The following is a 115,343-nucleotide window of genomic DNA, read 5'->3' on the forward strand; positions in this document are numbered from 1 at the left end:
GTCGAGGAGATGTACCGCAAGTTCCGCGACGACCCCTCGTCGGTGGACCCCAGCTGGCACGAGTTCCTGGTCGACTACAACCCCGAGTCGACGCACGACGCCGCTGCCGAGACCAAGCCGGCCCCGGCGGCCAAGCCCGCCGCGACCAAACCCCCGGTCCCCGCGGAAGCCAAGCCGGTACCCCCGGCCAAGCCTGCCGTGGAACCGGCCAAGAGCACCGCGGCCGCGGGCAACGGCGCGCCGACCAAGACGGAAACCACGGCGGCCGAGCCGGCCAAGTCGAAGGCGACCGGCCCCCAGCCCGGGGAGGGTGAGGACGTCCAGGTGCTGCGCGGCGCCGCCGCGGCGGTCGTCAAGAACATGTCGGCGTCGCTGGACGTACCGACGGCGACCAGCGTCCGGGCCATCCCCGCCAAGCTGCTGATCGACAACCGGATCGTCATCAACAACCAGCTCAAGCGGACCCGCGGCGGCAAGATCTCGTTCACCCACCTGCTGGGCTATGCGCTGGTTCAGGCGATCAAGCAGTTCCCGAACATGAACCGGCACTACGCCGAAATCGACGGCAAGCCCAATGCCGTCACCCCGGCGCACACCAATCTGGGGCTGGCGATCGACCTGCAGGGCAAGGACGGCAAGCGCGCCCTGGTGGTGGCCGGCATCAAGCGCTGCGAAGAACTGCGGTTCGCCGAGTTCGTGTCCGCCTACGAGGACATCGTGCGGCGTGCCCGCGACGGCAAACTGACCGCCGAAGACTTTGGCGGCGTGACGATTTCGCTGACCAATCCGGGGACCATCGGAACGGTGCACTCGGTGCCGCGGTTGATGGCCGGCCAGGGCGCGATCATCGGTGTGGGCGCGATGGAATACCCCGCGGAGTTCCAGGGCGCCAGCGCCGAGCGGATCGCCGAACTGGGTATCGGCAAGCTGATCACGCTGACCTCCACCTACGACCACCGCATCATCCAGGGCGCCGAGTCCGGCGACTTCCTGCGTGCGATTCACGAGATGCTGCTCTCGGATGCCTTCTGGGACGAGATCTTCCGCGAGTTGGGCATCCCGTATCTGCCGATTCGGTGGAGCACCGACAACCCGGACTCGATCGTCGACAAGAACGCACGGGTGATGGAATTGATTGCGGCATACCGTAATCGCGGTCATCTGATGGCCGACATCGACCCGCTGCGGCTGGACACCACCCGGTTTCGGAGCCACCCTGACCTGGAGATCCTCAATCACGGCCTGACGCTGTGGGACCTCGACCGGGTGTTCAAGGTCAGCGGCTTCGCCGGCGCCGAGTACAAGAAACTGCGCGACGTGCTCGGGTTGCTGCGCGACGCGTACTGCCGCCACATCGGCGTGGAGTACACCCACATCCTGGATCCCGAACAGCAACGCTGGCTGGAACAGCGGGTCGAGACCAAGCACGTCAAACCCACCGTGGCGCAACAGAAATACATCCTGAGCCGGCTCAACGCGGCCGAGGCGTTCGAGACGTTCTTGCAGACCAAATACGTTGGGCAGAAACGATTCTCGCTGGAAGGCGCCGAGAGCGTGATCCCGATGATGGACGCGGCGATCGACCAGTGCGCCGAGCACGGTCTGGACGAAGTGGTGATCGGCATGCCGCACCGCGGCCGGCTCAACGTGCTGGCAAACATCGTCGGCAAGCCGTATTCGCAGATCTTCACCGAGTTCGAGGGCAACCTGAACCCGTCGCAGGCGCACGGCTCCGGCGACGTCAAGTACCACCTCGGTGCCACCGGGGTGTACCTGCAGATGTTCGGCGACAACGACATTCAGGTGTCGCTGACCGCCAACCCGTCGCACCTGGAGGCCGTCGACCCGGTGCTGGAGGGCCTGGTGCGGGCCAAGCAGGACCTGCTGAACCACGGCTCGGAGGACACCGACACCGAGAAGGCGTTCTCGGTGGTGCCGATGATGCTGCACGGCGACGCGGCGTTCGCGGGCCAGGGCGTGGTCGCCGAGACGCTGAACCTGGCGCACCTACCCGGCTACCGGGTGGGCGGCACCATCCACATCATCGTCAACAACCAGATCGGCTTCACCACCGCGCCGGAATACTCGCGATCCAGTGAGTACTGCACCGACGTGGCGAAGATGATCGGTGCCCCGATCTTCCACGTCAACGGCGACGACCCCGAGGCGTGCGTGTGGGTGGCGCAGCTGGCGGTCGATTTCCGGCAGCGGTTCCACAAAGACGTCATCATCGACATGCTCTGCTACCGGCGCCGCGGCCACAACGAGGGCGACGACCCGTCGATGACCAACCCCTACATGTACGACGTCGTGGACAACAAGCGCGGCGTCCGCAAGAGCTACACCGAAGCCCTGATCGGCCGCGGCGACATCTCCCTCAAAGAGGCCGAGGACGCCCTGCGCGACTACCAGGGTCAGCTGGAGCGGGTCTTCAACGAGGTCCGCGAGCTGGAGAAACACGGCGCCCAACCCAGCGAGTCGGTGGAATCCCACCAGATGCTCCCGGCCGGCCTGGACACTTCGGTGGACAAGGCGCTGCTGGCCCGCATCGGCGACGCCTTCCTGGCCGTCCCGGAAGGTTTCACCACGCACCCGCGGGTGCAGCCGGTGCTGGACAAGCGCCGCGAAATGGCCTACGAGGGCAAGGTCGACTGGGCCTTCGGTGAACTGCTGGCGCTGGGTTCGCTGGTTTCGGAGGGCAAGCTGGTGCGGCTGTCCGGGCAGGACACCCGCCGCGGCACCTTCTCGCAGCGTCATTCGGTGATCATCGACCGCAACACCGGTGCGGAGTTCACCCCGCTGCAGCTGCTGGCCGTCAACAAAGACGGCACCCCCACCGGCGGCAAATTCCTGGTCTACGACTCGCCGCTGTCGGAGTACGCGGCGGTGGGCTTCGAGTACGGCTACACCGTCGGCAACCCGGACGCGGTGGTGCTGTGGGAGGCGCAGTTCGGCGACTTCGTCAACGGCGCGCAGTCGATCATCGACGAGTTCATCAGCTCCGGCGAAGCCAAATGGGGCCAGCTGTCGACCGTGGTGCTGCTGCTGCCGCACGGCCACGAAGGGCAGGGCCCCGACCACACGTCCGGCCGCATCGAACGCTTCCTGCAGCTGTGGGCGGAAGGCTCGATGACGATCGCGGTGCCGTCCACACCGGCGAACTACTTCCACCTGTTGCGTCGGCACGCGATGGACGGGGTGATGCGGCCGCTGATCGTGTTCACGCCGAAGTCGATGTTGCGCAACAAGGCCGCGGTCAGCGACCTTCGGGATTTCACCGAGATGACGTTCCGCTCGGTGCTGGAAGAGCCCACCTACGAAGAGGGCATTGGCGACCGCGGCAAGGTCACTCGGATTCTGCTGACCTGCGGCAAGCTCTACTACGAACTGGCCGCCCGCAAGGCCAAGGACAACCGCGACGACATCGCGATCGTCCGCATCGAACAGCTCGCGCCGCTGCCCCGGCGCCGGCTGGCCGAGACGCTGCACCGCTACGAGAACGCCAAGGAATTCTTCTGGGTGCAGGAGGAGCCAGCCAATCAGGGTGCGTGGCCGTCGCTGGGGCTGACGTTGCCCGAGGTGCTGCCCGATCTGCTGGCTGGGATCAAGCGGGTGTCGCGCCGCGCGATGTCGGCGCCGTCGTCGGGTTCGTCGAAGGTGCACGCGGTGGAGCAACAAGAGATCCTCGACTCCGCTTTCGCCTGACGACGATGCGCGCCGCGCAGCGGGGTGCGGAGGAGTCAGGCAGTCGGACCCCGCCTGACGACGATGCGCGCCGCGCAGCGGGGTGCGGAGGAGTCAGGCAATCAGGCCCCGCCTGACGACGATGCGCGCCGCGCAGCGGGGTGCGGCGTCCAAGGTTCACTCTGCGCCGAGGGCGCGAAAGTTCGAGTAGAGCCCACCGCCAGCGCAGAATGAACGCCCCTGCAGATCCCCGGACCGGCGGTACCGCTAGCCTCGAGCCCGGGCCAACACGAGGGGAGCACGCTCATGCAGGGATTCGCCGGAAAAGTAGCCGTGGTGACCGGCGCGGGTTCGGGCATCGGGCAGGCACTCGCCCTGGAGCTGGGCCGTTCGGGCGCCAGCGTGGCGATCTGCGACGTCGACGCCGAGGGGCTGGCCCAGACCGAGGAGCAGCTCAAGGCGATCGGGGTGCAGGTCAAGGCGGATCGCCTCGACGTCACCGAACGCGAACGCTTCCTGCTCTACGCCGACGAGGTCAAGGACCACTTCGGCAAGGTGAACCAGATCTACAACAACGCCGGCATCGGCCACACCGGTGACGTCGAGGTCGAGCAGTTCAAAGACATCGAGCGGGTCATGGACGTCGACTTCTGGGGGGTGGTGAACGGCACCAAAGCCTTTCTCCCCCATCTGATCGCCTCCGGCGACGGACACGTCGTCAACATCTCCAGCGTGTTCGGCTTGTTCTCGGTGCCGGGCTACTCCGCCTACAACTCGGCCAAGTTCGCGGTTCGCGGCTACACCGAGGCACTGCGCCAGGAGATGCGGCTGCACGGTCACCCGGTGGGCGTCACGACGGTGCACCCGGGCGGCATCAAGACTGCGATCGCTCGCAACGCCACCGTCGCCGAGGGGCTGGACCGTGACGAGCTGGCCCAGCTGTTCGACAAGCGGCTGGCCAACACCAGCCCGCAGCGGGCGGCCAAGATCATCCTGGCTGCGGTGCGCAAGAACAAAGCGCGCGTGCTGGTGGGTCCCGACGCAGTCGTGCTGGATCTGATGGTCCGGGTCGCCGGTCCCGGTTACCAGCGGATCGTGGAGTTGGTGACCGGCCGAATTCTGCCTAAGCCCTGACTCGGCGCTGCACCAGCCGTACTAGAAGCGGACTCAATGGGTATACGAACCGTCATGACATCCCCGCAACCAGGAACCGACCCCGTCGAAGAAGAAGTTCTCGCGCCGGCGACGCCCACCGCGCAAGGGCTGCCGCTGGGCGACGAGGACGAAGATCCCGACACCCTGGGCAAGTAACGCATCAGCGCCCCAGCGGATGCTCCCCCAGCCACGCATCCGCCACCACCTGCGGGTCGGCGCCGGTAGCCACCTTGCGGCGCATCTCGGCCAGGGCTTCGGTGTCCAGCACGCCGGCGATCTCGTTGATGGCCAGCAGTTGCCGGGTGCTCAGCACGTTGCGCCGGTAGAGCGGCACGACGTTCTCCGCCTGGATCAGTGCGGGTTTGTTGTCGGCCAGCGAGACCACGTCCGCTGGGATGGCCGGGTCAGCGGTGGTGGCCCAGGCCGCGGTCAGCTCACCTGATCGCAGGGCCGCGAACATCGTTGCGTCATCGGCGAATTCACGCGTGGCGGACAGCCGGCACGAACCCACATTGACCGGGGGCCGACGGCCGGCCACACTGCCGACCCGCAACTCGGCGCACCGGCCCGGCACCAGGCTCAGATCGTTGCCGCCCCACGCCGCGGCGGTGGAGCCGGTGACGATCAGCACGGGTTTGTCCTCGGCCGCGGTGGCGTAGTCGCCCGCCGCAATCCCTTCGGGCAGGGCCGCGTTCAGCGCGCGGTAGACGGGGCCGTCCGCGTTGGGCGAGTCGTCGGACCGATCCGCGGCACCCGGGTGGGCCGCCGGGCCGGGTTGTCCGGCGGCCCCGGGCTGCAGCGTCTGCAACACCCTGCCGGTGTAACCGGGGACGATGGTGAAAGCCCCCGCATCCAGCTTGGCCATCGGGTCCTCGGCGGTTTCGCTGTGCGCGGCAAAGCCATAGGACCTCAGCGCCGAAACATAAAGAGCAGCAAGAATTTTGGCGTCGCCGTCAGGTCGGGAGCCAACCACCAGGTCCCGATTCCCAGTGCTGCGCGAACACCCGGCCAGAGCGAGCACCAGGGCCAGCAGCAGCGCGGCCGGCCGACCGACGCTCACCCCTAGTCGGAGAAGTCGGCGGCCAGCGCCACCGCGGCGGCCACCGCATCCCCGACACGGCGGTCCAGCGGGCTCGGCACGATGCGGTCGAGCGCGAGGTCCTCGCTGGCCACCGCGTGAATCGCCGCGGCGGCGGCCACCATCATCTGCTGGGTGATGCGGCGCGCTCCGACGTCCAGGGCGCCGCGGAAAATGCCCGGGAAGGCCAGCACGTTGTTGATCTGGTTCGGGAAGTCGCTGCGCCCGGTGGCCACCACGGCCGCGTACTTGGCCGCGACATCGGGGTGGATCTCGGGGTCGGGATTGGACAGCGCGAACACGATCGCATCCGGTGCCATGGTGGCGATCAGCTGTTCGGGCACCAGTCCGCCGGACACGCCGAGAAAGACGTCGGCGCCGTCGAGCGCCTCGACGAGTCCGCCGGTGCGGCCGGCCGGGTTGGTGCGCCGGGCCAGCTCGTTTTTGACGCTGTTCATGTCGTCGCGGCCGCTGTGCACGATGCCCCGCGAATCGAGCACCGTGATATCCGAAACCCCCATGGCCAGAAGGAGATTCGTGCATGCGACACCCGCCGCGCCAGCCCCGGAGACCACCACCCGGACCGAGGACATGTCCCGGCCGAGCACCTTGGTGGCACCCATCAGTGCGGCGAGCGCGACGATCGCCGTGCCGTGCTGGTCGTCGTGCATCACCGGGCAGTCCAGCGCCTCGATGACGCGTCGCTCGATTTCGAAGCAGCGCGGCGCCGAGATGTCCTCGAGGTTGACCGCACCGAAGGTGGGCCGCAGCCGGATCAGCGTTTCGACGATCTCGTCGGGATCCTTGGTTTCCAGCACGATGGGGATCGCGTTGAGGCCGCCGAACTCCTTGAACAGCGCGCACTTGCCTTCCATCACCGGCAGCGACGCCGCAGCGCCGATGTCACCGAGCCCCAGCACCGCGCTGCCGTCGCTGACGACGGCGACCAGCCGGTTGGCCCAGGTGTACCGCGCGGCCAGGGTGCGGTCGGTGGCAATCGCGCGGCTGACCTGTGCCACGCCCGGGGTGTAGGCCAGCGACAGCGCGCGCTGGGTGTCGAGCGGCGAGGTCAGGCCCACCGAAAGCTTGCCGCCTTCGTGTGCCGCGAAGATCTCGTCGTCAGTGATGTCGACCCGGGGGCTTTCAAGCGTTTCCGACACGGCCCCAGGGTACTGACTACTGATTAGTAGACCTAATTCGCTTCTAGATCAGCTTCAGCTCTGTGACGGCGCTGCGCTCGTCGACGAGTTCGGCGGTGGTCTTGTCGATGCGGCTGCGGGAGAAGTCGTCGATCTCCAGCCCCTGCACGATGGACCAGTTGCCGTCTTTGGTGGTCACCGGGAACGACGACACGATTCCTTCCGGCACGCCGTAGGAGCCGTCTGAGTACACCGCCATCGACACCCAGTCGCCGTCCGGGCTGCCCAGCAGCCAGGACCGGGCGGCGTCGACGGTGGCCGACGCGGCAGAGGCGGCCGAGGAGGCACCGCGCGCGTCGATGATCGCCGCCCCGCGCTTGGCGACGGTCGGGATGAAGTCGTTCTCGATCCAGTCCTGGTCGTTGACCACCTCGGCAGCGTTCTTGCCGCCCACCTCGGCGTGGAAGATGTCGGGGTACTGAGTGGCCGAGTGGTTGCCCCAGATGGTCATCTTCTTGATGTCGGTGACCTTGGCGCCGGTCTTGCGGGCCAGCTGGCTGATCGCCCGGTTGTGGTCCAGGCGGGTCAGCGCGGAGAACCGCTCCTTGGGGATGTCGGGGGCGTTGCTCAGCGCGATCAGCGCGTTGGTGTTGGCCGGGTTGCCGGTCACGCCGATGCGGACGTCGTCGGCGGCCACCTCGTTGAGGGCCTTGCCCTGCGCGGTGAAGATCGCCCCGTTGGCCTCCAGCAGGTCACTGCGCTCCATGCCCGGGCCGCGGGGACGGGCGCCGACCAGCAGCGCCAGGTTCACGCCGTCGAAGATCTTGTTCGCGTCGGCGCCGATCTCCACCCCGGCCAGCAGCGGGAAGGCGCAGTCGTCGAGTTCCATCACCACGCCCTCGAGCGCCTTCAACGCGGGCTCGATCTCGAGCAGACGCAGCTCGATCGGGCGGTCCGGGCCCAGCAGCGAGCCACTGGCCAGGCGGAACAACAGGCTGTAGCCGATCTGGCCGGCGGCACCGGTGACGGCGACCTTGAGTGGACTTGCGCTCACGTCGGTTCTGCTCCTTTGACGGATTCTTTTAGGTGGATCCACGAGACGGGGTTCGGGGTCGAAACTAGCGCACCGGCGCAGCCGCCAATTCGCCTGGTCCGGCCCGCAGCCGAGAACGTCTCCTGTTGTTGCCGCAAGACGCGTACGATGAACCACCGCTCAGCAGGGCCGCACTGCGATCGGAGGTGGACGTGTTTCCTGGATTCGACGCTTTGCCCGAAGCACTGAGGCCGGTCGCGCGACAGCGCAACCAACACGTGCACCCGGTGCCCAATCCGCCGACCGAGACGCTCGTCGACTGCGCTGTCTACCTGGACGGCAATCGGCTGCCCGGCAAGTGGTCGCCCGCCGACGCCCTGGCCAAGGTGAAGGAGCTGCGCCTAATCGGCCAGAACGCCTTCGCGTGGGTGGGTCTGCACGAGCCGGACGAGCTACAGATGCAGGAGGTCGCCGACCTCTACGGCCTGCACCCGCTGGCCGTCGAGGACGCTGTGCACGCCCACCAGCGACCCAAGCTGGAGCGCTACGACGAGACCCTGTTCCTGGTGCTCAAGACGGTCAAATACGTACCGCACGAGTCGGTGGTGCTGGCCCGCGAGATCGTGGAAACCGGCGAGATCATGATCTTCGTCGGCGCCGATTTCGTGGTCACCGTCCGGCACGGCGAGCACGGCGGGCTGCACGACGTGCGCAAGCGGATGGACGCCAACCCCGAGCACCTGCGGCTGGGCCCATACGCGGTGATGCACGCGATCGCCGACTATGTGGTGGACCACTACCTCGAGGTCACGGAGTTGATGGAGGACGACGTCGACGCGATCGAGGTGGTGGCGTTCGCGCCCGGCCGCAAGATCGACGTCGAGCCGATCTACCTGCTCAAGCGCGAGGTCGTCGAGTTGCGCCGCTGCGTGGCCCCGTTGTCGGGCGCGTTCGGGCGCATGCAGACCGAGAACAAGGACCTGATCTCCAAGGAAGTGCGGCGCTACCTGCGCGACGTCGCCGATCACCAGACCGAGGCCGCCGAGCAGATCGCAGCGTACGACGACATGCTGAACTCACTGGTGCAGGCCGCGCTGGCCCGGGTCGGCATGCAGCAGAACATGGACATGCGCAAGATCTCGGCGTGGGCCGGCATCATCGCGGTGCCCACCATGGTCGCCGGGATCTATGGCATGAACTTCCACTTCATGCCGGAATTGGACGAGAAGTGGGGCTACCCCACGGTGGTCGGCGCCATGGTCCTCATCTGCGTATTCCTGTACTTCCAGTTCCGTAAGCAGGACTGGCTGTAGCGGCGCGAGTCTCCGACCGCCGGCCCGAGCCTGAAATCGGGCGGTCAACTGGGTTGTGCAGCAGGACGATTCGGGTCAAACACGTCGACTCCGTCGTTCTGCCAGGCCTGGCGCATGGCCTCGGCGCCCTTGAGCCGAACCCACGCCGCCTCGGTGGCCGTCAGAGGAGTCGCGGACAGAAACTGCACCGGGGCGCGCGGCGGATCCAGCGCCAGTTCGGCAATATCGCTGCGGCCCAACAACACCGCGGTGAACGGCGCCGCGGCCCACAACGGCGCGCCGAGATCGATCAGCGCGTCGGGCACCAGCACCATGCCTTCCACCGCAGGCGTGGCCGCCACGATCGCCAGGCTGCGCGCCAGCCCGGCGACCGGACCCGTATCCCGCAGCCGGCACACCACTTCGGCGCGCGGTCCGGATTCGTCGGTGACGATCTCGGTCGGGTCGGTCATCGGATGACGCGAGCAACCCAGGGTCACATAATGCGTCAACCCTTCGGAGCGAAAGCGCAGCACCTCGATAGGCTCGGCGCCCAGAAACGTCACGCTCGCCGAATCGGGCTCCGAACCGGCGAAATGGTCACGCAGCCAAGCACGTACCCGATCCAGCGTCATTGTTCGAGAGGTACTGTGAGGTTGACTCCGGAATCGGCGTCGAATACGGCGACCTTGGCGGTGTCGAACGCCAGCTCGACCTGCCCGCCGGCTGCGGCCTTCGACTCGGCGGAAACCCTTGCCACGAATTGGTTTTCGTTCACCTCCGACTCGGCCGCCACCTCGTCCAATAGCGCCGAGTGCACGTCGGGGCCGGCGGTGGTGAAGTAGACGTACTTGTCCGAGCCCAGCGACTCGACGAGGTCGACGTCGACCTGGAAGATCAGCGACCCGATCCGCTGGTAGCCGTCGATCAGCGCAGCATCGTGAATGTGCTCGGGACGCACCCCCACCAGCACACTCTCTGGTTTCGGGTGCTGCGCTATCACCTGCACAACCTCGGGCGCCAACGTCACCTCGCCGAAGGACAGGCTCAGGCCGAACGACGTCAACGTGGCCGGGAAGAAGTTCATCGCCGGAGAACCGATGAAACCGGCCACGAAGAGGTTCGCCGGCCGCTCGTAAAGCTCGGTGGGCGTGCCGATCTGCTGGGCGACTCCGGCATGCATGACCACCACCCGGTCGCCCAGCGTCATCGCCTCGGTCTGGTCGTGGGTGACGTAAACGGTGGTGGTGCCCAGCCGCTTCTGCAGCCGGGCGATCTCACCGCGCATCTGTACGCGCAGCTTCGCGTCCAGGTTGGACAGCGGCTCGTCCATCAAAAAAGCCTTGGGTTGACGCACGATTGCCCGACCCATCGCGACCCGCTGCCGCTGACCGCCGGACAATTGTGCGGGCCGGCGATCCAGCAGGTCGGTCAAGTCCAGGATTTTGGCGGTCTCCTCGACCTTGGCCGCGATGTCCGCCTTCTTCATCTTGGCCAGCGTCAGCGGGAAGGCGATGTTCTGCCGGACCGTCATGTGCGGATACAGCGCATAGGACTGGAAGACCATCGCGATGTCACGGTCCTTGGGATCCTTCTCGTTGACCCGCTCGCCGCCGATACGCAACTCGCCCGACGAGATATCCTCAAGTCCGGCAATCATATTCAGTGTGGTGGTCTTGCCGCAGCCGGATGGTCCGACCAGGATCAGGAATTCACCGTCGGCAATGGTGACGCTCAGGTCCCGCACCGCGGTGTGGCCGTCCGGGTAACTCTTGTGGAGGTGTTCGAGCACAATCTCGGCCATCGGGCTATCCCTTCACGGCGCCGGAGGTCAAGCCGGCGACGATGCGTCGCTGGAAGATCAGGACAAAGACAATGATCGGGACGGTGATCACGATCGCACCCGCCGCGATCGATCCGGTCGGCTCCTCGAACTGCGAGCTGCCGGTGAAGTTGGCGATCGCCACCGGTGCGGTGATGGCCGCCTTGGTGGCGGTCAGGGAAAGGGCCAACAGCAAGTCGTTCCAGGCGAAAATGAACACCAGAATGGCCGCCGTCACCAGCCCCGGCGCGGCGAGGGGGGCGATCACCTTGAGCAGGACCTGAGCCGGGGTGGCGCCATCCATCTTGGCCGCCTTCTCCAAATCCCATGGAATTTCCCGGAAGAACGCCGACAGAGTGTAGATGGCCAGCGGCAGCGCGAAGGTGATGTAGGGCAGAATCAAGCCCGGCCAGGTGTCGAACAGCCCCACCGCGCGCTCTATGTCGAACAGCGGCGTCACCAGCGAGATCGCCGGGAACATGGTGATCAGCAACGTCATCCCGACAAGCAGCCGCTTGCCCGGGAAATCCAGTCGCGCAATCGCATACGCTGCCATCGCACCCAGCACCACGGCGATCACGGTGGTGATCAACCCGATTCCGATCGAGTTGATCAGCGCCGAGCTGAAGAAGTCGCCCCGGAAGATGCCGCGATAGTTTTCCAGCGTCATCGACGACGGGAACAGCTTGCCGTCCTTGGCATTCGACGACGGTTTGAGCGACAGGCTGAAAATCCACAGCACCGGAAGCAGCGCGTACACCAGCACCATCGCGTCGACAACGACCCAGAATGCGGCGCGCCTCGGCGTCAACGTTTCACCGCGCATCGACGTCGCTCCCGGGAGCCGAGGCCCCGAACACCTTGACGAACACCAGCGCGATAAGTCCCACACACATGAAGATCAACACGCTGATCGCCGACCCCAACCCGAGGTTGAAACCCTTGAACAGGTTGTCGTAACCCAGAATCGACACCGACCCGGTGTTGTTGGCGCCGGCGGTCAGCACGTAGATGTTGTCGAAGATGCGAAAGGCGTCCAGCGTCCGGAACAGCAGGGCAACCAGCACGGCCGGCTTCATGATCGGCAGGACGACCTTCGTCAGCCGCCGCCACGCGCCGGCGCCGTCAACCTGCGCCGCCTTCACCAGATCCTCGGGCACCAGCGCCAACCCGGCCAGCAACAGCAAGGCCATGAACGGCGTCGTCTTCCACACCTCGGCGAGCACCACCACGCCCAGCGACGGAATCTGTTGCGTCAGTGGCGCACTGCCGTCCGGTAGCAGGTTAGCCAGATAACCGGTGCCCGGTGTCCACGCGTAATACCAACTGTAGGAGGCGACTACGGTGACGATGCCGTACGGGATCAGCACCGCGGTGCGCACCAGCGCGCTGCCGAGCAGGGTGCGGTGCATCACCAGGGCGAGTGACAATCCGACGACGAACTCGATGGTCACCGACACCACGGTGATCCCCGAGGTCACGGCCAGGGCATTCCACCAGTACCGGTCGGTGAGGATGGTGTGGTAGTTGTCCAGCCCCACGAACGCAGCGTCGTTGGGGGTGGCCAGGCTGTTGCGCTGCAGGCTCAGCCAGATCGCGTAGCCGATCGGGTAGGCCGTCACCGCCAGCATCAACGTCACCGCCGGGGCGACCAAGATTAAGGCCAACCGCCGCTCGGCCTTCACGGCGCCGCTCCTCCTCATCGCTGCGCTCTGCATCGTCGCCGGCGCACCACCATGGCGCCGCTCCTCCTCATCGCTGCGCTCTGCATCGTCGCCGGCGCACCACCATGGCGCCGCTCCTCCTCATCGCTGCGCTCTGCATCGTCGCCGGCGCACCACCATGGCGCCGCTCCTCCTCATCGCTGCGCTCTGCATCGTCGCCGGCGCGTCACGGCAGCAATCCCTTGCCCTCGATCGCCTTGCGCACCTGAACGCTCAGCTCATCCGCCGTGCGCTCCGGGTCGATTGCCGTGATGGGGCTCAGCGCCGCCGCCAACCGCAGCGACACCGCCTGGTAGACCGGTGTCGCCGGCCGCACCGCAGCGTCGGTGAGCTGCTGGCGGATGATGCCGTACATCGGGTACTTCGCCTGGAACTGCGGGTCGGAGTACAACGAGGTCCGCACCGCGGGCAGGCCCCCGTCAATCGACACGAACCTCTGGTTACCGATATCCCGCAGGCACCGGACGGCCTCGAACGCCTCGGCGCGATGGCGGGTGCTCGCAGCCACCGCCAGGTTCAGCCCACCGATCGTCACCTTGGCCGGACGCCCGGCCACGCCGGGGTACCGCGCGAAGTCGAACACCTTCTGGCTGGCCGCATACGCGAGGGCGAACTGCTCGTCGGTCGGCGCGAACGTGCCGAATTTGTCGATGCTGCCGGCCAATTCGGGCATTTTGTTCAGCGGCAGAAACGCTACCGCGCCCTTGACGGCGTTACCGAGCATGGACGGCAGCACGTGCGGCCAGTTGACTTCGAGCGCGGCCTTGCCCTGCTCGACCGCCAGCCGCGCGGTGCCCTCGTCGCTTCGGGTGATCGACGGGTCGGCTCCCGGCGCGGTGGCCACGGCCCGCAGGACCCGCAGCGCGGTCACGGTGGCGGCACGGTGCTCTGGGGTATCGGTCAGGGTGACCCGTTTGCCGTCTTCGGACAGCACCTCTCCGCCCGCACTGACCAGCAATGTGTTGAACCACACCACCAGCCCTTCGGCCTCGTTGGCCTGCACCGCGATCCAGCTGGGCTGCCCGGCCGCTGCCAGTCGTGCCGCTTCGGCCACCATGGCGGACCAGTCCCGCGGCGGTTGTGGAACCAAATCTGCTCGGTACCAAAGCAGTTGAGTGTTCGTAGTGAGCGGTGCGGCATACAACCGGTGGTTCCAGGTAGCCGTTTTCAACGGGCCCGGCAGGGTGTCGACGGCAGCGTCGGACTCGGTCAATCCGGACGGATCCTCCGACAACGGCAGCGCCCACCCCGCCTCGGCGAACTCCGCGGTCCACACCACGTCCAGCGCCATCACGTCCAGCGTGCGATCGTTACCGGTCAGCCGCCGGGCCAGCTGCAGTCGCTGCTGATCGGGCGAGCGGGCCAAGCTGATCTGGGCGACGCGGTAGCGACCATCGGCCGCGGCCGTGCAGCGCGCGGCCACCGCGGCGAACGTCGCGCCGTCGGTCGCGGGCGTATAGAAGGTGATCACCAGCCCGGAGCGGCCCGAGCCGCAGCCGCACATCGCCCCGGCGATCAACAGCGCCGAAATCAGCGCGGTCAGCCTTCGCTGCGTTCGCCGCAAGCGTCCGCCCTTGTCAGATCGCCAGCCGGGCCAGCAGGTCGCGCGCCTTCTCCGCGTTCTGTGGATCGCAGAGGACGTCGTAGCGCCCGGCCACCAGTTGCATGGTGGAGCTGAAGTCCCGGGTTCCGCGGGCCATCGCGTAGGGCACCGCCGAAGTGATCAGCCCGAAGAAAATGCCGGCGACCAGGCCGGTGACCAGCGCACCCCACGGGTTCGGGCTGAAGAAGCCGAGCACCAGCCCGATGAACAAACCCAGCCATGCGCCACTGAGCACGCCGCCCCCGAGCACCTTGCCCCAGGTCAGCCGACCGGTGACGCGTTCCACCTGCATCAGGTCGACACCGACAATGGTGACCTGCTGGACCGGAAACTCCTGGTCGGAGAGGTAGTCGACGGCGCGTTGCGCCTCGGCGTAGGTCGGGTAGGAGCCGACCGGCCAGCCTTTGGGCGGTGTCGGCAAGGCGGGGACATTGCGCCGGCCCGCGGCGGCCCCACCGCCCGCGGTCGGGCCGGGCTGTCCGGGCTGGAACGGGCTAGTCATTAGTGCTTATTCTCCTCTGGCCCTCTTGCTGCACAAGCCATCGTTTCACGTCCCGGACCCCCGCACTATCCTGGGCAACCCGCAAACCACCGGGCTGCGCGCATATCACCAGGCCAGCCGCCCTGGCAAGGGTGCCGGTAGCGCAGTTATGGGTTAGGTTGTCGGCATGACAGATCCTCGCGACGAGGGTTCTTGGCAACCTCCGATCGGTGACCAACCGACCTGGGCCGCGCCGGGGTCGTCCCCGCCACCGCCGCCGCCACCCAGCTACCCACCCCCTTACCAGCCCGGCCCGCAGCCCTATCCGTCCGAATACCCCGCGACTCCGCAGCCCAGCTACCCGCCACCGCCCGGCCAGCAGCCCTTCGGGGCGCCGCAGTATCCGCCGCCTCCACCGGTTCCGGCCTACCCGGGCGCCGGCTACCCGTACACGGGCGCGCCGGGCAGCCCGTACTACGGGTCACAGAACAGCACCAACAGCCTGGCCGTCGCGTCGCTCGTCACCTCGGTCGTCGGCATCCCGCTGTGGTTCCTCTGCTATACCGGCACGTTGCTCTCGATCGCGGGAATCGTGCTGGGCATCGTCGCGCTCAACCAGATCAAGCAGACCCAACAGCCGGGCCGCGGCATGGCCATTGCCGGCATCTCGGTCGGTGGCGGAACGATCGCGCTGGTCGGCATCTTGACGATCGTCTTGGTGGCCGTGTCCAACCATTGACCCGGAGTCCGCCCCCGGCAAGGGTTTCGGCGGACTCGGCAGGCGTGCGGGACGGCGAGGCTCCTACGCTTTCCCGTATGGCATCGGTCAACAGGGTGTACGTCGCGCGACTGCCGCGAATGATGGTGCTGGGCCCCATGGGCGAGTCGTTCGGGCGCGTCCGCGACGTGGTGATCAGCATCAGCATCGTGCGTCAACAACCCCGAGTGCTGGGCCTGGTCATCGACCTGGCTACCCGGCGCAGCATCTTCATCCCGATCCTGCGGGTGGCCGCGATCGAACCCGATGCGGTGACGCTGCGCACCGGAAACGTGTCGTTGCGGCACTTCGAACAACGCCCCGGCGAAGTGCTGGCCATGGGCCAGGTGCTGGACACCCCGGTTCGGGTCAACGATCCCGACCTGCCCGAACTGGCCGGCGTCGACGTCGTCGTCACCGATTTGGGCATCGAACAGACCCGGACCCGGGACTGGGTGGTGAGCCGGGTCGCCGTCCGTACCCACCGCCGGTTGCGCCGCCGCGGCCCGGTGCACGTCGTGGAATGGCAGAACGTGCACGGCCTGACGCCGTCGGCGCTGGCGATGCCGGGCCAGGGGGTGGCGCAGCTGCTGGACCAGTTCGAGGGCCGAAAGGCCGTCGACGTGGCCGACACCATCCGCGGCTTGCCGTCCAAGCGCCGCTACGAGGTGTTCAAGGCCCTCAGCGACGAACGGTTGGCCGACATCCTGCAAGAGCTCCCCGAACTCGACCAGGCCGAGGTGTTGTCCCAACTGGGCACCGAACGGGCCGCCGACGTGCTGGAGGAGATGGATCCCGACGACGCCGCCGACCTGCTGGGCGTGCTGAATCCGACCGAAGCCGAAGTGCTGCTGACCCGGATGGATCCCGACGACTCCGACCCGGTGCGACGGCTGCTGAAGCACTCGCCGGACACCGCGGGCGGGCTGATGACCTCCGATCCGGTGGTGCTCACGCCGGACACCTCGGTCGCCGAGGCCCTGGCCCGGCTGCGCGATCCCGACCTGACGCCGGCGCTGAGCTCGATGGTGTTTGTGGCGCGTCCGCCGACGGCCACCCCGACCGGGCACTATCTGGGCTGTGTGCACCTGCAACGGCTGTTGCGCGACGCGCCGAGCGAGCTGGTCGGCGGAATCGTCGATTCCGACCTGCTCACCCTCACCCCGGAGACCCCGTTGGGTTTGGTGACCCGGTATTTTGCCGCCTACAACCTGGTGTGCGGACCGGTCGTCGACGATCAGAACCATCTTTTGGGCGCGGTAACGGTAGACGATCTGCTCGACCACCTGCTCCCGCATGACTGGCGGGTGGATGTGCCGCAGCTTGACCCTGCCGGCCGGCCGGCACGACCCGGAGGATCATCGCTTTGAGCAAGTCTCCAACGTCTCGGCGCCTGTACACGCCGCGGACGTCGCGCAACATCTCGGTGCGGCTGGATCCGGAGACGGTAGGTCAGTTCACCGAGTCGATCGCAAGGTTTTTCGGCACCGGCCGTTACCTGCTGCTGCAGACGATCGTGGTGCTGGTGTGGATAGCGCTCAATCTGGTGGCGGTGCGCTGGCGTTGGGACCCTTACCCGTTCATCCTGCTCAACCTGGCCTTTTCCACCCAGGCTGCCTACGCCGCGCCGCTGATCCTGTTGGCCCAGAACCGTCAGGAGAACCGCGACCGGGTCGCCCTGGAAGACGACCGGCGCCGTGCCGCCCAGACCAAGGCCGACACCGAGTACCTGGCTCGCGAACTTGCCGCGCTGCGACTGGCCATCGGCGAAGTCACCACGCGCGACTACCTGCGTCACGAATTGGAGGGCCTGCTCGCCGATCTGAGAGCGATGACGCAGGGCGGCGGCCCGGTGCTGGTACCCGACAGCTCCCCAGAACGGCGTACTAAGAAATCGAACTGATTACCCAAATGGGGCATTGCGCAACTCGTGTAACAAGAGTTATGTATGGTGATCTAGTTCACGAAGCTAACAAGACGCTAACAATACGGTCAGTTTCCCGGCGGCTCACATAATTCGAGGACGGTTCGAGGTGCACATTGGGGGACGCTGGGGTGTTGGCCCGGCCGTCGCGAAGGTGCGGCAGGGTGCACTTCGCGTAACGCGAGCGCCGGTTTTCGGCGTCTTCATGATCTCCCCGTTGATCTTCGCCGGCGCGGTCAGCGGCGCGGCACCCACGTTGCACGCGAAGATGCCGAGCCGTACCGCCATTGCCCCGGTCGCCGCGGTGGGCCCGGCCCCGCACGTCGACCTGTCCGGACCCACCGTCATCTCGGTGCGGCGGGTGCCCAGCAGCTTCCACGTCGCAGCCGCCACCAGTTCCGCCCCGCCTCCGCCGACTGTCGTGAATTCGCCTGGGGCCCTTGGTATTCCGATCATGGCGTTGTCGGCCTACCGTAATGCCGAGCAGAAGATGGCCGTCGCGCAGCCGGGCTGCGGAGTCAGCTGGAACCTGCTCGCCGGCATCGGCCGCATCGAATCCGGTCACGCCGGCGGCGGCGCCGTCGACGCCCGCGGCACCGCGGTCAACCCCATCTACGGCCCCGCGCTGGACGGCACGCTGCCCGGCAACGAGGTGATCGTCCAGGGCAGCCAGGGCAATCGGGTGACCTACGCCCGCGCCATGGGGCCGATGCAGTTCCTGCCCGGCACCTGGGCGCGCTACGCGGTCGACGGCGACGGCGACGGCATCCCCGACCCGCAGAACCTGTTCGACTCCACGCTGGCTGCCGCGCGCTACCTGTGCAGCGGCGGGCTCAACCTGCGCGACCCGTCGCAGGTGATGGCCGCCATCCTGCGCTACAACAACTCGATGTCCTACGCCCAGAACGTGCTGGGATGGGCCGCGGCGTATGCAACCGGTGTGGTCCCGGTCGATCTGCCGCCGATCACCGGGCCGCCGCCGCCGATCGGCGACGCGCACCTCGAGCACACCGAGGGTCTCGGGCCGAACCTGCCGCTCAACGTCACCGGTCTAGGCGTCACCGACCCGCTGGGACAGCACATGCCGCTGATCGACTTCGGGCCGCCGCAGCTCATCGCCCAGTACCCCGCCTTCGGGTCACCGGACTTCCCGCAATCACCGGCATGGCCCTGGCTGCCACCGACTCAGCAGCAGACGACGATCCCGTCGAACACCCCGGGCTGCACGCTGATCTGCATCAGCTCGCAGAATCCCGACGCGGTTGCGCCGGGGTCGCTCCAGCCCGGGCTGCCGCAGCCCGCGGCGCCGCCCGTCCCCAACGGGGGCATCGTGATCGCGCCGGCGCCCGCTCCTGTCGCGCCGGCGCCGCTGGACCCGTTCGCTCCCCCGGCGCCGCCCGCGCCGGTGGCTCCTGCTCCGGCGGCCCCGGCTCAGCCGGCCCACCCGGCCGCGCCGACGGGCCCGGCCAACCCGGCCCCGAAGCCGCCGACCGGCGCGACGGCACCCAAGCCGGCGGGACCCGCTCAGCCGATCCCGCCCGCCCCCGGTGAGCCGGCGCTGGCCCCGGTCAGCTGACCGTCCGGTAGCCCGCACGCAATGCCGCCTAGACTCGGCGGTGATGTCTGCAACCCACGATGACGCCGCCGGTCTGACCACAGCGATCCGCACCGCATTGGCCAAGGTGATCGATCCTGAGCTGCGGCGACCCATCACCGAGCTCGGGATGGTCAAGAGCATCGACATCGGCGCCGGGGGCAACGTGCACGTCGGGATCTACCTGACCACTGCGGGCTGCCCGAAGAAGTCCGAGATCACCGAGCAGGTAACGCGGGCGGTCACCGACGTTCCCGGCACCGGGAAAGTCACCGTCAGCCTGGACGTGATGAGCGACGAGCAGCGCACTGAGCTGCGCAAACTGCTCCGCGGCCCCAATTCTGGAGCGGCCGAACCCGTCATCCCGTTCGCCCAACCCAGCTCACTGACCCGGGTGTACGCCGTCGCATCCGGTAAGGGCGGTGTCGGAAAGTCCACGGTCACAGTGAATCTGGCCGCCGCCATGGCCGCCCGCGGACTGTCGGTCGGAGTGCTCGATGCCGACATCCACGGTCACTCCATTCCGCGCATGATGGGCAGCACCGACCGGCCCACGCAGGTGGAGTCGATGATTCTGCCGCCGATCGCCCACGAGGTGAAGGTCATCTCGATCGCCCAGTTCACCCAGGACAACACCCCGGTGGTGTGGCGCGGGCCGATGCTGCACCGGGCGCTGCAGCAGTTCCTGGCCGACGTGTACTGGGGCGACCTGGACGTGTTGCTGCTCGACCTGCCGCCGGGCACCGGCGACGTCGCCATCTCGCTGGCCCAGCTGCTGCCCAACGCCGAGATCCTGGTGGTCACCACACCGCAGCTGGCCGCGGCCGAGGTGGCCGAGCGGGCCGGCAGCATCGCGATCCAGACCCGGCAGCGCATCGTCGGCGTGGTGGAGAACATGTCGGGGTTGACGCTGCCGGACGGCTCCACGCTGCAGGTGTTCGGCGAAGGCGGCGGCCGTCAGGTCGCCGAACGGCTGTCGCGCGCGGTCGGCGCCGACGTGCCGCTGCTTGGTCAGATACCGCTGGATCCGGCCCTGGTGGCCGCGGGCGACGCGGGTGTGCCGGTAGTGCTCAGCGCGCCCGACTCGGCGGTCGGCAAGGAGCTCGGCCGCATCGCCGACACCCTGTCGTCGCGGCGGCGCGGCCTGGCAGGCATGTCACTCGGGCTGGATCCGACCCGGCGATAGCCGCCGGTGCAATCCGGCGGTGCTTCTCGTCGCCAGATTTCGCAGCCTGGTTACGCTCGCGGCAACTGGTTACGTGGCGTCGGTGTCGAACGGGGTGCGCTCGGGCGGCGGGGGCGGATCGGCCGGCGCCGGTGGGGCGGGCGGCTGGGCCGGCGGGTCGAAGTTGCCGGTGAAGATCGAGTCGTCCCCGTCGAGCAGGTGTTTGGTGAGTGCGGCCCGCGGCGTCATGCCCCGCAACTTCTGCAGCTCGCTGAGTTGCCCACGGATGTCGTCGAACTCCGGTCCGATGTCCTCACGCAGCTGGTTGGTCATCCCGCTGAGGTAGTCACGGGCTTGCCGCAGCGCGCTCGTCGTCCAGTGAATGGCTCCCGGGAGTCGCTCCGGACCCAGCACCACCAGCCCGACCACGACGAGTACGAGCATCTCCCCCCAGCCGACGTTGGCGAACATTAGCTGGTATCCGGGTCGGGTTTGACCGTCAAGGTGACGTGGCGGCCGTCGCGGACCACCTCGATCTGAGCGTCCTGGCCGATGGTCAGCTGGCGCACCGCGACGACGGCTTCGTCGGAGTCGGCGACCTTGCGGCCGCCGATCTTGACGATCACGTCGTTCTCCAGGATGCCGCCCTTCTGCGCGGGCCCCCCGGCCTTCACGTTGGCCACCTGCGCACCCGAGGCGATCGCGTTGCTCACCGACCGGGTGCTGATGCCCAGCGTCGGGTGCACGATCTTGCCGTCCCTTATCAGTGCCTCCGCCACCAACTTCATTTCGTTCACCGGAATGGCGAAGCCGAGCCCGCTGGCGCTGTCAGACAGCGATTTGCCCGCGCTGTTGATGCCGATGACCTGGGAGTCCATGTCGATCAGCGGGCCGCCGGAGTTGCCGTGGTTGATCGAGGCGTCGGTCTGGATCGCGTCGAGGACGGTGTCGGTGTCCGAGCCCTCCCCTGACAACGGAACCGGCCGGTGCAGCGCGCTGATGATGCCGTGCGTCACGGTGCTGCGCAGGCCCAGCGGAGCGCCCGCCGCGATCACCTCGTCACCCACCCGCACCTTGTCGGAGTTACCGAGCCGGGCGACGCTGAGGTTCTCGACGTTGTCGACCTTAAGGACGGCGAGGTCGGTTTTGGGGTCGCGCCCGACCAGGCTGGCCGGTACCTCCTTGCCGTCGTTGAACACCACCGTGGTCTTGAACTTGCTGGGGTTGGCGGCAGCCTCGGAGATGACGTGGTTGTTGGTCACGATGTAGCCGCGACCGTCGATGACCACACCGGAGCCCTGCATACCCTCCTGGTCGCTCTTGGACTCGATGGTGACCACCGAATCGGCGACGGCGGCTGCCACCTTGGTGAATCGACCGGCCGGCTCCTCGGCGTTGCCGGAGGTCGACAGCGTCACTTTCGAGGTGGTGAACGCCTCGACGACCTCGGCGGTCTTGCGGCCGATCACCCCGCCGATGGCACCGATCAGCAAAGCGATGATCAGCAGGATCGCCAGCGCAAGGTAGGAGACCTTCCCCCCGAACAGCACATCGCGCACCCCGAGCTTGCCGCTGTGGCGCTGCTCGCCGTGCGCCACCACCGCCGGTAATGCGGGCGTCCCCAGGGCCGCGGCGGCACCGGGATCGCGCCACGGGTCGTCCAGTTCCTCGGCCTCGTCCTCGTTCTTCTCGGCCTCCAGCGCGTCGGCGTCGATGGGGTGGCGTTGCAAAGTCTCGGTGGCGCCGTACGGGCGGCCGAACGCGTCGGCGAGCACCGGGTCGGCCGGCTTATCGTGCGGACGGAACTCCGACTGCTCCTGGAACTTCTGTGGGCGCACCCGGTCGGCCACGAAGGATCCCTGCTGCCCGAAAGGACGCCCGAACGTCTGGCGCGAGGACGGGTCGACCGGTGGGCGGTAGATGGGCCGCGGCGCAAGCCGTTCGGTGTCCTGGCCCCTGGGGTTGCCTTCGTCGGAGGTCACAGTTCCTCTTCTAGATCCATTGCTTAACCGGCGTCCGTGTCCACCCTAGTATCCACAGACACTCCGACGGCCGAAGCGCGAGTTAGCGGCGCTTCCGCTGTTCGGGATCGGGGTCGGCGAGGGCGTCGGGAAGCTGCGTCGCATCCTGGTGCGGGTAGTGCGGGATTTCAGAGAGCAGCCCGAGCAGTGAGCTGGGGATGCTGATCGGGTGCGAGTCGCGCAGGGCGGCTCGGGCGCGACTGTGGTCCTCGACCTCGGCCGCACACTCGGGGCACAGCGAGAGATGGTGCGCGGCGCGCAGGTGGGCGTTCATCCGCAGCTCGCCGTCCACGAACGCCGCGATGGCCTCGATCGAGAGGTGCTCGGTGGACCCGAAGCGCCGCGGCGCCCCCACCGGGGCGTCACTCTGCGAGGCGAATTGGGCGGGAAGCCAGGAGAACGCGCGCCGAAACACATGTCCCCGCTCGGCCATCACTGGATCCTTCCGCGTGCGCTGTCCCACCTTGTCGAGCCATCTGTATCTCGAATGTAGCGCGGTGCGGTGCTCGAGAACCGTGTTCAGCCTTTTTAAACCGGAGTATTTGGGATCAGTTGGCAACCCTGCAGTGGCCGAAACGATGGCTCGACCGTCCGCAGGATGGCTCAGCTGGCCGCCGCAACCGATCGGATCTCGGGCTGCAGCCCATGGCCCGGATGGGCGGCCAGGTAGTCCCGCAGCGCCTGACGGCCGCGGTGAATCCGGCTGCGCACGGTGCCCAGCTTGACTCCCAGGGTGGCGCCGATCTCCTCGTAGGACAGGCCTTCGATGTCGCACAACACCACCGCGGCGCGGAACTCCGGCGGCAGCGAGTCGAGCGCAGCCTGCAGGTCCGGCCCGAGCCGCGAGTCGTGGTAGATCTGCTCGGGGTTCGGCTCGTCGGCCGGAACCCGGTCGTAATCCTCGGGCAGCGCTTCCATCCGGATGCGGGCGCGCCGACGAACCATGTCGAGGAACAGGTTGGTGGTGATGCGGTGCAGCCAGCCCTCGAACGTTCCCGGCTGGTAGTTCTGGACGGACCGGAAGACCCTGATGAACGTCTCCTGGGTGAGGTCCTCGGCGTCGTGCTGGTTGCCGGTCAGCCGGTAGGCGAGGCGGTACACGCGGTCGGCGTGCTGACGCACCAACTCGTCCCAGGACGGCATGGTGGCCTTGTCCCCCGTCGCGTCGAAAACCGCTGTGCCCAACGGGGTATCGGACGGTTCCACCCAATCCTGGTCACGCACTGGTTGTGGGTGCGACATGCTGGTCGGGCTCAATGTGGTGATGGTGAGTTCCTCCGGACTTCCCCTGCCATTCAAGGTCGGCAGTTCGTCATTCGCGGCAACGCGAAGTTGCCATTTGGTATTCCCGTCGTCGTTCCCGTCGTCCCGGCCCCAACGTGCTCCGCGTTCCATGGGACTCACCGTCGCCTACCCGAGTGTGGGCGAGGTATGAGCAATCTGAGCTTTGGCTGAGAAACCATACTGTTACCCACATTTCCCAGCCCTTATGCAATCGCGGTGAGCTTGGTCGCACCGCGGGCCCCCGGGCGTGTCGTCCCCTCCCGCACCGGGCGCGCCTGAACAACCACGCCACCGGTTCGGCATACTCTGCGGACATGTCCACTTCCGACGAGCCACCCGGCGCTGACGGCTCGCCCAGCCAGGAGACGCCCAGCAGGGCCGATGCCTTATTGGCGCACGCCGAGAGGTCGATTTCCGAGGACGCGATCCTGGCCGGCGCCCGCGAACGCGCCATGGACAGCGGAGCCGGGGCTGTCACCCCCGCGGTCGGCGCGCTGCTGAGCCTGCTGGCCAAGCTCAGCGGCGGCAAGGCGGTCGCCGAGGTCGGTACCGGGGTGGGCGTCAGCGGCTTGTGGCTGTTGTCGGGCATGAGCGACGACGGCGTGCTGACCACCATCGACATCGAACCGGAGTATGCCCGGCTGGCCAAGCAGGCGTTCACCGAGGCACAGGTCGGCCCGTCGCGTACCAGGTTGATCAGTGGTCGCGCCCAGGAAGTCCTGACCCGGCTCGCCGACGAGTCCTACGATTTGGTGTTCATCGACGCGGACCCGGTCGACCAGCCGGACTATGTCGTCGAAGGGATCCGGCTGCTGCGCTCGGGTGGGCTGATCGTGGTGCACCGGGCTGCTCTGGGCGGCCGCGCCGGTGATCCTGAGGCGCGCGACGCCGAGGTGGCCGCGGTGCGCGAGGCGGCGCGACTGATCGCCGAAGACGAACGGCTGACCCCGGCGTTGATCCCGCTGGGCGACGGCCTGCTGGCCGCCGTCCGGGATTGAGCGCGCCGGTCAGAGCGCGCCCAGCAGCGTCTCGGCGATCGCGAACGGGAAGTGCACCGTGGCGGTGGCCACCTCGCGCGCGCCGTCGCGGACCGCGTTGACGATGGTCGCCGGGTCGCCGGTGAACAGGGCTGAACCTACGTCGTAGCCCGCGAACTGGGGCGCGGTGATGAAGTTGCGGACGTCGACGAACAGCTGGGTCGGCAGGTTCGCCGGTCCGACGGGTGTCCCGTTGTAGCTCAGCATGGTCCAGCCAGTCGCCGGGCTGCCTTGCACCACCACCCCCCCGGTGTTCGACAGCGAGCCGGTGACCAGCAGCAACGGGTTGGGGTTGTCGACCATCATCATCGTGCCGGTCTCGATGGCAAGAGCGCTGGAATATGCCGCGACCTGGTGACTCGAGCTGCTCAGCGCGGTGTTGTACATGGTCTGCACCGCGTTGTTGAAGCCGCTGGCGAAGGTCAGGCCGGTGGGGTTGACGGCGGAGATGCCCAGCATCGGGAAGGCGGGCAACCCGAGTGTCCACACCACGGGTCCGGCCAAGTAGATCAATCCCGCGGGAATCTGCCCCATGCCTTCCAGGAGCCCGGCGTTGATCTCGTTGAGCCCGGGCAACACGACGGGGGTCAGGCTCGGCTGCAGGGTTGCGAGGTACGAGGCGGTCTCTTGCGTCCTGATCATCTGCGAATCGAAGATGCCGGCGAATGCGGGCTGCTGGGCGTGCAGGACGGCGGCGACATTCTGCGCCTGCGTCACACCCAACGCCGTGAGCGGAGGTCCGGGCACCGCCGTGTCGAGCAGGTTGGCCACGTTGCTGGCGGTCTGCCCGTGCCGGATGAAGTCGATGGTGACGATTTCGCTGCTCGGCGGGATGTACGTGGGGCCGCCCTGGCCGATGAACAAACCGGGGTAGCCACGCGTTCCGACGGCCCCGGTCGGGACGCCGGTGCCGCCCATACCGCCGTATCCGCCGTCCCCGAACAACAGCGCCTGGCCGCCGGCGCCGCCGGACCCGCCTGCCAGCACCGTCAAGGCGGCGCCTCCGAGCCCGCCCCGGCCGCCGTTGCCCATCAGCCAGCCGCCGACGCCTCCGCGGCCGCCGGTGCCGCCGTCGTAACCAGCACCGCCGATGCCGCCGGTGCCGATCAACCCGGCATTGCCGCCGTTGCCGCCGGAGGCCAGCACGCCGCCGGTGGGGCTGTAGCCAGCGCCACCGTCACCGAACAGGATGCCGCCCGCGCCCCCGGTCGGGTTCGCCAACGTGCCGGTGGTTCCGTTACCGATCAGCGCCCGCCCGAGCAGCGCATTGGTGGGCGCATTGATGATCGGATCGATCGCCTGGCCGAGCGGGCTGCCAATCCACGCTTGTCCGGCCGTGTGAACCGGCTTGTAGACGAGCGCCTGAAATGCGCCGGACGCAAATTCGTTCAGTCCCTCCAGCGCAGGGGCGGCGATGCCGCCGCCGAGCAGCGTGGCCTCGAACTGCTGCAGGATGGCCGCCTCGGCGCCGCCGTACGACGCTGCTGCAGCGCCCAGATTGCGCACGAACTCCTGGTGATAGGCGGCCGCTTGAGCCGCCGCGGCCTGGTACTCGCCGGCGTGCGCGCCGAACAGGGTCGCGATGGCGACAGACACTTCGTCGGCGGCCGCGGCGGTCACCTGGGAGGTCGGCAGGAGCGCGGTCAGGTTGCCGGTGCTGATTGCCGAGCCGATCTGGGCCGCATTCGCGGTCGCGGTTTCGATCCCATCCAGTGCTGCGACGACAAATGACATTTCGCTACTCCTCGCTGCGTAATTAGGCCGGAGCCATCATGGCACCTCGCCGGATGAATAGCGGGTAAATCGACGAAAAATTCAAAGCATCGCCGATTCGTGTCCGAGCGGCGAGACCTGCGCGTTCGCCGCAGCGCCGGGCCGCGATGCCGCACGTGTCGGGAGCGTCATGCGACCGATGCGTCCGATACTCGCTCAGGAGACCCTTGACGCGGGATTGAACGCCTGTTTAATGTGTTGAACATGCGTTCAGCCGATTTGACCGCAGCCGCTCGGATCCGGGACGCGGCCATCGCGCAGTTCGGCGAGCACGGATTCGGCGTCGGGCTGCGCACCATCGCCGAGGCGGCCGGAGTCAGCGCCGGCCTGGTCATTCATCACTTCGGCTCCAAAGAAGGGCTGCGTAAGGCCTGCGACGAATACGCGGCCGAGGAGATCCGCGGCGCCAAATCCGAGGCAATGAAGTCCAGCGACCCCGCTACTTGGCTGGGGCAGATGGCCGAGATCGAGTCCTACGCGCCCTTGATGTCCTACCTGGTACGCAGCATGCAGTCCGGTGGTGAACTGGCGAAAATGCTGTGGCAGAACATGATTGACAACACCGAGGAATACTTGGCCGAAGGTGTGCAAACCGGCACCCTGAAGCCGAGTCGCGATCCGCACGCCCGAGCCAAGTATCTGGCCATCACCGGTGGCGGCGGATTCCTGCTCTACCTCCAAATGCACGAGACGCCAACCGATCTGCGCGCAGTCCTGCGCGACTACGCCCGCGACATGGTGCTGCCGGCCCTCGAGCTCTATTCCGAGGGCCTGCTGACCGACTACACCATGTACGAGGCATTTCTGGCCGATGAGAAACGAGGAGAACCCGATGTCAGCTGACAGCCAGACACCCATCGAAGTCCGGGGCCTCACCAAGAGCTTCGGCGCGACCCGCGCGCTCGACGGCCTGGACCTGCGGGTGCGCGAAGGCGAAGTGCACGGCTTTCTGGGACCCAACGGCGCCGGCAAGTCGACGACCATCCGCATCCTGCTGGGCCTGGTCAAAGCCGACGGCGGCACCGCCCGGCTGCTGGGCGGCGACCCGTGGACCGACGCCGTGACATTGCATCGCCAGATTGCCTATGTGCCAGGCGATGTCACGCTGTGGCCCGGTCTGACCGGTGGCGAGACCATCGACCTGCTGGCGCGGATGCGCGGTGGCATCGACCCGGCGCTGCGCGCGCAGCTGATCGAGCGTTTCGAGTTCGACCCGCACAAGAAGGTGCGGGCCTACTCGAAAGGAAATCGACAGAAGGTGTCGTTGATCTCGGCGTTTTCCTCGCGGGCCAGGCTGCTTCTGCTCGACGAGCCCACCAGCGGACTGGACCCGTTGATGGAGAACGTATTTCAGCAGTGCGTTGCCGAAGCAAAAGACCGCGGTGTGACGGTGCTGCTGTCCAGTCACATCCTGGCCGAGACCGAAGCGCTGTGCGAGCGGGTGACCATCATTGCGGCCGGCAGGACGGTGGAAAGCGGGTCGCTGGAATCCATGCGGCACCTCAGCCGCACCTCGATCAAGGCCGAGATGATCGGCGATCCGGGCGATCTGGCCCGGATCAAGGGCGTCGAGGACGTCAGCGTCGAGGGCAACACAGTGCGTGCGCAGGTCGACGGCGAAAGCCTGGGCGAATTGATCCGGGTGCTCGGTACCGCCGGGGTACGCAGCCTCATCAGCCAGCCACCCTCGCTGGAGGACTTGTTCCTGCGCCACTACAGCATCAACGGTGCCGGCACGCAGGACCGCGCGGAGGTGCCGGTGCGATGAGCACCACACTTCTGGATCGTCCGGGAAGCCCTGCCAGGCAACGTATTTCCCAGTTTGTCGGCACCCTGGGGTTGCTGAGGCTGTACCTGCGCCGCGACCGGGTGGTGCTGCCGCTGTGGGTGCTGCTGCTGTCGATCCCGTTGGCCAGCGTCTATATCGGCAGCATCGACAAGGTCTACCCGACCGCGGCCGACCGGGCCGCCTTCGCAGCCTCCGTCATGGCCAGCCCGGCCCAGCGGGCGCTCTACGGCCCGATCTACAACGACGGCCTCGGCGCGGTCGGTATCTGGAAAGCCGGGATGTTCCACCTGCTGATCGCGGTCGCCGTCGTCCTCACCGTGATCCGGCACACCCGCGCCGACGAGGAGACGGGCCGGGCCGAGTTGCTCGACTCGACTGCGGTAGGCCGCTACGCCAGTCTGAGTGCCGTACTGCTGCTGTCCTTCGGTGCGTCCGTGGCCACCGGCGTGATCGGTGCCGCCGGACTGCTCACCACCGAGGTGGCACCGAGTGGATCATTGGCGTTCGGGGCAGCATTGGCCGGCTCCGGGTTGGTGTTCACCGCTCTGGCCGCAGTGGCCGCTCAGCTGTCGGCGAGCGCACGGGTGTGCCGCGGCTACGCGTTCGCCGCTTTGGGCGCCGCTTTCACCCTGCGGGCGGTCGGCGACGCCGGATCCGGTGCACTGTCCTGGTTTTCGCCGCTGGGGTGGTCACTGCAGGTGCGGCCGTACGCAGATGAGCGCTGGTGGGTGCTGCTGCTGCACCTGGCCACCACGGCCGTGCTCACCGCGGTCGCCTACCGGTTACTGGCCGCCCGCGACGTCGGTGCCGGGTTGATCGCCGAACGCCGCCGCGGCGAACATCACCGTGGAAGCGGATCAACAGGTGGTATCCACCGGCCTCTACGGCCTGGTGCGACACCCGATGTACGTCGGCAACCTGATCCTGATGCTGGGTTTGCCGTTGGCGCTCGGCTCCTACTGGGGCCTGGTCCTCTACGTTCCGTTGTTAGCGGTGCTGGTGCTGCGAACACTCGACGAGGAGCGGGCGCTGGCAGCCGATCTGCCCGGCTACCGCGACTACCAGCAACGCGTGCGATACCGTTTGGTCCCCAACATCTGGTAGTCGCGGCGCTTAAAGTATCTGGCGTGAACCGCAACTCGGCACCCGCCCTGGATCGGCCGTGGCGCCGTCCGAACGCCCTGGGCTACGCGCGGGACCGGATCGCCGGTGTCGTCAGGCCTCGCATAGCGATCACCGAAGCGCCGGCGGAGGTCATCGTCGATCGCGACGTGGAGGTACCCACCCGCGACGGAACATTGTTGCGGATCAACGTTTTTCGACGATCCGGCGAGTCTCCGCGGCCGGTCATGCTGTCCATCCACCCCTACGGCAAGGACGAACTCCCGCGTCGAAAACGAAAGCGATGGACCTTCTCACGTCAGTACCGCATGATCCGCCAGCCCAGCAGGGTCCAGTTCTCGTCGTTGACCGGCTGGGAGGCGCCGGACCCGGCGTTCTGGACAGCGCAGGGCTTCGTGGTGGTCAACGCCGACGCCCGGGGCTGCGGCCGCTCCGACGGCACCGGCAACCTGCTGTCGCGGCAGGAAGCCGAGGACACCTACGATCTGGTGCAATGGCTGGCCGGCCAACCCTGGAGCGACGGCAACGTCGTCATGCTCGGCGTGTCCTACCTGGCGATCACCCAGTACGCCGTCGCGGCGCTGCGACCGCCCGCGCTGCGGGCCATCTGCCCGTGGGAAGGCTTCACCGACGCCTACCGCGACCTTACGTTTCCGGGCGGAATTCGGGAGACCGGCTTCACCGCCCTGTGGTCGCGCAACTTGGCCCGCAGCACCCGGCAGGCCTACGTCCTGACCGAAGAACAGGACAGACACCCACTGCGCGATGACTTCTGGCGCTCAATAGCACCCGACCTCGCAGCGATCGACATCCCGATGCTGGTCTGCGGCAGCTTTTCGGACAACAACCTGCACAGCCGCGGATCGATCCGGGCCTTCACCCGAACCGGCTCTGAGCACGCCCGCCTCTACACGCACCGCGGCGGCAAGTGGGCGGTGTTCTACTCCCCGGACGCGCAGGCCGAACAGTTGAAATTCTTCCGCGACGTGCTCGACGGCGCGCGGGCCTCGCGCAGCGTTCGGCTGGAAGTGCGGGAGGACCGCGACACCGTTGTGAGCGTGCGGGAGGAGGGCCACTGGCCGCTGGTGCGGACTCGCTGGCAGCCGATGTATCTTGCCGGAGGCGGTGTGTTGACGGCTGAACCACCGCGGCACGCGGGCAGCATCACCTTCGAAACGAGCTCCCGCGCAGCAGCGTTCAATTGGACGGTGGCGGAGGACATCGAGCTCACCGGATCGATGGCCGCGAAGTTGTGGGTACAACTGGACGGTTGCGATGATGCGAATCTCTTTGTCGGCGTTGAGAAATGGCGCGACGGTCGCTACGTCGGCTTCGAGGGGTCCTATGGCTACGGCCGCGACCGGGTGACCACCGGATGGCAGCGCGTCGCACTGCGCGCCCTGGACCCCGAGCTGTCCCAACCCTGGGAACCGGTCCCGGCCTGTGCCGAGCCGGCCGCGGTGTCGCCCGGCGAGGTGACGGAGGTGCAGGTGGCGCTGGGACCGTCGGCAACGCTGTTCCGGGCCGGCGAGCAACTGCGCTTCGTGGTGGCCGGGCGCTGGCTCTCGCCGCGCAATCCGCTGACCGGTCAATTCCCGGCTGCCTATTCCGATCCGCCCCGAGGCCAGGTGACGCTGCGCTGGGGCCCCCGCTACGACGCGCACCTGCTGATTCCGGTGATTCCCCAGCGGACCAGCTAGACCCAGACGCCCTTACCCACCGCGACCACGCCACCGGCGCTGATCGCAAAGCGTTCCCGGTCTTTCTCCAGATCCACGCCAACCATCTCGCCCGGCCCGACGACGACGTTCTTGTCCAGGATCGCGTGCCGCACCACCGCGCCGCGGCCCACCCGCGCGCCCGGCATGACCACGCTGCCCTCCACGATCGCGCCGTCGTCGACCACCACGTTGGACGACAGCACCGAGTTGCGCACCGAGGCCGCCGAGATGATGCTGCCGGCACCCACCACCGACTCCTGCGCCGAGCCGCCGTTGACGAACTTGGCCGGCGCCAGGTTCTCGGTGGCGCCCAGGATCGGCCAGCGCCGGTTGTACAGGTTGAACACCGGATGCACCGACACCAGGTCCATGTGTGCGTCGTAGAACGCGTCGAGCGTCCCGACGTCACGCCAGTACGCGCGGTCGCGCTCGGTGGCGCCCGGCACCTCGTTGTCGCTGAAGTCGTAGACGGCGGCCATGCCGTCCTCCACCAGGTAAGGGATGATGTCGCCGCCCATGTCGTGGTCGGAGTGGTCGTTGTCGGCGTCAGCGCGGATGGCGTCGATCAGCACCTTGGTGGTGAAGATGTAGTTGCCCATCGACACGAAGGTGCTGTCGGGGTCGTCGGGGGTGCCGGGCGGGTTCATCGGCTTTTCGACGAAGTTGCGGATCCGCCCCGACTCGTCGGCGTCGATGCAGCCGAACGCGGTTGCTTCGCTTCGCGGTACCCGGATGCCGGCGACCGTCGCACCGGCGCCGCTGTCGATGTGAAAGCGCACCATCTGCTCGGGGTCCATCCGGTACACGTGGTCGGCACCGAAAACCACGATGTAGTCCGGATCTTCGTCATAGATCAGGTTCAGCGACTGGTAGATCGCGTCCGCCGAACCCGTGTACCAGCGCGGGCCGAGGCGCTGCTGGGCCGGCACCGGGGTGATGTACTCACCCGCCAGCCCGGACAACCGCCAATTCTGCGAGATATGGCGGTCCAGCGAGTGCGACTTGTACTGGGTGAGAACGCAAATCCTCAGGTAGCGGGCGTTGACGAGGTTGGAGAGCACGAAATCGATCAGCCGGTACCCGCCGCCGAAGGGAACCGCAGGCTTGGCCCGGTCGGCGGTCAAGGGATACAGCCGTTTGCCCTCGCCGCCGGCCAGCACGATGCCCAGCACGTGTGGCGCTTCCCTCATGCGCTCAAACCTATCGGCAGCCGCAAGTGGTTGCCACCGGTAGGCCCATGATTGGCGGCGCGGCGGACGGGCTGCCGGTCAAGGTGTTTGGCTCGACGGGCCCGTTCCACACCAGCCCGACATGCGGGCTGCCTCGTCGGCGAACTACGGTGCGGGTATGCGGGTGGCGATGATGACTCGGGAATACCCTCCGGAGGTTTACGGCGGAGCCGGTGTCCACGTCACCGAATTGGTGTCCCAGCTGCGCAAGCTGTGCGCGGTCGACGTCCACTGCATGGGCGCGCCCCGTCCCGGCGCGATCACCCATCAGCCCGACCCGCGGCTGCGCAGCGCCAACGCCGCGCTCTCGACGCTGTCCGCGGACCTGGTGATGGCAGACGCCGCCAATGCGGCCACCGTCGTGCATTCGCACACTTGGTACAGCGGCATGGCCGGACATCTGGCCAAGCTGCTCTACGACGTCCCGCACGTGCTGACCGCGCATTCGCTCGAGCCGATGCGGCCGTGGAAGGCCGAACAGCTCGGCGGCGGCTACCAGATCTCCTCCTGGGTGGAGCACACCGCGGTGCTGGCCGCCGACGCGGTGATCGCGGTCAGCTCCGGCATGCGCGACGACATCCTGCGGGTCTATCCCACCCTGGACCCGAATCTGGTGCATGTGATCCGCAACGGCATCGACACCGAGTTCTGGCATCCCTCCGGTGCCGTGCACACCGGGTCCGTACTGCAAGAGTTGGGTGTCGACCCAAACCGGCCCATCGTGGCGTTCGTCGGCCGCATCACCCGGCAAAAAGGCGTCTCGCACCTGATCGCGGCCGCGCACCAGTTCAACCCGGACATTCAGTTGGTGCTCTGCGCCGGCGCGCCCGACACCCCCGAGATCGCCGAGGAGGTGCGCTCCGCGGTGGCTAACCTCGAACGCAGCCGCACCGGGGTCTTCTGGGTGCGCGACATGCTCCACAAGACAAAACTGCGCGAAATACTTTCCGCGGCAATAGTTTTCGTGTGTCCGTCGATCTACGAGCCGCTCGGCATCGTCAATCTCGAGGCGATGGCCTGTGCCACGGCGGTAGTGGCGTCCGACGTCGGGGGCATACCCGAGGTGGTCGTCGACGGAGTCACCGGCTCACTGGTGCACTACGACGCCGACTTCCCGGACGCGTTCGAGGCGAGGCTGGCCGAGGCGGTCAACGCGCTGGTCACCGATCCCGCCAAGGCACACCACTACGGTCGGGTGGGGCGTCAGCGCTGTATCGACGAATTCTCCTGGGCACACATCGCCGAGCAGACGCTGGACATCTACCGGAAAGTGTGTGAGTAGCAGCCCCGTGACGGGCAGGTTCAGCTGGTGACGCCCTTGAGTTCATCGCCCAGCGCGGCGGCTTCGTCGGGAGTCAACTCGACCACCAGCCGACCGCCACCTTCAAGTGGTACCCGCATCACGATGCCGCGCCCCTCCTTGGTTGCTTCGAGTGGACCGTCGCCGGTCCGGGGCTTCATCGCCGCCATCGAGTGCTCCCTCCAGATTCGATCTGGCCCGCTGCCGCGGACCTGGTCGGCGCCGAGCATGCCCCGCCAGTGAATTTCCCGCCATACCCGACTTTGAACTGCCAAATCACCCCCCTATTGTTCCCTATCGCGGGGACCAGGTGCACAAAGACCCGCATCTAGTGCCAACTGAGGTTGTCAATTCTCGGTTGGCCGCACCCAGCAGGCGCGGACGTGGTCGTCGACCATGCCGGTCGCCTGCATCAGCGCATAGGCCGTGGTGGGTCCGACGAAGCGGAACCCGCGACGTTTGAGTTCCCGCGCCATCGCCTTCGATTCCGTGCTCGCTGAGGGGATTTCGCTCAGCTCGGCGAACCGGGGCCGCGGTTCGGGAGCGAACGACCACAGCAGGTCGGACAGGTCCTGAGGCGAACCGAGCTCTGCGGCTGCGCGGGCGTTGGCGATCGTCGCCTCGATTTTGGCCCGGTTGCGCACGATAGACGCGTCGGCCATCAGGCGTTGCACGTCGGCATCGGTGAACCGGGCGACCTTCTCCACATCGAACCCGTCGAAGGCGCGCCGGAACTCGGGTCGTTTGCGCAGGATGATCAGCCACGACAGACCGCTCTGGAACGCTTCCAGGCTCATCCGTTCGAACAGTGCCACCCCGTCTCGCACCGGGCGGCCCCACTCGTAGTCGTGGTAGTCGCGGTACAGCTCAGCGTCGGGTCCGGGCCGCGTTTCGGCCCAGCCGCAGCGAACCAGGCCGTTCTCGGTCACGTCGGGCCCGAGCGCTCGGCGTCAACGGGGTCGACGCCAGGTTCGGCCACTGGCGCTTCGGCCGGCGTCTCGGCTCCGGAAGCCTGCAGTGCGGCCACCTGCCCGCGCAGTATCTCGATTTCGCGGGCCAGCCGGTCCAGCACCCAGTCCACTTCGCTGGTCTTGTAACCGCGCATCACCTGCGTGAACTTGACGGCGTCGATGTCGGCGCCGGTAACCCCGAAGGCCGGCAGCACGGTGGCCGTCGTCGCGCGCGGCAACGGCGGCAGCGGCTCGCCGCGGCCGAACAGCAGGCTCGCCGCGCCGAACAACACGATCGCCACCAGAACCAGCACCACCAGGTACAGCAACACCAACGCCACGAGAGTCGATCTTGCCCTACTGCACCGACAAGTCGGGGTCGGCCTTTAACGCGGCCGCAAAGCGTTCATCGGCGGCCGGTCGGCCAACGACACCGGCCAGGTGTGCTGGGTGTATTCCTCCGAATCGGGGCCGACGGGGAAGAACTGGGTCAGCCCCACCCCGGAGTCGGGAATACCGCACCGCGACAGCAGGGTGGCAATGACCTGCCGGCTCATCGCGCCGAGCTCCTCGAGCGGGCGGTTGCGATGTTGGCGGACCCCGAGGTTGACCTGCGTAATCGCATCCAGACCCAGCCGGTCGAAGGTGTCTACCAGCAGGCCGATCTCCACGCCGTAGCCCGGCGCGAACGGCAGCGACGCCAACAGCTCGCGGCTGGCCGCATACTCCCCGCCCAACGGCTGCAGCACACAGCCCAGCTCCGGGCGCAACGCCGCCAACAGCGGCCGCGCCACGAGTTCGGTGACCCGTCCCCCGCCGGTCGCGTTCGCGGACGCGTCACCGGAGTTCAGCGGCCGCCGATAGAAGCCCTTGACCAGGTGAATCCCGTCACCGGTGAGCAGTGGGCCGACGAGATGCGGCACGAACATGGGATGCGGGTTGACCAGGTCGGAGTCGATGAACACCACGATGTCGCCGCTGGTGGCCGCCAGCGAGCGCCACAGCGCCTCGCCCTTGCCGGGCCGGGTGGGCAGCTCGGGCAGCGCCTGCTCGCGACTGACCACGCGGGCGCCGGCGGCGATGGCACGGATCTCGGTGTCGTCCGTGGACCCCGAATCGAGCACGAGCAACTCGTCGACCAACCCGCCTCGGTCCCGGACCAGCGGCGAGACGCTGTCGATGACCGATCCGATCGTTTCTTCCTCGTTGAGCGCCGGCAGCACGACCGAGATCGTCCGCCCGGCTTTGGCGGCGACCAGCTCGTCGATCGTCCAGCGCGGACGGTTCCAGCTGCGGTCGGCCAGCCAGGTGTCGCCGGGGCGCGCCGAGAGCCTGGCCAGATCCAGCTCCGAAGCCGTCATGCCAGTCCTCTCACGGTGCGCGCCGGGGCACGAATGCCCTGGATCGAGGCCACCATCTCCAGCACCCGCCGGGTGGCGGCGACCTGGTGGACCCGGAACATGCGTGCTCCGGCGGCCGCGGCCAGCGCGGTGGCCGCCAGCGTGCCTTCCAGTCGTTCGGTCACGTCCACACCCAGAGTCTCCCCGACGAAGTCCTTATTGCTCAACGCCATGAGCACCGGCCACCCGGTCTCGACAAGCTCGGCCACGTGCCGCAACAGGATCAGGCCGTGGAACGTGTTCTTGCCGAAGTCGTGGGTGGGGTCGATCAGTATCCGGTCGCGGGCCACTCCGACCGCGACGGCCCGCTCGGCGGCGGCGGTGACCTGGCAAATCACGTCGTCGACCACACCGCGGGTAGTCGTACCGTAACTGACTCGGAAGGGTCGTGTCCTGGGCGCGGCGCCGCCGGTGTGCGAGCAGACCAGCCCGGCGCCGAATTCGGCGGCCACCTGCGGCAGGCCGGCGTCGATACCGGCCCAGGTGTCGTTGACGATGTCGGCGCCGGCCGCGCAGGCCAGCCGGGCTACCTCCGAGCGCCAGGTGTCGACGGAGATCAGCTGATCGGGATAGGTAGCGCGCAGCCACTCGATGAAGGGCACCAGCCGGGCGACCTCAGTGTCCGGATCCACGATCTCGCCGGGGCCGGCCTTGACCCCGCCGACGTCGATGACGTCGGCGCCCTCGGCGACGGCGCGGTGCACGGCCTCGCGGGCGGCGTCGTCGCTGAACGTCGCTCCCTTGTCGAAGAACGAGTCCGGGGTGCGGTTGATGATCGCCATGATCAGCGCGCGATCGGCCGCCACCGGGCGACCGCACAGCGTCGGATGGCCGGCTGACGCCGGCGGTGTCGACTGCACGCTCCCATAGTGCCTGGTGTGCCCTTTTACCGCGCGAGCGTGACGGTTCGGCTCACCGGAGTCACCGATCCCGGCGCAACATTTACGGACCCGTGGCGATTCGCTCAGAGCTCCAAATGGCCGGGATCGCGCTAGGCACTTCTTCAGGATTCGCTAATTGAAGAATCCCGACTGGTGATCGCCCGTGTTGAACCCACCCGAGTTGAAAGACCCCGAATTGCCGATTCCGGAGTTGCCGCCAATCAGGCCACCGTTGAAGAAACCCACGTCGCCGCCGGATCCTTGTGGCGCGTTGCCGAACCCGATGGCGCCGTCGCCTTGGTTGGCAATGCCGACGCCATTGGAACCTGAATTCCAGAATCCGGTGTTGTCGTTCCCGGTGTTGAGGACCCCGGCGTTGTGTGCGCCGATGTTTCCGACGCCTTCGTCGAAATCGCCGGTGTTGCGGAATCCCGACGTCCCGCTACCCACATTGTTGAACCCTGACGTCCCCACGCCCACGTTCCCGAATCCGGAGTTGACCGATCCCGTGTCGTAGGCACTGCCGAAACCGGTGTTCGTATTGCCCGCATTCCCAGCACCGGTGTTCGTGTTGCCGGAGTTGCCGAATCCCGTATTCGTGTTACCTGAATTCAGGACCCCGGTGTTGGCGGCACCCGAATTTCCAATGCCTACGTTCGCGAGACCGGAGTTCGCCAAACCCACGCCATTACTGCCGGCGTTGAGCGCACCTATCGTGTAATTGCCGGAGTTGCCGAAGCCGACGGTGTCGTGTCCGGCATTCCAGAACCCGACGTTGGCGCCATACCCGGTGCCGTCGCTGACCGGCGGACCAGAGTTGGCAAATCCAACGTTGGTGCTGGCGGAATTGTTGAAACCGGTGTTGATGTTGCCGGAGTTCCAGAACCCGGTGTTCACATTACCGGTGTTCGCGAATCCGGTGTTGAAGTCACCCGAGTTGCCGAAGCCGACATTGCCGTTACCCGAATTGAAGAATCCGATGTTGTTGTTACCTGAGTTGAAGAGGCCGATGTTCCCACTACCAGAATTCAATCCGGCGAGATTGATACCGAATTGATTGTCGCCGGTGAGCCCGATCCCGAAATTGTTCGTCCCGGTATTGCCAAACCCGAGGTTGTTCGTGCCGGTGTTCCCGAGCCCAATGTTGAAGTTTCCTTTGTTGCCGACGCCGATGTTGCTGTTGCCCAGGTTTCCGTTGCCGAAGTTGTGCATCCCGTTGTTGCCGAAGCCGACATTGGCATCACCGATATTGCCGCTACCCAGGTCTTGGCTGCCCAGGTTCCCACTACCCAGACTTCCGTTCCCATAGTTCCCGCTGCCGACGTTGTCTTTGCCGATGTTGCCGACGCCGAGGTTGAAGCTGCCGGTATTGCCGCCACCGAGATTGATACTACCGAGGTTGCCTAAGCCGACGTTGGAATAGCCATTGTTGCCGATGCCGATGTTCGTGTTACCGCCGCTGTTTCCGGCGCCGAAGTTCAGATTTCCATTGTTGCCGAGTCCTATATTGAGATTGCCCGTATTTCCGGCACCGATGTTGATGTTGCCCTTGCTCCCATTGCCGAGGTTTGCGTTCCCCACATTGCCGCCGCCGACGTTGAACTGGCCGGTGTTGTTGAACCCGATATTCGGGAAGCCATTATTAGCCAAGCCGCTTAGGGCAGCACCCAGACCCGGGAGGCTCGGCAGCGCCTCGGCCCAAGGCACCAGCTGCGCAACCGCGGATGACGCGCCGCCGTGATATCCCAACATTGCCATTACATCCTGAGCCCACATCTGCTCGTATTCGCACTCGGCGGCAGCGATCGCCGGCGCGTTCTGCCCGAACACATTCGACACCACCAACTGCACCAGCTCGTTGCGATTCGCGAGCACGGCAACCGGGTGCACGATCGCTGCCCGTGCGGCGTCGAAAAGGCTCACCAACGTCCGCGCCTGGCCCGCCGCCCCGGCCGCCTGGTCTGCTGCGGCAGCCAGGAATTGCGCGTACGGACCGGCGACAGCGGTCATCGCCGCTGCCGCCGGGCCCTGCCAGGCCTGCATCGTCAGATCCGACGTCACCGACGAGAATGATTTCGCCGCGCTACCGAGCTCCGACGCCAGCGACTCCCAGGCGGCTGCGGCAGCCAGCATGGGCTCCGACCCCGCCCCGGTGTGCATCAACACTGAGTTGAGTTCAGGTGGATTCAGCACAAAGTTCATGGCGAAAGTCCTCCCCCGCACGATGGCGTGATGTTGCACGTGTATTTCTCACGCGTGCAACCAGGACTTATCGAACCCCACGGCACGTGGCTAAGTCAATAAGTAAATGGTCGTTCGGAGCGTCAGCCCTGCGGGCGCTTCCCTGCCGCGACCTCGGCAGGGTATTCGTCGTAGAACGGCACATAACCCTCTTCGCGCCCGGCCAGCACGTAGAGCGGGTCCTCGACGTCAGAGCCGTAGCCCTGCTTACGCAATTCGACCTTGCGGCTCTTGAACGTCGTGGTGTGCTCCAGCGATTCCACCACCCGCACAAACAGCGGCAGCGCATACGACGGCAGCTGGTCGTAGACCGCGCGGGCCAGGGCGGCACCGTCTAACTCCGCCCCCTCCCGCAACTTGATCGCCGCCATCCCGGCGCGTCCGCCGGTGTCGGGCACCTCCACCCCGAACACCGTGCATTCCTCGACCTGCGGATCGGAAGAAACCGCACCCTCCACCTGGGTGGTGGCCACGTTCTCGCCCTTCCACCGGAACGTGTCGCCCAACCGGTCGACGAACGCGGCGTGGAACAGCCCCTGCGGGTTCATCACGTCACCGGTGTTGAACCAGGTGTCGCCCTCCTTGAAGGCGTTGCGCACCAGCTTCTTCTCGCTGGCCGACTTGTCGGTGTAGCCGTCGAACGGCTGCAACCGGTTCACCGGGCTGAGCAGCAGGCCCGGCTGGCCGGCCGGCACCCGTCGCACCCGGCCAGCGTGGTCACGCACCGGTTCGCCGGTATCGGGGTCGTACTCGACGTAAGCCAGCGGCATCGGCGAAATCCCGGTGCTGCGTGGCACATTGAACACGTTGATGAACGCAGTGGTGCCTTCGCTGGCGGCGTAGAACTCGCACACCCGCGGGATGCCGAACCGGTCGGTGAATTCGTCCCAGATCTCCGGACGCAGCCCGTTGCCGGCCACCACGCGCACGTCGTGGGCTCGGTCGGTCGGCTTGGTCGGCTGGTTGAGCAGATACCGGCAGAGTTCGCCGATGTAGATGAACGCGGTGGCCTCGCTGGCGATCACCTCGTCCCAGAACCGCGACGCCGAGAACGACTTGCCCAGCGCCAGCGTCGCCCCGCTGTTGATCACCGAGGACACCGCGACCGTCAGCGCGTTGTTGTGGTAGAGCGGCAGGCAGCTGTACAGCGTGTCGGTGGCCTTCAGCCGCAACCCCAACCCGCCGAACGCACCCAGCGCCTTGAGCCACCGGTAGTGCGTCATCACGCTGGCCTTCGGGTAGCCGGTGGTGCCCGAGGTGAAGATATAGAAGGCGGTGTGCTTCGCCCGCACCGCGGATACCGACGCCGGGTTGGTGGCGGGGGCGGTGGTGGCGAACCGTTCCAGATCCTCGATGGTCAGCACCTCTGCCGCCGATCCGCCGGATTCGCTGATGGCGCTGACCAGGTCGGATTCGGCGACGAGCACCTTGCTGTCGAGCACGCCCAGACTGTGCGCCAGCACGTCGCCGCGCTGGTGATAGTTGATCATCCCGGCGATCGCGCCGCATTTGACCACGGCCAGCATGGTGAGCACGGCGTTGGGCGAGTTGCGCAGCATGACGCCGACGACGTCGCCGGGCCCCACCCCGCGGGCGGCCAACACCGCGGCGTACCGGTTGGCGGTCGCGTTGGCTTCGCGGTAGGTCAGTTGCTGGTCGCCGAACTTCAGAAAGACCCGGTCGGCGTAGCGCGCGGCGCGGTCCTGGAACACCGAGCCGATCGACGTCCTGGAACCCGGGCGGGCCAGCAGACCGGTCTGCACACCACGCACAATCGACGGCACATCGGCAATCAGGCCGGGAACACGTAAGGCGAGGTCGGTGAGTTTGATCCGGCCGCGCGCGCCTTGCTCGGACACGTGATCCCTCGATTCGTTATCTGTCTGGCGTGCAGGCTTGTAGCGCCTCGCTGACCTTATCGACCACCGTGAGCCGGTCGACCGCGGCCCGCGAGATATACCCGCTGTCGAGCAGCCCGTATATCCAGGCCCGCACGGGTTCGTAGTGCCCCCAGGGATCCAGTATCACAATAGGTTTGTCGTGCACGCCGAGATATCCCTCGGTCCATGCGCTCAACAACTCGTCCAGGGTGCCGACGCCGCCCGGTAACGCGATGAAGGCGTCGGCGCGGTGCTCCATGACCTGCTTCCGCTCGCGCAGGGTGTCGGTGACAATCAGCTCGTCGGCTTGGCGGTCGGCGAGTTCGCGGTCCAGCAGCATGGTCGGAATCACCCCGACGGTCCAGCCGCCGGCCGCGCGCGCCGCCTCGGCGACAGCGCCCATCGCCGAGACGTTGCCGCCGCCCCAGACCAGGGTCCAGCCGCGCTCGGCGATCGCCGTTCCCAGTGTTGCGGCGAGTTCGAGCAGTTCGGGATGGGTCGGCGTGGCGGCGCAGTAGACGGCCACCGCCCGCTGGTCGGTGGGGGGCATATCCGAAACCTAAACCACTCGGCTGCACCCTGCGCACCCTGTTCGCCGGTCGCTGGCCATAGAGTCGACTCGTGCCCATGCGCTGGAACGTCCCTCGACACACGGCGGCGCTGGAGCGGTTGGATGTCGCGCTGAATCAGTCGGGCGGGGCGGTGGTGCTCGGGCCCGACGGGGTCGGCAAGTCGACCCTGGCCCGGTTGGCGGCCGAACGTTACGTCGGTGAGCACCCGGGCACGCTGACCCGGTGGGTGGTCGGGACTCCGACCGAGCGGGTGGTGCCATTCGGCGCGTTCGGGCACCTGATCGAGGTCGCCGAGCTCGGCAAGCCGGCCGCGCTGTTGCGGGCGGCGCGGATGTCGTTGACCCGGGCCGCCCAGCAGGGTGACCTGCTGCTCGTCGTCGACGAGGCGCACGACCTGGACATCCTGTCGGCCACGCTGGTCTATCAGATGGCCCGTACCGGGGCGGCCCGGATGCTTGTCACCGCGCGGGCCGACGCGGCCCCCCAGGCGATCGCGGCGTTGTGGGCCGACGGCCTGCTGGATCGGATCGAGATCGAGCCGCCTGCTGGTGCGACGACGGCGGCCGAAGTCGACGCGTTCCTGGCCGAGTTGCCAGCGCCGGCCCGGGCGGTACTGGACTATCTGGCGCTGGTCGAGCCGCTGACGCTGGCCGACCTCACCGCGCTGGCCGGGGACGGCGCGGTCGATCAGGCCGAGGAGTTCGGCGCGGCCGAAACCCGGGTGCGCAACGACGACGAGCCGGTGGTCTACACCGCGCACCCGCTGTTCGCCGAACGCGCGCGGGCGCAGTTAGGTGCGGACGCTCGGCGCAAGCGCACCGAGTTGGTCGAGTTGCTTTCCCGGCATCCCAGCGAGCATCCCAGTGATCGGCTGCGACTGGCGTCGCTGGCGCTGGACAGCGACGCGTTGCAACCGGCCGACGAGGTCGCTGCGGCCGCGCAGCAGGCGCTGCGGCTGGGTGACTTGCCGCTTGCGCAGCGGTTGGCCCGGGCGGCGGTGGACCGTTCGGGCGCTTTGGAGCCGCGTCTGGTGCTGGGTCAAGCGCTCGGCTGGCAGGGACGTGGACGCGAGGCCGGGCAGGTGTTCGCGGCGGTTGATCCCGCTGGTTTGTCGGAGGCGGAACTGATCGCCTGGGCGGTGCCGCGGGCCGCCAACCAGTTCTGGATGCTGGGTGAGCCGGAGAAGGCGGCGGCGTTCTTGCAGACGACTCGCGCCCGGGTGAAAGATCCAGCGGCGCAGACCGTGTTGGACGGGCTGACCGCAACGTTCGCGATGAATTCCGGCAATCTGGCGCGGGCGATCGCGCTGTCCACCGAGGTGTTGTCGGCTCCGGCGGCCGGCGATACCGCGGTGGCATGGGCGGGCAGTGCGGCCGCGTTGTCGTCGGCCCGGATGGGACGGCTCGGCGACGTCGAACGCCTAGCCGAAAAGGCGTCGGCCGCAGAGCATCCCGGCCTGCTGCGGTTCACCGTCGGGCTGGGTCAGATCACGTCGCTGGTGATGGCGGGCCAAGTCGAGCAGGCTCAGACGCTGGCCCAGGAGTTCACCGACTTCGCCGAGTTGCAACAACCCGGCCGCGCCATCGGCGAGGTGCTGCTGGCTTACGTGTTGAATGTGCGGGGCGAATTCGCCACTGCTGCTGCACTATTGGAGCCAGCTGCCGCCGAGCTGGAGCGCACCGGCTACTCGTGGGGTCCGCTGTCGTTGATGTTGTTGACGACAGCCATCGCCCGGCAGGGCGACATTCCCGGATCGGCAAAAGCGTTGCGCCGCGCGGAGAATCGGCACGGGACCAAGTCGGCGTTGTTCGCCCCGGAGCTGGGGATGGCGCGGGCCTGGACCAGGCTGACGGCGCGGGATGCTGCGGGCGCGGTGGCCGCGGCACGGGATGCGGCGCGGATGGCCGAGCGCGCCGGGCAGTCCGCGGTGGCGGTGCTCGCCTGGCACGACGCCGTGCGGCTGGGTGAGGTGCGGGCGGTGGAGCCACTCAGTCGGCTTGCAGCCGAGATTCATTGCCTGGCGGCCGATATCGCTCTGCGTCACGCTCGAGCGCTGGCCGCCCGGGACGCGGCCGGGTTGGCATCGGTGGCCGAGGAGCTGGCCGCGCTCGGGATGGGTGCGGCGGCCGCCGACGCGGCCGATCAGGAGCGGCGCTACCCGGCTTGACGGCACCGATTGGGTGTGATGGCGGCGACTGGCGGCGCGCCGCATTGGAAGTCAAACGTGACCAGCCCGTATTGACCGGGTGACTATTACGCCTCACTGTTTCCAGAATGTTCCGTGCGGCAAGGCTGGTGGCAACCGGCCTGCTGCTGATCGCCGGCATGACAACACCGGCGTTCGTGGTCGTCCCCCCGCCGCCGGCGCATGCTGCGGCCGTCGGGCCGACGATGCCTCTTGGCCACAGCGGGCGGTGGATGACCGACTCCGACGGGCGCGCGGTCATCCTGCACGGTCTCAACCAGGTGTACAAGGTGCCACCGTATACACCGTCGGCTGACGGTTTCGGCGATGACGACGCGGCCTTCTTGGCGGACAACGGATTCAACGCGATGCGGATAGGTGTGATCTGGGCGGCCGTTGAGCCGCAACCACTCAGCTACGACGACAACTATCTCGCTTCGATCGCCCAGACGGTGGCCACGCTGGCATCGCACGGGATCATCAGCCTGCTCGACTTCCACCAGGACATGTACAACGAGCTGTTCGGCGGCGAGGGCGCCCCTGGGTGGGCGGTGCAGAACGTCGGCCTGCCCAATCCGCAACTTGGCTTCCCCGGCAATTATTTCCTCAATCCCGCCGCGGAATATGCGTGGAATGCGTTCTGGCGCAACAATCCCGCACCGGACGGGATCGGCTTGCAGGACCACTACACGCGCGCCTGGGCACATGTCGCCGGCTACTTCCACGGCAACCCAGGGGTGTTCGGCTACGAGGTGCTCAATGAGCCGTGGCCGGGATTCATCTGGGAGGGTTGCTTCAACCCGGTGTTGGGCTGCCCGCTACAGGACCTGAAATTGACCGCCTTCTACCGGAAAGTGGTGCCTGCGATCCGAGCCTCGGATCCGGCGACGCTGGTGTTCTTCGAGCCGAACGTGTTGTTCGCCGAGGGAATTCACACCGACCTCGGTCGGGTGGTCGACCCGAGCACCGGCTTCTCGTTCCACGACTATTGCGCCGTCGAGTCGATACTGCACAAGAGCATCACCTGCCGACTGGAGGACAGCGTCACCTTCACCAACGCCAGCCTCTATGCCGATCTGCACGGCATTCCAGCGCTGTTGACGGAATTCGGCGCCACCGACGACCTACCGAACCTGCGCGAGGTGCTCCACCACGCCGACCGGCACCGGCTGAGCTGGCTGGAGTGGGCCTATACCGGCAACGACAAGACCAGCTCGTCGCCAAACGGCCAGGCGCTGGTGTTCGACCCCAGCCAGCCGCCGACGGGCGGCAACGTGAACACCGCCAAGCTTGCGGTGCTCGCCGCGCCGTACCCCCAGGTGGTTGCGGGCACGCCGGGATCCTGGTCGTTCCGGTCGGGAACCTTCCGGCTGTGCTATTCGACCGAGCGTCCCGACCATGGTGGCCGCTTCGCTCCCGGCGCGCAGACCCTGGTATCGGTGCCGGCTATCGAATATCCCAACGGGTATCGCGTGAACATCAAAGGCGGACAGGTGGTTTCGGCGCCCAATGCACCGGTGTTGACGGTGGTGGCCAACGCTGGCGCGGACAGCGTCGAAGTCGTCGTGACGCCGTAGCGGCGATCGGCCGGGCCCGCCGATGCCGCACGTGCCGCCCGCGCGGTCGTGACGAGTTCGCCGAGCTAGTTGGTCGCGGGTGGTGGTTGGGGTTGGAAGGGTGGGTACCACCACCAGTGGGCGCGTTCGCCGGTGGGTCCGGTGCAGGGTTTCACCTCAGGTGGTGGAGTGGTGGGGGCCCGGGCCAGCGCTACCGGTTCAGATATCCCCGCAGCATCTCCGTCGCAGCCTTGATCTGAGCTACCGAGACCCACTCGTCGCGTGTATGCGCCAGGTTCGGATCGCCCGGGCCGTAATTCAGCGCCGGAATGCCCCGCGCGGCGAAGCGCGACACGTCGGTCCAGCCGTACTTGGCCCGCACCTGTCCGCCGGCCGCCTCGACCAATCCCGCGGCCGCCGGCGCCGAAAGGCCGGGCAACGCGCCGGCTGCGGAGTCGGTCAATGCGATGTCGACATCGAGCCCGTCGAGCACCTCGTGCACGTGCGCCAGCGCGGCATCCGCCGAGCGATCGGGGGCGAAGCGGAAGTTGACCGTCACCGAGGCCGCGTCGGGGATCACGTTTCCGGCGATTCCGCCGTCGATGCGCACCGCGGACAAACCCTCCCGGTACACACACCCGTCGATGTCGACGCTGCGCGCCCGATATCCCGCGAGCCGGTCCAGCACGGCACCGAGTTTGTGAATTGCGTTGTCGCCCAGCCATGATCGTGCCGAGTGGGCACGGGTTCCGTTGGCGCTGACCACAACTCGCAGGGTGCCCTGGCAACCGGCCTCGACGAAGCCGCCGGTGGGCTCGCCCAGAACTGCTACGTCGGCGGTCAACCAGTCCGGCAGTTCCCGCTCCAGACGACCCAAACCGTTTGCCGCCGAATCGATTTCCTCACAGTCGTACATCACCAGGGTGATGTCGTAGGCCGGCTCGGCCACGGTCGCCGCAAGGTGCAGGAAGACCGCGTCCCCGGACTTCATGTCGGAGGTGCCGCAGCCGTGCAATTGATCGCCCAGCAGCCGGCTGGGCAGGTTATCGGCCGCCGGGACGGTGTCCAGGTGCCCGGCCAGCAACACCCGCGAAGGCCGGCCCAACGCGGTGCGGGCCAGCACCGCGTTGCCGTTGCGAACGATCTCGAAGCCGGCGGTCTGCGCGCGCAGGGCCGCCTCGACCTCGTCGGCGATACGCGCCTCATGCCGCGACTCGCTGGGGATATCGACCAGTGCCGCGGTCAGCTCAACAGGGTCGCCACGCAAGTCCAACACGCGGCCCAGCCTAGTTCTCCGTGCTGGCGATCCAGCCGGCGAGCGGTCAAAGTACCCTTGTCGACCGTGACTGGAGCTGTAGGCATCGGCCTGGCGACGCTGGCCTCCGACGGAGCTGTCCTGGACGCTTGGTTCCCGGCGCCGGAACTGGCCGAATCGGGCGAGTCCGCCACGTCGCGACTGGCGCTCTCGGATGTGCCCGCCGAACTGGCCGCCCTGGTCGGCCGCGACGACGACCGCCGCACCGAAACCATCGCCGTGCGCACCGTGATCGGGTCGCTGGACGACCAGGCCGCCGACGCGTACGACGCCTACCTGCGGTTGCATCTGCTGTCGCACCGCCTGGTCGCGCCGCACGGGCTGAACGCCGGCGGCTTGTTCGGAGTATTGACCAATGTGGTCTGGACCAATCGCGGCCCCTGCGCTGTAGAGGGATTCGAGGCGGTGCGGGCCCGGCTGCGCCGGCACGGTCCGGTGACGGTGTTCGGCGTCGACAAGTTTCCGCGGATGGTCGATTACGTGCTGCCCACGGGTGTGCGGATCGCCGACGCCGACCGGGTGCGCCTGGGCGCGCACCTGGCGCCGGGCACAACGGTGATGCACGAGGGCTTCGTCAACTTCAATGCCGGCACCCTGGGAGCGTCCATGGTGGAGGGCCGCATCTCGGCGGGCGTGGTGGTGGGCGACGGATCCGATATCGGCGGCGGCGCCTCGATCATGGGCACCCTGTCCGGCGGCGGTGAGCAGGTGATCTCGATCGGCAAACGCTGCCTGCTGGGCGCCAACGCGGGACTGGGCATCTCACTGGGCGACGACTGCGTGGTGGAGGCCGGGCTGTACGTCACCGCGGGCACCAAGGTCAGCACGCCCGACGGCAACACGCTGAAAGCCGCCGAACTGTCCGGCGGCAGCAACTTGCTGTTCCGTCGCAATTCGCTGAGCGGCGCGGTCGAGGTGGTGCCGCGCGGCGGTCAGGGCATCGCGCTCAACGAGGACCTGCACGCCAACTGATCACCGTTCCGTTGGTTTCGGGCAGCAGGTAGGTGCATGCCAGGCTGGTGGCGACCAGCCCCGCCAGCAACACTCCCACCGACCAGCTGCCGTAGCTGCCGATCAGCGTCCCGGCGATCAGCGGCGGCACCGCGCCGCCGGCGATACCGCCGAGATTCACTGACAGCGCCGACCCGGTGTAGCGGTAGCGGGTGTCGAACAATTCCGGGATGAACGACGCGGTGGGGCCCGAGCCGATCCCGACCAGGCCGTAGATCCCGACGATTGCCACCGCATAGCCCACCGGGCTGCCGGTGCCGATCAGCGGCATCACCAGCAGCGACCAGGGCAGGCAGGCGCCGTAGCCGAGCAGCATCAGGCGGCGGCGACCGTACCGGTCGCACAGCATGGCCGACGTCGCTACCGACGCGATGCTGACCAGCCCGCCGAGCACCCCGACCGACAGGATGAAGACCCGGGAAAACCCCAGGTGGTTGTGCGTATAACCGGGCAGGAAGGTGCTGGCCATGTACACCAGAGCGAACGGGGTCAACACGCTGCCGGCGCCCAGCAACACCTCGCGGCGCTGCAGTCGCAGCACCTCCGCCACCGGCGCGTCGGGCACCAGGTTGCGCGCCTTCTCCACGGCGAACACCGGTGTTTCCTCGATGTTGAGCCGCACGTAGAGGGCGATCACGATCAGCACGGCGCTGATCAGGAACGGCACTCGCCAACCCCAATCCAGGAACGCCCGGCTGTTCTCGCCGATCGTGAAGCTGACGCCGAGGAAGGTGATGCCGGCAATCACGGTGGCGGTGCCCCCGCCGATCAGGGTGAACATGCCGTACCGGCCGCGTTTGTCGGGTGGCGCGGACTCCACGCTGAGCAGAGCTGACCCGGCCCATTCGCCGCCGACGGCGAAACCTTGCAGCAAACGTAAACCGGCCAGCATCAGCGGCGCGACGGCGCCGACCTCGGCGGTGGTGGGCACCAGCCCCACCGACACCGTCGAGACGGCCATGATCAGCAGGGTGGCCATCAGGGTCTTCTTGCGGCCCAACCGGTCGCCGTAGTAGCCGAACACCGCTGCCCCCAGCGGTCGCGACAGGAATGCCGCGGCAAATGTGCCCATGGAGGCGACGGTGGCCACGGTGGGGCTCAGATGCGGAAAGAACACCACCGGGAACACCAGTGCGGCGGCGGTGCCGTAGATGAGGAAGTCGTAGAACTCAATCGCCGAGCCGACGTAGCAGGCCAGCGCCACCCGCGCCATCGAGTTGGTGCGGGGTTGGTCGGCCGCGGTGACCACGGCGGCGCCGAGTTCATCGTTGCGTCGATTCACGCTGACGACGGTAGGGCAAGCTCCGCGGGAACGCCCGTGCCTGGGGCTACCAAATTGCTGCGAGTCCCGTCACGATTTAGGCACGCCGGGGTGAACAAGGTGATCGTTCCCACCGATCAAACCGGGAGTTCGCTGCCAATTTGCTGTGCGTTTCGTCAGTCGCGTGCCGGGAGGGGTCGTCAACGTCGCCCGAATCGTTCCCGCAGCTGGGGATCCTGCTCCCACCACAGCGTTGACGGTGGGGCGCCGTCGGAGTGGCTCGCGGCCTCGTCCGATGCTGTCGCGTCGTTCCCGCTCATCTCCTGCAGCTCGTCCAGCCGGCTGTCGATGTCGAGAGCGTGAGCTTGTTCATCGCGGGACAACGCACGCATCAGCAACAGCAAAAACGGCCAGGCGACCAGATCGCCCATGATCCACAGCACGCCGGCGCCGATCGTCTGATCGAGCCGCTGATCGGGACCCCAGGTGCGGGCCGCGTAATAGCCGGCCGCGATCAGCGATCCCTGCCAGATGACCAGCCCCAGCACGCCGTCGCCCAGCGCCTCGGCGACGGTGATCAGCAGCGAGATCAGCTGGGAGTATCGCCGCGGCACCGGGTCGGCTTGCAGGCGGGCATAGAAATACCCGAATCCAATGGCTACCAGAAGTATTCGCGTCGGGGCGCCGACCCATTCATGCTGCAGCGCCGCCTCGTACCAGGGTGTCAGATAAAGCAGCCACGGCGTGGCGAGCATTCCCAGCGACGTCGTCAGCGGGTGCGCGAACACTCGCGCGGGCGGGCTGGCCAACAGCTGTTCGAACCGGTCGCGCCCAGCCGGGCGCAGCGCCTCACACACCACGGTCACCGGTCGGCCCAGCGCGAGAAACAGCGGCACCACGTAGAGCAGCAGCAAAACCTGCAGCGCACGCATCCAGAACAGGGCATAGGCGTATGCGCCGATTGCGCTCAGCGTCGCCACCGCCCACAGCGCCAAGCCGACGCTGAAGCACACGGCGTGTCCCGACCGGACCGATCTCGTGCCGTGTCGCCCCTGTCGGTAACAGCGGAGCACCCGGCCGCTACCACGATGGTCAAGACGGACGTGACGTCCACCTGCCCGGTCAACACGCCCGAACTCCACGTCAATGGGCCGGGATCGATACGCACAATCTGCAACGGTATTGCGGATCGCGGCCGTTCTACCACCCCGCTCGGGCGCGCCGCTGCACTCAGTTAACGCTTGTACGATCGAGCACTCGATATCGAAGTGGGGAAACCGCCCGGCTCTGCCGCGGTAACCGACATGCTGGAGGTCAGCCGGATGGTCCTACCCGCCATGGACTCGTGATGACCATTCCGGGATTGGGCCTGGTGTCCGTTTCAGGGTTCGAACGGCCATGGCTGTTCCTGCTGTTGTTGATCCCCCTGGGTTTGGCGGCCCTGTACGTATGGGCCTCGATCAGGCGCCGCCGCCGACTGCAGCGCTTCGCCGATCCCGAGCTGCTGGCGACGGTGGCGCCGCGTCGTCCGTCGCCGTGGCGGCACGTGCCCATGGCGGTGATGCTGGTGGCGCTGGCACTGCTCACGGTGGCATTGACCGGGCCGTCCCGCGACATCAAGGTGCCCCGAAACAGGGCGGTGATCATGCTCGCCATCGACGTGTCCCAATCGATGCGTGCGACCGACGAACCGCCCAACCGCCTCGATGCGGCCAAGGCGGCGGCCAAGCGGTTCGCGCAGCAGTTGACCCCCGGGGTCAACCTCGGTCTGATCGGTTTCTCCGGAACGGTCAACGTGCTGGTGTCGCCGACGCCCGATCATGCGGCCACCGTCGCCGCGCTGGACAACCTGCGCCCCGGTGACTCGACGGCGATCGGTGCGGCGCTGACCGCGGCGCTGCAATCGGTGGCGACCGTGGCCGCTGTGCTCCGCAGTGGGGATGCGCCGCCGCCGCCCGCGCGCATCGTGCTGCTTTCCGACGGCAAAGAGAACAAGCCGGAGAACCCGGACAACTCGGGCAGCCCGCCCGGCGCTTACGTCGCCGCGCGATCCGCGAAGGACCAGGGGGTGCCGGTTTCGACCATCGCCTTCGGTACCCGGGCGGGCACGGTGGAGCTGGCGAATCAGCAGGTGCCGGTGCCGGTGGACGACTCGATGCTCAAACGCATCGCCGAACTCTCCGGCGGGCAGGCGTATCGGGCGTCGAACGTCGACGATCTCAACCGCAGCTATAACGCGGTGCAACAGCAGGTCGGCTACCAGACCATCCAGGGCCCGGCCAGCGCGGGCTGGTTGCGGCTGGGTGTGCTGGTGGCCACCATCGGCATGCTGCTGGGCTTGCTCCTCAATCGCCGGTTGCCCGCCTGATGTTCGGCCCGCCGAGGGAAGTCGGTTCTCGATGAATTTGCCAATGCTGGGTCCACTGAGCTTTTCCGGGTTCTCCGACGCCTGGCTGTTCCTCTACTTGGCGGTCGTCGCCGTCCTGATCGCGGCCTACGTGCTGGCGACGTTGGCCCGGCGCAGACGCGTGATGCGGTTCGCCAATATGGCGCTGCTCGAACAAATCGCGCCGGCGCGGCCGCCGGCCCGATGGCGGCATCTGCCGGCGGCACTGCTGGTGGCGGCGCTCGCTCTGCTGACCACCGCGATGGCCGGGCCCACCCACGACATCCGCATCCCACGCAACCGCGCGGTCGTCATGCTCGTCATCGACGTCTCCGAGTCGATGGTCGCCACCGATGTTGCACCGAGTCGCATCGAAGCGGCCAAAGCCGCCGGCAAGGCCTTCACCGATGAGCTCACCCCTGGCATCAACCTCGGGCTCGTTGCATTCGGTGGCACCGCAACGCTGCTCGTGCCACCCACCACCAACCGCGACGCGATGAAGGCGGCGATCGACCGATTGCAACCTGAAGAGCGGACCGCGACCGGCGAAGCGATATTCACTGCGCTGCAAGCCATCACCACCGTCGTCGGGATGATCGGCGGCGGCGACGGCAAACCGCCGCCCGCGCGTATCGTGCTCGAATCCGACGGCAAGGAAACCGTCCCGGTGGATTTGAACGCGCCCCGCGGGGCTTTCACCGCGGCGCGCGCCGCCAAAGAGCAAGGTGTGCAGATCTCGACAATCTCGTTCGGCACCCTCGAGGGAACCGTCAACCTCAACGGGACCGACATTCCGGTCCCCGTTGACGACGAGTCGCTGGCCCAGATCGCCGAATTGTCCGGCGGGCGCGCTTTTCAGGCCCGCAACTTCGAGCAGCTCCAGCAGACGTACGCCGCCTTGCAGCAACAGATCGGGTACGAAACCGTCAAAGGCGACGCCAGCGCGGCCTGGATCGGCCTGGGTGTCGTGTTGCTGGCCGCCTCCCTGGCCGCAGCCGCCTTGCTGAACCGGCGCCTGCCGGACTGACTTTGGCCGAACGCCACTAACCCTCGGCCATCAGCTGCTTTTTCAGCACTTTGCCCAGGGCGTTGCGCGGCAGCTCGTCCACGATGCGTACCTCACGCGGTCGCTTGTGCACCGAAAGTTGTTCAGCGACAAAGGTGATCAGCTCATCCGGAACGGCGGAGCCGACGACGTAGGCGACGATCCGCTGACCCAGGTCTTCATCGGGCAGCCCCACCACGGCGGCTTCGTCCACGCCCGGATGCCCGAGCAGCACGGTCTCGATCTCGCCGGCGCCGATGCGGTACCCACCGGATTTGATCAGGTCGACGGACTCGCGCCCGACGATGCGATGCATTCCCCCGCCGTCGATGACGGCGACGTCGCCGGTGCGGTACCAGCCGTCGGTGGTGAATGCCTCCGCGGTCGCCTCGGGACGGTTCAGGTACCCGTCGAACAGGGTGGCGCCCCGAACCTGCAGCTTGCCGACGGTCTCGCCGTCGTGTGGCACCGGATCGCCGTGGTCGTCCACCAGCCGGGTCTGCACCCCGGTCAACGGGAACCCGACCCAGCCCGGGCGGCGTTCGCCGTCGGCGCGGGTGGACACGGTGATCAGCGATTCCGACGCGCCGTAGCGTTCGATCGGGCGGTGTCCGGTCAATGCCTCGAGTCGCTCGAACACCGGGACCGGCAGCGCCGCACTGCCCGATACCAATAACCTTGCGGTCCTTAATGATTCGGCTGCGCTAGAGTCGGCGACCAGCCGCGACCACACCGTCGGCACCCCGAAGTACAGCGACCCGCGCGCCGCCGCGTACCCGGCGGGCGTCGGTTTTCCGGTGTGCACGAAGCGATTTCCCACCCGCAAGGATCCGAGCAAGCCGAGGACCAGACCGTGGATGTGATACAGCGGCAGCCCGTGCACCAGCACGTCGTCGGCGGTCCACTGCCAGGCCTCGGCCAACGCATCCAGGTCGGCGGCGATCGCTCGGCGGCTCACCTGCACCCCCTTGGGCAGGCCGGTAGTGCCGGAGGTGTAGACCACCATCGCCGGCGCGTCGGGCGACGGCTCGGCGTAGCGATGCCAAGAACGTGCATGCAGCCGCACCGGAATGTGTTGCAGCCCATCGGGATCGTCCGGCTGCGGCCCCAGCCACGCCTGGGCGCCGGAGTCGGTGAGCATGTGCCGGCGTTCGGCCACTCCGACGTCGGCGGGCACCGGGACGAACGGCACACCGGCGATCAGGCAGCCGACGACCGCCAGCACGGTCGACGCCGTGGGCGCGGCCAGCACCGCGATCATCCGGGCGCCGGCCACCCGCTCGGCCACCGACGTCGCGGCGCCCACCAGGTCGCCGCGACTGAGCCGGAACCCGTCGATGCTGACCGCGTCGGGGATGTCGTCGGCGGTCGCCGCCGCGGGATTCAGCGAGGTCAGCAGCACGCCAGTGAGGCTACCGACCCTCGTCCCAGATCTTCATCAGGGTGGCCAGGATCTCCTCGCCGCGGCCCAGCCCGGCCAGATGGCTCTCCTCGGGCAGGTGGAACAGCTCGGCGTCGGGCAGTCGCGCGACCACGTGCTCGCCGTGGGAGAACGGGATGATGTGGTCGTGGTCGCCGTGCCACCACCGCACCGGAACCTTGACTTCGTCGAGCCGGAATCCCCAGTCCCGGGCGAACAGGATGACGTCGTTGAACGGCGCCGCCAGTTGCTTGCGGCTGCCGTTGAGTAGGTCGTCGAGGAACATCGCCTTGAACTCGGGCCGGGTCAGCAGGTGCCGGTCGGCCTCGGGTGAGAGCAGGGCGTACACCTCCAGCGCGCTGGACGCGACGGGCCGGATCGACTGGATCAGCATGCTCGCGCCGATGCGCAGCGGGTTGCCGCCGAACTTCAGCAGCGGCGCGACCCGCAGGCCAAGGGTCATCGCCCCGCCGCTGATCGCGTCGGGCCCCTGGGTGGGCGCCACTCCCCCGAGCACGCCGAGGGCCACCACCCGGTCGCTCAGCCGCGCGCCGCAGGCCAGCGCGTAGGGGCCGCCACCGGACAGGCCGACGACGGCCATCTTCTCGATGCCGAAGGTGTCGGCGATGGTGCGGAGGTCTTCGGCGAACTCCGAGATGGCCTCGTAGCGGTGTGGCGTCGAGGAACCGATGCCGGGACGGTCGATGCCGATCAGCCGGATGTCGTGGTGTTCGGCGTAGACGCGGGCCTCGGTGGGGATCTGCCGCCGGGCGCCCGGCGTGCCGTGCAGCCAGAACACGGCGCGCCCCTGGGGGGCGCCGAATTCGGCGAAACCGATCTGACGGTTCTCGCCGACGGCGATGTTGCCTTCGATCTTGGGGCGATCGATCGCGACAGACATGGCGGGGCGCCTTTCTCTGCGGGTGCGTCTTCGCGGGTGCGTTGACGCGTCCGGAATCTTACTGGTGCGGCTCGACGCGATTCACTAGGCGTTGAGCACTCGTTCACCGATGATCCGCTGCGCGCGCAGTTCGGCCAGTTCGTCGGGGGAAAGCCCCAACGCGCAAAGAATCTCGTCGTTGTGCTGGCCGAGGGTGGGCGGCGGGGTGCGGTGATGCCGGGCGGGTCCGGGGGTGATGCGAAACGGCCAGCCGGGAAAGCGCCGCGGCCCGGTGACGGGGTGCTCGAACTCTTCGTAGAACCGCCGGGCATCGAGCTGGGCGAAATCGCACATCCGGTCCCCGGTGGTGACTTGCTCTGCCGGAATTCCTTGCGCGCGAAGGCTTTCGACGACGGCCGCCGCCGTCTGGGTGCGGGTCCAGGCGGCGACCAGCTCGTCGAACAGGTCGTGGTCGATGCCGCCCGCGTCGGGCAAGGACAGGGCCACCCAGGTCTGGTCTTCGTGGGTCGGATACACGCCCTGCAGCCAGCCGCGCCGACGGTTGCCTTCGCGGGAACGCACTACGCCGTTCATCGAATACTCGATCACCGGTTCGGCGGTCACCGCGGCGGCGACCTCGATCTGGGCGACCTCGATCAGCCGGCCCTCCCCGGTACGGCGGCGGTGTCGCAGGGCGGCCAGCAGCGCGACCCCGGCGTGCACGCCGACGATGGGGTCGGCCGGGCCCTGCAGGTTGCACGGCGGTCCGTCGGCGTACCCGGTGGCGGCGGTCATCCCGGAGGTCTGCTCGATGTTCAGCGCCCAGCCGACGTAGTCACGCCACGGCCCATCCAGTCCGAAACCGGGCATCCGGACCGCGATGACATCGGGCCGCAGTTTCACCAGCGATTCGTAGTCCAGACCGAACTGCTCCACCACCCGCGGGGAGAAATTCTCCACGACCACGTCGGCCTGTGCGGCCAGTCGCTGGGCGATGTCGCGACCGCGATCGGTGGTCAGGTCGAGGGTGATGTCCTTCTTGTTGAGGTTGGTCGCCTGCCACAGAGCGCTGCGCTCGTACCAGTCGTCCCCCTCGAACGGGTAAGCGCCCGAATACCTGTGGCCGTCCGGCCGCTGGATGGATTCGACCTTCACGATGTCGGCGCCGAACGCGCCGAGGTAGCAGGTCAGGTAGGCGCCAGCCCAGAAGGTGCTCAGGTCGAGCACCCGAAGCCCTTCGAATCCCGGCGGCGAGTGCGACGGGGCTGCAACCTGCGGCCCGGGATTTCGCGGTGCGGTTACCTTCGCGGACCGGGAGAACCGGAACGGCGAACCCGGCCGGGTGAAACCACCGGTCGCCACGAAGAATCCGCGTTTGGCGTACTGCGGCGACTCCAACACGGTGGCGCCGTCGTTGACCGGCGCGGCCGGGATCCGCATGGCCTGGCTCAGTTCGACGAGTTCGGCGACGGTCTGCGCGGCGAGCAGCGGCTCCGCCCTGGCGAAGAACTCGGCGCGCTGCGGGCCGCCCATCATGATGGCGAGCTGGTGTTCACCGAACTCCGGCAGGCCCAGCATCGCGCAGACGTCGAGCCAGTGCTGCCCGGTCAGGCAGTTGATGCCCACCCAGCCGTCGGCGGCGCGCACCACCCCCAGCATCGGCGCGGCCCGGATATTCGGCGGCAGCCCAAGGCTTTTCATCCGTTCGGCCATCAGCATCGGGTAGGGCAGCGTGGCGAGCAGCGACTCGAATTCCGAGACGTCGACGCACCGGAAGCCGGACCCGGGAAACCGCAGCGCGGTCAGCGCAGCCAGCGCCCCGTAGGCGCCCGGAACATATTCTGAGATTCGGGCGCCGGCCTGCACCGGCGGGCGGTCCGGGTCGCGGGCGCTGATCCAGCCGGATACCGCCTGCATGGTCAGCGGCGACGCCACGCGGTCACGCCAGGGCCCGGACTGACCGAATGCAGAAATGCTCACCAGCACCAGATTCGGGTTGAGGCGGGCCAATTCGCCGGCGCCCAGCCCCCACCCGGCCAGGGTGCCGGGCGGTAGATTCTCGACCAGCACCTGCGCCGACGCGATCAGGGCACCGGCCTCGTCCAGGCCGGCAAACCGTTTGCCCGTGTTGAGGTATTCGAACAACCCCGACCGCTGCGGGTCCGGCACCCCGTCCCGGAAGGGTCCCCACCGCCGCAGCGGATCCCCTTGCGGCGGCTCGATTTTAACGACCTCCGCACCCAGATCCACGAAAAGCTTTGTGGCGTAAGGGCCGGAGATCTCGGTGGCGATTTCGACGACGTGCAGGCCCGCGAGGGGTCCACTCACGCGGGAACCCCGATCGCCATCGGCTCCATGTATTGGTGTACCCCGGTGATGCCGCCGCCCTCGCGTCCCAGCCCGCTCAGCTTGAAACCGCCGAACGGCGCGGCACCCGCACCGCATCCGTTGACCGCGACCTGTCCCGTCCGGATGCGACGGGCCACACCGACCGCCCGGTCCACGTCGCCGCCCCACACCGCGCCGGACAGCCCGTACTGCGAGTTGTTCGCGATCTCGATTGCGTCCCGGTCGTCGCGGTACCGGATCACGCTGAGCACCGGGCCGAAGACTTCCTCTTGTGCGATAACCGAATTCGGTTGCACGCCGGTGAGAATAGTCGGCTCGAAATAGAAGCCGACGTCCAGCCCGGCCGGCCGCCGGCCCCCGGTGGCGAGCTGGGCCCCCTCGTCGAGCGCCCCGGCGACGTGCGCCTCGACCCGGCCCCGTTGGGCGTCGCTGATCAGTGGTCCCATCTGCACCTCGGGATCGGCGGGGTCGCCCACTTTGACGGCACGGGCCATCGCCACCAGACGTTCGACGACGTCGTCGTGCAGCGAATCGGGCAGCAGCAACCGGCTTTGCAGGATGCAGGCCTGTCCGGAGTGCAGCGAGCAGCAGTCGAACAGCAACTGCTGCAACATCTCGTCGGTGACCTCGGTGTCGTCCAGGATGATGCACGCCGACTTGCCGCCCAACTCCAGCAGGATCCGCTTGAGCGTGTCACCGGCGGCCGACATCACCTGCCGCCCGACCACGCTGCTACCGGTGAAGCTGACCATGTCGATGCGCGGGTCGGTGGTGAGCAGCCGGGCCGCCTCGACGCTCGACGGCGTGACGACGTTGACCACGCCGGGCGGGATGTCGGTGTGCTCGTCGATCAGCCGCGCCAGCGCCAGCCCCGCCACCGGGGTGAGCGGGGACGGCTTGAGCACCACGGTGTCCCCGGCGGCCAGCGCGTGGTTGAGCTTCATCACGTTGAGGCAGTGCGGGAAGTTCCACGGGGTCAGGATGGACACCACGCCCAACGGCGCGTGCCGCAGCACCGTCTTGCCGGCGCCGATCCCGGTCACCTCTTCGTCAACCAGCTGGGTGGCCAGTTGGGCGGCGTGCATGGACATGAACGCCGCACCGTCGATCTGCATCAGCCGCTCGTTCTCGGTGCATCCCCATTCCGCCCGGGACAGCGCGAAGAAGTCGTCGGCGTACTTCAGCAGCGCCTGGCCGAGTTGGTTGAGGCACTCGGCGCGGTCTGCGGCGGTCATAGTCGCCCAGGGACTGTCGTCGAAGGCGCGGCGGGCGGCGCCGATCGCCGCACCGACCTGGTCGACGCTGGCGTCGGGTGCGGTGGCGATGACCTGTTCGGTGACGGGTGAGATGTCTTGGTAGCGGCCGTCTTCGGGTTCGACCCACCGGCCGTCGATGTAGAGCTGGTAGGTGTCAACGAGCGTCGGTAGCATCTGCGTCCTCACCGAAATGTCGGTCATCTGTCCCCTTGGTGTACACCCGCGCACACCCTGCGTCAATCGTCGATCATCTGAAATTCAAGGTATTTCAGTGTGTTGAGGGCGTATTGACAGAGCATGTCGCCGGGTAGTAGACACGATGCGCAGGACACTTTCCCCAAAAGTGTCGGATCGGAGAATCCTGAGCGTGCGCGCCGATGCTGAGCTGCACTCACCGGAATTCCCACTGCACTCCCCCGACTTCTACGCCGGCGACCCGTATCCGGCCTACCGGCAGCTGCGCGCGACGTCGCCGGTGCTGTGGAACGACGTCACCAATTTCTGGGCGCTGCTCAAGTACGAGGACATCCGCTTCGTCTCCAGCAACCCGGCGCTGTTCACCTCCACCAAGGGCATCAGCATCCCCGACCCGCAGCTGCCGAACCCGGTGCAGGAGGGCAACCTCATCTTCACCGACCCGCCCCGGCACCGGCAGATGCGCAAACTGATCAACGCCGGGTTCACCCGCCGCCGTGTTGCGGTGCTCGAGCCCAAGATCCGTGAGATCGTGCGCGGCATCCTCGACCAGGTCCAGCCCGATTCGGTGCACGAGTTCGCCGAAGAGATCGCCGCCCCGCTGCCCACCCGGATGATCGCCGAGTTGATCGGCGCGCCGCCCGATGACTGGGAGCAGTTCCGCGCCTGGTCGGACGCCGCCACCGGGACGGCTGATCCCGAGATCGAGCTCGATCCGTTCGTGGCCATCGGCCAGCTCTTCGAGTACTTTCAGAAACTGATCGCCGCCCGGCGCGCGGATCCGCGCGACGACCTGCTGTCGGTATTGGCCGAAGCAGAGATCGACGAACACCGCCTCAGCGACGAAGACCTGCTGAACTTCACCTTCCTGCTGCTGGTTGCCGGCAACGAAACCACCCGCAACCTGATCGCGCTGGGCACCTTGGCGCTGATCGGCCATCCCGAACAGTGCCGGCTGCTGGTGGCCGACCCCACGCTGATCCCGGCGGCGGTCGAGGAAATGCTGCGCTTCACCAGCCCGGTGGTGAGCATGTCCCGGGTCGCGACCCGCGACGTCGAGTTGCGCGGCCAGCTGATCCGCGAGGGCGAGGTGGTGTCGATGCTGTACGGCTCGGCCAACCGCGACGAGGACGTATTCGGCAGTGACGCCGAGGAATTCAAGGTGACCCGGCATCCCAACCCGCACATCGCGTTCGGCTGTGGCGAACATTCCTGCATCGGAGCACAACTGGCACGGCTGGAAGCCACCGTGCTGTTCGAGGAGTTGCTGCGCCGCTTTCCCCGCCTGGAACTCGTCGGCGAGGTCGACCGGATGAAGGCCACCATGGTGCCCGGGGTCAAGCGGATGCCGGTACGGCTGGGAGCCTGAGGGATGGATCTGGAGTACACGCCCGAACAGCAGCGGCTGCGCGCGCAGATGCGCGCCACCCTGGAACAGGTCATGACGCCCGAGCGCGTCGCCGCGATCGGCAAGAACATCGAGGGCGGCCCCGCGGTGCGGGAGTGCGTCCGCGCCCTCGCCGCGGCCCACCTGTTGGGTGTCGGCTGGCCCAAAGAATATGGCGGACAAGGCTTCTCGGCGATCGAGCAGTATATCTTCGGCGAAGAGGCGCGCCGGGCGGGGGCGCCGATCCCGCTGGTGACACTCAACACCGTCGGGCCGACGCTGATGCAGCGCGGTACCGAGGAGCAGAAGCGCACGTTCCTGCCGGCGATCCTGGACGGCAGTGTGGAGTTCGCCATCGGGTACTCCGAGCCGGGCGCCGGCAGCGACCTGGCTTCGATACGTACCACCGCCGTGCGCGACGGGGATCACTACGTGATCAACGGTCAGAAGATGTTCACCAGTGGCGCCGCCTACGCCGACTACATCTGGCTGGCCGTCCGGACCGACCCGAATGTCAAGAAGCACAAGGGCATTTCGATTCTAATCGTGCCTACCTCGGCACCGGGATTCTCCTGGCAACCGCTGCACACCATGCCGGGAGTCTCCACCTTCTACACGTTCTACGACGACGTGCGGGTGCCGGTCAGCGCGCTGGTGGGCGAGGAGAACCAGGGGTGGCAACTGATCACCACCCAGCTGAACTTCGAACGCGCCGCATTGGGCAATCTGGGCGCGCTCGAGCCGCTGTTCGAGAAGACGCTGCAGTGGGCTTGCAGCACCGAGCTCGACGGCGCCCGGGTGATCGACCAGCCGTGGGTGCAGCTCGCCCTGGCCCGGGTCGAAGCTCAAGTTGCCGCATACAAATTGGTCAACCTGCGGGTGAACGCTGCGATGACCAAAGGTGTGCTCAGCATGGGCGAAGCCTCTGCGGCCAAGGTGTTCGGCACCGAGCTGACCCAGCAGGTCGCCCGGCAGCTGCTGGAAGTGCTCGACGGCAACGGGGTGCGCCGCGGCACCGACGCACCGCTGCGCGGCGCCCTGGAGACCGCGTACCGTCAAGCCGTCATCAACACCTTCGGCGGCGGCGCCAACGAGATCCAGCGGGACATCATCGCCATGGCGGGCCTGGGCATGCCGCGCGCACCGCGTGACCTACGCGCCACCGCCGACAAAGGAGGATCGAGCTAAGTGACCGACTCAGAGCTTCAGGCCAAGGTGCAGGCATTGGTCGGCAAGCCCACCGGTGGCAGCGGAAAACCCTCGGTGGCACCGGATCCGGTGAATCAGCCGATGATCCGGCACTGGGCGTACGCCATGGACGACCTGAACCCGGTGTACATCGACCCCGACTTCGCGGCGACGTCGCGGTTCGGCGGCATCGTGTCGCCACCGGTGATGCTGCAGACCTGGACGATGCCGTCGCCCAAGCTGGAAGGAATCGGCGACCGCGGCGGCGCGCCGATCGAGATCAAGAGCAACCCGACGGCCTTCCTGGACGAGGCCGGTTACACCAGCACCGTGGCCACCAACTCCGAGTTCGAGATCGAACGCTACCCGCGGCTGGGTGATCTGATCAGCGCGACGACGGTGTACGAGTCGGTGTCGGACGAGAAGAAGACGGCGCTGGGCACCGGGTTCTTCCTGACCTGGCTGACCACCTACACCAACCAGCACGGCGAAGTGCTGGGCCGGCAACGCTTCCGCGTACTTCGATTCAGGCCGGCCCGCTGATGGCGACCCGAATGGCGCCGGCCATCAGCCCGGATACCGAGTTCTTCTGGAATGGCTTGCGGGACAACAAGTTGCTGATCCAGCGCTGCGACGGGTGCGGGGTGCTGCGTCACCCACCCCGCCCGATGTGCCCGCATTGCCGGTCGCTGGAGTGGGAGACGGTGCCGGCGTCCGGCCGCGGCACGGTGTACAGCTACGTGATGCCGCATCAGCCACGCGTTCCGTTCTTCGACTACCCCTACATCGTGGTGCTGGTCGAGCTGGAGGAAGGAGTGCGGCTGGTGTCGAACCTGACCGACATCGACCCGGCTGAGGTGAAAGTCGGGATGCCGGTGCAACTCTACTTCCAGAGTTTCGACAACGACCTGACGCTGCACCAGTTCCGGCCGAGCCGGTAGCCATGGACTTCACCTTCACCGAGGAACAGGAGACCATCGCCAAGCTGGCCCGCGACGTCTTCGAGCGCCGCGCCACGCCGGAGCGGCTCAGCGAGCTGGAAGCCGGCGACATCCGCTACGACGCGGCGTTGTGGCAGGAACTGGCCGCCGCGGACCTGCTCGGGACGGCGCTGCCGGAGTCGTTGGGCGGCAACGGCGGCGGCTTCGTCGAACTGGGGGTGCTGCTGGCCGAGGTCGGGTGGAGCGTGGCCCCGGTGCCGGCGTATCCGACGCTGGTGCTCGGCGCCGACCCGATCGCCCGGCACGGCACTCCCGACCAACAGCAGCGCTACCTGCCCGACATCGTTGCCGGGCAACGTATCCTCAGTGCCGGCCTGGCCGAGCCCGGACGCTCCGACCCGGCACACCCGGCCACCACCGCACGCCGGGACGGGGGAAACTGGCGGCTCGACGGAATCAAGGAACTGGTACCGGCCGGACAATTGGCCGACACGATCCTCATCCCCGCGGCTCTGGACGACGGCAGCGCCGGCCTGTTCCTGGTGGCGACGGACGCCCCCGGTGTGCAGGTCCGGCCGGTCCCGACCACCAACCGCGAACCCCACGCCGACGTATTCCTGGACGGCGCAACCGTTTCCGAGGACGACCGGCTCGCCGGCGATGTCGATTCGCTTCACACCCGGGCGTTGGTGGCGCTGTGCGCCGTCCAGCTGGGTGTGGCCGACCGTGCGCTGCACATCGCTGCCGAGTACACCACCGGGCGGGAACAGTTCGGCCGGCCGATCGGCAGCTTCCAGGCCGTGCAGCAGCGGATGGCCGACGGTTTCATCGACGTCGAGGCGATGCGCTGGACCACCTGGCACGCGGCCTGGCTGGTCGCCCACGACCGGCCGGCCGACCGAGCCGCCCGCATCGCGAAGTTCTGGGCCGCCGAGGCCGGTGCACGGGTCACCGCGACCGCGCAGCAGGTACACGGTGGCATCGGGATCGACGTCACCTATCCCCTGCACCGCTACTTCCTGTGGGCCAAGCACAACGAGCTGAGCCTCGGTCCCGCCTCCCAGCAGCTGGCCCGCCTCGGCGCGACCTATCCGGAAGGACTGTAGATGACGACCACCACCAGCCGAACCAGCACGCTCAATTGGGCGGACATCGAAGTCGGCGACCAACTCACCTCACTCGAAATCCCGATCAGCACAACGAAAATCGTCGCCGGCGCGATCGCGTCCAGGGACTTCATGCCGGTGCACCACGACCGTGACTACGCCAACAAGCAGGGCTCGCCGGACTTGTTCATGAACATCCTCACCACCAACGGCTACTGCGTGCGGTTCCTCACCGACTGGGCCGGCCCGGAGGCGATGGTCAAGAACCTCTCGATTCGCCTCGGCGTGCCGTGCTTTCCGAACTCCACGCTGAGCTTCACCGGCACCGTGACCAAGAAGACGGCGGGTGACCCGGCCGGTCCAGCGGGCGAGAACTTCGTCGAGGTGACCTTCCGCGGCTGCAACGACCTCGGCGACCACGTCTCGGGAACCGCGGTGCTCAGCCTGCTCGACGGAACCCGCGCGTGAGCAGCACGCTGCCGGGCAAGTGCGCAATCGTCGGGATCGGGCAGACCGAGTTCTCCAAGGAGTCCGGGCGCAGCGAGCTCCAATTGGCCTGCGAGGCGGTCAGTGCCGCACTCGACGACGCCGGGCTGGCGCCCAGTGACGTCGACGGCATGGTCACCTTCACCATGGACTCCAGCGACGAGATCGAGATCGCCCGCAACGTGGGCATCGGCGACCTGAGCTTCTTTTCCCGCGTCCATCACGGCGGCGGCGCGGCGGCAGGCACCGTCGTGCACGCGGCGATGGCCGTGGCGACCGGCGTCGCCGAGGTGGTGGTGTGCTGGCGGGCGTTCAACGAGCGGTCCGGCTTCCGGTTCGGCGGCAGCGGCCGCACCAGCGCGGAGACTCCGTTGTTCATGGCGCATTACGCACCGTTCGGGCTGATCACCCCGGCGGCGTGGGTGGCTCTGCACGCCCAGCGCTACATGTCCACCTTCGGGGTCACCAACGAAGATTTCGGCCGGATCGCCGTCGTCGACCGCGCGCACGCGGCCCGCAATCCCGACGCGTGGTTCTACGAGCGGCCGATCACGCTGGAGGACCACCAGAATTCCCGCTGGATCGTCGAACCGGTGCTGCGCCTGCTGGACTGCTGCCAGGAGAGCGACGGAGGTGTGGCGCTGGTGGTCACCAGCGCCGAGCGGGCACGGGACCTGCGCCGGGCGCCGGCGATCATCACCGCCGCGGCCCAGGGCGCGGCCGCCAACGGCGAGATGATGACCAGCTACTACCGCGACGACATCACCGGCTTGCCGGAGATGGGAGTGGTCGCCGACCGGCTCTGGCGTGACTCGGGTTTGAAGCCGCAGGACATTCAAACCGCGTTCATCTACGACCATTTCACGCCGTTCGTGTTCACCCAGCTCGAGGAACTCGGATTCTGCGGACGCGGCGAAGCCAAGGACTTCGCGACGGTGCAGCGGCTGTCGCTGGGCGGCGAGTTCCCGATCAACACCAACGGCGGGCTGCTCGGTGAGGCCTACATCCACGGCATGAACGGCATCACCGAGGGCGTCCGGCAGGTGCGGGGCACCTCCTACAACCAGGTCGAGAACGTCGAGCACGTGCTGGTCACCTCGGGTACCGGAGTGCCGACCAGCGGGCTGATCCTGGGGCGCTGAGCGCAATGACCACCGGGGCCGCCGACTTGAGCCAGGCGAACGACACCCGCGAACTCATCATCGAATCCGCTTACGCCTGCTTCGCCAAGCACGGGCTGCAGAAGACGACGATCGTCGACATCGCCAGAGCGGCGAACGTATCCCGCAGCACCGTCTACGAATATTTCAGCGACAAGCGCGCGATCCTGGAGGCCTGCGCCGAGAACGCGTCGGAGGAGTTCTACCGGGAGATGTCCAAAGCCATGAATCACGGTGATTCGTTGGAGGACAAGCTGTGTCGGGCCGCGGTGTTCGTGACGCAGGCAAGCCGCGCGTTCGCTTCGGAGAAGTTCTTCGACGAAGAGGCACTCAGCCTGCTGCTGACCAAGGACGCCGCCGTACTGCTGCGCGAATGCGCCGAGTTCTTCGCGCCGCATCTTTCCGCCGCCAAGCTCACCGGTGAGGTCCGCAAAGACCTCGACGTGGCGGCGGCCGGGGAGTGGTTTGCCCGAATCCTGTTCTCGCTGTTCAGCACGCCGTCGTCGACGCTGGACATGGACGATCCGGCGGTGGTCGCCGATTTCGTGCGTGCGCACGTGGTGCGTGGCTTCGCCGACGACCGCACCCGAACGCCCAGGGGCGCACCGAAGGTGCGGTGAGCCAGAGATCAGGCTCGATGCCGCAGCGCCCGCAGGAAGAAGCCCAGGTTTGCCGGCCGCTCGGCCAGCCGCCGCATGAAATAGCCGTACCACTGAGTGCCGAACGGCACGTACACCCGCACCTGACTGCCCGCGCCCGCCAGCCGCCGCTGCTCGTCGTCGCGGATGCCGTACAGCATCTGGTACTCGAAATCGTCGACACCACGCCCTGATTCGTGTGCCAGACGCGGGACCTCGGCGATGATCGCGGGGTCGTGGGACGCCACCATCGGATAGCCACGACCGTCCATCAGTACCCGCAGGCAGCGCAGGTACGAGTCGGTGATCGCGTCGGCATCCCGGTAGGCGACCGAGGCCGGTTCGTCGTAGGCGCCTTTGCACAGCCGCACCCGGGCATCGGCGAGGTCGCGGCAATCGCCGACCGAGCGAATCAGATAGGCCTGCAAGACCGTTCCCAGCCAGGGAAAGTCCGCGCGCAGATCACCGGAGATCGACAGCGTCGCATCGGTGGTGCGGTGGTCCTCGGCATCCACCGTGACCCAGGCACCCACCGCGCCGGCCCGCTCGCAGATGATGCGGGCGTTGTCCAGCGCGATCTTCCCGCCGTCCCGCTGCAGCGCCTGACCCAGCGCGGACAGCTTGACCGACACCTCCAGCGGCCGCACACCCGCATGCGCGGTGTCCGCCCGCCGGCCCAGCGCTTCGAGCAACTCCAGGTATGCCCGCACGGTGGCCGCGGCATCCTCGGCGTCGGTGACGTTCTCCCCCAGATAGTCGATGCTGATGTACCTTCCGGAATCCCGCAGTGCGGCAACGATTTCCAGGACGCTGTCCAGGCTGTCCCCGGGGACGAACCGGCGCACCACCCGACGCGTCACGGCCGAGTGCTCGACGAAGCGACGCAACCCGTCGGCCCGGCCGGCCGCCAGCAGCGCCGGGCGCGCGGTGTGGGCGAACACCCCGGACATCAGAGGTCCCCGGCCATGTGCGGGTAGGTGTGCTCGGTGGCGGGCACGAACGTCTCCTTGATGGTCCGGGCGGAGGTCCAGCGCAGCAGGTTCAGCGGTGACCCGGCTTTGTCGTTGGTGCCTGATCCGCGCGACCCGCCGAACGGTTGGCGCCCGACCACCGCCCCGGTCGGCTTGTCGTTGACGTAGAAGTTGCCCGCGGCGAACCGCAGCCGCTCCGATGCGGTCAACACGGCCGCACGGTCGTCGGCGATCACCGCGCCGGTCAGCGCGTACCGCGACCCGCTGTCGACGACGCCGAGAATTCGCTCGTACTGATCGTCGGGGTAGACGTGCACCGACAGCAGCGGACCGAAGTACTCGGTGGCGAACGACTCGTCGGTCGGGTCGTCGGACAGCAGCACGGTGGGGCGCACGAAATAGCCTTCGCTGTCGTCGTATTCGCCGCCGACCGCAATGGTGACAGCCGCCGCACCCTTGGCCCGCTCAATCGCGTCGACGTTCTTGGCGAAGGCGCGGCGGTCGATGAGCGCACCGCCGAAGTTGGTCAGGTCGGTGATGTCGCCGTAGGTCAATGTTGCCGCAGTGTGCAGGAACTCGTCGCCCATCCGCTGCCACACCGAGTGCGCGACGTAGGCCCGGGACGCCGCCGAGCACTTCTGGCCCTGGTAGTCGAACGCTCCCCGGATCAGCGCCGTGGCCAGTACTTCGGGGCGGGCCGATGCGTGCGCGACCACGAAGTCCTTGCCGCCGGTCTCCCCGACCAACCGCGGATAGCTCTGGTAGGCGGTGATGTTGGCGCCGACCCGCTGCCACAGCTGCCCGAAGGTGGCCGTCGAACCGGTGAAGTGGATGGCCGCCAGCCGCGGATCGGCCAGCGCCACATCCGATACCGCGTACCCGTCGCCGGTGACCAGGTTGACCACGCCGGGCGGCAGGCCCGCGGCTTCCAGCAGTTGCATGGTCAGATATGCCGACAACGTCTGCGTGACAGCCGGTTTCCACACCACGGTGTTGCCCATCAGCGCAGGCGCGGTCGGCAGGTTGGCCGCGATCGAGGTGAAGTTGAACGGCGTGATCGCGTAGACGAAACCGTCCAACGGGCGGTAGTCGCTGCGGTTCCACTCCCCCGGGCCGCTGATGGGCTGCTGCGCCAGGATCTGCCGGGCGAATGCGACGTTGAACCGCCAGAAGTCGACCTGCTCGCACGGCGCGTCGATCTCGGCCTGGTACACCGATTTCGACTGCCCGAGCATGGTGGCCGCGGCGATCTTCTCCCGCCACGGCCCGGCCAGCAGGTCGGCGGCACGCAGGAACACCGCGGCACGTTCGTCGAAAGGTGTGGCGGCCCAGCCCGCCTTTGCGGCCATGGCCGCCTCGACGGCGGCGGTGGCCTCAGCGTGGGTGGCGTTGGTCAGCGTGCCCAGCCGGGCGGCGTGCCGGTGTGGCTGGACGACGTCGATCCGGTCTCCGTCTCCCATCCGGTGCCGTCCGGCGATCACGTGCGGCAGCTCGATCGGATCACCGGCCAGCGCGGCCAGTTCAGTGAGCAGTCGGCGGCGTTCGGGTGATTTCGGTGCGTAGTCGTGGACCGGCTCGTTGGCCGGCATCGGTACCTGGGTGATGGCGTCCATGCAGGTCAGAATCCCCGGTGCGGGTCGCCATTCGGTTGGCTGATCGGACAACATTTGCACCAGCTGCTAGTAGAATCAGCCAATGAACGGTGCGGGTGTGGGTCTCGGTCGGCTCTTGCTGGCACTGGACGCCACCATGGTGAGCCTGGTGCAGGCGCCCCGCGGCCTGGATCTTCCGGTGACCTCGGCCGCACTGATCGACTCCGACGACCTGCGGCTGGGCCTGGCCGCCGCCGCGGGCTCGGCCGACGTGTTCTTTTTGCTCGGCATCGGCACCGATGAGGCGGCGCGCTGGATCGCCGGCCAGCACAGCACGCCGATCGCGGTGTTCGTCAAAGATCCGTCCGCGGCGTTGGTGACCGCGGCGGTGCGAGCCGGGTCAGCGGTGGTGGCCGTGGAGCCGCAGGCCCGCTGGGAACGGCTGTACCAGCTGGTCAACCGGGTTCTTGAGCATCACGGCGATCCCGCGGGCGACGACCCGGGCACCGACCTGTTCGGCCTGGCGCAATCGCTGGCCGACCGCATTCACGGCATGGTCAGCATCGAAGACGCGCAATCCCACGTGCTGGCGTATTCGGCGTCCAGCGACGAGGCCGATGAACTGCGCCGGCTGTCCATTCTGGGCCGCGCCGGTCCGCCGGAGCACCTGAAGTGGATCGGCCAGTGGGGCATCTTCGACGCGTTGCGCGCCGGCGGTGAAGTGGTGCGCGTCGCTGAACGTCCGGAACTGGGGCTGCGCCCACGGCTGGCGATCGGCGTCCATCAACCGACCGACCCGCGGGGCTTCGTCGGCACCATCTGGGTGCAGCAGGGCTCTCGTCCGCTGGCCGACGACGCCGACGCGATGCTGCGCGGCGCCGCGGTGCTGGCCGCTCGGATCATGTCCCGGCTGGCCGCCCGGCCGTCCCACCAGACGCGGCAGGTTCAGCAGCTGCTCGGCCTGCGCGACGGTGAACCCACCGACGCCGTGGGCATTGCCCGCGAACTCGGCCTGCCCACTGCCGGCGACGCCGCGCTGATCGGGTGGGACGCCCTCGCGCCGGCTGCACCCGCCGCCCGGTTAGCCGACGTACTGGCGTTGAGCGCCAGCGCTTTTCGCCACGACGCTCAGGTCGCGGCCAACGGCTCGCGGATCTACACGCTGCTCCCGGCGATCTCGACGCCCCGCGCGATCGCATCCTGGGTGCGCGGCACCATCGGCGCGCTGCGCGCGGAACTGGGCGTCGAACTGCGTGCGGTCATCGCCGCGCCGGTCGCCGGTTTGGGTGCGGTGGCCGGGGCGCGAGCCGAGGTGGATCGGGTGCTGGACAGCGCCGAACGCCACCCCGGCGCCCTGAGCCGGGTCACCGACCTGGCCGAGGCGCGCACCACCGTGCTGCTCGACGAGATCGTCACCCGCGTCCGGGCCGACCACCGCCTGATCGATCCGCGGGTGCGCGAGCTGCGTGACCGGGACCCGGTGCTGGCCGAGACTCTGCGCGCCTACCTGGACTGCTTCGGCGACATCGCCGCCGCGGCGAGCCGGCTGCAGGTGCATCCCAACACGGTGCGCTACCGGGTGCGCCGGGTGGAGAAGCTGCTGTACACCTCGCTGGCCGATCCCGATGTGCGGCTGCTGTTTTCGCTAAGCCTGCGAATGACCGAGCCGTCAGCCTAGGACGCGGCCGGCGGCTGCAGGGTGGCGTCGTCGACGACCTTCACCACACCCGCGGTGCCGTCGACGTCGACCAGCGTGCCGGTGGGCAGCGTGCTGGTCGCCGCTGGGACGGCGGTGACGGTGGGGAGGTGATATTCGCGCGCCAATATCGCACCGTGACTGAGCATTCCACCGCTCTCGGTGATCAGCCCGGCCAGCATCGGAAACACCGACGTCCAACCCGGGTCGATGGTCTTGGCCACCAGCACCTCCCCTGGCCGCACGTCGCCGAGGTCGGCCAGTTCCTCGACGCAGCGGGTGCGCCCGCGCGCCGACCCCCGGGACACACCGAGCCCGGTGATCGCGCCGGGCGATGCCTGGGCAACCGAATCGCCTTCACAGAGCTCGCCTTCGGTTTCGACATCGTCGAACAGGTAGGTGGCCGGAACCCGGTGGCGGTAGGTCAGATAGTTGCTGCGGCGCCGTTCCAGGGCCGCGTAGTCGATCGGATCGGCGGCGCCGGCCAGTGCCGCCCAGAACTCGTCGCCCGTCAGGAGGAACACGTCGTCGACGGCGCCCAGCAGGCCCCGTTCGACCAACCGCCTGGCCTGTTCACACACCAGCGCGCGGAGTTGCGCGTGCAGGTAATCCAGGTGATAGCGCTGGTTCTCGCGGTAGACGGTGAACACCTGGGTGCGCGCGCAGATGCTGCGAAAGAGCCTGGCCCGCAACCCCCCCAGGGGTTTGCGTCGCAAGCGCGTCACCACCTCGTTGAACGCGGCGACCCGGCGAGCAACGGCTTGCTGCTCGGCGATGCGAGGGTCCACCGACTGGGCGCCCGGCTGTAGTTGAGCGCGAATCAGCCCGAGGACCACGTCGGGCTGCTCATGCCACCGCGGCGAAGCGATCTCCCGGCTGGACGATCGGTGCCCGTGGGCCAGCAGGAAATCGGCGAACCGGCGACAGAACGGCGCTTGGGGGAAATCCCGCTGCAGTTGCGACCACGAACGCTGCTCGCACAGGGCGGCGGCCAGGGAGCCGTCCTCGCGGGCCAGCGCGGCCAATTCCCATAGCTGCGTGTTGATCTTGGCGGTATGGGTTCCCGGTAGACCACTGATCAACGCGGCATAGAGTGCGCCGTCTTCATCGCCGGCTTGCGACGCCAGCAGTCCGGCCAGCAACCGGTGCATGGTGCTGTTGTGCACACCCATTCCCCAGCGGATGATCCGGAAGTGATCCTGGGCGAAGGTCTCCACCTCGTCGACCTGTCTGCGCCACTCGCGCAGGTCCAGTGCCGAATAGTCCTGGCGCAGCTTGGGCACGATCAGCGCGTCGATCTGGGCGCAATGCCTGTCCATGGCCCGCAGGTTGCGGGCGGCCGACCCGCGTGCGCGGTCCCGGTACGGGCCCAGCGCGAACGCCAGAGTGCTGCCGGGGCGCCACGGTTCGGCCATGATGCGGTCCAGCCACAGCGGGGTGAACAGGTCGCCGAACATCTTGTGCCGCAGGCTTTTCGGGAAGGAGCCAGCCAGCCGAACCACGTAGCTGCCGTCCATGTACAGGTAGCCGTTCACCAGCTTGAACGGCTCCCGGACGGCCAGGTCCGGGCGGCCCTGCAGCAGCAGCATCTCGATGAACATCGGGATGTCCATCCACCCCGCGGTGAGGTCCGCGGTCAGCGGCAGCGCGTATTCGGACTTGTACTCGTCGCCCCACTTTCGCGACCACACATTGTCCGGTGTCGAGCTGGGCAGGCCGGTGATGGGGCGGTCCTGCAGGACGTAGACCAGCCCCTCCTCGATGGCCCATTCGAGGTCGCGTCGCGGTCCGATGGCGCGGATTACGACGGTGGCACAGTCGTAGAGCGCGGCCAAATCGTGTTCGTCCAAGGACGATTCAAGCTGCCGTTCGGGTGCCACGCATCGTTCGGTCAAGGACTTGTGATAGACCAACTCGACCCGCTTGGCGGCGATACGCCGCGTTCTGAGCCGGCCGGTGGAGCGCTCGACGACGTAGCTGTCGGGATCGACCCTGCCGGAGACCAGGGCCTCGCCCAGCCCCCACACCGAGTCGATGACGATCTCGTCGGCGAACGGACGGCGGGGGTTGGCGGTCAGCAGTACGCCGGCGGCGGTCGGCTGGATCATCCGCTGCACTACCAGGGCGATACCGCCGCCGGCATCGCAGTCGTGTGCGGCGCGGTAGACGTCGGCCCGCGTGGATTCATTCGCCGCCCAGCACTTTTCAATAGCCCGACGGATCTCCTCGAGCGATGCCAGGCCCAGCGCCGTCTCGTAGATCCCCGCAAACGAAGCGCCATCGAGGTCTTCGGCCACGGCCGAGGACCGCACCGCCCAAACAGCATCCGGATGGTCCGCCCGCACGTGCGCCCACCAGGAGTCCAGGTCGGCCAGAGCGGACTCGCGGGCAGCCGGGTCCAGTGAGATGTCAGCCGGGACCACCCAGGCCTCGGGCACCGTGAGTCCGGCGGCCAGCAACCGCACCAGACCGGCAGCCTTGCCACCCAACCGCTCTACCGCGGCGTCGGTGTGTGCGGTCAGACGCTCCAGCATGCGAGCTTTTCCCTCAGCGCCAGAGCCAGCACCGGCGCCAGATCCGGTAACCGCTGCAACGACTGCCGCCGATCCGCATGCCAGGCGTGTTCCATCACACCCACACCGGCGCGGTGCACGCCGTCGAGCTCGGTCTCGAACCGCGCGTGGGTCTCCTGCAGAAACAACCCCGTCTTGATCAGCGGCACCTGGGCCAGTGCGGTGGCGCGCACGTCGTAGTGAGTGCCGTCGGCGTCGGTGAGAAGGATGCGGGCCGCCCGGGGGACGTCGGGTATGCGCGTCCATTCGTATTCGACGACGGCCTGGGCCAACGGGCGGCATACCCCGTCGCGGTGGACGAAACCGGTTGCCACGCCGTCGGGCCCGATCAACGACAGCGTCGCATTGAACCCGAAGTCGGCTCCGAACAGTCCGGTGATCCACTCCCAGCCCGAAATCGAAGCCCAGTCCCGCGCGCCCCACGACTTGTCGCGCTGGCCCACACAGTCGACCTCGTACTCCTTGCCGCGGACGTGGATGCCACCGGTGACGGTACCGGCCTGCTCGAAGTGCATGGCCGCACCCGCGCCCGACCGGCCAGCGGTCCTCGGGCCGTCGTGGAAGTCGTGCGGTGGTGTCAGTGCGGTCCAATTCAGATCGACGCGGTTGCGGCCATCCAATCGAATATTCCATCGCGTCAAGGGTTCTCGCATGGTGAACGCCAGCTGCCCAGCCCGCAGCCCGCGGGTGGCGGGCTGGCCCAGCGCGGGATCGAAGCGTAGGCCCACGCCCGGGTAGACGTACTCGAGCTTGCCGTCTCGGACGGTCAGTAACAGGCCGTCGACGCGGCCGGCAGCCGGGTTGAAGCCGATGCGGGCCAACCCGAAGTACCGCTCGCCCGGGTCTGCCCAGTTGAAGTAGTAGCTCTCCTGCCAAGCCGGGTCGGGGCCGGGCTCGTGCAGTTGCTCGTCGGTGGGTGCGATCACGCGCCGACCTCCCCACTCGGTTGACAGTTGTCAAGCAACGTCGCGCTGCGCTTTCGGGTCGGCCCGATGCAAACATGTAGTCGAACCTGGGGCCCGGTCGCGCCCCCCTCCTGCTGGTCGGCAACAGTATCCAGCAGCCTGTCCAGCAACTCGTCTTCTTCGATGATGTTGGGGCGTGCCACCGATACAGCCTATGTAGCAACGGTATTGAACCGCCACCGGCGACTCGAGGACCCGCGCAAGAGTTATCTTCACCGTGATGGTAAATGGCTGTGTTGCAGCGGTTTTCCGTGCAGCTAGGCTGCGTGGGTGGCCGATCATCCGTCGTCATACCTGGTGCTGGCATCGCAGCGCAGTGGCAGCACACTGCTGGTCGAATCCCTGCGTGCTACCGGTGTGGCCGGCGAACCGCAGGAGTTCTTCCAATACCTGCCCAGTACCAGCCAGTCCCCGCAGCCGCGGCAGTGGTTCGAAGACGTCGACGACGAGTCGATTCTGAGCCTGCTCGATCCGTTGGACGAAGGCAAGCCCGACCTCGCACCACCGGAGATCTGGCGCGACTACATCCGCACCGTCGGCCGCACCCCCAACGGGGTGTGGGGCGGCAAGCTGATGTGGAACCAGACGCCGCTGCTGCTGGACCGGGTGGCCGGCCTGCAGGAGCGCTCGGGCGACGGACTACTGGCCGCGATCCGCGACGTCGTCGGCGAGGACCCGCTGCTGATCCACATCCACCGGCCCGACGTCATCTCGCAGGCCGTCTCGTTCTGGCGTGCCGTGCAGACCCGGGTGTGGCGGGGACGGCCCGATCCGGTCCGCGACGCGCGCGCCACCTACCACGCCGGCGCAATCGCGCACGTGGTCAAGATGCTGCGGGCTCAGGAGGCGGGCTGGCAGAACTGGTTCGAAGAGGAGAACGTCGAGCCGATCGAAATCTCCTATCCGGTGTTGTGGCGCAACCTGACTCAGGTAGTGGGCGACATCCTGGAGCGCCTGGGTCTGGACCCGCGGCTGGCACCCGAGCCGGTGCTGCAGCGCCAAGCCGACCAACGTTCCGACGAGTGGGTGGACCGCTACCGGGCGGACGCCGAGAGAGAAGGACTGCCGACATGACCACTGCGGCCGATACCCGGACCGACTCCCGGCAGGTCGACGAGCTACGGTTGCTGGAAGCCGAGGCCGTGCACATCATCCGCGAGGTCGTCGCCGAACTGCAGCGGCCGGTGCTGCTGTTCTCGGCCGGCAAAGACTCGATCGTGCTACTCAGGCTGGCGGAGAAGGCATTTCGTCCGTCGCCGTTGCCGTTTCCAGTGATGCACGTCGACACCGGACACAACTTTCCCGAAGTCATCGAATTCCGGGACCGCCGCGTCACCGGGGCAGGGCACAAGCTGATCGTCGCCTCGGTACAGGAATCCATCGACAACGGCCGGGTGCCCGACCCGGGCCCGACCGCCTCACGCAACCGCGCCCAGACCCGCACCCTGCTCGACGCCCTGGAGGCCGGGGGTTTCGACGCCGCGTTCGGCGGCGCCCGCCGCGACGAGGAACGCGCCCGCGCCAAGGAACGGATTCTGAGCTTCCGCGACGAGTTCGGCCAGTGGGACCCGCGCGCCCAACGGCCCGAGCCGTGGACGCTGTACAACGGGCGGATCAAGAAGGGCGAGCAGGTCCGGGTGTTCCCGCTCAGCAACTGGACCGAACTCGACGTCTGGCGTTACATCGAGTTGGAAGACCTGGAGATTCCGTCGATTTACTACGCGCACGAACGCGAGGTGTTCGAGCGCGACGGGATCCTGTTGGCGGTGTCGGAGTACGCCGGCCCGCAGGACGGCGAAACAGCCGCCGTGGAATGGGTGCGCTACCGCACCGTCGGCGACCTGACCATCACCGGGGCGGTGCGCTCCCAAGCCACCGACATCACCGGTGTCATCACCGAGATATCGGCGGCAACGGTGTCCGAGCGTGGCGAGACCCGCGCCGACGACCGCACGTCGGCCGCCGCGATGGAAGACCGTAAGCGAGAAGGGTATTTCTGATGGCTGTCTCCGAAAAAGTCGAGAAGACCGAGAAAATCCTTCATCCCAGGGGCGTCACCCGCCAGCTGCTGCGCATCACCACCGCCGGCTCCGTGGACGACGGCAAGAGCACCCTGATCGGCCGGCTGATGCACGACACGGACAGCCTGCCGCTGGATCATCTGGAAGCGGTCACCGACGAGGAGGGTGTCGCCGATCTGGCGGCCCTGTCCGACGGCCTGCGTGCCGAACGCGAACAGGGCATCACCATCGACGTCGCCTACCGGTTCTTCTCCACCGAGACGCGCAGCTACATCCTGGCCGACACGCCCGGCCACGAACGCTATACCCGCAACATGTTCACCGGCGCCTCCAATGCCCACGTCGCCATCCTGCTGGTCGACGCGCGCGCCGGGGTGCTGCGCCAGACCCGCAGGCATGCCCGGATCGCAAAACTGTTGGGCATCAAGCACTTCGTCGCCACCGTCAACAAGATCGACCTGATCGACTTCGACCAGTCCGGCTTCGACAGGGTGGCCGAGGAACTCGCCCAGATGGCGGCACGGCTGGGCGACGTGGACATCACGGTCATCCCGATCGCGGCCAAGCACGGCGACAACGTCGTGCACCGTTCCGAGCGCACGCCGTGGTACACCGGCCCGACCCTGTTGGAGTACCTGGAGAACGTGGAACTCGCTGCGCCGCAGGCCGAGGCGTCGCGGTTGCGGCTGCCGGTGCAATGGGTGTCGCGACCGACGGACCATCAGCGCCGCCGCTACACCGGGCGGCTGGCCGCCGGAACACTGCGTGTCGGCGATCCGGTGGTATCGCTGCCCGCCGGCACCCGCTCGACGGTGACCTTGCTGGACACCCTCGACGACAACCGAACGACAGGTGTTGCACCGCTGTCGGTTTCGATCGAGTTGGCCGACGACATCGACGTGGGACGTGGCGACGTGTTCGTCAGCGGAGCCGACGAGGCCGTTGCGCCGGTACTGGCCCGCGAACTCGACGCGCATGTGTGCTGGTTCGTCGACAAACCGCTGCGGGCCGGCGACCGGCTGGCCCTCAAACAGACCGCCAAGACCGTGCGCGCCACCGTGCAGGAGCTGCACTCACGGCTGGACCCGGAAACGCTCGACGAGCTCGATCAGCCGGTTGAGTTGACACTCAACGACATCGGCACCGTCACGCTGCGCACCAGCTCCGTCGTCGTCGCCGACAGCTACGAAGACAACCGGGACACCGGCGCATTCATCCTGATCGACGAAACCACCAACGACACCGTCGGCGCGGGCACCATCATCGAGCCGCGGGAGGTCAAACCGGGCGTACAGCAGCGCACCGACATCCGTTGGCATCCATCGGCATTGGATCGCAAGCACCGCTGGACGGCCACCGGGCAGTCGGGCGCGACCATCTGGTTCACCGGCCTGCCGGCGTCCGGCAAGTCCACCGTCGCGGTGGCCGTGGAGCGCGCATTGGTCGAATCGGGCCGGGTCGCCTACCTGCTCGACGGTGACAATCTGCGCCACGGCCTCTCCGACGACCTCGGCTTCTCCCCCGGCGACCGTGCCGAGAACATCAGGCGGGTGGGGCATTTGGCGCGCCTGCTGGCCGACGCGGGTGTGGTGGCGCTGGCCTCGCTGGTCTCGCCGCTGAAGTCCGACCGCGAGACCGCCCGGGCGCTCAGCGAAGCCGCCAAGCTGCCCTTCATCGAGGTGCACGTCGCGACGTCGTTGGCAGAATGCGAAAAGCGCGACCCCAAGGGGCTTTACGCCCGGGCGCGCAGCGGCGAGCTCAAAGGCCTGACCGGTGTGGACGCGCCCTACGAGGCGCCGGAGAGCCCCGACCTGGTGCTCGACACCACCGGAGCCGACATCGACGAACTCGCCGCGCAGGTGATCCGGCTGCTCGACGAGCGCAGCCCACGGCACTAAACTCACCGCGATCAGATCCATTGGCCGGCAAGGCCAGCGACGCGACAATTTCCGGAATGAGCAGCACAACGCCGCGGGGTGGCCGCGGCCTGGAGCGCCTCGGCTCGATCTCGATCGACTGGTGGGCGACGATACTGGCCGGGGTGATCGCCGTGCTGGCGATCACCGACATCCTGCCCCGCATCCCGTGGTGACCCCGTGAGCACCGTTCGGGTCGAGCCCGAAGACGTTCGCACCGATGCGCGTGGTCTACGGCCGCTGGACTACCTGCCCGGGCTGTTGCTGCTGACCGCCGTCGGCGTGCTGGGCAAGTACGCCCAGATCTGGTGGAACACCCTGGCCCGTCGACAGCACTGGACGGTGCCCGACATCGAGTACGTGCTGTGGGCGATCCTGATCGGGCTGCTGATCGCCAACACCGTCGGTCTGCACCGGTGGTTTCGGCCCGGAGTGGGGACTTACGAATTCTGGCTGAAGATCGGGATCGTGCTGCTGGGTTCGCGGTTCGTGCTCGGCGACATCGCCAAGCTCGGGGGCGCCAGCCTGGTGCAGATTCTGGTCGACATGGTGATCGCGGGGACCGTCATCCTGGCGGCCGCTCGAGCGTTCGGGTTGTCGGGCAAGCTGGGCTCGTTGCTGGCGATCGGCACGTCGATCTGTGGCGTGTCGGCCATCGTCGCCGCCAAAGGTGCCATCCGGGCCCGTAATTCGGAGGTGAGTTACGCGATCGCGGCGATCCTGGCGCTGGGCGCGGTAGCGCTGTTCACGCTGCCGCCACTGGGTCATGCGATCGGGCTCACCGACAACGAATTCGGTTTGTGGGCCGGTCTTTCGGTGGACAACACCGCCGAGACCACCGCCACCGGCTACCTGTACTCCGACCACGCCGGCAAGATCGCGGTGCTGGTCAAGTCGACCCGCAACGCTTTGATCGGTTTCGTGGTGCTGGGTTTCGCGGTGTTCTGGGCCGCCCGCGGTGAAGCCGACGAGATAGCGCCCGGCGTTGCCGCCAAGGTCGCGTTCATCTGGGACAAGTTCCCCAAGTTCGTGCTGGGCTTCCTGGCCGTGTCGGCGATCGCGACGGCCGGCTGGCTGACCAAGGGGCAGACCGCCAACCTCGCCAACGTGTCGAAATGGGCGTTCCTGCTCACCTTCGCCGGCGTGGGACTCAACACCGACATCCGCCAGATCACCCGAACCGGTTGGCGTCCTTTGGTTGTCGCCGTCGTCGGGTTGGTCGTCGTAGCGCTGGTCTCGCTGGGACTGGTGCTGCTCACCTCGCGCGTACTGCACTGGGGTGTGGGCAGTTAACCCAGCGTCACTGCTGGGCTGCGGCTGGGTGCGCCACGATACCGTCGCCGATTGCGGTCAATCGGGTCGGTCGTCACCGGGTTCGTCCATGCCGGTTTCGTACAGGATTTTCTCGGGGTGGTGGTATCGGTTGGTGCGACGCTGGCCGTGATCGAGGTGTGGTGGTGGGATCCATTCCACCTCGCCGTGAGCGTTGAGCTGGGTGGTCCAGCCTTGTTCGGCCAGCGGGTGGTGTTGCCCGCAGCCCCAGGCCAGGCCGTTGACGTCGGTCTCACCGGTGAGCGCATACGGGATCAGGTGGTGGACTTCGCATTTGTACCCTTTGACCGGGCAGCCGGGAAAGGTGCAGCCCCGCTGGCCGGCATAGAGCACCAGCCGTTGCGCGGGGCTGGCCAGGCGTTTGGTGTGATACAGCGCCAACGCTTTTCCCTGGTCGAAGATCGCCAGGTAGTGGTGGGCATGGCGGGCCAGGCGGATGACATCGGACATCGGCAGGATGGTGCCGCCGCCGGTCAATCCGCGCCCGGCCGCCGCTTCGAGTTCCTTCAAGGTGGTGGTGACGATGATGCTGGCGGGTAACCCGTTGTGCTGGCCCAAGGTCTGCGACATCAGCACCGCGCGTCCGGCGGCCAACAGTGCATCGTGAAACCGCTGGTCGGCCGAGCGCATATCGCGCCGCGCCGCCTCGGGTGAGGGTGCGGCGTCGACGGCGGGGTGCTCGTCGTCGCGGTTGCACTGGCCCGGAGCACCCAGCTTCGCGTCGATGGCTTCGAGCACCGCGCGCAGTTCGGGGTCGACGTAGCCGCTGATCGCCGACATCCGGTCCGCGCCTTGGCGGCCCAGCCGGATACCGCGCTTGCGGGCGCGGGCTTGATCGTCGGTGGGTTCGGGGCCGTCCTGGTTGAGCAGGTCGAACAGGGCGCGGGCATCCTCGCGCAGCTCATCGGGACGACACTCGCCCGCGAGCTTGGCGAGCTGCTTTTCGGCTTCGGCGCGCACCTCGGGCTGGATCGAGGCGGGCAACTCGGCCAAAAAGCTGCGGATCACGCTGAGGTGCTCGTCGTTGATCCGGCCGCGGGCGCGGGCCTGCGCGGTGTGGGGCAGCAACGGCGGCAACGGCTCGCCGGTCAACGCCTGGCGCGGGCCGAGGTCGGCGGCCGCCTTGATGCGCTGACCGGCCTGGGTGGGGCTGATGTGCAGGCGGTCGGCGATCACCGTGCGTAGCCTGCCGCCGATGTCGGCGCTGCTGCAGCGGGCATCGAGATGGTTGATCAGTTCGCACTCGGGGACTCGCGCCAGACGCGCAATCTGTTCGGCGGTTTCCAGCATCCCCAGCCATTCGGTGCCCGTCAGCGCACCAAAGGTCAACTCCGACCACCGTTTTGCATACGCGCGCAGCCCATCGACCACCTCGGTGATCTCCTCACGACTGCTGCACTGCATACCCGAAGACTACGAACCGGCACCGACAACTAGTCGCCCAGAATCCAGCCAATACAGACCATTTCACTCACAGCGAAACAATCCGCAACCCTAGCCGTCGCCGGCCGGTGTCAAGGCGCGCAACCGCTTCAGGGCGAGCCGGCCGAACTGGCGCGACACCGTCTGCGACCACCGGTCCACGTACCACGCGGCCTTCCACCAGCTGGGCACGATGATGACCCCGTCACCGCGCAGCACCGCACGCAGGGCACGCGCGGCGAACTCCTCCGGGGCCATCGGCCGCATCGGCTCCCAATACTTAAGGATCTGTTCGTCGCTGACGCCGGCGAAACGGCCGTACTTACCCATGGTGAGAATCGGAGTCCGAACTGCGCCCGGACACAGCACCGACACCCGCACGCCGTGACGCGCGGCCTCGAGCCGCAACACCTTCGAAATCGCAACGACCGCATGCTTGCTCGCGGTGTAGCTCGCCGAACCCGGCGCCGGTAACAGACCGGCCATCGAAGCGGTGTTCACGATGTGGCCGCTGCCCTGCCGGATCATGAGCGGGTAGACCGCTTGGATGCCGTGCACCACGCCGCGCAGGTTCACGTCGAAGACGTCGTTCCAGTCCTGAAGGGTGTAGGAGTCGATCTCACCGCCGACCCCGATCCCGGCGTTGTTGAACAGGTAGTCGATCCGGCCGCAGCGCTGTACCACCTCGCCCACGGCACCCTCGAACGGCGGATAGTCGCGCACATCGAGTTCGATCGCATGCGCCTTCGCGCCGGCCCGATCCAGCCGTCGCGCCAGGTCCCGCGCAGCCTCGATCTGGCGGTCGGCGATCCATACCTCGGCACCACCCTTGACCAACTCGGCCGACAACGCGGCGCCGATCCCGGACGCGCCGCCGGTCACGAAGGCGACTTTGCCTGAAACGCTCGCAGTCATTCGTGAAGACCAATCGCCGCCGCTACGACGCGACCGTCGCCCGCCTGTCCGCTCGCGACGACGCGTAGACCTCGGCCAGGAACTGCTCGACGGCCACCGCGGTGTGCGCCGCGCGCGCCGATCCGAAGATATCGAAAGCGTGCTGCGCCCAAGGCAATTCGGCATAGACGACGGGTTGGCGGCTCACCTCGCGCAGCCGCGAGGTGAAGCTGCGGGCCTGCTCCACCGGAATCAGCGAGTCGTTGGTGCCGTGCAGCACGAAAAACGGCGGCGCGTCTTCGGAGACATGGGTGATCGGCGAGGCCAGCCGGAACGGTTCGGCGATCTCACCCCGGCTCAGCTTGAACACCCGCTTGCCCAGCATGGCCGGCATCATCGGGTGCACGGCGTCGTCGCGGGTGAAGTCGTAGAAGCCGTAGAACGGTACGGCCGCCTGCACCCGGGTGTCGGCGTCTTCGAAGCCGGTCTGGAACAGGGGGTCGTTCGGGGTGAGTGCGGCCAGGGAAGACAAGTGCCCGCCGGCCGAGCCCCCGGTGATAGCAATCCACTCCGGGTCGCCGCCGTAGGAGGCGATGTTCTCCTTCGTCCACGCGATGGCCCGTTTGACGTCGACGATCTGATCCGGCCAGGTCGACCGCGGGCTCAGCCGGTAGTTCACCGACACACAGATCCAGCCGAGTTCGGCCAGGTGGCTCATCAGCGGATGTGCCTGTCCGCGTTTGTTTCCCACCATCCAGGCACCACCATGAACCTGTAGCAGCACCGGCGCCCGCCCGTCGCGGTCGAGGTCTGGCCGCCGCCAGATGTCGAGATGGTTTCGGGAGCCGAACTCGCCGTAACTGATGTCAGCGTCGTGCGCGTAGTCGCGCCAGATCCGCAGCATGCGCGCCGGTCCCGGTTTCTTCGCGGTCGCACCGCCGGATGCCGGGCGCTTCCACAAGTCCGCGCCGTCGGTGCGGCGGTCCTGACCCAGCCCCTCGTCCAGCGCCGCCGTCAGCGTCTCCTGGGCGTTGTGCCCGGCACGGCGCAGGCCCAGCAGGGCCACCCACGATGCAACAGCCACCGTCCAGCTGAAGACGGTCGTCCGCGGCGACCGTCGAGGAGTTACCGCGGCCAGCGCAGCGACGTGCGCGGCGAGCCCATACAACGGAAGCTCGGAGGCGAGCAGTCCATAACCGAACGCGTAGCCCGCCCCGTAGCCGCGCTTGCTGAACGGACGGTAGCCGTTAACCGCGAAAACCGCCCCTGCCAGAGCCACCAAAACCGCCGCTATTCGCTTCATCGCGCGCCTCCCCGTCGTTGCTCAACCAATCTAACCGCCCACACCGGAGCCCAGCTCACCCGGTTTCCCCGGCCTCCCCCGCCCCGCCGGCGTCCCGGGTCTCCGCGGGCTGCTCGACGATCCGGTAGTCCGGGTCGACGATGGTGACGGGCCCGTTACCGCTTTGGCGCGGCTTCCCGGTGAGCCGCAGCAACTGACCCGGTTGCACGTCGGCACCGCCATGACGAAACGAGATGGTGACCTCCCCGGTGTCGTCGGCGACCACGACCTCGCGCAACGTCTGTCCCCGTTTGGTGATGTCCTCGACCTCGCTGACGCGTCCTTCGAAGGTGGCGCGCTGACCGGGGATCAGGCCGGACACCGGAATCAACGACGGTGAGCGGTCAGAGTTGTCGGGATGCGCGTAGGCCTCGGCGCCTCGCGCCTCGTCCCGCGAGACCCACGCTTCGAGCTTGTCGAGCTCGCGGGCCAGCCGCTGCTCGAAGCGCTGCGGGTACGCCTCCTGGACCCGGGACTGCACGTCGTAGGGCACGATCGTCGCGGCCGCGTTCGGCAGCAGGCTGATCGCGCGGGCGATCTTGTCAGCGGTGCGGTCGTGCAGCAGCCGCCCAAGCAGCGGCGCATACGTCCGGCGGGGCAGCAACACCGTCACATTGGTATCTTTGTGCTCTTTGCTCGCCTTGGCGACCAGTAACTGCGCAGCCCGGTTTATCCGCCGGTCCGGGCAGTCCACCACCCGCAGCGGGGTATCCAGATCGAAGCTGTCCCAACGCTTTCGCAGCTGCGCGGCATGCTGCGCATCGACCATGAAGTGCACCGCGGTCAGCTCGTCGGCGCGCAATCCTTTGCCGTACCGCAAGGCTTCGAGCGCCGCGAGGTCAAGCGAATTCACGAAAACGAAGACCTTGTGCCTGGCGTATTTCACCAATTCGGGTCGGTCGGTGCGGAACGTCTCCAAAATGGCTGCCTCCGCGCGGTATTCCTTGTTCAGCCGCATCAGCCCGAGCACCAGCAGCGGGAACAGAACGACCACCAGCCAGGCTCCCTCGGTGAACTTCGCCACCGCGAAGATGCCGACCACCACCGTGGACAGGATGCCCGCGGACAGGTTGATCGCGAGTCGCCGTCGCCAGCCCGGCTCCCGCTGAGTCAGGTGGTGTTTGGTCATCCCATAGCCCGCCATCGAGAATCCGGTGAACACACCGATGGCGAAGACCGGAATCAGCGCGTTCACCGAGCCGCCGGTGGCCACCAGCAACGTCACCGACAGCGCGGTGAGCGTGATGATGCCGTTCGAGAAGACCAGTCGGTGACCACGTTTCATCAACTGCCTGGGCAGGAAGCGGTCTTCGGCGACGAAACTGGCCAGTGCGGGGAAGCCGTTGAAACTGGTGTTCGCGCCGACGTAGAGAATGGCAGCCGTCGACGCCTGCACCAGTATGTAGCAGATGTTTCCAACCAAACCGTTACCGAACACCGCCCGGCCGATCTGTGACAACACCGACGGATATTCGGTCAGATACGGCGTTGCATGCGTGACGTGGGCGAGATAGGCGACACCGGCGAGCAAGAATCCCAGAATGCACGCCATCGCCGTCAACACCCGGCGTGCGTTGCGGCCCTGCGGTTTCCGGAACACGTCGACGGTATTCGAGATCGCCTCGACGCCGGTGAGCGACGAACCGCCGTTGGCGAACGCGCGCAATAGCACCAGGATGGTCGCACCCATGACCAAGCCGTTGCCCTGATGAACCGGCACCGCGCCGGCGATGTGCTCCGGATCGAATGTCGGTAATCCCCAGAATATTTCGCGGACGACACCGACCACGATCGTCAAACCGATCATCACCACGAAGAAATAGGTCGCGGCCGCGAACGGCCAGCCCGCTTCGCGCAGTCCCCGCAGGTTCAGGTAGCAGATGGCCAGCACCACGCCGACGGTGATCTCCAAGCTGTAGGGACCCAGTGCCGGGATCGCCGACACCACTGCCACCGTTCCCGCCGCCGCCTGCACTGCCACGGTGACGACGTAGTCGATCAACAGTGCCGCGGCGGCAATCTGAGCCACCCGGGGCCCGAAGTTCTCCCGCGCGACGATGTAAGACCCACCCGCTCGGGTATAGGCCATGACGACCTGCCGATACGACGCGGTCACCAAGGCCAGAATCACCAGAATGACACCGGTGATGGGGAGCAGCAACGCAAACGCTGCCAGCCCCGCGTGGGGCAACAGTTCGATCAAGACCTGCTCCGGGCCGTAAGCCGTCGACGAGATCGCATCAGGCGAAAGGGCGCCCAATGCAACCTGATTCGACAGCTTTTCGGCCCCCAGGGACTCGGTGATCAGCGGTCTACCCAGAAACACCCGCCTGGCCACGTCCCCGATCGACACCGGTATCCGCATTTTGCCGGCCGAATCACCGGTCGAACCCGCAGTGCCACTAGCAGTCGTCACAAGCCAATTCCTTACCGACACGCGCCGAGAGGAGCATTCGATGCATTCTGCCGCCTCGGATGCCAGGCACCTAGCTCTGCAGGCGCTCGACCGCCGCGGCGACGCGCTCGTCGGTGGCGGTCAGCGCAACCCGCACGTGCCGCGCGCCGGTGGGACCGTAGAAGTCGCCGGGGGCCACCAGGATGCCGCGGTCGGCCAGCCAAGCGACCGTCTGGTGGCAGTCTTGGGCACGGCTGGCCCACAGATACAGGCCGGCCTCGGAGTGGTCGACGGTAAATCCCGCCGTGCGCAACGCCGGCAGCAACACGGCGCGGCGCTGCGCATACCTTTCCCGCTGCTGGCGCTCGTGGTCGTCGTCGTCGAGCGCGGCCACCATCGCGGCCTGCACCGGCGTCGGGACGATCATCCCGGCATGCTTACGTACCGCCAGCAACTCGGTGATCACCTGCTGGTCGCCGGCCACGAAGCCGGCCCGGTAACCGGCCAGCGACGACGTCTTGGACAGCGAATGGATCGCCAGCAGCCCGGTGTGGTCGCCGTCGCAGACCGCGGGATGCAGCACCGAAAGCGGCGCCGGTCGGTGGTCGGAGTCCCAGGCCAAACCGAGGTAGCACTCGTCGGAAGCGACCAGCACCCCACGCTCGCGCGCCCACCCGACCACCTTGCGCAGATGGTCGACGCCCAGCACCCGGCCGGTGGGATTGCTCGGCGAGTTCAGGTACACCAGCGCCGGGACCTGCGGGCCCAGCTGGGTCAGCGAATCCGCGCGCACGATCTGCGCCCCGGCCAGCCGGGCACCCACCTCGTACGTCGGATAAGCCAGCTCGGGTACCACCACAGTCGCCGCAGCATCCAATCCCAGCAAGGTCGGCAACCACGCGATGAGTTCCTTGCTGCCGATCACCGGTAGCACCGCGGACTCGGCGAGCCCGATCACCCCGTAGCGACGGGCCAGCGCCGCCACCGCGGACTGCCGCAGCTGCGGTGTGCCGGCGGTGGCGGGATAACCCGGCGCCGAACTCGCCGCAGCCAGTGCATCCCGAATCAGCGGCGCGACCGGGTCCACCGGGGTCCCGACGGACAGGTCGACGATCCCGTCCGGATGCGCTGCTGCCCTGGCCTTTGCCTCGGCCAGGGTGTCCCACGGGAACTCGGGTAGGGCGGCCGACAAGGCGCCGCCCTTCCGGGGCTGCAGCACCAGGGAGCTCTAGTCGTCCTCGCCCTGCGGGGGCAGATCCTTGACCGCTTGCGGGTCGTTGTCGGTCTGGCCCACCTTGGCCGCGCCACCGGGAGAACCCAGTTCCACGAAGAAGTCGGCGTTGATCTGGGTGTACTGGCCCCACTGCTCAGGCACATCGTCTTCGTAGTAGATCGCCTCGACCGGGCACACCGGTTCGCAGGCGCCGCAGTCGACGCACTCGTCGGGGTGGATGTACAGCATCCGGGCACCCTCATAGATGCAGTCGACCGGGCACTCCTCGATGCACGCCTTGTCCTTGATGTCGGTGCAGGGCTGGGCAATCACGTAGGTCACGGACGTCTCCTCAACGTGTCCTTCTGGTACGGCTCTGTGGGCTGTCGGTCGCGCCGCCCGGGGGCTTCCAGACGGCGGACCGGTACTGCAATTGGTTACTGATACTAGACGTTGCACATACAGGCGGGCCAAATGGCACGCCCGTAACTGTGTCCAGCCACTATCCACCTTCTTGCCGACCGTCCCGCCTCGGCCCCGGTAGAGATCTGTGACACTGGACGGGTGGTCCGCGGGGCAGTCACGCCGTCGTTCAGGGTCGAACCACGGATGCCGGCAGATCTGCCGGAATGTGTCGAAATTCTCCGCTCTGTCCACCGTGCGGACGGCTACCCGCGGTTCTGGCCCACCGATCCTGCCCGCAGGATCGCATCGAAAAGGGAACTCGTCGCGTGGGTGGCCAGGGACGCTGCGTCGCGCATCTGCGGCCACGTCTCGCTGCACCAAGTCGGCGACGGCCCAGACGCTGATCTGTGGACCGCCTCAGGCCTCGGGCCGCAACGACTGATGGGCCTGAACCGGCTGTTCGTCGCCCGGGCACATCGCCGGTCGCACGTGGGCGAGACGCTGATGATCACGGCGACCCGTTATGCCCATCAACACGGCGTACAACCGGCACTGGACGTTGCCCAACACGGCAGCGCTGCGATCGCGCTGGACGAACGCCTTGGCTGGCGCCGCGTCGGCGAGTGGGAATTGACGGTCGACGCGAAACGAAGCCTTCCGCTCTTCGCCTACGCCGGTCCGCCCCCGAGTGGTCTGCTGTGATGTCCTACCCAAATCTGTTGTCCCCGTTGAATCTTGGCTTCATCACTCTGCGCAACCGGGTGGTGATGGGGTCGATGCACACCGGCCTGGAAGACCGCGCGCACCACATCGATCGGCTGGCCGCGTACTTCGCCGAACGCGCGCGCGGCGGCGTGGGGCTCATCATCACCGGCGGCTACGCCCCCAACCGCACCGGCTGGCTGCTCCCGTTTGCCGCCGACCTGACCTCCGCGGCCCAGGCCCGTCGGCACAGACGTGTCACCAGCGCGGTGCACGACGAGGGCGGCAAGATCCTGTTACAGATCCTGCACGCCGGACGCTATGCCTACCATCCACTTTCGGTGAGCGCCTCGTCAATCAAGGCTCCCATCAACCCGTTTCGGCCCCGAGCCCTGACCAGCCGCGGGGTCGAGTCGACCATCGCCGATTTCGTGCGCTGCGCGCTGTTGGCCCGCGAAGCGGGCTACGACGGTGTCGAAATCATGGGCAGCGAAGGCTATCTGGTCAACCAGTTCCTGGCCCCCCGCACCAACAAGCGCACCGATTCGTGGGGCGGCTCGCCGGCCAACCGCCGGCGCTTCCCGGTCGAGATCGTGCGTCGCACCCGGGCAGCAGTGGGGTCCGATTTCGTCCTCTGTTACCGGATGTCGATGGCCGACTACGTCGAAGACGGCCAGAGCTGGGACGAAATCGTCGCGTTGGCAACCGAAGTACAGGCCGCCGGGGCAACCATCATCAACTCCGGGTTCGGCTGGCACGAGGCACGGGTGCCCACGATCGTCACCTCGGTGCCCAACAGCGCGTTCGTCGGCATCAGCAGCGCCCTGGCCGAACACGTCGACATCCCCGTAGTGGCGTCTAACCGAATCAACATGCCGCAGGCCGCCGAACAGATCCTGGCCGACAGTCACGTCCGGCTGGTCTCGATGGCCCGGCCGTTGTTGGCCGATCCCGAATGGGTGCTCAAGGCGCAATCCGAACGGGCCGACGAGATCAACACCTGCATCGCCTGCAACCAAGCCTGCCTGGACCACGCGTTCGCCAGGAAAACGGTGTCGTGCCTGCTCAATCCCAGAGCCGGGCACGAGACGAAGTTGGTGCTCGCACCGGCCCGGCGCGCGTGCACGGTGGCCGTGGTGGGCGCCGGCCCGGCCGGACTGGCCGCGGCGGTCAGCGCCGCCCAGCGTGGGCACCGGGTCACCCTGTTCGAGGCCAACGAGTTCGTCGGGGGCCAGTTCGACCTGGCGCGGCGCATTCCGGGCAAAGAGGAATTCAGCGAGACGGTCCGGTACTTCTCGACGATGCTGGCCAAGCTCGGCGTCGAGGTCCGGCTGGGCACCCGGGCGGGTGCGGACGATCTGGCCGGTTACGACCACGTGGTGCTCGCCACCGGCGTCGCCCCGCGCCTGCCGGCCATCCCCGGCATCGACCATCCCAAGGTGCTGACCTACGCCGAGGCGATCACCGGCGCCAAGCCGGTCGGCAAGACGGTGGCCGTCATTGGCGCCGGCGGCATCGGCTTCGACGTATGCGAACTGCTGGTCACCGACGAGTCGCCGACGCTGAACCTCAAGGAGTGGAAGGCGGAGTGGGGGGTGGTCGATCCGCAGGAGGCTCGGGGCGCGCTGAGCACGCCCCGGCCCGCCCCGGCGGCCCGGCAGGTGTACCTGCTGCAGCGGACCAAGGGTCGGCAGGGCAGGCGGCTCGGCAAGACCACCGGCTGGGTGCACCGGGCGTCGTTGCAGGCCAAAGGCGTGCACCAGCTGTCCGGGGTCAATTACGAGCGGATCGACGACGACGGCCTGCACATCAGCTTCGGACCGGACCGGCAACGGCCGCAGCTGCTGGCGGTGGATTCGGTGGTGGTGTGCGCCGGCCAGGAGTCGGTGCGCGACCTGGCCGACGACCTACGCCGTGCGGGCGTGGATCCGCACATTATCGGCGGGGCGGCGGTGGCCGCCGAATTGGATGCCAAGCGTGCGATCAAGCAGGGCACCGAACTCGCCGCCAAGCTCTGATGCAGAATTTGTCCGCCCAGTGCGCCTTGCTCTCCGACTCAACCCCGATACGACTCGACACTGCACCGCGTTCGCTACGGAGGCCACTGTCGCGGTCGCTATTCATTTGTACGGTTGGATAGGCGGACTAGACAATCGCACTCTGACTCAAGGCTGCGGAACTATGCGCGCAGGTGGTCGACGTGGACGGAGCTGGCGTGACCCAGCGGCTGTGACGGCGGCGCTCGACGCGTTAGGAATATCCTCCGCGAACATTGCGGAACATCGCTCAATGCGGCGTCAAGCCGTACACGTAGTAGCACGGCATTGCCGTCTGCCCAGGACCGATAGGCGCCGGCGCGGTACCCGGCGCATTCCACCTCGGAACGCCATCGACGACCCAGCAATTCTTGTCCGCGAGGTCACCCGTTTGGGGCCTGCCCGTAGTGGGATTGTTGGGAAGCGACGGAAGACCAGGGGCTCCCGGTTGCTGCTGTTCAGAAGACGGCGCGGGCTGCTGTTCGGAGGACGGCGTGGGCGACGGATTCTCGGGATCGGCGGTCGCCGTCGGCGCACCGGCCAGGATCGGGATCGCGCCTGCGACCACCAGTCCTCCCAGCAGGGCTCTCCGGCCTTGTCCCGGAATGATCATCGGCTTCCTCCCCGTCAATTGATGCAAGTCTGCACAGATGGCACCGAAATAACAGCGTTTCGCCGAAACTAGGCTGGCCGCCTGCCGACAACCGAACCCACGATCAAGTCAGGTACTCGCAATCGCGGCAGGGCTGTGAACGTCACCTTTGATCGGGCTGGTCGCGCGGAAGCCCGGGCCAATACCCGCGGGGTCGCGAGTCGGCTGAATTATAGGGAAAACCCTGTATCGATCTCGGTGCCACAATGCGTAGTCTCAGCGCGACACGTCGCAAAAGTAAGAGCGTCACGCCATAAGAACCGCTCTTCGAGGAATGCCCGTCAGCACCTTTGTCGCGACCGTGGCGATCGTGCTGGCTAGCCGTATTGACAACGCCTGACACAGGCTTTCGGAAGGGATCGGACATGAAGCTAATTAATCGCGGACTGGCAGCCGGCTTTGCCCTGACATGCGTGGCAGTCGGATTGGCCGGCCCGGCGCATGCCGAACTGCTCGAAGGGACCTACGCGGCAAGAGTCATCGAACCTCAGGGCTTCCCGACGAATACCTGGGTCTTCAGCTCGTGTGGTCCGGATTGTCTGCTGCGGCAAATAGGTTCTAACGAGAATACGTATGTAGAACTACACCGACAGGGCACTTCCTGGGTCGGAACAGCGGGCTCCACTACGACAACCATCGATAATGCCTCACTGGTTGTGCATTCAGGTCCCTTCGTTTTTGAGTTGACAAAAGTCGGCTGAGCGCAGGTTGACTTGCTCGTGACTGACTGACCAATCCACAGAATGGAAAGATTCATGAAAATGGTGGTTCCGCAACCACTTGCGTTCGCACTTGCAGCAAGCTCGATTGCCCTGGCGTCCCCGGCCCTGGCTGATGACCCGCCACCGGTCCCCGTCACTCCGGGACAGCACACCCTGACAATTACTTCTAACGGGCACGCCTTCGCCGTGACGGTCGCACTGGACTGCGGTCCGGCCTGCTTCTCCATGACGCACGAGACAACGCGCAACGAGTACCAATGGATGGGCGACAAGTGGCTTGATCCGAGCCAAGGGCTGTGGACCGCCGACGGCATCACGTTCACAAACCGCAACGGCCGCACCGCCATCATGTCCTAGGGGAGACACGTGCAACTGGCCGCCGGCCAGTAGAGAGCTAACCCTCGCGAAGAAGTCACCGACTGCGCGAGAAGGCTGTGAACAACTTAAGACGGCGCTGTGGCCTGGGCCAGAGTCTCCGATTTCGCTCTCCGCAGAACTGCCCCGAATCTCCCTCTGACCTGCGATTAGTTACGGATACCCGACGTCTGGCGATATCTGTTTCGATGGAAGCACGCCCCCGGTTCCTGGTATCTTTTACCAAAGACGGCAACCGATGGGCAGATGTCGTCGCCGTCTTAGAATGGCGGTGCAATATTTGGGGAAGGTGTCTGCACAATGAGGTTGTCTGTAATTGGAATGGGTGTCGCCGCTGGTGCTGCGGCGGTCTCGCTGGGCTTCGGCGCCGGGATCGCGTCCGCTGACCCACTGGACGCGGCGATCAACACGACGTGTAACTACGGGCAGGTAATGGCCGCACTGAACGCGACGGACCCGAGTGCGGCGGCGAAGATCTCCACCAATCCGGTCGCAGTGGCCAAGCTCAATCAGTTCCTGAGTTCGGGTCCGGACGGCCGCCGGGCGATCGCCGCGCAACTGTCTGCGATACCGGGTGCGCAGCAATACGTCAACGACCTCGTCGTGGTCGCTGACACCTGCAACAACTACTGAGTTCTGCATAACCGCGGGCGTAGCGCTGCGTCCCGTGCTCTGCGGAGCCGGGATGGCGTTGCGCTCGCGGTTTTATGCGGCCTGTGAGGCGTACGTCGTGGTGCGCTGACGCGCCGGCCGCCCGATGCCTTCGGCAATCGCCACCAGCTCGGCAACCGACTTCGCCGAACCGTGCTCGGAGCCGGCCATCCGCGAGATGGTCTCCTCCATCAGCGTGCCGCCCAGGTCGTTGGCGCCACCGTTGAGCATCACCTGAGTGCGCTCGATACCGAGCTTCACCCAGCTGGTCTGGATGTGCGAGATGCGGCCGTGCAGCATGATTCGGGCCAGCGCGTGGACCGCTCGGTTGTCGCGGTGAGTGGGACCGGGCCGGGCCGCCCCGGCCAGATACAGCGGTGAATTGTTGTGCACGAACGGCAGCGGCACGAACTCGGTGAAGCCGCCGGTGCGGTCCTGGATGCCGCGCAGCACATTGAGATGCCCCACCCAGTGCCGCGGGCTGTCGACGTGGCCGTACATCATCGTCGACGACGACCGCAGCCCCACCTCGTGCGCGGTGGTGACGATCTCGACCCACAACGACGTCGGCAACTTGCCCTTGGTGAGCACCCAGCGGACCTCGTCGTCGAGGATCTCGGCGGCGGTGCCCGGGATGGTGTCCAACCCGGCCTCGCGCAGGCTGATCAGCCACTCCCGAACCGACAGCCCGCTCTTGGTCACCCCGTTGGCGATCTCCATCGGGGAGAACGCGTGCACGTGCATCGACGGCACCCGCGCCTTAACCGCGCGCACCAGGTCGGCGTAGCCGGTGACCGGTAACTCCGGGTCGATGCCGCCCTGCATGCAGATCTCGGTGGCGCCGGCCACGTGCGCCTCCCAGGCGCGGTCGGCCACCTCCTGCGCCGACAACGAGTACGCGTCGGCGTCGCCCTTGCGCTGCGCGAAGGCGCAGAACCGGCAGCCGGTGTAGCAGATGTTGGTGAAGTTGATGTTGCGGTTCACCACGAACGTCACGTCGTCGCCGACGACCTCGCGCCGTAACGAATCGGCCAGTGCCGTCACGGCTTCCAGCGCCGGGCCATCGGCGGTGGCCAGCGCCAGGTATTCGTCGTCGGTGCAGCCGCCCGGGTCGCGCTCCGCGGAGCGCAGCGCGGCCAGCACATCGGTGTCGATGCGTTCCGGGGCGCGGGCCACCAGTTCGTCCACCCGCGACCGGATGGATTCCCAGTCGCCGAACGCACTGTCGAGGTCGCTGCGCGACTCGGTGTTGCGCCCCTCGGTGTCGATCGCGGCGTTCAGGTCCACCCGGCCCGAGGAGGCCACCTCGTCGGGCTCCTGCCAGGGCATGCCCACCGGGTTGACGTCGCGGGCGAAACCGGTCGCCGGATCGGCAAGCGCCACAACGTGTCCACGCACCCGCGGGTCGATCCACGCCGCGCCGGCCTGAACGTACTTCGGTTGCGCGGTCAACCGCTGCACCAGGTCATAGCCCGCCTGCTCGGTGACGGCGGCCAGGTCATCCAGAGCCGGCCAGGGCCGCTCGGGGTTCACATGGTCGGGCGTCAGCGGCGAAACCCCGCCCCAGTCGTCGACACCGGCCGCCACCAGCGCCAGGCACTCTTCGCGTGACACCAGATTCGGCGGCGCCTGAATCCGCATGCCGGGGCCCAGCACCAACCGGGCCACCGCCACCGTCGCCAGATAATCGTCGATGCCGGCGTCCGGCACAGCGGCCATCGCGGTGTGTTGCTTGGCCCGGAAGTTCTGCACGATCACTTCCTGGATATGCCCGAACTCCTTGTGCGACTTGCGAATCGCATGCAAGGTGTCGGCCCGTTCGGCCAGTGTCTCACCGATGCCCACCAGCAGCCCGGTGGTGAACGGAATGGACAACCGGCCGGCGTCGGTCAGCGCGCGCAGCCGCACCGCCGGGTCTTTGTCCGGACTACCGTAGTGCGCAAGGCCTTTGGTCTCGAACAGTCGCCGCGACGTGGTCTCCAGCATCATGCCCATCGACGGCGCCACCGGCTTGAGCCGCGACATTTCCGACCAGGTCATCACCCCGGGATTCAAGTGCGGCAACAGCCCGGTTTCCTCGAGCACCCGGATGGCCATCGCCCGCACATAGGACAGTGTCGAGTCGTAGCCGCGCTCGTCGAGCCAGTCCCGCGCCTCGCCCCAGCGGTCCTCGGGCCGGTCACCGAGGGTGAACAAGGCTTCCTTGCAACCGAGTTCGGCGCCGCGGCGCGCCACGTCGAGGATCTCGTCAGGCTCCATGTAGAGGCCGAGGCCCTGCGCGCGCAGCCGGCCCGGGACGGTGACGAACGTGCAGTAGTGGCAGTTGTCCCGGCACAAGTGGGTGACCGGGATGAACACCTTGCGCGAGTAGCTGATCGGCAACCGGCCACCCGGGCCGCGGCGCCCAGCCGATTCCAGGCCGGCGTCGCGCACCCGCGCTGCACTCGCGCACAGGTCGGCGAGCTCGTCACCGCGCGCGGTCATCGCAATCGCCGCTTCGTCGACGTTCAGCGCGACGCCGTCGCGAGCCCGCCGGAGCACCCGTCGCAGCGCCGACGCCGTGGGCCTGGCCGCAGAAGGCGCTGGACGGGGCAGGGGATCAGGCAGAGCCGTGGGCTCCGGAGTTACCGGCACGTTGGTGTAACTTTCCCGCGCCGCGATTTCATCCGCGCGTCCTGGGTGAGAAACGTGGGCAGCCCTGGTGCCATACGCGCAACAGTAGCGGCAGGGCACCGGCGGCCCGTGACTGACCGGGCGCAGCGAACCAGCCATGTTTGCCAAGTACGACATCCGCGACCGACGACCGCGATACGATTCTTGGTTCCTGGTATTAAGTAGGGGTGGGTGAGATGTCGTTTGTGCACGTGGGGCCAGATGCTCTCAAAGCGGCGGCGGCGTCCATCGCCGACATCGGCACCGAGATCAACTCGGCAAACGCAGCCGCGGCACTGCCGACGACCGGCGTGGTGGCCGCCGCCGCCGACCAGGTCTCGGCCCAGATCGCGGCCCTGTTCTCCTCACACGCCCAGGGATACCAGCAACTCAGCGCCCAGGTGACGGCTTTTCACGACAAGATCGTGCAGGCCATGGGCGCCGGTGCAAGCGCCTACGCCAACGCCGAGTCCAGCGCCGCGCGAACGCTGGTTAACGCCGTGAATGCGCCCGCCGCCCAGTTGCTCGGGCACGCGCTGCCCAGCCCGGGCGCCCTGGCCGGCAACGTCGTCGGCGGTTTCGGCGCGCAGGTGCAGCGCCTGTTCTCGCCAGCATCCACCAACCTGCTCGGCGCGCTGGCGCTGACACCGACGGGTGGGATCAGCGGGTTCGGCAGCCTGGCGGCCGCCAGCTCACTGCTGGGGCAGGCAGCCGCGGCGCCGGCGGCGTTCCTGCCGGTGTCGTTTGCCACCGCGATCGAGAATCTTTACCTCACCTTCGAGCCGTGGGTGCAATACGGCTTCAACCTGGCCGCGTACCTGGCGGGCTGGGTGCCGTGGGTCGGCATCCTGGCGCCGCAGATCAACTTTTTCTATTACCTGTTCGAACCCATAGTGCAGAGCGGCCTGTTCAACACCCTGGACTGGCTCAGCGGGACGGTCAGCCTCAGTCAGGGCCTGAGCAATTTCTGGTCGGCGACGACGGCGTCGATCAACAACTTCATCCAGACCGAGATCTACTGGTTCCTCAGCTTCTTCCCGCCGTTGCCGCCACTTCCGTAGCGGTCAGGACCGGGTTCTGCTGCGCCACAACACCCACACCGGCGGGACCACCCCGCACACGATCAACAGCAACGCGCCGTAGGCCATCACACCCTGGCCGCCCAGGACGATGTCACCGCCCGGACCGCCCAGGCTCAGCCCCGCCACGGTCGACAGCCAGGTCCACAACGGCAGCGCCGCCACCCGAGGCGAGGTCGTCCACTTGCTCCCGGCCCATACCAACGCGGCGTTGACCAGCCCGCTGACCAACGCGCTCACCGGAAATGGAACCGAGCCGATATAGGAAGGCAGCAGCATCGCACCGGCCAGCGCGGAGAGCACTCCGTCGACGGCCAACAGCGTCAGTACAACAGCACGGATCGCAGGATCCGTCGCGCTCGTCTCTTCGGCCGAGACGGCGCGTGGCTTGGTTTCGGTCAGGTTGGGACGCTGTCGAGCTGCGAGACGATCGACCCCAGTACCCACTGCAGGCTGTCGAGGCGGTCCTGCCAGTGCTGCTGGTTGGGATCCAGGTCGGGGTCCATGTGAAATTCCTTCCGTGGCTGCCTAATTAGCTAGCCTACGTGCCCGGCGCGGGGAAGCCCAGACCGGCCAGCAGATCCGTTTCCCAGCCGCGCTCGTCGCGCTCGCCCGCGTCTCCGGCGACCAGAACGTAGTGTTCCTCCGCCAGGATGGGCAGGGCCAGGTTGTTGGACAGCGCGCCCGCTTTACCAGTAGGACCCACCCGCACCTGCGTGGCGTGCTCGGCCAGCGCGGCGACCTTGGCCGCGTGCGCGGCCGGGTCGGCTTGGACGACGGCGGTGATGCGGTCGTCGGGATAAGCGAACGGGATGTCCTCCGGCGGCAGCACCCACCCGGGGTGCAGGTCGTCGGGAGTCAGCGCACGCAGGCCGGACGCCAGCGCCCCGCGGCCCAGGAGGGTCCAGTAGAACTTCGGCACGGTCCACGGGTCCCCGGGCAGATCCGGCCCGGCGGCGCCGGCGCGCGCCACCGCAGCGGTGGTGACGGCGTGGGTGCGCATATGGTCGGGATGCCCGTAGCCTCCGTCGGGGTCGTAGGTGACGACGACATGCGGGCGCAGTTCGCGGATGAGCGCCACCAACGCGCCGACGGCCTCGTCCTCGTCGGCGTCGACGAACCGGCGTCCACCTCGCGGCTCGGTGCCCGCCATTCCCGAGTCGCGCCAGTGACCCGCACCGCCCAGGTAGATGGGCTCGGCGACGCCGAGCGCCCGTAGCGCCCTGGTGAGTTCGCCGATCCGGTAGCCGCCGAGTTGGTCTGCGTGGTCGGCGGCGAGCTGTGCCCAACGGTCGCCGATGACCTCGCCCTCCTCGCCGAGGGTGCAGGTCACCACGTGGACCTGGGCGCCGCGCGCGGTGTAGTGCGCGATGGTGGCACCGTTGCTGATGCTCTCGTCGTCTGGGTGGGCGTGGACGAACAACAGCCGTGGCGAATCCATGGACGCACCCTACCCACCTTCGGCGAACGATAGGAACGCCAGCGGCTACTATCGTTGCATGCCGCACGCCACGCCCACGATGCCGAAAGCCCGGCAGAGACGTCGTCGCGGCGAAGTTCTGGAGCGGGCGCTTTACGCGGCGACGGTCGCCGAGTTGGCGGCCGTCGGGTACGGCCGGCTGACGATGGAAGGCATTGCGGCGCGCGCACACACCGGAAAGGCGGCCTTGTACCGGCGTTGGGCCTGCAAGCACGACCTGGTGCATGCCGCCCTGATCCACACGCTGCCGCCACTGCCCGAGCCGCGCCCCGGCCGCTCGGCTCGGGAGAACCTGCTGTCGGTGTTCACCGCACACCGCGACGTGCTGGCCGGCAAGACCGACTTTCCCGGCCTGCAGATCATCAGCCAGCTCATCCACGAGCCGGAGCTGCGCACTATATTCGCCGACGCGGTGGTGCTGCCGCGCACCAGGATCGTCGAGTCGATCCTGAAAACCGCTGTCGCTGAGGGCGACCTGAATCCCGAGATGCTCACCCCGCTCAGCGCGCGGGTGGGTTCGGCCTTGATCAACCAGCACTTCATGCTGACCGGGACACCACCGACCCGTCGCGAACTGGCCACCATGGTGGACACCGTCATTCCACCCAAACTGACTGCCGCGCAAGGCGATTGAGCGGACAGCCCGGCGCGAACCGTCAGGTGTTGCCGGTGAGCAGGCCGAGCACGTCCTGACCGAACATCAACCCCTGGCCGAAAATACCCGGCAGACCGCCGATTTCGCCGCTGTTGAAGGTTTGTGATGCACTGCCGGTCAACAGCCCGGCGGTGAAGTTGGCCGGCGTCGGTGCACCGACGAGAACATTCAGCGCCTGCTCGCCGGTGCCCACGAACAGGTTCCCGACATTGAATGCACGGTTGAGCGCACCGTTCAACGCACTGTCGGTACCGAAAACCTGTTTCTCCCAAGCTATTTCGTTTGTCAACAGCGTGTTGTTGAACAACTGCTCGTTGGCGATCAGATTCGCGTGGAAACCGAGCTGCGCCGATTCCACCTGCTGAAACGGCCCCGCCGCCGCGGCCGCCTGCAGCGAAGCGCCCGCGGCCGCGATCGGTCCGGTGTTGCCGGTAGCCAAGCCGAACAAGTCAGTCGGGACCATCAGCGCCTGATCGAAAGCACCTAACAATCCGCCGATCTGACCGCCGTTGAACACCTGGGCGCCACTGCCGGTCAATAGCCCGGCGGTGAAGTTCGCCGGCGTCGGAGCACCGACGAGTACGTTCAGCGCCTGCTCCCCGGTGCCAACCAACAGGTTTCCTGCGTTGAACGCGCGGTTCAATGCGCCGTTCAGCGCACTGTCGGTGCCGAAAACTTGTTTCTCCCAAGCTACTTCGTTGGTCAACAGCATGCTGTTGAACAGTTGCTCGTTGGTCAGCAGATTGGCGTGGAAACCGAGAATCGCCGCTTGAAGTTGCTGCGCCGGAGTTCCGGCAGCCGCCAGCGCCGCAACACTGGCCGCCTCCGCGGACGCATACGCACCGGCACCGCTGCGCAGCGTCTGCACGAACTGGTCGTGGAACTGCGCTGCGCGCGCGCTGACTTCCTGGAACGCCTGCCCGTGCGCACCGAACAGTTCCGCGACGGCCGCCGACACCTCGTCGGCGCCGGCCGGCAGCACCGCGGTCGTCGCACCCGCCGCCGCGGAGCCGGCCGCTCCCAGTGCCGACCCGATGCCGGCCAGATCAGCAGCAGCTGCCGTCACCCATTCGGGCGCCATCGACAAATAGGACATCGCAGAACCTCCCCGGACCGTCACGCCGGCCCTCCCAGTGCCGAACGTGAACGACTTCACGACGAGCCGATGGTAGCCAACCGACGGGTGCCCGACGGGGTTTTGTATAAATTACGTTGGAGATAATAATGGGCCGGGCCCGGGCGGTCACCCCAGCGTTGCGCCACCGGTCACGGTGACGTTGCCGGTCAACGCCGCCGAGAGCTGGGTGAGCAGGTTGGGCAGCCCGCCGGTGAGGGTCACCTGCACCGGGAAGCCCAGCAGGCTCAGCACCGAGGCGTCGAACAGCCACTTCTGCTCGAACGCCCCCAGCGCGCCGCCGGTCCGCAGGCCGCCGAAGACGTCGCCGTTGCCGCCCAGTGCGAGGCCGGCGTTGAAGCCGGGCGGCACCGGGGCGCCCAACAGCACGTCGATGGTCTGCTGGCCGGCACCGATGGCGTAGTTGATCATGTTGCCGAAGTTGTTCAGCGCGCCGTTGAGGGGGCTGGTGGTGCCGAACAGGCCTACCTGCAGCGCGACCTCGTTGGCCACCAGGTTCTGGTTGAACGCCAACTGGCTGCTCACCACGTTGGCCAGCGACGCGCGCAGGTCGCCCAGCGGCGCCAGCAACGACGTGTCGCCGCCGAGTGCCCCGTTGAGCAACACCAGCTGCTCCCCCACTCCCAGCAGGCCGCCGGTCGGGACGATGCCCGGCACCGAGCCGCCGATCAGCAGGCTGCCCATGAAGTTGGCCGGCATATCGGCGCCCAGCAGCACGTTGACGGTCTGCTCGCCGGTGCCCAGCAGCAGGTTGAACGCGTTGAAGCCGTAGTTGACCGCGCCGTTGAAGGCGTTGTCGACGCCGAACAGGGCGCGCTGCAAGGCTATCTCGTTGGCGACCAGGGACTGGTTGAACGCCAGCTGGCCGTTGACGAAGCCGGACAGCAGCCCGCTCTGGAGGTACCCGGCCTGCTGCACCGCCAGGGTCGGCAGGCCGGCACCGGCGTTCACCAGCGCCGAGACACCGGAGAAGTCACCGTTGAGGGCGCCCGTCAGCGCCGCGTTGACGTTTGCGTTGAACCCGGAGAGCGCTGCGCTGAGATTGGCTTGCAGCACAGGCAGATTCACGCCGAGAGAGCCACCCAAGCCGGACAGGGCGGCGTTGAGGTTGCCGGCCAGCGTGGCGCCGGTCTGGGTCAGCACGGAAAGACCCGGTAGGCCGCCGCCGAAGTTGCCCCCCAGCACGCCGTTGAGCGCCGCGCTGAGTTGAGCGCCCAGGCCGTTCAGTCCCGCGCTGAGGTTTCCGGCCAGGCCGGGGAGGTTCAGGCCGAACCCGCCCGTCAAGCCCGGGAACGTGAAGCCCGGCAGGGTGACGTTAGGCAGCGTCAAGTTCGGCAGCGTCAAGTTGGGCAGCGTCAGACCCAGGTTGGCCACCAGCGCCGGAATCCCGGCATTCAAGTTGGCGCTCAACGTCGCACCCGCTTGCAGCAACGCCGAGATGTCCGGCAGCCCGCCGGAGAAACCGCCCGACAACGCCGAATTCAGCTGGCCGCTCAGCCCGTTCAGCGCGCCGGTGAAGCTGCCGGCCAACGACCCGCCGGTCTGCGCCAAATTCGACAGTCCGGCCGTCAGGCTGGTGGCGAGCGTGCCGCCGGTCTGCGACAGCCCAGCCAGGCCCGCATTGACGTTGGCCACCAACGCATTACCGGCTTGCGTCAGCACCGCCAGGTTGGGCAACGCGGCGCCGAGGTTGCCCGACAGCGCCGCATTGAGTTGGGCACCGAGTCCGGATAGCGCGGCGTCGAAGGCACCCGAGATGCCGCCGAGGCCGACGTTTCCGGTGACCGACGCATTGACGTTCAGGCTGGCATTGAAATTGGCCGGAACCTGCACTCCCAGTAGGGCATTGATGGCTTGCTGGCCGCCGCCCACCAACGAGTTGGCCACGTTCAAACCGGCGTTGACCGCCCCGTTGAGAGCGTTGTCGGTGCCGAAAACCAGTCGCTGCAATGCCAATTCGCCGCCCACCAGCGACTGGTTGAACGCGATCTCGGCGTTGGCCAGGTTGCCGGTGAAGCCCGCGTACGCCTGGACGAGACCGTCGAACGACACGGCGGGCGCCGCCAAACCATTCGCCAGTGTCTGCACAGCGCCGGCCTCGGCCGCCAGATAGCTGTTCGCGCTCGCCGCCACGTTCTTGACGAACTGTTCGTAGGAAGCCGCGACCTGTGCGCTGAGTTGTTGATAACCCGCGGCGTTCTCGGAGAACAGCGCGGCGATCTGAATCGACACCTCGTCGGCGGCCGCGGCCAGGACGCTGGTCGTCGATCCGGCAGCCGCCGCATTGGCCGCGCTCAGCGAGGAACCTATTCCCGACAGCTGCGCCGCGACTGTAGCCATTATTTGTGGCTCGACAAATACAAAGGACATGGTGACCCCTCACCTGCAGAATTGCTGGCTGACCCCCGCCCGACCAGCAGCCCCCGACAGCTCCAGCGCGAACGTATCGCGGGGGTTGACCACCGGCACCGATTCCAAACCGGATTTTTATAACAATTTGGCACAAGCGCAATTGGCTGGCCGAAACGCGGTCCTACCTGGGGTGTCGCGACAGATGGCGGGCTAGGAACCGATCTTGACCCACTGGCCCGCGTCGCCGACGATGCCGACCGGCACCGCGCCGGTCAGGCTGACATTCTGCACGCTGGGCCCGGCCGCGACGATGGTGGTGTCCTGCAGGATCGGCAAGACCGTCGCCATGTTCCACAGCCGCGGCTCCACGGCGACGATGACGTCGTTGATGTTCTTGGACCCGTTGAGGGCGGCGTCGATATTGGACTGAATACTGCGGTCACAAATGCCGGTGAGATTGGACGGCGCTTTCACCAGCGCACCGGGCTCCGGCGGGCGGCTCGGCGTAGTCGGCGGCTCGGTGGTGTCCGGACCGGCCGATGCCGTCGCGCCGGTGGAGGCGACCGGACCGGGCGATGGCGGCGGCGAAGCGCCGGGCGGCGGAACGGCGGTTGCCTGCAGCGCGGGACAACCGAACCGCGCCGCCAGCGACGTGGCCAGGTTGCCGCCCGCTTGATGCCAGCCCACCAGCGCGTCGATCTGGTGGTTGTGCAGCGCGTCGCGGTACAGCGTCACCGGATCCAGCGCCAGCACGCTGGCGGCGATACCGACGTTGCGCAACTGGTCGGCGGCCGTGTTGGCCACCGCCACCGAAGTCGGATCGTTGGCGGCCACCCCGATGACCAGCGACAGTTGCTTGCCGTCCTTGCTTATCCGGCCGCGCACCACCTCGGTCGGCTCGGTACTCGCCGGCGGGGTCGGCGGCACCGACGTGGTGCTTTCGACCTGGAACCCCGCGGCCTCCAACAGCCCCAGCGCCGCCGTCCTGCTCAGCGCCGGCGGCGCGGTCGGCACATAGCCGGGATCGCTGGGCGAGCGGACCTGCGCCTGGGCCAGGGTGACGGTGTTGTCGCTACCGGCGCCGACCGCGGCCAGCAGGTCGACGTCGAGCAACCCCAGGATGGCCTTGCGGACCTGCGCGTCGGCCAACTTGGGCTCGTTGGCGCGCAGGGTCAGCTGCATGACGCGCGGGGTCACGATCCGGGCCGTCCGCACGTCGGGAATCGCCGACAGCTGCGCGAAGGCGGCCGAACCGCCGTGCACCTGAGCGACCTGGGTGTCGCCGTTGCGGACCGAATCGGCCAGCGCGGCAGGCGCTCCCGCGCGGCGGAACTGGATCAGCGCGGGTTTCGCCGGCGGTCCCCAGTAACGGTCGTTGCGGGCGATCAGGATCTCGTCGCGCTGTGGGTCGATGTTCTCCACCCGGAACTGCCCCCCGGTCACCGGCAGGGTGCGGGCCAGCCCGGACGCGAAGCCGCCCGGGACGTCCTTGACGATGTGCGCGGGCAGCAGGTTGCTGAACAGCTCCCGCCAGGCGGGGTACGGCTGGGCGAAGGTGACCACGGCCTGCTTGCCGCCCTCGAGCGACTGGACCGACGTGATCAGGTCGTAGCCGGCCGGATCCACCACTCCGGGTTCGCCGACCATCTGGCGCCACAGGTACCAGAAGTCGTCGGCGGCGATCGGCGCATTGTCCGTCCAGGATGCTTCCGGCCGGATCTTGTAGCTGACCGTGAACGGGTTTTCGCTGGTCACCTCGGCAGACACCAGCAGCGTGGGGTCCATTTCCCAGCGCGAACCCGTCGACGAGTTGGCGTCGGGAACCGGCCGGAACGCGCTCGGCAGCACCAAAGCGCTGATTGCCGCGTTCACCGGGGACAGGTCCGAGAGCAGATGCGGGTTGAAGCCGGCACCGATCGAGTCGATGCCCATGATGATCTGGGTGGGCCGCTGCGGGGGTGGCGGCGTGCTGTGCGGGGTGTCGGTGCTCTGCGGGGCCGGCGGCGGACTCACCGTGCAACCCGACAGCACCAAGCCGATCGCGGCGACCAGCACGCCGATCGCCACCAGCAGGTAGCGGGCCCGGTGCAGCACGCCCGTCAGGGTATCGAGGGGACCCGGCCGATCCGCGGATGTGGCGGGGCTGGGCGAATCCGCGTCTGCTTTTGCAGTGCCCTGACGCTGGCGCGGCTCACGAGCCCGGCGCGGCGCCAAGCTAACCCCGGGCCTTGGCGCGCGAGCGGCTCCGAGCCCGCGAGGTGGCGTCCAGCTCGACCTTGCGGACCCGCACGATCTCCGGTGTCACCTCCACACACTCGTCGGGCGCGCAGAACTCCATGGCCCGTTCCAGGTCCAGCTCCAGCGGCTTGGCCAGCGTCTCCATCACATCGGCGGTCGAGGAGCGCATGTTGGTGAGCTTCTTCTCGCGGGTGACGTTGATGTCGAGGTCCTCCGGGCGCGGGTTGATGCCGACGACCATTCCTTCGTAGGTGTCCTGTCCGGGTTCGACGAAGAACTGGCCGCGGTCGGCCAGTTGCAGCAGCGCGAACGGGGTGATCACCCCGGCCCGGTCGGACACCAGCGAACCGGTGTGCCGGGCCCGGATCTCACCGGCCCACGGCCGGTAACCGTCGAACACCGCGTTGGCGATCCCGGTGCCGCGGGTGAGGGTGAGAAAGTCGGTGCGAAACCCGATCAGGCCGCGGCTGGGCACGATGAAGTCCATCCGCACCCAGCCGGCGGCATGGTTGGTCATCTCCTCCATGCGGCCCTTGCGGCCGGCCATCAGCTGGGTGATGGCGCCGACGAACTCCTCGGGACAGTCGATGGTCATCGCCTCGAACGGCTCGTGCAGCTTGCCGTCGATGGTCTGGGTGACCACCTGCGGCTTGCCGACCGTGAGCTCGAAACCCTCCCGGCGCATCTGCTCGACGAGCACCGCCAGCGCCAGCTCCCCGCGGCCCTGCACCTCCCAGGCGTCGGGCCGATCGATATCGACCACCTTGATGGAGACGTTGCCGACGAGTTCGGCGTCCAGACGCGACTTCACCATCCGGGCCGTCAGCTTGTGGCCCTTGACCTTGCCGGCCAGCGGCGAGGTGTTGGTTCCGACGGTCACCGATATCGCGGGTTCGTCGACGGTGATGCGGGGCAGTGCGTGCGCGTGATCGAGGTCGGCGAGGGTGTCGCCGATCATGATCTCCGGAATGCCCGCCACGGCGACGATGTCCCCGGCCGATGCGGAGTCGGTGCTTGTTCTTTCGATGCCCTCGGTCACCAGCAGTTCGGTGATCTTCACGGTCGTGATGACGGGATGCCCGTCCACCTCCCGCATCCAGGCGACCTGCTGGCCCTTTCGGATCCGGCCCTTATAGATGCGGATCAGCGCAAGTCGTCCCAGGAAGGCCGAGGCGTCGAGGTTGGTCACCAGCGCCTGCAGCGGCGCCTCGGGATCGCCCTGCGGCGGCGGAATGTGCTCGAGCAGCACGTCGAACAACGGATCGAGGTTGTCTCCCTCGGGGTTTTCGCCGTTGGCCGGTTCTTTGGTGCTGGCGATGCCTGCTCGGCCGGAGGCATACAGCGTCGGCAGGTCCAGGGCGGCCTCGGCGGCCTTCTGCGCTTCCTCGTCGAGGTCGGATGCGACGTCGAGCAGCAGGTCGTGACTCTCCGAGACGACCTCGGAGATGCGGGCGTCCGGCCGGTCCGTCTTGTTGACGACCAGGATGACCGGGAGGTGGGCGGCCAGCGCCTTGCGCAGCACGAAGCGAGTCTGCGGCAGCGGGCCCTCGGAGGCGTCGACCAGCAGCAGCACCCCGTCGACCATCGACAGTCCGCGCTCCACCTCACCACCGAAGTCGGCGTGGCCCGGGGTGTCGATGACGTTGATGACGGTCGTCGTTCCGTCCGGGTGCTTGCGGTGCACGGCCGTGTTCTTGGCCAGGATCGTGATGCCCTTTTCTTTCTCCAGGTCACCGGAGTCCATCAGGCGCTCGACCGCGTCGTCGCCACGATGTGTCAGGGCGCCGGACTGTCGCAGCATGGCGTCGACCAGGGTGGTTTTGCCGTGGTCGACGTGGGCGACGATGGCGACGTTACGGAATGGCACGTCGGTGATTGTGGCAGCGAGGGCTCCGGATAGCGAACTGGCAGGCCGGGATCCGGTGTGCACGAGGGCGGGGTGCGCGCGCCGTTGGCTCTGCGTCCTTGGCGCAGAAGTGCAAGTAGGTAGCGCCCTCACTGCAGAGTCAACGTCCCGGCATCGGGACCCGGCGGACTCGCGCTACAGCGCGGCCACCAGGTCCGGAACCCAGCCACGGTCGGCGGGCACCCAGTCGACACCGTCCAGGTCCGCGGCCGCCACCCAGCGCAGCGCCTGGTGATCGCGGGGGTGCGGCTCACCGTCGAGCAGGGTGACCCGGTAGGCCCGCAAGACCGTCGTCTCGCCCAGGGCCACGTCCTGGCCCAGCCGGTCACCCACCGCGACCGCGACGCCGAGTTCCTCGGCCAGCTCACGGACCAGCGCGCCTTGCTCGGTCTCGCCGTCGGCGACCTTCCCGCCGGGCAGTTCCCACCGGCCGGCCAGCTCGGGTGGCCGGTTTCGCTGCGCTACCAGAACGGTGCCGCTGCGGATGATGGCGCCGGCGACGACGACCTGGTTCGGCATGGGCAGTGAGGGTATACGTTCGCGTCATGGCTGTGTTATCGGATGAGCAAGTAGACGCCGCCCTACCCGAACTGGACGGCTGGGAGCGCGTCGACGGAACCCTGCGCCGGTCGGTCAAGTTCCCGGCGTTTCTGGACGGCATCGACGCCGTGCGTCGGGTGGGCGAGCACGCGGAGTCCAAGGATCATCACCCGGATATCGATATCCGTTGGCGCACAGTAACTTTCGTGTTGGTCACACACTCCGAGGGCGGCATCACCCAAAACGACCTCGACATGGCGCGCGACATCAACGGCATCGTCGGAACCTGATCACGCCGCGAACGAAGACCGCACCGCGAGATCAGTCCGCTGCGGCCGCCGCCTGGTCACGCTCGCGGCGGGGATGCCAGGCGATCCACCCCAACGTCGCGACCGCGGCCGCCACGTAGACCAGCCCGGCCCACGCCAGGTACCAGGGTCTGCTGATCACCCAGATGGTCGGTTGCGCGAAGCTGAGCAACCAGGGCACCCCGACCAGTGTCAGCACCAGCCAGCCCCAGCCCAGGATTTTCGCGCCGAGGTGGTCGCGCAGCGGCCCGTGCAGCAGCCAGATCATCAGCGGCACCAACCACACCCAGTGGTGCGTCCAGGAGATCGGCGAGAGCAACAGGCCGAACAGCTCCACCACCAGCAGCCGCCCGAGCTGATCGGCGGGCCGGAGCGCCCGCCAGGCCAGCAGTGCGACGACGGTGGTAGCGCCGATAGCGATCAGCACCGGTGGCCCGTAGCCCGCGTCATAGCCGAGGATGCGGGAGATGGCGCCACGCCAGGACTGGTTGAACGAGGTGGCGACGGGTCCGATCCGATGTGCGTCGCCGAGCAGGTCGGTGAAGTAATAGCGGGCCTGGTCACCGACCACCAGCAGGGAGATTCCCACCGTGAGCAGGAACACCGCACCGGAGAACAGCGCTGCCGCCCAGCGCCGGGCGCCGAGCAGATAAAGGCCGGCTACCGCCGGCGTGAGCTTGACCCCCGCGGCCAGGCCCACCAGCAGGCCCGACAGCCACCACCGGGTGGAATGGATCGCCCACAGCACGGCCAGCACCAGGAACACGTTGATCTGGCCGTAGTCGAAGTTGCTGCGCAGCGGTTCGATCCAGATGGCGAGCGCGGTCCACAGCATTGCGACACGCCGGTCGCCTGCTGGCCCGAGCAGTCGCTGGCAGAGGCGCACCACGCCGTACAGCGCCGCGACGATCGCGGCGTGCCAGAGAACCGCCACCAGTGCGAACGGCAGCAGATGCAGCGGGTACAACACCACCGCAGCAAACGGTGGGTAGGTGAACGGCAGCGGGAAATCCGGAGTCTGGTCGGCGTAGACGTAGCTGTACAGGGTGCCGGGATGATCCAGGGCTGCCCCGCCGCCGATGTATACGTGCAGGTCGACGAAGTTCGCGCCGTGCGGGGCGAGGTAGGTCCAAGCGAATCGGGCTGTGACGCTGAGGATCAACAGCAGCGGCGCCCAGGTCGCCAGCGAAGTCTCGCGCCGCCTGGCGGTGGCGAGCGCGGCGGGGGTGGCCGAGGTGGTGTCTATCCGACCGACTTTAGCGACCGCGCCGACGCGCTGAGCCCCTGAACGCGACCGGTGCGCGTCGATAACGGGGAAATCACGATTACCAGGTCGCCGGTCACTGCCTTCGCTCGTATCTATAACGATCCCGTAAATGCCACACGTGTCACTTGAGTCACTTCTGTACCACGATAGCTTCGGCTTCAGGTCCTTCCGGGGGGCCTGCCGAAGCCCATCGAAGACATCAGGAGAGACATGCCAACCATTTGGACCTACGTTCGGGCCGCCGCTGTGCTGGCCGGCTCGGGCGCCGCACTGTTGACGGGCGGCATCGCCCACGCCGACCCCGCGCCGGCTCAGCCGCCGGCCCCCAACATTCCCCAGCAGCTGATCGCCTCGGCGGCCAACGCGCCGCAGATTCTGCAGAACCTGGCGACCGCGCTGGGTGCCACCCCGCCGGCGCCGCAGGGCGTGCAGCGCGCTCCGGACCCGGCCCCCGCCGCTCCGGGCGGGTTGAACCTGCCCTCCGTGGTTCCCGGCCTCACCGCGCCGGCCCAGGCCACCGCACCGGCCCAACTGCCGGCCCAGGCGACCGCGCCGGCAGCGCCTGCGCCTGCGCCGGCCAACTCGCCGGGCACCGTTCCCCCGATTCCGGGTGTGAACGCGCCGATCCCGGGGCTCACCGCTCCCGCGGCTCCAGCCGCTCCAGCGGCGGCTCCGGCCGGCGTCCCGTCGGTGCCCGGCGTGAACGCACCGCTGCAGCTCACTGCGCCGGCGGCCCCCGTCGCGCCGGCACCGGGAACGTTGCCGTCGATCCCCGGGGTGAACACGCCGCTACCCAGCCTGGCCGCACCGGCGGCTCCGGCCGCTCCGGCCGCTCCGGCGGCCTCGCTGCCCGGGTTGGCGACGTCGCTTCCCGGACTCGCCCAAGCGGCCCTGCCGGGGCTGGCTTCGGCCATTCCGGGGCTCTCGGGTGCCGGCGCGCCGGGTCCGGCGGGACCGCAGACGCTGCTCGGCGCCCTGCCCTGAGCTTGACCTCCGACGACTGACCAACCACTAGGAACCGGGAGAAACACCGTGGCAAGCACTTGGAGTCTGTCCAAAGGTTTGGCCGCAGTCGTCGTCACATCGGCTGCCGCGTTCGTGCTTTGTCCGAGCGCGGCAGCCGACCCGGCGACGCCGTCGACCGACCCGACCCAGCAGCTGCCCGGCCTTCCGGCGTTGACTCAGTTGAGCCCGATCATCCAGCAGGCCGCCGGCAATCCCGGACAGGCGACGCAGCTGCTGATGGCGGCTGCCCAGGCATTCACGCACAACCCGTCGGCACCGACCGAGGCCAAGAATGTGGCCTCGTCGGTGAACCAGTTCGTCGCGGGTCCGGGGGCACCGGCGGGCGCGACCCCGCCTGAGGCGGCACCGGCACCGCACGTACCGGCACCGGGTGCCGAGCCCGGCGCCCTGGCGCACCTGCCGGCCGGCGTCGACCCGCTGCATGCCGCGGGGCCGGGCCCGGTCGGCGTGCCGCAGAACCCGCGGCCCGTCTCACCACCGCTGCCCGGCCGGCGCCGGCCGCACCCGCGCCTGCCGCCGCGCCAGCTCCCGCACCGGCCGCACCGGCAGCCCAGGCTCCGGCACCGGCCCCGCGCCGCAGCTGCGCCAGCTCCAGCACCAGCACCGGCCGCACCGGCGCCCGCGCCGGCGGCGGCCCCTCGAGCTGCGCCGGCTGCCGCGGCGGCCCCAGCTCCGGCGCCCACCCCCGCCCCGGTGGCGGCGCCGGCGGCCGCGGCCCCCGGCTTCGGCCCTGACTCCCCGCCCACGCAGGACTTCATGTACCCCTCGATCGGCACCAACTGCCTAGCCGACGGGACGAACGCCCTGGCCACCGCCCTGTCGGTGGCGGGACCGGCGGCCATCCCGACGCCGGGCCCGGCTGCCGGCCAGACCGCTTACGTCTTCACTGCGGTCGGTACCCCGGGACCCGCCGAGGTGCAGAAGCTGCCGCTGAACGTCACCTGGATCAACCTGACCACCGGCAAATCAGGCAGCGCCACCCTGAAGCCGCGCACCGACATCAACGGCGAAGGCCCGACGACGCTCACCGCGATCGTCGACACCGGTTCCGGCAGCATCATGTCGACGATTTTCGGTCAGGTCACCACCAAAGACCGGCAGTGCCAGTTCATGCCGACCATCGGTTCGACGGTGGTGCCGTAGCGGCACCGCAACCAGCAGCCGGACCACGCGAGCGTCCTCGAATGTACGTCGCAAAGAGCTTCTGGCCGTACCTATGAGGGCGCTCGCGGCGCAAAGGCGAGTACCTAGTAGGCCATGAACAAGATCGCGTCCCGGTCGTAGTCCAGACCGGGATGCGCACTGGCCAGGTGGGCCTGAGTCAGCTCGACCAACTCGTCCTCGTCCTTGCCCTGAATGGCCTCGCCGCACGGACAGGTGATGTGCGTCTTCATGTTGCCGCCTTTCCCTTGGCTGCCTTGGCTGCCGCCTTCATCTGCTTCTTATACGACCGCACCTTGCCGAGTGACTCGGCATCGACAATGTCGGCGACCGAGAGGTGGGTGCCGGCCTTGCCGTACTCTCCCGCTGCCGCCCGCCAACCCGTGGGTGTGACACCGTACTGCTTGCCGAGCAATGCCAGGAAGATCTTGGCCTTCTGCTCACCGAACCCGGGCAGCGCCCTGATCCGCTGCAGCAACTCTTTCCCATCGGGATCGCCAGCGGTCCACAGCGCGGCCGCGTCGCCGTCGTACCGGTCGACGATGATCTGTGCAAGCGTCTGGATGCGCTTGGCCATCGCGCCCGGGAAACGGTGAATGGCAGGCTTTTCCGAGCACAGCGCGGCGAACTTGTCGGGGTCGTAATCGGCGATGTCTGCCGCGTCCAAGCCGCCCATCCGCTCGGCGATCTTCTGCGGACCGGCGAATGCCGTCTCGAAGGTCACCTGCTGATCCAGCAACATCCCGATCAGCAACGCCAGCGGGTTGTCGGCCAGCAGCTGATTGGCCTGGGGTTCGGTGGCGAGGCAAAGCTGCGTCATGGTCGAACTTTAACCCCGCACGCTCGGGCCCGGCCCGCTAACCGCTCTTGCGACGGAACTCGCGGCGGTTGCCGGCCGCACCGTGTGCCCGCGACTGCTTGCCCCCGCCGTCCTTGTGGTCGGAACCGCCGGACGACTTGGCCATCTTGCGTTCCAGGGCTTCACGAAACTTGCGTTTGTTGTCGTCCTCGGGCACTTCGGGCGATTCCGGGGTGTTCGATTCGGCCATGCCGGAAGCCTAGCGCGGTCAGCGCTTACCCGGCGGCATCCCGTACACGTGCGAGATCGGCAGTGTCAGCAGCACCCGGCGGTCGGTGACCATCGCCTCGCGGTACTCGTCCCAGTCCGGGTGCTCGCCGGCGATGTTGCGGTACAAGGCGATCAGTGCCTCCACCGTGTCGTCGTCGGGAGCGGCGGCGGGTGGGGTGAGCTCCGCGACGCCTTCGGCGACGGCGTAGGACCACCCGTCGTCGGCGTCGACGAGCAGCGAAGCCCGCGGATCGCGGCGCAGGTTGCGGGTCTTGGCACGCGGCTCGGTGACCGAAACCTGCAGCGACAGCTGCCGCGGGTCGAAGTGGTACTGCACGTTCGACAGCTGCGGGCGTCCGTCGCGCTTGATGGTGGCCAGCACCCCGATCGAGTTGCAACTGATCACGGCCAACAGCTTGTCGTCGAAGACGTGGCGTCCCATGCCGAAAGCCTACGTCGCGTTGCACCGGCGTCGGACGGGCTGCTGGAATCGGTGCATGACCGAGTACGCGGCATTTCTGCGCGGCGTCAACGTCGGCGGCGTCAACCTGAAGATGGCCGAGGTTGCCGAGGCACTGACCGACGCCGGGTTCACCAACGTGCGAACCCTGCTGGCCTCCGGAAACGTGCTGCTGGAGTCTTCGGCCAAGGTCGCCTCGGTGCGCAGGAAGGCAGAGGCGGCACTGCGCGACCGCTTCGGGTACGACGCCTGGGTGCTCGCCTACGACATCGACACGGTCCGCGCCATCGACGAAGCGTTTCCGTTCGAGCGCGAACGAGACGGCTACCACTCCTACGTCACCTTCGTCACCGACGCCGACATCCTCGGTGAACTGGCGGAACTGAAACCGGGCGCGAACGAGAAAATCGAGGTCGGCGACGGCGTCATCTATTGGCAGGTGCCGAAGGGCAGCACCCTGGACAGCACCATCGGCGCGACGATGGCCAAGAAGCGCTATAAGTCGTCGACCACGTCACGCAACCTGCGCACGCTGGGCAAGGTACTCCAGTGAACGCCGGCGCCGTGGCACCGCTGCAATTCAGTCGTCCGGAACGTTCGTGAGGTAACGCATCGCATCGTTCTTGGTCAGCCCCAGCGCGTGGGCCACTTCCACGTATTCCTTGGCGGCGGCGGCCATCGCCGCGTCGGTCGGGTCGAATCGGGAGATGAAAGTGCCGAAGCGTCCGCGGGTTTCGACGATCGCGGCGGACTCGAGTTCGCGGTAGGCGCGGGCTACGGTGTTGGCCGCCACGCCGAGCTGGCCGGCCAGCTCGCGGACCGTCGGCAGCCGGGTGCCCGGCGGCAGTGAACCGGCCCGCACGCCGTCGATGACCCCGGTTCTGAGCTGGTCGAACAGGGGCTTGCCTGCCTTTACATCCACCTTCAGCAAGTCGCGCAGGTCCACCCATCCAGTATTGCCCAACCGCGGCTATCTTTGTGGGATGCGAGTGGCGGTGCTGAGCGGTGCGGGCATTTCCGCGGAGAGTGGCGTACCGACATTCCGCGACGACAAGAACGGCCTGTGGGCCCACTTCGACCCGTACGAGTTGAGCAGCGTGCAGGGCTGGGAGAGCAATCCCGAACGGGTGTGGGGGTGGTATCTGTGGCGCCACTACCTGGTCGGCGACGTGCAACCCAACGCCGGGCATCGCGCGATCGCGGACTGGCAACGGCAGGCCCAGGTCACCGTGGTGACGCAGAACGTCGACGACCTGCACGAGCGCGCCGGCAGCGCTCCGGTTCATCACCTGCACGGCAGCCTCTTCGAATTTCGTTGTGCGCGTTGCGGTTTGCCGTACTCTGAGCCACTACCGCTGATGGCCGAACCGGCGATCGAAGTCGAACCTCCGGTGTGCGCCTGCGGCGGGTTGATCCGGCCCGACATCGTGTGGTTCGGCGAAGCCCTGCCGCAGGGTCCGTGGCGCCAAGCCGTCGAGGCGACGGAGAACGCCGACCTGATGGTGGTGGTGGGCACCTCGTCGATCGTCTACCCGGCGGCCGGCCTGCCCGAGCTGGCGCTGGCGCGCGGCACCGCCGTGATCGAGGTCAATCCCGAGCCCACGCCGTTGTCCCCGCACGCCACGCTGTGCGTGCGCGAGTCGGCCAGCGTGGCGCTGCCCGGGCTGCTGGAGCGACTGCCGGCCCTGTTGAATTAGTCGGACGGCCGCCGCGCCCGGCCCAGCGCCAACTCGGACACCGGCAGCGGCGCCCACGCCGGCAGCGTCCACTCCCGCCGCGACGTCTGCACCACGAATCCGGCATCGACGATCGCGCGCTCGGTGTCGCGGTGGGTATGACAGTTCCCGAACATCCGGGGCCACACCGTCGCATCGGCGACACGCTGCAATCGTCCCCGCGCCCCAGCGCTGGCTACGTGTTCCAGAAACCGCAGTTCGCCGCCCGGTCGCAGCAGCGAATGCAACCGCCGCAAGACGCCGTCCTGGTCGTGCACCGAGCACAACACCAGCGAGCAGACCACCGCGTCGAACGGCTCGCCGTCACTGAAATCTTCGGCCGTCTGGCTTGTCACCACCACCGGGATCGGTGCCGTCGCGGCCGCCGCGCGGGCCTTGGGCACCAGGTGCGACTCGGGCTCGACGGCGACCACCTGGGTGACGGTGTCCGGGTAATACGCGAAATTCGTCCCGCAGCCCGCACCGATTTCCAGCACCCGCCCGGACAGCTCGGCCAGGTTCTCCCGGCGCAACACCCGCACCGACTCGGCCTCGTGGGCGGCGAAAGCCGGCCAGATCCGCGCAAAGAACGGGTTCTCGACTCTGGTAGACGTCATGCTTCTGCCGACCCCCGATGCTGCCTGACCCACTCCAACATCTGCTGAGACGTCGCCTCCGGACCGACCATTCCGGCCACCAGATGACCGCACAGCACCGCGCCGAACATCCGGTCGGTGAAGGCGTCGATCTCACCGAACGGCAGCTGCGGTTTGGCGATCAGCACGGTCGCAACCCCGTGCGCGGCCGTCATCAGCGCCAGGGCGACCGCGCCCGGGCTGTCCGCTCGGAAGACGCCCTCGTCGATCAGCTTCTGCACCGTTGCCCGCACGTGCCGGAACACCGCGCGTTGCATGGCGTCTGCGACGACGCCGCCCGTCCGTTCCGCGCTGACGGTGGCCAGCCGGTACAGCTCGGGTGCCTGCAGCGCGTAGCGCACGTAGGCCAGCCCTTGGGCACGCAGCGCCGCCATACTGTCGGGCTGCCCGTCGGCGGCTCGTACCATCTCCTCGTCGAGCTGGTCCAGATGACGCACGCACACCGCGTCCAGCAGCGCGTCCTTGTCCTTGAAATGCAGGTATATCGACGGCGACGTGATACCCACCCGCTCGGCCACCGACCGGATCGACACCGCCCTGGCCCGGCCGGTCTCGAGCAGCAATTCGGTTGCCGCATCGAGGATTTCGTTGCGCAGCCGCTCCCCCGACCCGCGGGGAGCGCGCTGCCGGCGCAACGCCGGCACCGCCATGTCAACCATTGCGCGTCACTTCGACGTGAACCTCGTTTCCGTTATTCGGGGCCGGACTCGCGGCCGGGCCCGGCTTGGCGGTCGCCGCCGGACCGGGCGCTGCGGGCCGGTTTAGCGCACCGCCCTCGCTGATCCCGAACCGCTCGTGCAACCACACCAGCGGTTTGGGCGCCCACCAGTTCCAGCGGCCCATCACGTGCATGAAGGCCGGCACCAACACCATCCGCACCAGCGTGGCGTCGGCCGCAACCGCCAGTGTCAGCCCCAACCCGAACATCCGCATGAACGACACGTGGGCGGCGATCAACGCGGCGAACGACATCGACATGACCAATGCGGCCGCGGTGATCACCCGACCGGTGCGCGCAACTCCCAGCGCGACACTCTCGTCGTTGGCGGCGTGGGCCTCGGCCGGGCTCGGCTGCGCCGGACGGGCCGCGCCCGACCCCAACCAGTACTCGCGGATCCGCGAGACCAGGAACACCTCGTAGTCCATCGACAGCCCGAACGCGATGCAGAACAGCAGCACCGGCATGTTGGCGACCAGCGTCCCGCTCGGGGTGGTCCCGAGCGCGCCGAGGTGGCCGTCCTGGAAGATCCACACCAGCGCCCCGAACGCCGCGGTCAGCGACAGCACGTTCAACACCAGCGCTTTGAGCGGCAGCACCACACTCCCGGTGAGCAGGAACAGCAGCACGAACGTGACGGCAGCCATCATGCCCAGCACCAGCGGCAGCCGATCGGTGACGGCGTCCACGCTGTCGCGGTTGACCTGCGCGACACCGGCCATCTCGACGGTTCGGCCGCCCGGCCCGGCCACCTGGTGCAGCCGTTTGAGCTGGGTGTCGGAGGCCTGCGAGAACAGCGGCGCGGTACTGCTGACGGTCAGGAATGCGCTGCCGCCGGCCATCCCGGTCGCTCCGCCCGGCGGTCCCTGCGGCTTGCCGCCGGCGAACGTGCCGGTGGGCGCCGACACCGCGGCCACGTCGGGCACCTGCGACAACGCGGCGGCGTACCGGCTCAGATCGTCCCGGCTCAGGCCGTGCGCGTCGGGAATGACCACCGGCACCGCGGTGGCCGAGTCGCGCGCGAAGTTGGTGCGCAGCTGGTCGCCCACCTGGTGTGCGGACGCCGAGGCGGGTAGTACGCGGTCGTCGGGAAAACCCCACTTGACCGAGAAGAACGGCAGCCCGAGCAGCAGTAGCAGCGCGACCACCGCGCCGCCGAGTGGCAACCAGCGGCGCATCACGAACTTGCTGGACCGGTACCAGAACAACTGCTCGACGGGCTTGTGCACCGGCTCGGGTCGCCGGAACATCCGGCGCAGCAGCCGTCGCACATCCAGGGCGTCCACCCGGGGGCCCATCAGGATGATGGCGGCCGGGGTGACCACGATGGACGCGGTCGCCACGAAGGCCACTGTCGCCACGCCGGCGTAGGCGAACGACTTGAGGAAGTACATCGGGAAGGCCACCGTCGCCGCCATGGACAGCGCGACGGTGACGGCCGAGAAGATCACCGTGCGACCGGACGTGGCCATGGTGCGGATCAGCGCCTGTTCGCGATCCCAGCCCTCAGCCAACTCGTCGCGGTAGCGGCTGATGATGAGCAGCGTGTAGTCGATGGCCAGGGCCAGGCCCAGCGCGGTACTGCAGGTTCAGCGCGAAGATCGACACCTCGGTGGCGAAGGTGACCAGGCGCAA

Annotated in this window: 101 protein-coding genes and 3 pseudogenes (2 of these 104 cut by a window edge); 45 read left to right on the forward strand and 59 right to left on the reverse strand. The window is 67.6% G+C overall.

What is annotated here, in order from left to right; translation table 11 throughout:
• From MKCMC460_RS23655 to MKCMC460_RS31440, 3 genes are all read left to right on the forward strand, one after another.
• Positions 1–3,705 carry the 3' portion of a multifunctional oxoglutarate decarboxylase/oxoglutarate dehydrogenase thiamine pyrophosphate-binding subunit/dihydrolipoyllysine-residue succinyltransferase subunit gene (locus MKCMC460_RS23655; RefSeq protein WP_238304921.1) on the forward strand. It extends 42 nt beyond the left edge of the window, so 3,705 of the gene's 3,747 nt are visible here — the last part of the coding sequence; its start codon lies beyond the left edge, outside the window; its stop codon occupies positions 3,703–3,705.
• Positions 3,706–3,990: 285 nt separating this feature from the next.
• Positions 3,991–4,818 (forward strand): SDR family oxidoreductase, encoded by an 828-nt coding sequence (locus MKCMC460_RS23660; RefSeq protein ID WP_236977476.1) that lies wholly within the window; start codon positions 3,991–3,993, stop codon positions 4,816–4,818.
• A gap of 54 nt (positions 4,819–4,872) precedes the next feature.
• Positions 4,873–4,995, forward strand: coding sequence for a hypothetical protein (locus tag MKCMC460_RS31440; protein ID WP_255730890.1), 123 nt, complete (start codon positions 4,873–4,875; stop codon positions 4,993–4,995).
• Between the two features lie 4 nt (positions 4,996–4,999).
• Here the strand turns inward: MKCMC460_RS31440 and MKCMC460_RS23665 are convergent, their stop codons facing one another.
• From MKCMC460_RS23665 to MKCMC460_RS23675, 3 genes are read right to left on the reverse strand one after another with little or no spacing between them, the layout of a single operon-like run.
• The gene (locus MKCMC460_RS23665) at positions 5,000–5,899 is read right to left on the reverse strand and encodes a glycine betaine ABC transporter substrate-binding protein (protein WP_236977477.1); all 900 of its coding nucleotides are present in this window, start codon (positions 5,897–5,899) and stop codon (positions 5,000–5,002) included.
• Positions 5,900–5,901: 2 nt separating this feature from the next.
• The gene (locus MKCMC460_RS23670) at positions 5,902–7,077 is read right to left on the reverse strand and encodes an NADP-dependent malic enzyme (RefSeq protein WP_236977478.1); all 1,176 of its coding nucleotides are present in this window, start codon (positions 7,075–7,077) and stop codon (positions 5,902–5,904) included.
• Between the two features lie 43 nt (positions 7,078–7,120).
• A complete protein-coding gene (locus MKCMC460_RS23675) occupies positions 7,121–8,110 on the reverse strand; it encodes a malate dehydrogenase (protein WP_236977479.1) in 990 nt (329 codons plus the stop codon).
• 191 nt (positions 8,111–8,301) lie between these two features.
• On the opposite strand from MKCMC460_RS23675, the gene corA reads away from it, so the two are divergent.
• Entirely contained in the window at positions 8,302–9,402 is a 1,101-nt protein-coding gene (gene corA / locus MKCMC460_RS23680) for a magnesium/cobalt transporter CorA (protein ID WP_236977480.1), read from the forward strand.
• Between the two features lie 44 nt (positions 9,403–9,446).
• Here corA and MKCMC460_RS23685 read toward each other — a convergent pair whose 3' ends face one another.
• The 7 genes and pseudogenes from MKCMC460_RS23685 to MKCMC460_RS23710 all read right to left on the reverse strand — a co-directional run bounded on the left by MKCMC460_RS23685 (position 9,447) and on the right by MKCMC460_RS23710 (position 15,032).
• Positions 9,447–10,016, reverse strand: coding sequence for a suppressor of fused domain protein (locus MKCMC460_RS23685; RefSeq protein ID WP_238304922.1), 570 nt, complete (start codon positions 10,014–10,016; stop codon positions 9,447–9,449).
• Positions 10,013–11,185 carry an ABC transporter ATP-binding protein gene (locus MKCMC460_RS23690; protein ID WP_236977481.1) on the reverse strand — a complete coding sequence of 391 codons (1,173 nt, stop codon included), beginning with the start codon at positions 11,183–11,185 and terminating at the stop codon, positions 10,013–10,015. The genes MKCMC460_RS23685 and MKCMC460_RS23690 overlap by 4 nt, the downstream gene beginning before the upstream one ends.
• A gap of 4 nt (positions 11,186–11,189) precedes the next feature.
• Entirely contained in the window at positions 11,190–12,014 is an 825-nt protein-coding gene (locus MKCMC460_RS23695; RefSeq protein WP_236984351.1) for a carbohydrate ABC transporter permease, read from the reverse strand.
• Between the two features lie 4 nt (positions 12,015–12,018).
• Positions 12,019–12,921 carry a carbohydrate ABC transporter permease gene (locus MKCMC460_RS23700; RefSeq protein WP_238304923.1) on the reverse strand — a complete coding sequence of 301 codons (903 nt, stop codon included), beginning with the start codon at positions 12,919–12,921 and terminating at the stop codon, positions 12,019–12,021.
• Positions 12,922–12,953: 32 nt separating this feature from the next.
• Positions 12,954–13,027 (reverse strand): annotated as a pseudogene (locus MKCMC460_RS31905) (hypothetical protein); the annotation flags it as partial.
• 66 nt (positions 13,028–13,093) lie between these two features.
• The gene (locus MKCMC460_RS23705; protein WP_236977483.1) at positions 13,094–14,491 is read right to left on the reverse strand and encodes an extracellular solute-binding protein; all 1,398 of its coding nucleotides are present in this window, start codon (positions 14,489–14,491) and stop codon (positions 13,094–13,096) included.
• 13 nt (positions 14,492–14,504) lie between these two features.
• Positions 14,505–15,032, reverse strand: a complete 528-nt coding sequence (locus MKCMC460_RS23710) for a general stress protein (protein WP_236977484.1) — start codon at positions 15,030–15,032, stop codon at positions 14,505–14,507.
• A 166-nt stretch (positions 15,033–15,198) separates the two neighbouring features.
• Here MKCMC460_RS23710 and MKCMC460_RS23715 point away from each other — a divergent pair, with 166 nt between their 5' ends.
• The 5 genes from MKCMC460_RS23715 to MKCMC460_RS23735 all read left to right on the forward strand — a co-directional run bounded on the left by MKCMC460_RS23715 (position 15,199) and on the right by MKCMC460_RS23735 (position 20,472).
• Positions 15,199–15,750, forward strand: a complete 552-nt coding sequence (locus MKCMC460_RS23715) for a DUF4190 domain-containing protein (RefSeq protein WP_238304924.1) — start codon at positions 15,199–15,201, stop codon at positions 15,748–15,750.
• Positions 15,751–15,827: 77 nt separating this feature from the next.
• Entirely contained in the window at positions 15,828–17,138 is a 1,311-nt protein-coding gene (locus MKCMC460_RS23720; RefSeq protein ID WP_236977486.1) for a magnesium transporter MgtE N-terminal domain-containing protein, read from the forward strand.
• On the forward strand, positions 17,135–17,671 hold the full coding sequence (locus tag MKCMC460_RS23725; protein ID WP_238304925.1) for a DUF1003 domain-containing protein: 537 nt from the start codon (positions 17,135–17,137) through the stop codon (positions 17,669–17,671). The genes MKCMC460_RS23720 and MKCMC460_RS23725 overlap by 4 nt, the downstream gene beginning before the upstream one ends.
• Positions 17,672–17,801: 130 nt before the next feature.
• Positions 17,802–19,268 (forward strand): lytic transglycosylase domain-containing protein, encoded by a 1,467-nt coding sequence (locus MKCMC460_RS23730; RefSeq protein ID WP_238304926.1) that lies wholly within the window; start codon positions 17,802–17,804, stop codon positions 19,266–19,268.
• 43 nt (positions 19,269–19,311) lie between these two features.
• On the forward strand, positions 19,312–20,472 hold the full coding sequence (locus tag MKCMC460_RS23735) for an Mrp/NBP35 family ATP-binding protein (RefSeq protein ID WP_238304928.1): 1,161 nt from the start codon (positions 19,312–19,314) through the stop codon (positions 20,470–20,472).
• Between the two features lie 69 nt (positions 20,473–20,541).
• On the opposite strand, the gene tatB is transcribed toward MKCMC460_RS23735, so the two are convergent.
• The 4 genes from tatB to sigE all read right to left on the reverse strand — a co-directional run bounded on the left by tatB (position 20,542) and on the right by sigE (position 23,867).
• Positions 20,542–20,922, reverse strand: coding sequence for a Sec-independent protein translocase protein TatB (gene tatB, locus MKCMC460_RS23740; protein WP_236977487.1), 381 nt, complete (start codon positions 20,920–20,922; stop codon positions 20,542–20,544).
• Complete coding sequence (locus MKCMC460_RS23745; protein WP_236977488.1) at positions 20,922–22,433, reverse strand: S1C family serine protease; 1,512 nt, start codon at positions 22,431–22,433, stop codon at positions 20,922–20,924. The genes tatB and MKCMC460_RS23745 overlap by 1 nt, the downstream gene beginning before the upstream one ends.
• Positions 22,434–22,515: 82 nt before the next feature.
• Positions 22,516–22,905, reverse strand: coding sequence for an anti-sigma E factor RseA (gene rseA / locus MKCMC460_RS23750; protein WP_236977490.1), 390 nt, complete (start codon positions 22,903–22,905; stop codon positions 22,516–22,518).
• A gap of 170 nt (positions 22,906–23,075) precedes the next feature.
• On the reverse strand, positions 23,076–23,867 hold the full coding sequence (sigE, locus tag MKCMC460_RS23755; protein WP_236977491.1) for an RNA polymerase sigma factor SigE: 792 nt from the start codon (positions 23,865–23,867) through the stop codon (positions 23,076–23,078).
• A 203-nt stretch (positions 23,868–24,070) separates the two neighbouring features.
• On the opposite strand from sigE, the gene MKCMC460_RS23760 reads away from it, so the two are divergent.
• Positions 24,071–24,754, forward strand: a complete 684-nt coding sequence (locus MKCMC460_RS23760; protein ID WP_236977492.1) for an O-methyltransferase — start codon at positions 24,071–24,073, stop codon at positions 24,752–24,754.
• Between the two features lie 9 nt (positions 24,755–24,763).
• Here MKCMC460_RS23760 and MKCMC460_RS23765 read toward each other — a convergent pair whose 3' ends face one another.
• Positions 24,764–26,527 (reverse strand): PE domain-containing protein, encoded by a 1,764-nt coding sequence (locus tag MKCMC460_RS23765; RefSeq protein ID WP_238304929.1) that lies wholly within the window; start codon positions 26,525–26,527, stop codon positions 24,764–24,766.
• 243 nt (positions 26,528–26,770) lie between these two features.
• Here MKCMC460_RS23765 and MKCMC460_RS23770 point away from each other — a divergent pair, with 243 nt between their 5' ends.
• The 4 genes from MKCMC460_RS23770 to MKCMC460_RS23785 all read left to right on the forward strand — a co-directional run bounded on the left by MKCMC460_RS23770 (position 26,771) and on the right by MKCMC460_RS23785 (position 31,177).
• A complete protein-coding gene (locus tag MKCMC460_RS23770) occupies positions 26,771–27,409 on the forward strand; it encodes a TetR/AcrR family transcriptional regulator (protein ID WP_236977493.1) in 639 nt (212 codons plus the stop codon).
• Positions 27,399–28,334, forward strand: a complete 936-nt coding sequence (locus MKCMC460_RS23775) for an ABC transporter ATP-binding protein (RefSeq protein WP_236977494.1) — start codon at positions 27,399–27,401, stop codon at positions 28,332–28,334. Before MKCMC460_RS23770 ends, MKCMC460_RS23775 begins: the two co-directional genes overlap by 11 nt.
• Before the next feature lie 912 nt (positions 28,335–29,246).
• A complete protein-coding gene (locus MKCMC460_RS23780; RefSeq protein ID WP_236984353.1) occupies positions 29,247–29,459 on the forward strand; it encodes an isoprenylcysteine carboxylmethyltransferase family protein in 213 nt (70 codons plus the stop codon).
• 23 nt (positions 29,460–29,482) lie between these two features.
• Complete coding sequence (locus tag MKCMC460_RS23785; protein WP_236977495.1) at positions 29,483–31,177, forward strand: CocE/NonD family hydrolase; 1,695 nt, start codon at positions 29,483–29,485, stop codon at positions 31,175–31,177.
• On the opposite strand, the gene glgC is transcribed toward MKCMC460_RS23785, so the two are convergent.
• Positions 31,174–32,388 carry a glucose-1-phosphate adenylyltransferase gene (glgC, locus tag MKCMC460_RS23790; RefSeq protein WP_238304931.1) on the reverse strand — a complete coding sequence of 405 codons (1,215 nt, stop codon included), beginning with the start codon at positions 32,386–32,388 and terminating at the stop codon, positions 31,174–31,176. The genes MKCMC460_RS23785 and glgC overlap by 4 nt on opposite strands.
• 157 nt (positions 32,389–32,545) lie before the next feature.
• On the opposite strand from glgC, the gene glgA reads away from it, so the two are divergent.
• Positions 32,546–33,709 (forward strand): glycogen synthase, encoded by a 1,164-nt coding sequence (glgA, locus tag MKCMC460_RS23795; protein WP_238306038.1) that lies wholly within the window; start codon positions 32,546–32,548, stop codon positions 33,707–33,709.
• A gap of 20 nt (positions 33,710–33,729) precedes the next feature.
• Here glgA and MKCMC460_RS23800 read toward each other — a convergent pair whose 3' ends face one another.
• From MKCMC460_RS23800 to MKCMC460_RS23835, 8 genes are all read right to left on the reverse strand, one after another.
• Positions 33,730–33,897 (reverse strand): DUF3117 domain-containing protein, encoded by a 168-nt coding sequence (locus tag MKCMC460_RS23800; RefSeq protein WP_003406247.1) that lies wholly within the window; start codon positions 33,895–33,897, stop codon positions 33,730–33,732.
• Between the two features lie 177 nt (positions 33,898–34,074).
• Positions 34,075–34,656, reverse strand: coding sequence for a DNA-3-methyladenine glycosylase I (locus tag MKCMC460_RS23805; RefSeq protein ID WP_236977498.1), 582 nt, complete (start codon positions 34,654–34,656; stop codon positions 34,075–34,077).
• On the reverse strand, positions 34,653–35,018 hold the full coding sequence (locus tag MKCMC460_RS23810; protein ID WP_236977499.1) for a DivIVA domain-containing protein: 366 nt from the start codon (positions 35,016–35,018) through the stop codon (positions 34,653–34,655). The genes MKCMC460_RS23805 and MKCMC460_RS23810 overlap by 4 nt, the downstream gene beginning before the upstream one ends.
• A 45-nt stretch (positions 35,019–35,063) precedes the next feature.
• Complete coding sequence (locus MKCMC460_RS23815; protein WP_236977500.1) at positions 35,064–36,038, reverse strand: glucosyl-3-phosphoglycerate synthase; 975 nt, start codon at positions 36,036–36,038, stop codon at positions 35,064–35,066.
• Positions 36,035–36,883 carry a dihydropteroate synthase gene (gene folP / locus MKCMC460_RS23820; RefSeq protein ID WP_236984355.1) on the reverse strand — a complete coding sequence of 283 codons (849 nt, stop codon included), beginning with the start codon at positions 36,881–36,883 and terminating at the stop codon, positions 36,035–36,037. Before folP ends, MKCMC460_RS23815 begins: the two co-directional genes overlap by 4 nt.
• A 207-nt stretch (positions 36,884–37,090) precedes the next feature.
• The gene (locus MKCMC460_RS23825; protein ID WP_236977501.1) at positions 37,091–39,160 is read right to left on the reverse strand and encodes a PPE family protein; all 2,070 of its coding nucleotides are present in this window, start codon (positions 39,158–39,160) and stop codon (positions 37,091–37,093) included.
• Between the two features lie 122 nt (positions 39,161–39,282).
• Positions 39,283–41,058, reverse strand: a complete 1,776-nt coding sequence (gene fadD6, locus MKCMC460_RS23830) for a long-chain-acyl-CoA synthetase FadD6 (protein WP_238304932.1) — start codon at positions 41,056–41,058, stop codon at positions 39,283–39,285.
• 16 nt (positions 41,059–41,074) lie between these two features.
• A complete protein-coding gene (locus tag MKCMC460_RS23835) occupies positions 41,075–41,629 on the reverse strand; it encodes a TIGR00730 family Rossman fold protein (RefSeq protein ID WP_236977502.1) in 555 nt (184 codons plus the stop codon).
• Positions 41,630–41,700: 71 nt separating this feature from the next.
• Between MKCMC460_RS23835 and MKCMC460_RS23840 the strand changes: the two genes are divergently transcribed.
• Both MKCMC460_RS23840 and MKCMC460_RS23845 read left to right on the forward strand, forming a co-directional pair.
• Positions 41,701–43,818, forward strand: coding sequence for an ATP-binding protein (locus MKCMC460_RS23840; protein ID WP_236977503.1), 2,118 nt, complete (start codon positions 41,701–41,703; stop codon positions 43,816–43,818).
• A 107-nt stretch (positions 43,819–43,925) separates the two neighbouring features.
• Positions 43,926–45,413 (forward strand): cellulase family glycosylhydrolase, encoded by a 1,488-nt coding sequence (locus tag MKCMC460_RS23845; RefSeq protein ID WP_238304933.1) that lies wholly within the window; start codon positions 43,926–43,928, stop codon positions 45,411–45,413.
• A gap of 65 nt (positions 45,414–45,478) precedes the next feature.
• On the opposite strand, the pseudogene MKCMC460_RS31910 reads toward MKCMC460_RS23845, so the two are convergent.
• Positions 45,479–45,610 (reverse strand): annotated as a pseudogene (locus MKCMC460_RS31910) (hypothetical protein); the annotation flags it as partial.
• The gene (dapE, locus tag MKCMC460_RS23850) at positions 45,604–46,668 is read right to left on the reverse strand and encodes a succinyl-diaminopimelate desuccinylase (protein ID WP_236977508.1); all 1,065 of its coding nucleotides are present in this window, start codon (positions 46,666–46,668) and stop codon (positions 45,604–45,606) included. The pseudogene MKCMC460_RS31910 and the gene dapE, both read right to left, overlap by 7 nt.
• A gap of 57 nt (positions 46,669–46,725) precedes the next feature.
• Here dapE and dapD point away from each other — a divergent pair, with 57 nt between their 5' ends.
• Positions 46,726–47,679, forward strand: coding sequence for a 2,3,4,5-tetrahydropyridine-2,6-dicarboxylate N-succinyltransferase (gene dapD, locus MKCMC460_RS23855; protein WP_236977509.1), 954 nt, complete (start codon positions 46,726–46,728; stop codon positions 47,677–47,679).
• Here the strand turns inward: dapD and MKCMC460_RS23860 are convergent.
• Both MKCMC460_RS23860 and MKCMC460_RS23865 read right to left on the reverse strand, forming a co-directional pair.
• On the reverse strand, positions 47,654–48,931 hold the full coding sequence (locus MKCMC460_RS23860) for an MFS transporter (RefSeq protein WP_236984358.1): 1,278 nt from the start codon (positions 48,929–48,931) through the stop codon (positions 47,654–47,656). The genes dapD and MKCMC460_RS23860 overlap by 26 nt on opposite strands.
• Positions 48,932–49,179: 248 nt before the next feature.
• Positions 49,180–50,052, reverse strand: coding sequence for a cytochrome c oxidase assembly protein (locus MKCMC460_RS23865; RefSeq protein ID WP_370652983.1), 873 nt, complete (start codon positions 50,050–50,052; stop codon positions 49,180–49,182).
• Positions 50,053–50,327: 275 nt separating this feature from the next.
• Here MKCMC460_RS23865 and MKCMC460_RS23870 point away from each other — a divergent pair, with 275 nt between their 5' ends.
• Together MKCMC460_RS23870 and MKCMC460_RS23875 are read left to right on the forward strand one after the other, a co-directional pair.
• A complete protein-coding gene (locus tag MKCMC460_RS23870; RefSeq protein ID WP_238304935.1) occupies positions 50,328–51,347 on the forward strand; it encodes a VWA domain-containing protein in 1,020 nt (339 codons plus the stop codon).
• Positions 51,348–51,378: 31 nt separating this feature from the next.
• Positions 51,379–52,392: a VWA domain-containing protein gene (locus MKCMC460_RS23875; RefSeq protein WP_236977512.1), complete on the forward strand. Its 1,014-nt coding sequence runs from the start codon at positions 51,379–51,381 to the stop codon at positions 52,390–52,392.
• Between the two features lie 16 nt (positions 52,393–52,408).
• Here MKCMC460_RS23875 and MKCMC460_RS23880 read toward each other — a convergent pair whose 3' ends face one another.
• The 4 genes from MKCMC460_RS23880 to MKCMC460_RS23895 form a co-directional block, all read right to left on the reverse strand.
• The gene (locus tag MKCMC460_RS23880) at positions 52,409–53,812 is read right to left on the reverse strand and encodes an acyl-CoA synthetase (protein WP_236977513.1); all 1,404 of its coding nucleotides are present in this window, start codon (positions 53,810–53,812) and stop codon (positions 52,409–52,411) included.
• Positions 53,813–53,822: 10 nt separating this feature from the next.
• Entirely contained in the window at positions 53,823–54,731 is a 909-nt protein-coding gene (locus MKCMC460_RS23885) for an alpha/beta fold hydrolase (protein WP_236977514.1), read from the reverse strand.
• 84 nt (positions 54,732–54,815) lie between these two features.
• The gene (locus tag MKCMC460_RS23890) at positions 54,816–57,038 is read right to left on the reverse strand and encodes a CaiB/BaiF CoA-transferase family protein (RefSeq protein WP_238304936.1); all 2,223 of its coding nucleotides are present in this window, start codon (positions 57,036–57,038) and stop codon (positions 54,816–54,818) included.
• Complete coding sequence (locus MKCMC460_RS23895; protein ID WP_238304937.1) at positions 57,035–58,516, reverse strand: aldehyde dehydrogenase family protein; 1,482 nt, start codon at positions 58,514–58,516, stop codon at positions 57,035–57,037. The genes MKCMC460_RS23890 and MKCMC460_RS23895 overlap by 4 nt, the downstream gene beginning before the upstream one ends.
• Positions 58,517–58,721: 205 nt before the next feature.
• On the opposite strand from MKCMC460_RS23895, the gene MKCMC460_RS23900 reads away from it, so the two are divergent.
• From MKCMC460_RS23900 to MKCMC460_RS23935, 8 genes are read left to right on the forward strand one after another with little or no spacing between them, the layout of a single operon-like run.
• Entirely contained in the window at positions 58,722–59,879 is a 1,158-nt protein-coding gene (locus MKCMC460_RS23900) for a cytochrome P450 (protein ID WP_236984362.1), read from the forward strand.
• Between the two features lie 3 nt (positions 59,880–59,882).
• Positions 59,883–61,085 (forward strand): acyl-CoA dehydrogenase family protein, encoded by a 1,203-nt coding sequence (locus MKCMC460_RS23905; protein ID WP_236977515.1) that lies wholly within the window; start codon positions 59,883–59,885, stop codon positions 61,083–61,085.
• Positions 61,086–61,628 (forward strand): MaoC family dehydratase N-terminal domain-containing protein, encoded by a 543-nt coding sequence (locus MKCMC460_RS23910; protein ID WP_236977517.1) that lies wholly within the window; start codon positions 61,086–61,088, stop codon positions 61,626–61,628.
• A complete protein-coding gene (locus MKCMC460_RS23915) occupies positions 61,628–62,026 on the forward strand; it encodes a Zn-ribbon domain-containing OB-fold protein (protein ID WP_236977518.1) in 399 nt (132 codons plus the stop codon). The genes MKCMC460_RS23910 and MKCMC460_RS23915 overlap by 1 nt, the downstream gene beginning before the upstream one ends.
• 2 nt (positions 62,027–62,028) lie before the next feature.
• Positions 62,029–63,132 carry an acyl-CoA dehydrogenase family protein gene (locus MKCMC460_RS23920; protein WP_236977519.1) on the forward strand — a complete coding sequence of 368 codons (1,104 nt, stop codon included), beginning with the start codon at positions 62,029–62,031 and terminating at the stop codon, positions 63,130–63,132.
• Positions 63,133–63,600: a MaoC family dehydratase gene (locus MKCMC460_RS23925; protein ID WP_236977520.1), complete on the forward strand. Its 468-nt coding sequence runs from the start codon at positions 63,133–63,135 to the stop codon at positions 63,598–63,600.
• Positions 63,597–64,760, forward strand: coding sequence for a lipid-transfer protein (locus MKCMC460_RS23930; RefSeq protein ID WP_236977521.1), 1,164 nt, complete (start codon positions 63,597–63,599; stop codon positions 64,758–64,760). Before MKCMC460_RS23925 ends, MKCMC460_RS23930 begins: the two co-directional genes overlap by 4 nt.
• A 5-nt stretch (positions 64,761–64,765) precedes the next feature.
• Complete coding sequence (locus MKCMC460_RS23935) at positions 64,766–65,398, forward strand: TetR/AcrR family transcriptional regulator (protein ID WP_236977522.1); 633 nt, start codon at positions 64,766–64,768, stop codon at positions 65,396–65,398.
• An 8-nt stretch (positions 65,399–65,406) separates the two neighbouring features.
• On the opposite strand, the gene MKCMC460_RS23940 is transcribed toward MKCMC460_RS23935, so the two are convergent.
• Both MKCMC460_RS23940 and pruA read right to left on the reverse strand, forming a co-directional pair.
• A complete protein-coding gene (locus tag MKCMC460_RS23940; RefSeq protein ID WP_236977523.1) occupies positions 65,407–66,366 on the reverse strand; it encodes a proline dehydrogenase family protein in 960 nt (319 codons plus the stop codon).
• The gene (gene pruA, locus MKCMC460_RS23945) at positions 66,366–68,000 is read right to left on the reverse strand and encodes an L-glutamate gamma-semialdehyde dehydrogenase (RefSeq protein WP_236977524.1); all 1,635 of its coding nucleotides are present in this window, start codon (positions 67,998–68,000) and stop codon (positions 66,366–66,368) included. The genes MKCMC460_RS23940 and pruA overlap by 1 nt, the downstream gene beginning before the upstream one ends.
• Positions 68,001–68,082: 82 nt before the next feature.
• Between pruA and MKCMC460_RS23950 the strand changes: the two genes are divergently transcribed.
• The gene (locus MKCMC460_RS23950; protein ID WP_236977525.1) at positions 68,083–69,657 is read left to right on the forward strand and encodes a CdaR family transcriptional regulator; all 1,575 of its coding nucleotides are present in this window, start codon (positions 68,083–68,085) and stop codon (positions 69,655–69,657) included.
• On the opposite strand, the gene MKCMC460_RS23955 is transcribed toward MKCMC460_RS23950, so the two are convergent.
• Both MKCMC460_RS23955 and MKCMC460_RS23960 read right to left on the reverse strand, forming a co-directional pair.
• Positions 69,654–72,209, reverse strand: a complete 2,556-nt coding sequence (locus MKCMC460_RS23955) for a PEP/pyruvate-binding domain-containing protein (protein WP_238304939.1) — start codon at positions 72,207–72,209, stop codon at positions 69,654–69,656. The genes MKCMC460_RS23950 and MKCMC460_RS23955 overlap by 4 nt on opposite strands.
• Positions 72,194–73,174 (reverse strand): hypothetical protein, encoded by a 981-nt coding sequence (locus tag MKCMC460_RS23960; protein ID WP_236977530.1) that lies wholly within the window; start codon positions 73,172–73,174, stop codon positions 72,194–72,196. Before MKCMC460_RS23960 ends, MKCMC460_RS23955 begins: the two co-directional genes overlap by 16 nt.
• A gap of 309 nt (positions 73,175–73,483) precedes the next feature.
• On the opposite strand from MKCMC460_RS23960, the gene MKCMC460_RS23965 reads away from it, so the two are divergent.
• Genes MKCMC460_RS23965 through MKCMC460_RS23985 form a run of 5 tightly spaced genes read left to right on the forward strand, consistent with a single transcriptional unit; the run spans position 73,484 to position 78,443 of the window.
• Positions 73,484–74,287, forward strand: coding sequence for a Stf0 family sulfotransferase (locus MKCMC460_RS23965; protein WP_236977532.1), 804 nt, complete (start codon positions 73,484–73,486; stop codon positions 74,285–74,287).
• Positions 74,284–75,213 carry a sulfate adenylyltransferase subunit CysD gene (cysD, locus tag MKCMC460_RS23970; protein ID WP_236977534.1) on the forward strand — a complete coding sequence of 310 codons (930 nt, stop codon included), beginning with the start codon at positions 74,284–74,286 and terminating at the stop codon, positions 75,211–75,213. Before MKCMC460_RS23965 ends, cysD begins: the two co-directional genes overlap by 4 nt.
• Positions 75,213–77,132 (forward strand): adenylyl-sulfate kinase, encoded by a 1,920-nt coding sequence (gene cysC, locus MKCMC460_RS23975; RefSeq protein ID WP_236977537.1) that lies wholly within the window; start codon positions 75,213–75,215, stop codon positions 77,130–77,132. The genes cysD and cysC overlap by 1 nt, the downstream gene beginning before the upstream one ends.
• A 56-nt stretch (positions 77,133–77,188) precedes the next feature.
• Positions 77,189–77,326 (forward strand): hypothetical protein, encoded by a 138-nt coding sequence (locus MKCMC460_RS23980; RefSeq protein WP_236977539.1) that lies wholly within the window; start codon positions 77,189–77,191, stop codon positions 77,324–77,326.
• Between the two features lie 4 nt (positions 77,327–77,330).
• Positions 77,331–78,443, forward strand: coding sequence for a YeiH family protein (locus tag MKCMC460_RS23985; RefSeq protein WP_236977540.1), 1,113 nt, complete (start codon positions 77,331–77,333; stop codon positions 78,441–78,443).
• 57 nt (positions 78,444–78,500) lie between these two features.
• On the opposite strand, the gene MKCMC460_RS23990 is transcribed toward MKCMC460_RS23985, so the two are convergent.
• From MKCMC460_RS23990 to fdxA, 6 genes are all read right to left on the reverse strand, one after another.
• Complete coding sequence (locus MKCMC460_RS23990; protein WP_236977541.1) at positions 78,501–79,886, reverse strand: HNH endonuclease signature motif containing protein; 1,386 nt, start codon at positions 79,884–79,886, stop codon at positions 78,501–78,503.
• A gap of 90 nt (positions 79,887–79,976) precedes the next feature.
• Positions 79,977–80,819, reverse strand: a complete 843-nt coding sequence (locus MKCMC460_RS23995) for an SDR family oxidoreductase (protein ID WP_236977542.1) — start codon at positions 80,817–80,819, stop codon at positions 79,977–79,979.
• 22 nt (positions 80,820–80,841) lie between these two features.
• Positions 80,842–82,101: an alpha/beta hydrolase gene (locus MKCMC460_RS24000; protein WP_236977543.1), complete on the reverse strand. Its 1,260-nt coding sequence runs from the start codon at positions 82,099–82,101 to the stop codon at positions 80,842–80,844.
• A 55-nt stretch (positions 82,102–82,156) separates the two neighbouring features.
• Positions 82,157–84,505 (reverse strand): APC family permease, encoded by a 2,349-nt coding sequence (locus MKCMC460_RS24005; RefSeq protein WP_238306039.1) that lies wholly within the window; start codon positions 84,503–84,505, stop codon positions 82,157–82,159.
• A 121-nt stretch (positions 84,506–84,626) separates the two neighbouring features.
• Positions 84,627–85,727, reverse strand: a complete 1,101-nt coding sequence (gene dapC, locus MKCMC460_RS24010; protein WP_236984366.1) for a succinyldiaminopimelate transaminase — start codon at positions 85,725–85,727, stop codon at positions 84,627–84,629.
• Between the two features lie 36 nt (positions 85,728–85,763).
• Positions 85,764–86,090 (reverse strand): ferredoxin, encoded by a 327-nt coding sequence (fdxA, locus tag MKCMC460_RS24015; protein ID WP_180914903.1) that lies wholly within the window; start codon positions 86,088–86,090, stop codon positions 85,764–85,766.
• A 267-nt stretch (positions 86,091–86,357) separates the two neighbouring features.
• On the opposite strand from fdxA, the gene MKCMC460_RS24020 reads away from it, so the two are divergent.
• The 4 genes from MKCMC460_RS24020 (at position 86,358) to MKCMC460_RS24035 (ending at position 91,273) form a co-directional block, all read left to right on the forward strand.
• A complete protein-coding gene (locus tag MKCMC460_RS24020; RefSeq protein WP_255731327.1) occupies positions 86,358–86,855 on the forward strand; it encodes a GNAT family N-acetyltransferase in 498 nt (165 codons plus the stop codon).
• A complete protein-coding gene (locus tag MKCMC460_RS24025; RefSeq protein ID WP_236977545.1) occupies positions 86,855–88,873 on the forward strand; it encodes an NADPH-dependent 2,4-dienoyl-CoA reductase in 2,019 nt (672 codons plus the stop codon). The genes MKCMC460_RS24020 and MKCMC460_RS24025 overlap by 1 nt, the downstream gene beginning before the upstream one ends.
• A gap of 1,425 nt (positions 88,874–90,298) precedes the next feature.
• The gene (locus MKCMC460_RS24030) at positions 90,299–90,622 is read left to right on the forward strand and encodes a hypothetical protein (protein WP_238304941.1); all 324 of its coding nucleotides are present in this window, start codon (positions 90,299–90,301) and stop codon (positions 90,620–90,622) included.
• A 318-nt stretch (positions 90,623–90,940) separates the two neighbouring features.
• The gene (locus tag MKCMC460_RS24035; RefSeq protein WP_236977548.1) at positions 90,941–91,273 is read left to right on the forward strand and encodes a hemophore-related protein; all 333 of its coding nucleotides are present in this window, start codon (positions 90,941–90,943) and stop codon (positions 91,271–91,273) included.
• A gap of 72 nt (positions 91,274–91,345) precedes the next feature.
• Here MKCMC460_RS24035 and MKCMC460_RS24040 read toward each other — a convergent pair whose 3' ends face one another.
• Positions 91,346–93,925 (reverse strand): bifunctional FO biosynthesis protein CofGH, encoded by a 2,580-nt coding sequence (locus MKCMC460_RS24040; protein ID WP_370652987.1) that lies wholly within the window; start codon positions 93,923–93,925, stop codon positions 91,346–91,348.
• 215 nt (positions 93,926–94,140) lie between these two features.
• On the opposite strand from MKCMC460_RS24040, the gene MKCMC460_RS31445 reads away from it, so the two are divergent.
• Positions 94,141–95,004, forward strand: coding sequence for a PE family protein (locus tag MKCMC460_RS31445; RefSeq protein ID WP_255730908.1), 864 nt, complete (start codon positions 94,141–94,143; stop codon positions 95,002–95,004).
• A gap of 3 nt (positions 95,005–95,007) precedes the next feature.
• Here MKCMC460_RS31445 and MKCMC460_RS24050 read toward each other — a convergent pair whose 3' ends face one another.
• On the reverse strand, positions 95,008–95,469 hold the full coding sequence (locus MKCMC460_RS24050; RefSeq protein WP_236977549.1) for a hypothetical protein: 462 nt from the start codon (positions 95,467–95,469) through the stop codon (positions 95,008–95,010).
• A 94-nt stretch (positions 95,470–95,563) separates the two neighbouring features.
• Positions 95,564–96,463, reverse strand: a complete 900-nt coding sequence (gene mshB / locus MKCMC460_RS24055) for an N-acetyl-1-D-myo-inositol-2-amino-2-deoxy-alpha-D-glucopyranoside deacetylase (RefSeq protein ID WP_238304943.1) — start codon at positions 96,461–96,463, stop codon at positions 95,564–95,566.
• Between the two features lie 58 nt (positions 96,464–96,521).
• Between mshB and MKCMC460_RS24060 the strand changes: the two genes are divergently transcribed.
• Complete coding sequence (locus MKCMC460_RS24060; protein ID WP_236977551.1) at positions 96,522–97,136, forward strand: TetR/AcrR family transcriptional regulator; 615 nt, start codon at positions 96,522–96,524, stop codon at positions 97,134–97,136.
• A gap of 22 nt (positions 97,137–97,158) precedes the next feature.
• Here the strand turns inward: MKCMC460_RS24060 and MKCMC460_RS31570 are convergent, their stop codons facing one another.
• The 5 genes from MKCMC460_RS31570 to MKCMC460_RS24085 form a co-directional block, all read right to left on the reverse strand.
• On the reverse strand, positions 97,159–98,253 hold the full coding sequence (locus MKCMC460_RS31570) for a PE family protein (protein ID WP_289624945.1): 1,095 nt from the start codon (positions 98,251–98,253) through the stop codon (positions 97,159–97,161).
• A 147-nt stretch (positions 98,254–98,400) separates the two neighbouring features.
• A complete protein-coding gene (locus MKCMC460_RS31575; RefSeq protein WP_370652989.1) occupies positions 98,401–100,662 on the reverse strand; it encodes a PE domain-containing protein in 2,262 nt (753 codons plus the stop codon).
• A 192-nt stretch (positions 100,663–100,854) separates the two neighbouring features.
• A complete protein-coding gene (locus MKCMC460_RS24075) occupies positions 100,855–102,738 on the reverse strand; it encodes an ABC transporter family substrate-binding protein (protein WP_236977553.1) in 1,884 nt (627 codons plus the stop codon).
• A gap of 121 nt (positions 102,739–102,859) precedes the next feature.
• The gene (gene typA / locus MKCMC460_RS24080; protein WP_236977554.1) at positions 102,860–104,749 is read right to left on the reverse strand and encodes a translational GTPase TypA; all 1,890 of its coding nucleotides are present in this window, start codon (positions 104,747–104,749) and stop codon (positions 102,860–102,862) included.
• A gap of 174 nt (positions 104,750–104,923) precedes the next feature.
• A complete protein-coding gene (locus MKCMC460_RS24085; protein ID WP_236977556.1) occupies positions 104,924–105,307 on the reverse strand; it encodes a (deoxy)nucleoside triphosphate pyrophosphohydrolase in 384 nt (127 codons plus the stop codon).
• 26 nt (positions 105,308–105,333) lie between these two features.
• Between MKCMC460_RS24085 and MKCMC460_RS24090 the strand changes: the two genes are divergently transcribed.
• Positions 105,334–105,618, forward strand: coding sequence for a 4a-hydroxytetrahydrobiopterin dehydratase (locus MKCMC460_RS24090; protein WP_236977558.1), 285 nt, complete (start codon positions 105,334–105,336; stop codon positions 105,616–105,618).
• 31 nt (positions 105,619–105,649) lie between these two features.
• Here the strand turns inward: MKCMC460_RS24090 and MKCMC460_RS24095 are convergent, their stop codons facing one another.
• On the reverse strand, positions 105,650–106,945 hold the full coding sequence (locus MKCMC460_RS24095) for a mannosyltransferase (protein ID WP_236984370.1): 1,296 nt from the start codon (positions 106,943–106,945) through the stop codon (positions 105,650–105,652).
• A 168-nt stretch (positions 106,946–107,113) separates the two neighbouring features.
• Between MKCMC460_RS24095 and MKCMC460_RS24100 the strand changes: the two genes are divergently transcribed.
• Both MKCMC460_RS24100 and MKCMC460_RS24105 read left to right on the forward strand, forming a co-directional pair.
• The gene (locus MKCMC460_RS24100) at positions 107,114–107,887 is read left to right on the forward strand and encodes a hypothetical protein (RefSeq protein WP_236977560.1); all 774 of its coding nucleotides are present in this window, start codon (positions 107,114–107,116) and stop codon (positions 107,885–107,887) included.
• A 48-nt stretch (positions 107,888–107,935) separates the two neighbouring features.
• Positions 107,936–109,072: a hypothetical protein gene (locus MKCMC460_RS24105; protein ID WP_370652990.1), complete on the forward strand. Its 1,137-nt coding sequence runs from the start codon at positions 107,936–107,938 to the stop codon at positions 109,070–109,072.
• 104 nt (positions 109,073–109,176) lie between these two features.
• Here the strand turns inward: MKCMC460_RS24105 and MKCMC460_RS24110 are convergent, their stop codons facing one another.
• The 4 genes from MKCMC460_RS24110 to MKCMC460_RS24125 are packed head-to-tail and all read right to left on the reverse strand — an operon-like array spanning position 109,177 to position 110,601.
• Entirely contained in the window at positions 109,177–109,323 is a 147-nt protein-coding gene (locus MKCMC460_RS24110) for a DUF1059 domain-containing protein (protein WP_236977561.1), read from the reverse strand.
• Positions 109,320–109,910 carry an HhH-GPD-type base excision DNA repair protein gene (locus MKCMC460_RS24115; protein WP_236977563.1) on the reverse strand — a complete coding sequence of 197 codons (591 nt, stop codon included), beginning with the start codon at positions 109,908–109,910 and terminating at the stop codon, positions 109,320–109,322. Before MKCMC460_RS24115 ends, MKCMC460_RS24110 begins: the two co-directional genes overlap by 4 nt.
• 37 nt (positions 109,911–109,947) lie before the next feature.
• Positions 109,948–110,139, reverse strand: coding sequence for a DUF5302 domain-containing protein (locus tag MKCMC460_RS24120; RefSeq protein WP_238304945.1), 192 nt, complete (start codon positions 110,137–110,139; stop codon positions 109,948–109,950).
• An 18-nt stretch (positions 110,140–110,157) separates the two neighbouring features.
• Positions 110,158–110,601 (reverse strand): PPOX class F420-dependent oxidoreductase, encoded by a 444-nt coding sequence (locus MKCMC460_RS24125; protein WP_238304946.1) that lies wholly within the window; start codon positions 110,599–110,601, stop codon positions 110,158–110,160.
• 55 nt (positions 110,602–110,656) lie between these two features.
• Here MKCMC460_RS24125 and MKCMC460_RS24130 point away from each other — a divergent pair, with 55 nt between their 5' ends.
• On the forward strand, positions 110,657–111,172 hold the full coding sequence (locus MKCMC460_RS24130) for a DUF1697 domain-containing protein (protein WP_236977565.1): 516 nt from the start codon (positions 110,657–110,659) through the stop codon (positions 111,170–111,172).
• A 27-nt stretch (positions 111,173–111,199) separates the two neighbouring features.
• On the opposite strand, the gene MKCMC460_RS24135 is transcribed toward MKCMC460_RS24130, so the two are convergent.
• The gene (locus MKCMC460_RS24135) at positions 111,200–111,565 is read right to left on the reverse strand and encodes a GntR family transcriptional regulator (RefSeq protein WP_236977567.1); all 366 of its coding nucleotides are present in this window, start codon (positions 111,563–111,565) and stop codon (positions 111,200–111,202) included.
• Between the two features lie 37 nt (positions 111,566–111,602).
• Between MKCMC460_RS24135 and MKCMC460_RS24140 the strand changes: the two genes are divergently transcribed.
• Entirely contained in the window at positions 111,603–112,316 is a 714-nt protein-coding gene (locus MKCMC460_RS24140) for an NAD-dependent deacylase (protein ID WP_238304947.1), read from the forward strand.
• On the opposite strand, the gene MKCMC460_RS24145 is transcribed toward MKCMC460_RS24140, so the two are convergent.
• From MKCMC460_RS24145 to MKCMC460_RS24155, 3 genes and pseudogenes are all read right to left on the reverse strand, one after another.
• Positions 112,313–112,951, reverse strand: coding sequence for a class I SAM-dependent methyltransferase (locus MKCMC460_RS24145; protein ID WP_236977569.1), 639 nt, complete (start codon positions 112,949–112,951; stop codon positions 112,313–112,315). The genes MKCMC460_RS24140 and MKCMC460_RS24145 overlap by 4 nt on opposite strands.
• Positions 112,948–113,640 carry a TetR/AcrR family transcriptional regulator gene (locus tag MKCMC460_RS24150; RefSeq protein ID WP_238306041.1) on the reverse strand — a complete coding sequence of 231 codons (693 nt, stop codon included), beginning with the start codon at positions 113,638–113,640 and terminating at the stop codon, positions 112,948–112,950. The genes MKCMC460_RS24145 and MKCMC460_RS24150 overlap by 4 nt, the downstream gene beginning before the upstream one ends.
• Before the next feature lies 1 nt (position 113,641).
• A pseudogene (locus MKCMC460_RS24155) lies at positions 113,642–115,343 on the reverse strand (MMPL family transporter); it runs 660 nt beyond the window's last position.

Origin of the sequence: Mycobacterium sp. 20KCMC460 (assembly GCF_022179425.1) — a bacterium.
GTDB lineage: Bacteria > Actinomycetota > Actinomycetes > Mycobacteriales > Mycobacteriaceae > Mycobacterium > Mycobacterium kiyosense.

Excerpts from the sequence above, each read along its gene's own strand:
- MKCMC460_RS24005 (WP_238306039.1), bottom strand. The coding sequence starts at position 84,505 with ATGCGGATACCGGTGTCGATCGGGGACGTGGCCAGGCGGGTGTTTCTG.
- MKCMC460_RS31575 (WP_370652989.1), bottom strand. The coding sequence starts at position 100,662 with ATGTCCTTTGTATTTGTCGAGCCACAAATAATGGCTACAGTCGCGGCG.
- MKCMC460_RS23835 (WP_236977502.1), bottom strand. The coding sequence starts at position 41,629 with ATGCCCCCCACCGACCAGCGGGCGGTGGCCGTCTACTGCGCCGCCACG.
- rseA (WP_236977490.1), bottom strand. The coding sequence starts at position 22,905 with ATGGCCGAGCGGGGACATGTGTTTCGGCGCGCGTTCTCCTGGCTTCCC.
- MKCMC460_RS23800 (WP_003406247.1), bottom strand. The coding sequence starts at position 33,897 with ATGGCGGCGATGAAGCCCCGGACCGGCGACGGTCCACTCGAAGCAACC.
- MKCMC460_RS31570 (WP_289624945.1), bottom strand. The coding sequence starts at position 98,253 with ATGTCCTATTTGTCGATGGCGCCCGAATGGGTGACGGCAGCTGCTGCT.
- MKCMC460_RS23700 (WP_238304923.1), bottom strand. The coding sequence starts at position 12,921 with ATGCAGAGCGCAGCGATGAGGAGGAGCGGCGCCGTGAAGGCCGAGCGG.
- MKCMC460_RS23690 (WP_236977481.1), bottom strand. The coding sequence starts at position 11,185 with ATGGCCGAGATTGTGCTCGAACACCTCCACAAGAGTTACCCGGACGGC.
- mshB (WP_238304943.1), bottom strand. The coding sequence starts at position 96,463 with ATGGATTCGCCACGGCTGTTGTTCGTCCACGCCCACCCAGACGACGAG.
- MKCMC460_RS23770 (WP_236977493.1), top strand. The coding sequence starts at position 26,771 with ATGCGTTCAGCCGATTTGACCGCAGCCGCTCGGATCCGGGACGCGGCC.
- MKCMC460_RS23845 (WP_238304933.1), top strand. The coding sequence starts at position 43,926 with ATGTTCCGTGCGGCAAGGCTGGTGGCAACCGGCCTGCTGCTGATCGCC.
- sigE (WP_236977491.1), bottom strand. The coding sequence starts at position 23,867 with ATGGAACGCGGAGCACGTTGGGGCCGGGACGACGGGAACGACGACGGG.
- MKCMC460_RS23685 (WP_238304922.1), bottom strand. The coding sequence starts at position 10,016 with ATGACGCTGGATCGGGTACGTGCTTGGCTGCGTGACCATTTCGCCGGT.
- MKCMC460_RS24060 (WP_236977551.1), top strand. The coding sequence starts at position 96,522 with ATGCCGCACGCCACGCCCACGATGCCGAAAGCCCGGCAGAGACGTCGT.
- MKCMC460_RS23980 (WP_236977539.1), top strand. The coding sequence starts at position 77,189 with ATGAGCAGCACAACGCCGCGGGGTGGCCGCGGCCTGGAGCGCCTCGGC.
- MKCMC460_RS23935 (WP_236977522.1), top strand. The coding sequence starts at position 64,766 with ATGACCACCGGGGCCGCCGACTTGAGCCAGGCGAACGACACCCGCGAA.
- MKCMC460_RS24145 (WP_236977569.1), bottom strand. The coding sequence starts at position 112,951 with ATGACGTCTACCAGAGTCGAGAACCCGTTCTTTGCGCGGATCTGGCCG.
- MKCMC460_RS24115 (WP_236977563.1), bottom strand. The coding sequence starts at position 109,910 with ATGACGCAGCTTTGCCTCGCCACCGAACCCCAGGCCAATCAGCTGCTG.
- MKCMC460_RS24090 (WP_236977558.1), top strand. The coding sequence starts at position 105,334 with ATGGCTGTGTTATCGGATGAGCAAGTAGACGCCGCCCTACCCGAACTG.
- MKCMC460_RS24085 (WP_236977556.1), bottom strand. The coding sequence starts at position 105,307 with ATGCCGAACCAGGTCGTCGTCGCCGGCGCCATCATCCGCAGCGGCACC.
- MKCMC460_RS23825 (WP_236977501.1), bottom strand. The coding sequence starts at position 39,160 with ATGAACTTTGTGCTGAATCCACCTGAACTCAACTCAGTGTTGATGCAC.
- MKCMC460_RS23990 (WP_236977541.1), bottom strand. The coding sequence starts at position 79,886 with ATGCAGTGCAGCAGTCGTGAGGAGATCACCGAGGTGGTCGATGGGCTG.
- MKCMC460_RS23735 (WP_238304928.1), top strand. The coding sequence starts at position 19,312 with ATGTCTGCAACCCACGATGACGCCGCCGGTCTGACCACAGCGATCCGC.
- glgC (WP_238304931.1), bottom strand. The coding sequence starts at position 32,388 with ATGAGGGAAGCGCCACACGTGCTGGGCATCGTGCTGGCCGGCGGCGAG.
- MKCMC460_RS24110 (WP_236977561.1), bottom strand. The coding sequence starts at position 109,323 with ATGAAGACGCACATCACCTGTCCGTGCGGCGAGGCCATTCAGGGCAAG.
- MKCMC460_RS24020 (WP_255731327.1), top strand. The coding sequence starts at position 86,358 with ATGCCGGCAGATCTGCCGGAATGTGTCGAAATTCTCCGCTCTGTCCAC.
- MKCMC460_RS23940 (WP_236977523.1), bottom strand. The coding sequence starts at position 66,366 with ATGTCCGGGGTGTTCGCCCACACCGCGCGCCCGGCGCTGCTGGCGGCC.
- MKCMC460_RS23710 (WP_236977484.1), bottom strand. The coding sequence starts at position 15,032 with ATGACTAGCCCGTTCCAGCCCGGACAGCCCGGCCCGACCGCGGGCGGT.
- MKCMC460_RS23915 (WP_236977518.1), top strand. The coding sequence starts at position 61,628 with ATGGCGACCCGAATGGCGCCGGCCATCAGCCCGGATACCGAGTTCTTC.
- MKCMC460_RS23950 (WP_236977525.1), top strand. The coding sequence starts at position 68,083 with ATGAACGGTGCGGGTGTGGGTCTCGGTCGGCTCTTGCTGGCACTGGAC.
- MKCMC460_RS24140 (WP_238304947.1), top strand. The coding sequence starts at position 111,603 with ATGCGAGTGGCGGTGCTGAGCGGTGCGGGCATTTCCGCGGAGAGTGGC.
- MKCMC460_RS23870 (WP_238304935.1), top strand. The coding sequence starts at position 50,328 with ATGACCATTCCGGGATTGGGCCTGGTGTCCGTTTCAGGGTTCGAACGG.
- MKCMC460_RS23760 (WP_236977492.1), top strand. The coding sequence starts at position 24,071 with ATGTCCACTTCCGACGAGCCACCCGGCGCTGACGGCTCGCCCAGCCAG.
- MKCMC460_RS23775 (WP_236977494.1), top strand. The coding sequence starts at position 27,399 with ATGTCAGCTGACAGCCAGACACCCATCGAAGTCCGGGGCCTCACCAAG.
- MKCMC460_RS23995 (WP_236977542.1), bottom strand. The coding sequence starts at position 80,819 with ATGACTGCGAGCGTTTCAGGCAAAGTCGCCTTCGTGACCGGCGGCGCG.
- MKCMC460_RS31440 (WP_255730890.1), top strand. The coding sequence starts at position 4,873 with ATGACATCCCCGCAACCAGGAACCGACCCCGTCGAAGAAGAAGTTCTC.
- MKCMC460_RS24125 (WP_238304946.1), bottom strand. The coding sequence starts at position 110,601 with ATGGGACGCCACGTCTTCGACGACAAGCTGTTGGCCGTGATCAGTTGC.
- glgA (WP_238306038.1), top strand. The coding sequence starts at position 32,546 with ATGCGGGTGGCGATGATGACTCGGGAATACCCTCCGGAGGTTTACGGC.
- MKCMC460_RS24100 (WP_236977560.1), top strand. The coding sequence starts at position 107,114 with ATGCCAACCATTTGGACCTACGTTCGGGCCGCCGCTGTGCTGGCCGGC.
- MKCMC460_RS23660 (WP_236977476.1), top strand. The coding sequence starts at position 3,991 with ATGCAGGGATTCGCCGGAAAAGTAGCCGTGGTGACCGGCGCGGGTTCG.
- MKCMC460_RS24035 (WP_236977548.1), top strand. The coding sequence starts at position 90,941 with ATGAGGTTGTCTGTAATTGGAATGGGTGTCGCCGCTGGTGCTGCGGCG.
- MKCMC460_RS24000 (WP_236977543.1), bottom strand. The coding sequence starts at position 82,101 with ATGAAGCGAATAGCGGCGGTTTTGGTGGCTCTGGCAGGGGCGGTTTTC.
- MKCMC460_RS24030 (WP_238304941.1), top strand. The coding sequence starts at position 90,299 with ATGAAAATGGTGGTTCCGCAACCACTTGCGTTCGCACTTGCAGCAAGC.
- MKCMC460_RS23920 (WP_236977519.1), top strand. The coding sequence starts at position 62,029 with ATGGACTTCACCTTCACCGAGGAACAGGAGACCATCGCCAAGCTGGCC.
- MKCMC460_RS24130 (WP_236977565.1), top strand. The coding sequence starts at position 110,657 with ATGACCGAGTACGCGGCATTTCTGCGCGGCGTCAACGTCGGCGGCGTC.
- MKCMC460_RS23925 (WP_236977520.1), top strand. The coding sequence starts at position 63,133 with ATGACGACCACCACCAGCCGAACCAGCACGCTCAATTGGGCGGACATC.
- MKCMC460_RS23765 (WP_238304929.1), bottom strand. The coding sequence starts at position 26,527 with ATGTCATTTGTCGTCGCAGCACTGGATGGGATCGAAACCGCGACCGCG.
- MKCMC460_RS23955 (WP_238304939.1), bottom strand. The coding sequence starts at position 72,209 with ATGCTGGAGCGTCTGACCGCACACACCGACGCCGCGGTAGAGCGGTTG.
- pruA (WP_236977524.1), bottom strand. The coding sequence starts at position 68,000 with ATGGACGCCATCACCCAGGTACCGATGCCGGCCAACGAGCCGGTCCAC.
- MKCMC460_RS23875 (WP_236977512.1), top strand. The coding sequence starts at position 51,379 with ATGAATTTGCCAATGCTGGGTCCACTGAGCTTTTCCGGGTTCTCCGAC.
- MKCMC460_RS23720 (WP_236977486.1), top strand. The coding sequence starts at position 15,828 with ATGGCATCGGTCAACAGGGTGTACGTCGCGCGACTGCCGCGAATGATG.
- cysC (WP_236977537.1), top strand. The coding sequence starts at position 75,213 with ATGGCTGTCTCCGAAAAAGTCGAGAAGACCGAGAAAATCCTTCATCCC.
- cysD (WP_236977534.1), top strand. The coding sequence starts at position 74,284 with ATGACCACTGCGGCCGATACCCGGACCGACTCCCGGCAGGTCGACGAG.
- MKCMC460_RS23860 (WP_236984358.1), bottom strand. The coding sequence starts at position 48,931 with ATGGCGCGGGTGGCGCTGGCCTGCTACGTCGGCTCGGCGATTGAGTTC.
- tatB (WP_236977487.1), bottom strand. The coding sequence starts at position 20,922 with ATGTTCGCCAACGTCGGCTGGGGGGAGATGCTCGTACTCGTCGTGGTC.
- MKCMC460_RS31445 (WP_255730908.1), top strand. The coding sequence starts at position 94,141 with ATGTCGTTTGTGCACGTGGGGCCAGATGCTCTCAAAGCGGCGGCGGCG.
- MKCMC460_RS23885 (WP_236977514.1), bottom strand. The coding sequence starts at position 54,731 with ATGTCTGTCGCGATCGATCGCCCCAAGATCGAAGGCAACATCGCCGTC.
- MKCMC460_RS23815 (WP_236977500.1), bottom strand. The coding sequence starts at position 36,038 with ATGACGGCTTCGGAGCTGGATCTGGCCAGGCTCTCGGCGCGCCCCGGC.
- MKCMC460_RS24150 (WP_238306041.1), bottom strand. The coding sequence starts at position 113,640 with ATGGCGGTGCCGGCGTTGCGCCGGCAGCGCGCTCCCCGCGGGTCGGGG.
- MKCMC460_RS24120 (WP_238304945.1), bottom strand. The coding sequence starts at position 110,139 with ATGGCCGAATCGAACACCCCGGAATCGCCCGAAGTGCCCGAGGACGAC.
- MKCMC460_RS23715 (WP_238304924.1), top strand. The coding sequence starts at position 15,199 with ATGACAGATCCTCGCGACGAGGGTTCTTGGCAACCTCCGATCGGTGAC.
- MKCMC460_RS23905 (WP_236977515.1), top strand. The coding sequence starts at position 59,883 with ATGGATCTGGAGTACACGCCCGAACAGCAGCGGCTGCGCGCGCAGATG.
- MKCMC460_RS24025 (WP_236977545.1), top strand. The coding sequence starts at position 86,855 with ATGTCCTACCCAAATCTGTTGTCCCCGTTGAATCTTGGCTTCATCACT.
- MKCMC460_RS23895 (WP_238304937.1), bottom strand. The coding sequence starts at position 58,516 with ATGACCGACATTTCGGTGAGGACGCAGATGCTACCGACGCTCGTTGAC.